The sequence below is a fragment of the Micromonospora sp. WMMD998 genome, assembly GCF_029581235.1.
Classification (GTDB): Bacteria; Actinomycetota; Actinomycetes; order Mycobacteriales; family Micromonosporaceae; genus Micromonospora.
Window position 1 is genome coordinate 6,061,638 of the sequence record NZ_CP120740.1, and the last position, 112,918, is coordinate 6,174,555.

105 protein-coding genes and 2 pseudogenes (2 of these 107 only partly in view) are annotated in these 112,918 nt (G+C 72.6%); 44 read left to right on the top strand and 63 right to left on the bottom strand.

Features of this window, described 5'->3' with window-relative positions; genetic code table 11:
• The 3 genes from O7619_RS27530 to O7619_RS27540 form a co-directional block, all read right to left on the bottom strand.
• Positions 1–151 carry the 5' portion of an aspartate-semialdehyde dehydrogenase gene (locus O7619_RS27530; protein WP_282284326.1) on the bottom strand. The gene continues 872 nt to the left of window position 1, outside the view, so only the first 151 of its 1,023 coding nucleotides appear in the window; it begins with the start codon at positions 149–151; the stop codon falls past the left edge of the window.
• 100 nt (positions 152–251) lie between these two features.
• On the bottom strand, positions 252–1,595 hold the full coding sequence (locus O7619_RS27535) for a pitrilysin family protein (protein WP_282284327.1): 1,344 nt from the start codon (positions 1,593–1,595) through the stop codon (positions 252–254).
• Positions 1,592–2,884, bottom strand: coding sequence for a pitrilysin family protein (locus O7619_RS27540; RefSeq protein WP_282284328.1), 1,293 nt, complete (start codon positions 2,882–2,884; stop codon positions 1,592–1,594). Before O7619_RS27540 ends, O7619_RS27535 begins: the two co-directional genes overlap by 4 nt.
• 240 nt (positions 2,885–3,124) lie before the next feature.
• On the opposite strand from O7619_RS27540, the gene O7619_RS27545 reads away from it, so the two are divergent.
• Positions 3,125–5,263 carry a trypsin-like serine protease gene (locus tag O7619_RS27545; protein ID WP_282284329.1) on the top strand — a complete coding sequence of 713 codons (2,139 nt, stop codon included), beginning with the start codon at positions 3,125–3,127 and terminating at the stop codon, positions 5,261–5,263.
• Positions 5,264–5,354: 91 nt separating this feature from the next.
• Here O7619_RS27545 and O7619_RS27550 read toward each other — a convergent pair whose 3' ends face one another.
• Complete coding sequence (locus O7619_RS27550) at positions 5,355–5,570, bottom strand: hypothetical protein (RefSeq protein WP_282284330.1); 216 nt, start codon at positions 5,568–5,570, stop codon at positions 5,355–5,357.
• Between the two features lie 195 nt (positions 5,571–5,765).
• Between O7619_RS27550 and O7619_RS27555 the strand changes: the two genes are divergently transcribed.
• Genes O7619_RS27555 through O7619_RS27565 form a run of 3 tightly spaced genes read left to right on the top strand, consistent with a single transcriptional unit; the run spans position 5,766 to position 7,422 of the window.
• Entirely contained in the window at positions 5,766–6,920 is a 1,155-nt protein-coding gene (locus tag O7619_RS27555; RefSeq protein ID WP_282284331.1) for a 3-deoxy-7-phosphoheptulonate synthase, read from the top strand.
• Between the two features lie 50 nt (positions 6,921–6,970).
• A complete protein-coding gene (locus O7619_RS27560; protein ID WP_282284332.1) occupies positions 6,971–7,195 on the top strand; it encodes a hypothetical protein in 225 nt (74 codons plus the stop codon).
• Positions 7,196–7,218: 23 nt separating this feature from the next.
• The gene (locus tag O7619_RS27565) at positions 7,219–7,422 is read left to right on the top strand and encodes a hypothetical protein (RefSeq protein ID WP_281586993.1); all 204 of its coding nucleotides are present in this window, start codon (positions 7,219–7,221) and stop codon (positions 7,420–7,422) included.
• 58 nt (positions 7,423–7,480) lie between these two features.
• Here the strand turns inward: O7619_RS27565 and O7619_RS27570 are convergent, their stop codons facing one another.
• Genes O7619_RS27570 through O7619_RS27580 form a run of 3 tightly spaced genes read right to left on the bottom strand, consistent with a single transcriptional unit; the run spans position 7,481 to position 8,669 of the window.
• Positions 7,481–8,020: a DUF1360 domain-containing protein gene (locus O7619_RS27570; RefSeq protein ID WP_282284333.1), complete on the bottom strand. Its 540-nt coding sequence runs from the start codon at positions 8,018–8,020 to the stop codon at positions 7,481–7,483.
• Positions 8,021–8,052: 32 nt separating this feature from the next.
• Positions 8,053–8,370, bottom strand: coding sequence for a hypothetical protein (locus O7619_RS27575; RefSeq protein ID WP_282284334.1), 318 nt, complete (start codon positions 8,368–8,370; stop codon positions 8,053–8,055).
• Complete coding sequence (locus O7619_RS27580; RefSeq protein WP_282284336.1) at positions 8,370–8,669, bottom strand: DUF6158 family protein; 300 nt, start codon at positions 8,667–8,669, stop codon at positions 8,370–8,372. The genes O7619_RS27575 and O7619_RS27580 overlap by 1 nt, the downstream gene beginning before the upstream one ends.
• 122 nt (positions 8,670–8,791) lie before the next feature.
• Here O7619_RS27580 and O7619_RS27585 point away from each other — a divergent pair, with 122 nt between their 5' ends.
• On the top strand, positions 8,792–9,214 hold the full coding sequence (locus O7619_RS27585) for a hypothetical protein (protein WP_282284338.1): 423 nt from the start codon (positions 8,792–8,794) through the stop codon (positions 9,212–9,214).
• Positions 9,215–9,238: 24 nt separating this feature from the next.
• Positions 9,239–9,568, top strand: coding sequence for a DUF3817 domain-containing protein (locus tag O7619_RS27590; protein ID WP_269690258.1), 330 nt, complete (start codon positions 9,239–9,241; stop codon positions 9,566–9,568).
• Positions 9,569–9,575: 7 nt separating this feature from the next.
• Here the strand turns inward: O7619_RS27590 and O7619_RS27595 are convergent, their stop codons facing one another.
• Positions 9,576–10,076 carry a DUF6232 family protein gene (locus O7619_RS27595; protein WP_282284340.1) on the bottom strand — a complete coding sequence of 167 codons (501 nt, stop codon included), beginning with the start codon at positions 10,074–10,076 and terminating at the stop codon, positions 9,576–9,578.
• Between the two features lie 397 nt (positions 10,077–10,473).
• Here O7619_RS27595 and O7619_RS27600 point away from each other — a divergent pair, with 397 nt between their 5' ends.
• Positions 10,474–11,439, top strand: coding sequence for an NlpC/P60 family protein (locus O7619_RS27600; protein WP_282284342.1), 966 nt, complete (start codon positions 10,474–10,476; stop codon positions 11,437–11,439).
• Between the two features lie 71 nt (positions 11,440–11,510).
• On the opposite strand, the gene O7619_RS27605 is transcribed toward O7619_RS27600, so the two are convergent.
• The 3 genes from O7619_RS27605 to O7619_RS27615 form a co-directional block, all read right to left on the bottom strand.
• The gene (locus O7619_RS27605; protein WP_282288966.1) at positions 11,511–12,500 is read right to left on the bottom strand and encodes a sigma-70 family RNA polymerase sigma factor; all 990 of its coding nucleotides are present in this window, start codon (positions 12,498–12,500) and stop codon (positions 11,511–11,513) included.
• A 467-nt stretch (positions 12,501–12,967) separates the two neighbouring features.
• Positions 12,968–13,915 (bottom strand): N-acetylmuramic acid 6-phosphate etherase, encoded by a 948-nt coding sequence (gene murQ, locus O7619_RS27610; RefSeq protein WP_282284343.1) that lies wholly within the window; start codon positions 13,913–13,915, stop codon positions 12,968–12,970.
• On the bottom strand, positions 13,912–14,826 hold the full coding sequence (locus O7619_RS27615; RefSeq protein WP_282284344.1) for a MurR/RpiR family transcriptional regulator: 915 nt from the start codon (positions 14,824–14,826) through the stop codon (positions 13,912–13,914). Before O7619_RS27615 ends, murQ begins: the two co-directional genes overlap by 4 nt.
• 196 nt (positions 14,827–15,022) lie before the next feature.
• Here O7619_RS27615 and O7619_RS27620 point away from each other — a divergent pair, with 196 nt between their 5' ends.
• The gene (locus O7619_RS27620) at positions 15,023–15,706 is read left to right on the top strand and encodes an SDR family NAD(P)-dependent oxidoreductase (RefSeq protein ID WP_282284345.1); all 684 of its coding nucleotides are present in this window, start codon (positions 15,023–15,025) and stop codon (positions 15,704–15,706) included.
• Here the strand turns inward: O7619_RS27620 and O7619_RS27625 are convergent.
• Complete coding sequence (locus tag O7619_RS27625; protein ID WP_282284346.1) at positions 15,691–16,416, bottom strand: dTMP kinase; 726 nt, start codon at positions 16,414–16,416, stop codon at positions 15,691–15,693. The two genes, O7619_RS27620 and O7619_RS27625, sit on opposite strands and share 16 nt — an antisense overlap.
• Before the next feature lie 139 nt (positions 16,417–16,555).
• On the opposite strand from O7619_RS27625, the gene O7619_RS27630 reads away from it, so the two are divergent.
• The 5 genes from O7619_RS27630 (at position 16,556) to O7619_RS27650 (ending at position 18,969) form a co-directional block, all read left to right on the top strand.
• Positions 16,556–17,137, top strand: a complete 582-nt coding sequence (locus O7619_RS27630; RefSeq protein ID WP_282284347.1) for a nucleotidyltransferase — start codon at positions 16,556–16,558, stop codon at positions 17,135–17,137.
• A gap of 56 nt (positions 17,138–17,193) precedes the next feature.
• Positions 17,194–17,403, top strand: a complete 210-nt coding sequence (locus O7619_RS27635; RefSeq protein WP_282288967.1) for a hypothetical protein — start codon at positions 17,194–17,196, stop codon at positions 17,401–17,403.
• A 10-nt stretch (positions 17,404–17,413) separates the two neighbouring features.
• On the top strand, positions 17,414–18,139 hold the full coding sequence (locus O7619_RS27640) for a metallophosphoesterase (RefSeq protein ID WP_282288968.1): 726 nt from the start codon (positions 17,414–17,416) through the stop codon (positions 18,137–18,139).
• A gap of 42 nt (positions 18,140–18,181) precedes the next feature.
• Complete coding sequence (locus tag O7619_RS27645) at positions 18,182–18,328, top strand: GPGG-motif small membrane protein (RefSeq protein ID WP_282284348.1); 147 nt, start codon at positions 18,182–18,184, stop codon at positions 18,326–18,328.
• Between the two features lie 143 nt (positions 18,329–18,471).
• Positions 18,472–18,969: a TspO/MBR family protein gene (locus O7619_RS27650; protein ID WP_282284349.1), complete on the top strand. Its 498-nt coding sequence runs from the start codon at positions 18,472–18,474 to the stop codon at positions 18,967–18,969.
• 43 nt (positions 18,970–19,012) lie between these two features.
• Here O7619_RS27650 and O7619_RS27655 read toward each other — a convergent pair whose 3' ends face one another.
• Positions 19,013–19,789 (bottom strand): peptidoglycan DD-metalloendopeptidase family protein, encoded by a 777-nt coding sequence (locus O7619_RS27655; RefSeq protein ID WP_282284350.1) that lies wholly within the window; start codon positions 19,787–19,789, stop codon positions 19,013–19,015.
• 236 nt (positions 19,790–20,025) lie between these two features.
• Between O7619_RS27655 and O7619_RS27660 the strand changes: the two genes are divergently transcribed.
• The 5 genes from O7619_RS27660 to O7619_RS27680 all read left to right on the top strand — a co-directional run bounded on the left by O7619_RS27660 (position 20,026) and on the right by O7619_RS27680 (position 26,235).
• Positions 20,026–21,369 carry an ABC transporter substrate-binding protein gene (locus O7619_RS27660; protein WP_282284352.1) on the top strand — a complete coding sequence of 448 codons (1,344 nt, stop codon included), beginning with the start codon at positions 20,026–20,028 and terminating at the stop codon, positions 21,367–21,369.
• Positions 21,370–21,439: 70 nt separating this feature from the next.
• Entirely contained in the window at positions 21,440–22,492 is a 1,053-nt protein-coding gene (locus tag O7619_RS27665; protein ID WP_282284354.1) for a sugar ABC transporter permease, read from the top strand.
• 1 nt (position 22,493) lies between these two features.
• Positions 22,494–23,462, top strand: coding sequence for a carbohydrate ABC transporter permease (locus tag O7619_RS27670; protein ID WP_282284356.1), 969 nt, complete (start codon positions 22,494–22,496; stop codon positions 23,460–23,462).
• Between the two features lie 64 nt (positions 23,463–23,526).
• Positions 23,527–24,555, top strand: a complete 1,029-nt coding sequence (locus O7619_RS27675) for a LacI family DNA-binding transcriptional regulator (RefSeq protein WP_282284358.1) — start codon at positions 23,527–23,529, stop codon at positions 24,553–24,555.
• A 39-nt stretch (positions 24,556–24,594) separates the two neighbouring features.
• Positions 24,595–26,235: a glycoside hydrolase family 13 protein gene (locus tag O7619_RS27680; protein WP_282288969.1), complete on the top strand. Its 1,641-nt coding sequence runs from the start codon at positions 24,595–24,597 to the stop codon at positions 26,233–26,235.
• A gap of 90 nt (positions 26,236–26,325) precedes the next feature.
• Here the strand turns inward: O7619_RS27680 and O7619_RS27685 are convergent, their stop codons facing one another.
• On the bottom strand, positions 26,326–27,762 hold the full coding sequence (locus O7619_RS27685) for an MFS transporter (RefSeq protein WP_282284359.1): 1,437 nt from the start codon (positions 27,760–27,762) through the stop codon (positions 26,326–26,328).
• 163 nt (positions 27,763–27,925) lie between these two features.
• Between O7619_RS27685 and O7619_RS27690 the strand changes: the two genes are divergently transcribed.
• A complete protein-coding gene (locus O7619_RS27690; RefSeq protein ID WP_282284360.1) occupies positions 27,926–29,512 on the top strand; it encodes a SpoIIE family protein phosphatase in 1,587 nt (528 codons plus the stop codon).
• A gap of 29 nt (positions 29,513–29,541) precedes the next feature.
• Here the strand turns inward: O7619_RS27690 and O7619_RS27695 are convergent, their stop codons facing one another.
• Positions 29,542–30,126, bottom strand: coding sequence for a MarR family transcriptional regulator (locus O7619_RS27695; protein WP_282284361.1), 585 nt, complete (start codon positions 30,124–30,126; stop codon positions 29,542–29,544).
• Between the two features lie 89 nt (positions 30,127–30,215).
• Here O7619_RS27695 and O7619_RS27700 point away from each other — a divergent pair, with 89 nt between their 5' ends.
• The gene (locus O7619_RS27700; RefSeq protein ID WP_282284362.1) at positions 30,216–31,364 is read left to right on the top strand and encodes a PP2C family protein-serine/threonine phosphatase; all 1,149 of its coding nucleotides are present in this window, start codon (positions 30,216–30,218) and stop codon (positions 31,362–31,364) included.
• On the opposite strand, the gene O7619_RS27705 is transcribed toward O7619_RS27700, so the two are convergent.
• The 7 genes from O7619_RS27705 to O7619_RS27735 all read right to left on the bottom strand — a co-directional run bounded on the left by O7619_RS27705 (position 31,358) and on the right by O7619_RS27735 (position 39,819).
• Positions 31,358–32,839 (bottom strand): sugar transferase, encoded by a 1,482-nt coding sequence (locus O7619_RS27705; RefSeq protein ID WP_282284363.1) that lies wholly within the window; start codon positions 32,837–32,839, stop codon positions 31,358–31,360. The two genes, O7619_RS27700 and O7619_RS27705, sit on opposite strands and share 7 nt — an antisense overlap.
• Positions 32,840–33,051: 212 nt before the next feature.
• A complete protein-coding gene (locus O7619_RS27710; RefSeq protein WP_282288970.1) occupies positions 33,052–34,806 on the bottom strand; it encodes a substrate-binding domain-containing protein in 1,755 nt (584 codons plus the stop codon).
• Positions 34,807–34,983: 177 nt separating this feature from the next.
• The gene (locus O7619_RS27715) at positions 34,984–36,018 is read right to left on the bottom strand and encodes a lactonase family protein (protein ID WP_282284364.1); all 1,035 of its coding nucleotides are present in this window, start codon (positions 36,016–36,018) and stop codon (positions 34,984–34,986) included.
• Positions 36,019–36,077: 59 nt separating this feature from the next.
• A complete protein-coding gene (locus O7619_RS27720) occupies positions 36,078–36,671 on the bottom strand; it encodes an ATP/GTP-binding protein (RefSeq protein ID WP_282284365.1) in 594 nt (197 codons plus the stop codon).
• Entirely contained in the window at positions 36,652–37,041 is a 390-nt protein-coding gene (locus O7619_RS27725; protein WP_282284366.1) for a DUF742 domain-containing protein, read from the bottom strand. The genes O7619_RS27720 and O7619_RS27725 overlap by 20 nt, the downstream gene beginning before the upstream one ends.
• Entirely contained in the window at positions 37,031–37,450 is a 420-nt protein-coding gene (locus O7619_RS27730) for a roadblock/LC7 domain-containing protein (RefSeq protein WP_282284367.1), read from the bottom strand. Before O7619_RS27730 ends, O7619_RS27725 begins: the two co-directional genes overlap by 11 nt.
• Positions 37,450–39,819, bottom strand: a complete 2,370-nt coding sequence (locus tag O7619_RS27735) for a nitrate- and nitrite sensing domain-containing protein (protein ID WP_282284368.1) — start codon at positions 39,817–39,819, stop codon at positions 37,450–37,452. The genes O7619_RS27730 and O7619_RS27735 overlap by 1 nt, the downstream gene beginning before the upstream one ends.
• A gap of 303 nt (positions 39,820–40,122) precedes the next feature.
• On the opposite strand from O7619_RS27735, the gene O7619_RS27740 reads away from it, so the two are divergent.
• The 5 genes from O7619_RS27740 (at position 40,123) to O7619_RS27760 (ending at position 44,578) form a co-directional block, all read left to right on the top strand.
• The gene (locus tag O7619_RS27740; RefSeq protein WP_281586964.1) at positions 40,123–40,716 is read left to right on the top strand and encodes a hypothetical protein; all 594 of its coding nucleotides are present in this window, start codon (positions 40,123–40,125) and stop codon (positions 40,714–40,716) included.
• A gap of 12 nt (positions 40,717–40,728) precedes the next feature.
• Positions 40,729–41,946: a hypothetical protein gene (locus O7619_RS27745; RefSeq protein WP_282284369.1), complete on the top strand. Its 1,218-nt coding sequence runs from the start codon at positions 40,729–40,731 to the stop codon at positions 41,944–41,946.
• Positions 41,947–42,111: 165 nt separating this feature from the next.
• Positions 42,112–43,767: a sodium:solute symporter family protein gene (locus O7619_RS27750; protein WP_282284370.1), complete on the top strand. Its 1,656-nt coding sequence runs from the start codon at positions 42,112–42,114 to the stop codon at positions 43,765–43,767.
• A 16-nt stretch (positions 43,768–43,783) separates the two neighbouring features.
• A complete protein-coding gene (locus O7619_RS27755; RefSeq protein WP_282284371.1) occupies positions 43,784–44,104 on the top strand; it encodes a hypothetical protein in 321 nt (106 codons plus the stop codon).
• A 90-nt stretch (positions 44,105–44,194) separates the two neighbouring features.
• The gene (locus tag O7619_RS27760; RefSeq protein ID WP_282284372.1) at positions 44,195–44,578 is read left to right on the top strand and encodes a hypothetical protein; all 384 of its coding nucleotides are present in this window, start codon (positions 44,195–44,197) and stop codon (positions 44,576–44,578) included.
• A gap of 114 nt (positions 44,579–44,692) precedes the next feature.
• Here the strand turns inward: O7619_RS27760 and O7619_RS27765 are convergent, their stop codons facing one another.
• Complete coding sequence (locus O7619_RS27765) at positions 44,693–46,510, bottom strand: glycoside hydrolase family 6 protein (protein ID WP_282284373.1); 1,818 nt, start codon at positions 46,508–46,510, stop codon at positions 44,693–44,695.
• A 678-nt stretch (positions 46,511–47,188) separates the two neighbouring features.
• On the opposite strand from O7619_RS27765, the gene O7619_RS27770 reads away from it, so the two are divergent.
• The 3 genes and pseudogenes from O7619_RS27770 to O7619_RS27780 form a co-directional block, all read left to right on the top strand.
• Positions 47,189–48,196, top strand: a complete 1,008-nt coding sequence (locus O7619_RS27770) for a hypothetical protein (protein WP_282284374.1) — start codon at positions 47,189–47,191, stop codon at positions 48,194–48,196.
• Positions 48,183–48,356, top strand: a pseudogene (locus tag O7619_RS27775) (class F sortase); the annotation flags it as partial. The gene O7619_RS27770 and the pseudogene O7619_RS27775, both read left to right, overlap by 14 nt.
• 456 nt (positions 48,357–48,812) lie before the next feature.
• Positions 48,813–49,280, top strand: a pseudogene (locus tag O7619_RS27780) (class F sortase); the annotation flags it as partial.
• A 76-nt stretch (positions 49,281–49,356) separates the two neighbouring features.
• Here the strand turns inward: O7619_RS27780 and O7619_RS27785 are convergent.
• A complete protein-coding gene (locus O7619_RS27785; protein ID WP_282284375.1) occupies positions 49,357–54,420 on the bottom strand; it encodes an NAD-glutamate dehydrogenase in 5,064 nt (1,687 codons plus the stop codon).
• Between the two features lie 286 nt (positions 54,421–54,706).
• Between O7619_RS27785 and O7619_RS27790 the strand changes: the two genes are divergently transcribed.
• Positions 54,707–56,668 carry a penicillin-binding transpeptidase domain-containing protein gene (locus O7619_RS27790; RefSeq protein ID WP_282284376.1) on the top strand — a complete coding sequence of 654 codons (1,962 nt, stop codon included), beginning with the start codon at positions 54,707–54,709 and terminating at the stop codon, positions 56,666–56,668.
• Between the two features lie 54 nt (positions 56,669–56,722).
• Here O7619_RS27790 and O7619_RS27795 read toward each other — a convergent pair whose 3' ends face one another.
• The 4 genes from O7619_RS27795 to O7619_RS27810 form a co-directional block, all read right to left on the bottom strand.
• Complete coding sequence (locus O7619_RS27795; protein WP_348774340.1) at positions 56,723–58,021, bottom strand: arginase family protein; 1,299 nt, start codon at positions 58,019–58,021, stop codon at positions 56,723–56,725.
• Between the two features lie 65 nt (positions 58,022–58,086).
• Complete coding sequence (locus O7619_RS27800; protein WP_282284377.1) at positions 58,087–59,004, bottom strand: tetratricopeptide repeat protein; 918 nt, start codon at positions 59,002–59,004, stop codon at positions 58,087–58,089.
• A 138-nt stretch (positions 59,005–59,142) separates the two neighbouring features.
• On the bottom strand, positions 59,143–60,831 hold the full coding sequence (locus O7619_RS27805) for a methylmalonyl-CoA mutase family protein (RefSeq protein WP_282284378.1): 1,689 nt from the start codon (positions 60,829–60,831) through the stop codon (positions 59,143–59,145).
• Positions 60,832–60,895: 64 nt separating this feature from the next.
• On the bottom strand, positions 60,896–61,159 hold the full coding sequence (locus tag O7619_RS27810) for a hypothetical protein (RefSeq protein WP_282284379.1): 264 nt from the start codon (positions 61,157–61,159) through the stop codon (positions 60,896–60,898).
• 270 nt (positions 61,160–61,429) lie between these two features.
• Here O7619_RS27810 and O7619_RS27815 point away from each other — a divergent pair, with 270 nt between their 5' ends.
• Positions 61,430–61,837 (top strand): winged helix-turn-helix domain-containing protein, encoded by a 408-nt coding sequence (locus O7619_RS27815; RefSeq protein WP_282284380.1) that lies wholly within the window; start codon positions 61,430–61,432, stop codon positions 61,835–61,837.
• Positions 61,838–62,389: 552 nt separating this feature from the next.
• On the opposite strand, the gene O7619_RS27820 is transcribed toward O7619_RS27815, so the two are convergent.
• The 3 genes from O7619_RS27820 to O7619_RS27830 all read right to left on the bottom strand — a co-directional run bounded on the left by O7619_RS27820 (position 62,390) and on the right by O7619_RS27830 (position 65,075).
• Positions 62,390–62,803, bottom strand: coding sequence for an Asp23/Gls24 family envelope stress response protein (locus O7619_RS27820; RefSeq protein ID WP_282284381.1), 414 nt, complete (start codon positions 62,801–62,803; stop codon positions 62,390–62,392).
• An 83-nt stretch (positions 62,804–62,886) separates the two neighbouring features.
• Positions 62,887–63,879, bottom strand: coding sequence for a methylmalonyl Co-A mutase-associated GTPase MeaB (meaB, locus tag O7619_RS27825; protein ID WP_282284382.1), 993 nt, complete (start codon positions 63,877–63,879; stop codon positions 62,887–62,889).
• Positions 63,876–65,075 (bottom strand): acetyl-CoA C-acetyltransferase, encoded by a 1,200-nt coding sequence (locus O7619_RS27830; protein ID WP_282284383.1) that lies wholly within the window; start codon positions 65,073–65,075, stop codon positions 63,876–63,878. Before O7619_RS27830 ends, meaB begins: the two co-directional genes overlap by 4 nt.
• Before the next feature lie 62 nt (positions 65,076–65,137).
• On the opposite strand from O7619_RS27830, the gene mce reads away from it, so the two are divergent.
• From mce to O7619_RS27855, 5 genes are all read left to right on the top strand, one after another.
• Positions 65,138–65,602, top strand: a complete 465-nt coding sequence (gene mce / locus O7619_RS27835) for a methylmalonyl-CoA epimerase (protein WP_282284384.1) — start codon at positions 65,138–65,140, stop codon at positions 65,600–65,602.
• A gap of 250 nt (positions 65,603–65,852) precedes the next feature.
• Positions 65,853–67,208 carry a crotonyl-CoA carboxylase/reductase gene (gene ccrA / locus O7619_RS27840; protein WP_282284385.1) on the top strand — a complete coding sequence of 452 codons (1,356 nt, stop codon included), beginning with the start codon at positions 65,853–65,855 and terminating at the stop codon, positions 67,206–67,208.
• A 276-nt stretch (positions 67,209–67,484) separates the two neighbouring features.
• On the top strand, positions 67,485–68,738 hold the full coding sequence (locus O7619_RS27845; protein ID WP_282284387.1) for a DivIVA domain-containing protein: 1,254 nt from the start codon (positions 67,485–67,487) through the stop codon (positions 68,736–68,738).
• A gap of 171 nt (positions 68,739–68,909) precedes the next feature.
• Positions 68,910–70,904, top strand: coding sequence for a hypothetical protein (locus tag O7619_RS27850; protein WP_282284388.1), 1,995 nt, complete (start codon positions 68,910–68,912; stop codon positions 70,902–70,904).
• Between the two features lie 687 nt (positions 70,905–71,591).
• Entirely contained in the window at positions 71,592–72,665 is a 1,074-nt protein-coding gene (locus O7619_RS27855; protein WP_282288971.1) for an AI-2E family transporter, read from the top strand.
• Between the two features lie 3 nt (positions 72,666–72,668).
• On the opposite strand, the gene O7619_RS27860 is transcribed toward O7619_RS27855, so the two are convergent.
• The 5 genes from O7619_RS27860 to O7619_RS27880 all read right to left on the bottom strand — a co-directional run bounded on the left by O7619_RS27860 (position 72,669) and on the right by O7619_RS27880 (position 77,680).
• Positions 72,669–73,478: an alpha/beta hydrolase gene (locus tag O7619_RS27860; RefSeq protein WP_282284389.1), complete on the bottom strand. Its 810-nt coding sequence runs from the start codon at positions 73,476–73,478 to the stop codon at positions 72,669–72,671.
• A 66-nt stretch (positions 73,479–73,544) separates the two neighbouring features.
• Entirely contained in the window at positions 73,545–73,871 is a 327-nt protein-coding gene (locus O7619_RS27865) for a hypothetical protein (RefSeq protein ID WP_282284391.1), read from the bottom strand.
• Positions 73,872–73,965: 94 nt separating this feature from the next.
• Positions 73,966–75,864, bottom strand: a complete 1,899-nt coding sequence (locus O7619_RS27870) for a 3-hydroxybutyryl-CoA dehydrogenase (RefSeq protein WP_282284393.1) — start codon at positions 75,862–75,864, stop codon at positions 73,966–73,968.
• Between the two features lie 122 nt (positions 75,865–75,986).
• Positions 75,987–77,051, bottom strand: a complete 1,065-nt coding sequence (locus O7619_RS27875; RefSeq protein ID WP_282284395.1) for an alpha/beta hydrolase — start codon at positions 77,049–77,051, stop codon at positions 75,987–75,989.
• Between the two features lie 203 nt (positions 77,052–77,254).
• Entirely contained in the window at positions 77,255–77,680 is a 426-nt protein-coding gene (locus tag O7619_RS27880; protein WP_282284396.1) for an FHA domain-containing protein, read from the bottom strand.
• A 261-nt stretch (positions 77,681–77,941) separates the two neighbouring features.
• Between O7619_RS27880 and O7619_RS27885 the strand changes: the two genes are divergently transcribed.
• A complete protein-coding gene (locus tag O7619_RS27885; protein WP_282284398.1) occupies positions 77,942–79,444 on the top strand; it encodes an aldehyde dehydrogenase family protein in 1,503 nt (500 codons plus the stop codon).
• Here O7619_RS27885 and nucS read toward each other — a convergent pair.
• A complete protein-coding gene (gene nucS, locus O7619_RS27890) occupies positions 79,441–80,100 on the bottom strand; it encodes an endonuclease NucS (protein WP_281586937.1) in 660 nt (219 codons plus the stop codon). The two genes, O7619_RS27885 and nucS, sit on opposite strands and share 4 nt — an antisense overlap.
• Positions 80,101–80,171: 71 nt before the next feature.
• Here nucS and O7619_RS27895 point away from each other — a divergent pair, with 71 nt between their 5' ends.
• A complete protein-coding gene (locus O7619_RS27895; protein WP_282284401.1) occupies positions 80,172–80,789 on the top strand; it encodes a DUF4126 domain-containing protein in 618 nt (205 codons plus the stop codon).
• Positions 80,790–80,801: 12 nt separating this feature from the next.
• Here the strand turns inward: O7619_RS27895 and O7619_RS27900 are convergent, their stop codons facing one another.
• The 5 genes from O7619_RS27900 to O7619_RS27920 form a co-directional block, all read right to left on the bottom strand.
• Positions 80,802–81,098, bottom strand: a complete 297-nt coding sequence (locus O7619_RS27900; protein ID WP_282284402.1) for a DUF1540 domain-containing protein — start codon at positions 81,096–81,098, stop codon at positions 80,802–80,804.
• A gap of 119 nt (positions 81,099–81,217) precedes the next feature.
• The gene (locus O7619_RS27905; RefSeq protein WP_282284403.1) at positions 81,218–83,212 is read right to left on the bottom strand and encodes a protein meaA; all 1,995 of its coding nucleotides are present in this window, start codon (positions 83,210–83,212) and stop codon (positions 81,218–81,220) included.
• A 113-nt stretch (positions 83,213–83,325) separates the two neighbouring features.
• Complete coding sequence (locus O7619_RS27910; RefSeq protein ID WP_282284404.1) at positions 83,326–85,479, bottom strand: FtsX-like permease family protein; 2,154 nt, start codon at positions 85,477–85,479, stop codon at positions 83,326–83,328.
• Positions 85,476–86,156, bottom strand: a complete 681-nt coding sequence (locus tag O7619_RS27915) for an ABC transporter ATP-binding protein (RefSeq protein WP_282284405.1) — start codon at positions 86,154–86,156, stop codon at positions 85,476–85,478. Before O7619_RS27915 ends, O7619_RS27910 begins: the two co-directional genes overlap by 4 nt.
• A complete protein-coding gene (locus O7619_RS27920) occupies positions 86,153–86,677 on the bottom strand; it encodes a PadR family transcriptional regulator (protein WP_282284407.1) in 525 nt (174 codons plus the stop codon). Before O7619_RS27920 ends, O7619_RS27915 begins: the two co-directional genes overlap by 4 nt.
• 85 nt (positions 86,678–86,762) lie before the next feature.
• On the opposite strand from O7619_RS27920, the gene O7619_RS27925 reads away from it, so the two are divergent.
• The 3 genes from O7619_RS27925 (at position 86,763) to O7619_RS27935 (ending at position 89,344) form a co-directional block, all read left to right on the top strand.
• Positions 86,763–87,608, top strand: a complete 846-nt coding sequence (locus O7619_RS27925) for an ABC transporter ATP-binding protein (protein ID WP_282284409.1) — start codon at positions 86,763–86,765, stop codon at positions 87,606–87,608.
• On the top strand, positions 87,608–88,453 hold the full coding sequence (locus tag O7619_RS27930) for an ABC transporter permease (protein ID WP_282284410.1): 846 nt from the start codon (positions 87,608–87,610) through the stop codon (positions 88,451–88,453). The genes O7619_RS27925 and O7619_RS27930 overlap by 1 nt, the downstream gene beginning before the upstream one ends.
• 81 nt (positions 88,454–88,534) lie before the next feature.
• Positions 88,535–89,344 (top strand): alpha/beta hydrolase-fold protein, encoded by an 810-nt coding sequence (locus O7619_RS27935; protein WP_282284412.1) that lies wholly within the window; start codon positions 88,535–88,537, stop codon positions 89,342–89,344.
• A 23-nt stretch (positions 89,345–89,367) separates the two neighbouring features.
• Here O7619_RS27935 and O7619_RS27940 read toward each other — a convergent pair whose 3' ends face one another.
• The gene (locus O7619_RS27940; RefSeq protein ID WP_282284413.1) at positions 89,368–90,216 is read right to left on the bottom strand and encodes a 3-hydroxyacyl-CoA dehydrogenase family protein; all 849 of its coding nucleotides are present in this window, start codon (positions 90,214–90,216) and stop codon (positions 89,368–89,370) included.
• Between the two features lie 69 nt (positions 90,217–90,285).
• Complete coding sequence (gene murA / locus O7619_RS27945) at positions 90,286–91,716, bottom strand: UDP-N-acetylglucosamine 1-carboxyvinyltransferase (protein ID WP_282284415.1); 1,431 nt, start codon at positions 91,714–91,716, stop codon at positions 90,286–90,288.
• On the opposite strand from murA, the gene O7619_RS27950 reads away from it, so the two are divergent.
• Both O7619_RS27950 and O7619_RS27955 read left to right on the top strand, forming a co-directional pair.
• A complete protein-coding gene (locus O7619_RS27950; RefSeq protein WP_282284416.1) occupies positions 91,715–92,287 on the top strand; it encodes a cob(I)yrinic acid a,c-diamide adenosyltransferase in 573 nt (190 codons plus the stop codon). The two genes, murA and O7619_RS27950, sit on opposite strands and share 2 nt — an antisense overlap.
• Positions 92,263–92,661 (top strand): VOC family protein, encoded by a 399-nt coding sequence (locus tag O7619_RS27955; protein WP_282284417.1) that lies wholly within the window; start codon positions 92,263–92,265, stop codon positions 92,659–92,661. The genes O7619_RS27950 and O7619_RS27955 overlap by 25 nt, the downstream gene beginning before the upstream one ends.
• 56 nt (positions 92,662–92,717) lie before the next feature.
• Here the strand turns inward: O7619_RS27955 and O7619_RS27960 are convergent, their stop codons facing one another.
• The 13 genes from O7619_RS27960 to O7619_RS28020 all read right to left on the bottom strand — a co-directional run bounded on the left by O7619_RS27960 (position 92,718) and on the right by O7619_RS28020 (position 103,799).
• On the bottom strand, positions 92,718–93,269 hold the full coding sequence (locus O7619_RS27960) for a hypothetical protein (protein WP_282284419.1): 552 nt from the start codon (positions 93,267–93,269) through the stop codon (positions 92,718–92,720).
• 856 nt (positions 93,270–94,125) lie between these two features.
• Positions 94,126–94,581, bottom strand: coding sequence for a DUF2550 domain-containing protein (locus O7619_RS27965; RefSeq protein WP_282284420.1), 456 nt, complete (start codon positions 94,579–94,581; stop codon positions 94,126–94,128).
• A gap of 12 nt (positions 94,582–94,593) precedes the next feature.
• A complete protein-coding gene (locus tag O7619_RS27970; protein WP_047893558.1) occupies positions 94,594–94,872 on the bottom strand; it encodes a F0F1 ATP synthase subunit epsilon in 279 nt (92 codons plus the stop codon).
• Positions 94,873–94,980: 108 nt separating this feature from the next.
• Positions 94,981–96,123: an LCP family protein gene (locus O7619_RS27975; RefSeq protein ID WP_282284422.1), complete on the bottom strand. Its 1,143-nt coding sequence runs from the start codon at positions 96,121–96,123 to the stop codon at positions 94,981–94,983.
• Positions 96,124–96,338: 215 nt separating this feature from the next.
• Positions 96,339–97,784, bottom strand: coding sequence for a F0F1 ATP synthase subunit beta (gene atpD / locus O7619_RS27980; protein WP_282284423.1), 1,446 nt, complete (start codon positions 97,782–97,784; stop codon positions 96,339–96,341).
• Positions 97,784–98,713, bottom strand: coding sequence for a F0F1 ATP synthase subunit gamma (locus O7619_RS27985; protein WP_282284424.1), 930 nt, complete (start codon positions 98,711–98,713; stop codon positions 97,784–97,786). The genes atpD and O7619_RS27985 overlap by 1 nt, the downstream gene beginning before the upstream one ends.
• Before the next feature lie 4 nt (positions 98,714–98,717).
• The gene (atpA, locus tag O7619_RS27990; protein ID WP_282284425.1) at positions 98,718–100,370 is read right to left on the bottom strand and encodes a F0F1 ATP synthase subunit alpha; all 1,653 of its coding nucleotides are present in this window, start codon (positions 100,368–100,370) and stop codon (positions 98,718–98,720) included.
• An 85-nt stretch (positions 100,371–100,455) separates the two neighbouring features.
• Positions 100,456–101,277: a F0F1 ATP synthase subunit delta gene (locus O7619_RS27995; protein WP_282284426.1), complete on the bottom strand. Its 822-nt coding sequence runs from the start codon at positions 101,275–101,277 to the stop codon at positions 100,456–100,458.
• Positions 101,277–101,816: a F0F1 ATP synthase subunit B gene (locus O7619_RS28000; protein WP_282284427.1), complete on the bottom strand. Its 540-nt coding sequence runs from the start codon at positions 101,814–101,816 to the stop codon at positions 101,277–101,279. The genes O7619_RS27995 and O7619_RS28000 overlap by 1 nt, the downstream gene beginning before the upstream one ends.
• A gap of 29 nt (positions 101,817–101,845) precedes the next feature.
• Positions 101,846–102,079 carry an ATP synthase subunit C gene (locus tag O7619_RS28005; protein ID WP_046563803.1) on the bottom strand — a complete coding sequence of 78 codons (234 nt, stop codon included), beginning with the start codon at positions 102,077–102,079 and terminating at the stop codon, positions 101,846–101,848.
• A 68-nt stretch (positions 102,080–102,147) separates the two neighbouring features.
• Positions 102,148–102,945 carry a F0F1 ATP synthase subunit A gene (gene atpB, locus O7619_RS28010; protein WP_282284428.1) on the bottom strand — a complete coding sequence of 266 codons (798 nt, stop codon included), beginning with the start codon at positions 102,943–102,945 and terminating at the stop codon, positions 102,148–102,150.
• Positions 102,946–102,956: 11 nt separating this feature from the next.
• On the bottom strand, positions 102,957–103,193 hold the full coding sequence (locus tag O7619_RS28015) for an AtpZ/AtpI family protein (protein WP_181570036.1): 237 nt from the start codon (positions 103,191–103,193) through the stop codon (positions 102,957–102,959).
• A gap of 174 nt (positions 103,194–103,367) precedes the next feature.
• Positions 103,368–103,799 carry a hypothetical protein gene (locus O7619_RS28020; protein ID WP_282284430.1) on the bottom strand — a complete coding sequence of 144 codons (432 nt, stop codon included), beginning with the start codon at positions 103,797–103,799 and terminating at the stop codon, positions 103,368–103,370.
• 87 nt (positions 103,800–103,886) lie between these two features.
• Here O7619_RS28020 and O7619_RS28025 point away from each other — a divergent pair, with 87 nt between their 5' ends.
• A complete protein-coding gene (locus O7619_RS28025; protein ID WP_282284431.1) occupies positions 103,887–105,353 on the top strand; it encodes an SDR family oxidoreductase in 1,467 nt (488 codons plus the stop codon).
• 52 nt (positions 105,354–105,405) lie between these two features.
• Here O7619_RS28025 and O7619_RS28030 read toward each other — a convergent pair whose 3' ends face one another.
• From O7619_RS28030 to prmC, 4 genes are all read right to left on the bottom strand, one after another.
• Positions 105,406–107,517: a transglycosylase domain-containing protein gene (locus O7619_RS28030; RefSeq protein WP_282284433.1), complete on the bottom strand. Its 2,112-nt coding sequence runs from the start codon at positions 107,515–107,517 to the stop codon at positions 105,406–105,408.
• Between the two features lie 121 nt (positions 107,518–107,638).
• Positions 107,639–108,247 (bottom strand): phosphotyrosine protein phosphatase, encoded by a 609-nt coding sequence (locus O7619_RS28035; RefSeq protein WP_282284434.1) that lies wholly within the window; start codon positions 108,245–108,247, stop codon positions 107,639–107,641.
• Positions 108,248–108,892: an L-threonylcarbamoyladenylate synthase gene (locus O7619_RS28040; protein WP_282284435.1), complete on the bottom strand. Its 645-nt coding sequence runs from the start codon at positions 108,890–108,892 to the stop codon at positions 108,248–108,250.
• The gene (gene prmC / locus O7619_RS28045) at positions 108,892–109,839 is read right to left on the bottom strand and encodes a peptide chain release factor N(5)-glutamine methyltransferase (RefSeq protein WP_282284436.1); all 948 of its coding nucleotides are present in this window, start codon (positions 109,837–109,839) and stop codon (positions 108,892–108,894) included. Before prmC ends, O7619_RS28040 begins: the two co-directional genes overlap by 1 nt.
• Before the next feature lie 72 nt (positions 109,840–109,911).
• Between prmC and O7619_RS28050 the strand changes: the two genes are divergently transcribed.
• The gene (locus O7619_RS28050) at positions 109,912–111,465 is read left to right on the top strand and encodes a GGDEF domain-containing protein (RefSeq protein ID WP_282284437.1); all 1,554 of its coding nucleotides are present in this window, start codon (positions 109,912–109,914) and stop codon (positions 111,463–111,465) included.
• Positions 111,466–111,534: 69 nt separating this feature from the next.
• On the opposite strand, the gene prfA is transcribed toward O7619_RS28050, so the two are convergent.
• Positions 111,535–112,623, bottom strand: a complete 1,089-nt coding sequence (gene prfA, locus O7619_RS28055) for a peptide chain release factor 1 (RefSeq protein WP_282284439.1) — start codon at positions 112,621–112,623, stop codon at positions 111,535–111,537.
• Positions 112,624–112,719: 96 nt separating this feature from the next.
• Positions 112,720–112,918, bottom strand: partial view of a 50S ribosomal protein L31 gene (gene rpmE / locus O7619_RS28060; protein ID WP_073828674.1) — the 3' portion only. Its footprint extends 26 nt past the window's final position; the window shows 199 of its 225 coding nt (coding positions 27–225); its start codon lies off the right edge, out of view — the gene reads right to left on this strand; the stop codon is at positions 112,720–112,722.

Consider the following 112,918-nt stretch of genomic DNA (forward strand, 5'->3'; position numbering starts at 1 on the left):
TGACCTCGCCGCCCCGCCAGGGCAGGGTGCGCCCGGCCGACCGGGCCGAGGCGAACAACCGCACCTGCTCCGCCGGGAACTCGCGCTCCGCCAACACCTGCCGCATCACGCCACCGACCTGGCCGGTGGCACCCACAATGCCGATCCTCATGCCCGCGAGGCTACCCAGCCGGGCCGGCCGGGCGGGAAGCGTTTCCCAGCGCGCGGGCCGGGGCGACGGGAATCACACGCCGCCGCCCCGGCCCGCCGGGTCACCGGTGGTCGGCCACCTCGCCGAGGCCGGAGGCCACCAGCTCGTCCCGGATCACCGCCGCGTCGCCCTCGACGACCATCGTCAGCGCCTCCGGGTGCAGGTGCGCCGCAGCCGCCGCGGAGACCTCCTCGACGGTCGCCGCGAGCAGCGCCTCCCGCAGCCGGGCGTGGTAGTCGTCCGGCAGGTCGTGCACCACGAGCGTGGTGAGCGCCGACGCGATCGCCCGCGGGCTCTGCAACTCGACCGAGAGCTGGCCGGCCCGCCATGACCGGGCGACCTCCAGCTCCTCCTCGGTCACCCCGGTCAGCCGGGTCCGCGACACCTCGCCCACGCACTCGACGAGCGCCGGCACGGTCACCGCGGTCTGGACGCCGGAGCTGACCCCGAACCGGCCGAACCGCCGGGACGAGGCGAAGTCGCCCCGGATCCCGTACGTGTAGCCGCGTACCTCGCGGATCTGGTGGTTGAGGCGGGAGGTGAACGCGCCGCCGAGCACGGTGCCGGCGAGCGTCATCGGCACGTGGTCGGCGTGTGCGCGGTGCGGGGACGGGTGGCCGAGCCGCAGCGTCGACTGCACCGAGCCGGGCCGGTCGACCAGGATGATCCGCCGCCGGTCGGCGAGCGGCACCTCGATCGGCCCACCCCGGTCCACCGGGCCACCGCCGGTGCCGGCGAACGCCGCCGCGCCGAGCGCGTCCAGGTCGACCCGCTCCAGGTCACCGGCGACGATCAGGGTGCCGGGACGGATGAACCACTCCGAGTGGAAGACGGTGACGTCGTCGGCCTCCAGCGCGGCCACGCTGCCCGGGTCGCCGTAGAGCGGGCGGCCCCACCGATGCTCGGCGCCGAAGAGGTCGGCACGGAGCACCGCGTCGGCGCGCGGGCCCGGGTTGGCCCAGTCCATCCGCAGCGCGGTCGCCTCGTCGTCGCGGACCCGCAGCACGTCGGCCGGGTCGAGCCGGGGCGTGCGGACCGCCTCCGCCATCAGCTCCACCGCGGCGCTCAGCCGGTCCACCGGCACCTGCACGCTGACCTGGAACGAGTCCCAGTCGAGCCCGGTCACCAGCTCGGTGCCGAGCGCCTCGATGGCCAGCGCGTACCCGGTGGCGTCCCGCTGCGCGGTGCCCTCCTCCAGCGCCTTGGCCAGCACCGCGCCGAGGCCCTCCTTGCCGACCGGCTCCCGACCCGCGCCGCCGTCGAGCAGCAGCAGCGCGACGGCGAGGTTCTGCCCCGGCAGGTGTGCGGCCACCACCTGCCCGCCGGCCACCACGCGCCGGACCACCTGCGGGAACCGGTAGGCGCGGGCGGCTCCGGGACCGGGACGGGCGGCGATCAGCGTCATGAGGTCTCCTCGGGCAGGTAGGTCAGGATCACCCGGTCGGCGGCGCCGAGCAGCTCGGCGGCCTGCTCGGCGATCTGCTCCCCGGTGATGGCGAGCCAGGCGGGCAGCCGGTCGGCGGCCCGGGCCGGGTCGCCGAACTGGGTGGCGTACCGGCCCAGCGTGTCGGCGCGGCCGTCCACCGTGGCCATCTGCCGCCACCACATGGTGCTCAGCAGCGCCTTGGCCCGCTCCAGCTCGGCGGCGGTCACCGGCACGGTGGCCAGCTCGTCGACCACCTCGGCCAGCCCGTCGCGCAGCCGGTCGGCGGTCACGCCGGGGCGGGCGGTGGCGGTGGCGATCAGTGGGGCCGGCGCATGCGCCAGGTCGACCCCGTACGCCCCGACCAGGTCCGGTTGGGCGATCCGCTCGCCGTCGGCGAGCCGCTGGTAGAGCCGGCTGCCCCGGCCGCTGCCGAGCACGGTGGCGAGCACCGTGGTCACGTCGTACCCGGGTGCGCCGAACGGGTGGGTGCGGTGCGCGAGGTAGACGCGGGCGGCGGGGACGTCGGCGGTGACCGTCTCCACCGCCGGCCGGCCGGTCGCCGGCACCGTGCGCCCGTCCGGGGCGGCCGGGATGTCCGGGCGCGGCGCCAGGCCGCCGAAGTATTTGTCGGCGAGCGCGAACACCTCGGCCGCGGTGGTGTCGCCGACCACCGTGAGCACCGCGTTGTTCGGCGCGTAGTAGGTGGTGTGGAAGTCCTGGAAGGTGGCCAGGTCGGCGGCGTTCAGGTCGGCCATGGACCCGATGGTGGCGTGGTGGTAGGGGTGGCCGGGCGGATAGAGCAGCGGCAGCAGCCGCAGCCAGGCGTCGCCGTACGGGACGTTGTCGTAGCGCTGCCGCCGCTCGTTCTTCACCACGTCGCGCTGGTTGTCGAGCGTCTCCTGGGTCAGCGCCGGCACCAGGCCGCCCATCCGGTCGGCCTCCAACCAGAGCGCCAGCTCCAGGTGCTCGGCCGGGACGGTCTCGAAGTAGTTGGTCCGATCCGGGTTGGTGGTCGCGTTGAGCGAGCCGCCCGCGCCCTGGATCAGCTTCATGTGCTCGGTCTTCGCCACGTGCACCGACCCCTCGAACATCAGGTGCTCGAAGAGGTGGGCGAAACCGGTCTGTCCCGCCGGTTCGTGGCGGGAACCCACGTCGTACCAGAGGTTGACCGCCACCGCCGGGGCGGTGCGGTCCTCGCTCACCACCACGCGCAGGCCGTTGTCCAGTCGGGTCGTCTCGATCGGCCAGGGGAAACCGCTGTCGGGCATGGCACCCACGCTAGCCGAGGACGACCGCCCGGCACCGGACCGCCGTCCCCGCCACCGTGACCCGACCGTCCACCCCGATGTGATGTGGATCACGGTGTTGCCGTGGGTCGGACCCGGGCTGACAGATCGGCCATCCATCGCTCACTATGACTGCCGATCGGCCACTGCGGACGGTCCGTCCGCGCCGGCCGGCGAACCGCAGGGCGCGTACGCGCCGCAACAGCGACAACGGGGGAACACATGTCTCAGTCCCACCCGGTCCGCACCGGGGCCCGGATCCTGGCGGTGGTGAGCGTGGTCGCCGCGCTCTCCGCGGCCGGCCGCGCCCCGGCGGTGGCCATCTCCGGCGGCACACCCGTGCCCTCCGGCCAGGACGTCCACAGCGTCCGGCTCACCATCCTCAGCCCGGGCGCCCCGGGCGCCCGGGCCTGCTCGGGGGCGCTCGTCGCACCCCGCTGGGTGCTCACCGCCCGCGCCTGCTTCACCTCCGCCGACCTGCCCGGGCAGGTCACCGCCACCTTCGCTCCGGACCAGGACGGCCACCCGCACAGCATCCCGGTGCTGGCGGTCCGCTTCGACGACGCGCGCGGCCTGGCCCTGGCGAACCTGTCCCGGGCCGAGACCACGGTCAGCCCGGTGCCGGTGGCCGCCACCGGCCCGCACACCGGCGACCAGCTCCGGTTCGTCGGCTTCGGCCGGACGGCCACCGAGTGGGTGCCGGACGTCCCGCACAGCGCGACCTTCACGGTGACCGCCGCCGGCACCGACTCGACCGACCTCACCGGCACCGGCGGCCTGTGCCGGGGCGACGGCGGCGCGGCGGGACTGCGCACCGGCTCCGGCGGCCAGCCGGAGCTGGTGGCGGTGGCGACCGGTTCGGGGCAACTGGGGTGCCTCGGCGAGACCGACACCTCGAACCAGGCCACCGCCGCGGTGGCGAGCGGCCTGACCGGCCTCTTCGGCGGCCGGCCCTTCGGCCGCTTCGCCGTCACCCCGTCCGACGGCGGCCTCCCGGCCGCCGCGGGCGCGCGGTTCGGCGCCGCGACGGCGACCGGCGACTTCAACAAGGACGGCTACCCGGACCTCGCCGTCGGCGCCCCGGGTGACACGGTGAACGGTCAGAAGTCGGGCAGCGTCACCGTGTTCCCGGGCACCGCCGGCGGCGGCCTCGGCGCCGGCCACCGGTTGATCCAGGCGGACTTCGGCGCCGCGGACGAGGCCGGGGACGGCTTCGGCTCCGCGCTCGCCGCCGGCGACTTCAACAAGGACGGATACGCCGACCTGGCCGTCGGCACCCCCGGCGAGGCGATCGGCACGGTCAAGGCGGCCGGCGCCATCGCGGTGTTCCCCGGCGGCCCCTCCGGACTGGCCCGGGGCAAGGGCTACGACCAGGGGGACATCGGGCGCGGCGACGAGGCCGACGACCGCTGGGGCGCGGCGCTGGCCGCCGGGGACTTCAACAACGACGGGTACGCCGACCTGGCCGTGGGCGCCCCGAACGAGGCGGGCAGCGACAACGTGCACAGCGGCGACGTGAGCGTCATGCGCGGCAACAGCACGGGCACCCTCACGTACGCGTACAACCTCGACCAGACCAACGCCGGCGGCGCCAACGAGGCCGGCGACCGCTTCGGCGCGGCGCTGGCGGCCGGCAACGTGACCGGCTCGGTCCACGCCGATCTCGTGATCGGCGCACCGGGCGAGGCGCCGGGCACGCTGCCCGCCGCCGGCAGCATCTACGTCGTACCGGGCGCCGCCGGGGAGGTCACCACCGGCTTCGGCCGCAGCCAGGGCACGTCCGGCGGGGTCAACGAGGCCGGCGACAACTTCGGTGCCGCGCTCGCGGTGGGCAACTTCGACGGCGACGGTTACGCCGACATCGCGGTCGGCGTGACCGGCGAGGCACCGGGCAGCGAGGCCAAGTCGGGCGCCCTCGCGGTCTACCCGGGCGCGTCCAGCCAGGTCGCCGCCGGGTTCAGCGTCACCGAGCTGGCGTTCGGCCGGACCCCGGGGGCCGACGACCTCTTCGCCTCCGCCCTGGCGACCGGGGACGTCAACGGCGACGGCCGCGCCGACCTGATCGTCGGCGCCCCCGGCGCGACGGAGGGCGGGGCCAAGGGCGCCGGTTTCGTGGCCGTGCTCACCGGGCGGGCCCGCACCGCCTCCCAGCCGACGTCGCTGGTGGCCAGCCGGCTGATCCGACAGCCCGACGTGCACGGCACCAGCGAGGTCTCGGACGCCTTCGGTGGCGCGGTGGCCCTCGCCGACCTCGACCGGGACGGCCGGGCGGACGCGTTCCTGGGCAGCCCCGGCGAGGCGGTGCCGGGCGAGCCGGCCGCCGGTGTGACGGTCGCGGTCCTCGACGTCGCGACGCCCTGACCCGGCCCGCGCCGGCTCCGCACGTCGCGGGGCCGGCGCGGCACGGCATCGACGCCCCGGTCGCATGACCCACGCGACCGGGGCGGCGCGCTCAGTCGGGCGGCTCGACGGGGGCGACGGTCTCGGCGGAGCTGCGGTGCTCCAGCACGGTGTCCGGGGCGGCGTTGCGGTCCGCCTCCCGGAGGTCGGATTCGGCGAGGATCGCGTCGGCCTGGGCCTGCGCGTCGTCGCTGCCCGCCGCCGCCTCCTCGGGTAGCAGGTGCGCGCGGGAGGAGATCCGGTCCTGGTCGCTCTGGTCGTGGCTCATGGCTGTCCCCATACCCCGCGTTCCGCTCTTCGGAACGGCAGCCGACATTCCGGCCGGTGTCGGGTACGCTGGCCGGCGTGACGCGGTCGTATCGATGGTTTAGGCAGCCGGCTGGAGGAGCCGGTGACTCGACCGTGAGCTGACGTCACCACCTCTTCGAGCCGGCCGGGCAGGGATGCTTCCCTGCCCTTTCGCATGCGAGCTGCCGGCTCGGTCCCCGGGCGCCGGCCCCGGGGCACGGTCGGCGGAAGGAACCCCACCGTGACCACGTCCCCGGATGCCCGCCGGGTCATCGACCAGCGGATCGACCGCGTCGTGCCGTTGACCACCCCGGCCCTGCTCCACCACCACCTGCCGCTTGACGCCTCCCTCGCCGAGGCTGTCGTGGCCGGCCGGCGCGCGGTCGGCCGGGTGCTCGACCACGTCGACGACCGGCTGCTGGTGGTGGTCGGCCCGTGTTCGGTGCACGACCCGGCCGCCGCGCTCGAATACGCCGGCCGGCTGCGCGAGGCCGCCGACCGGGTCGCCGACGACCTGCTCGTGGTGATGCGGGTCTACTTCGAGAAGCCTCGCTCGACCGTGGGCTGGAAGGGCCTGATCAACGACCCGGCGCTGGACGGCTCGGGCGACGTGAACACCGGCCTGCGGACCGCGCGGGCGCTCCTGCTCGACGTGCTGCGGCTGGGTCTGCCGGTGGGCTGCGAGTTCCTCGACCCGATCACCCCGCAGTACATCGCGGACACGGTGGCCTGGGGCGCGATCGGCGCCCGGACCGTGGAGAGCCAGGTGCACCGGCAGCTCGCCTCCGGCCTGTCCATGCCGATCGGCATGAAGAACCGCCCCGACGGCAGCATCGCCACCGCCGTGGACGCGATCCGGGCGGCCGGCGTGCCGCACGTGTTCCCCGGCATCGACGTGTCGGGCACTCCGGCGATCATGCACACCCGGGGCAACGCCGACGGCCATCTGGTGCTGCGCGGCGGGGGCGGCCGACCCAACTACGACGCGGAGTCGGTGGCCGGGGCGCTGGACCTGCTGCGCGCGGCGAGCCTGCCCGAGCGGGTGGTGATCGACGCCAGTCACGCCAACAGCGGCAAGGACCACCGCAACCAGCCGCTTGTCGCCGCGGACGTGGCCGCGCAGCTCGCCGCCGGCCAGCGCGGCATCGTCGGGATCATGCTGGAGAGCTTCCTGCGCTCCGGCCGGCAGGACCTGGACCCGACCCGGGAGCTGGAGTACGGCCGGTCGATCACCGACGCCTGCATCGGCTGGGACACCACCGACGAGGTGCTCGACCACCTGGCGCAGGCGGTCCGCGCCCGCCGCGCCACCCTGCCCGCCCCGGCCTGAGCCGGGGTTGGGCGGCGTTTGACCGGTTCGGGGCCGGGTAGGTGGTCGGCGTGACCGATGACGCGCCCGTGACCGAGCAGCCGGACACCAGGCCGCTCGACGACCTGCTCGACCACCTCTACCAGGGCCAGGAGCGGATCAGTCAGGCGGACATCTACCGCCGGGCGGTGGCCGCCGAACTGCCGGCAGAGTTGCTCACCCGGGTCGCCGCGCTCCCACAGGGCGAGTACGCGGTGGACGAGGTGGCCGACATGCTGGGCGGCACGGTCGCCTGAGCCCCCGCCGACGAGAGGACGCCATGACCGACCGCGAGCCCGACCACGAGCACCTGGCGGCGCTGGGCCAGCCCCCGGAGGGCACCGACACGCTGCCGGAGCCGGACTTCGCCAACGAGCACGACCGCACCGCGGTGGACCGGGACATCATCACCGGGGAGGACGAGCGGGAGTCGGAGACGTCGCGCGGCTGGGCCGGCGAGGACCACGGCACCACCCCCACCTGATCCGGGGCGCGAGCGAAGCGGGGCCGGCGCGTGCGCGCCGGCCCCGTCGTTCGTCGGCTCACTCCTCCCGGTGGCCGCCCTCGGCCGCCCGCTGGGCCACCGCGTAGCCCATCTGGAGGAAGTCGGACGCGGCCACCGCGGTCAGCGCGGTGGCCACCAGCCGGGTCAGCCGGGGCGCCAGCACCAGACCGCCGGTGAGCCCGGTGGCCACCCACACCGCCAGGCAGAACGGGCAGCTCACCAGCTCGCCGAGCGCGTGCCGGGTGGGGCTGCCCTCGTCGCGGACCTGTTCCATCACCTCGCCGCTGCCGCCGGGGTGGTCGTAGCGGGTGAACGGGGCCCGCAACGGGCTGGTGATCGCGTCCTTGGAGATGAGCCGGCTCAGCTTGTGCGTGGCGATCGAGAGCAGCACCACGTCCCCGGGGGTGGGTCGCTCGGGCACCGGCCGGCCGGTCGCCCGGACCACCCCGACCAGGGCCGCGGTCACCCCGGCGTACGTGCCCATCGCCTTCAGGTAGCCCTCCAGCGGTCGGTGCTCGTGCGGCGCGTACGCCTGGCGTAGCCGCGCCACCTTCTGCTTCAGGCCACTCCCGGTCAACCCGGCCTCCCTCGTCGTCGTACCCGCCGGAATCAACCGGCGGTCAGGTTGTCGGCCACCTCGCGGTCGAGGTTGGCCAGGATCTCGTCGGCCAGGCGGTGGTCCGGGCCGGCCAGGTCCAGCCGGACCCGGGCGCCGCCGGCGTCGGCCGGCTCCACGTCGATCTCCGCCGACCAGTCGGCGCTGCTCCACCGGGCCCGCATGTCCTCGGCGTCGAGCACCTCCACCCGGCAGGCGCCGGAGCGGCGCAGTTCCTCGGGCAGCCAGGCGGAGGAGCGGTCCGGGTCGGTGGCGGTGTTGAACACCACCTCGGGCGGCGCGGACATGCCGCGCTCGGCGTGACCGGCCATCAGACGTCCCGCAGCCGGTGCGGGTCGACCTCACGGCCCGGGTGCCGGGCCAGGTACTCGGTCTCCAGTTCGGCGGTGCGGCGCAGGTGGTTGGCGAGCGCGGAGTCGGTGGCGTGCCGCAGCGTGTCCAACCGGGTCCGGTGCAGGCTGCGTACCTCGCGGATCAGGTCGTCGTCGGCCAGCTCGGCGGGGTCCACCCCGGTCAGCTCATCGTCGACGGTCCCGGCGCGGGCGTGGTCACCGTCCCACTCGGTGACCCGCTGCTCCGGGCTGGCGTCCCGGCTTGCCGATTCGGTCATCGTCGCCCCCTCGTCTCGTTCGGGCTGGCGACTAGACGGATGCCCAGCGGGGGTGCCACCAAACCACGCCCACCTACGACACGGTGTCGGAGACGGCCGGCGTCCCCGGTACCCTCGTTGGCATGCAGCGGCTCCGGACACCGGCGTGGATCGTCCGCCACGTGGCCATGGTCGTGCTGGTGGTGGGCTTCCTCGGGCTGGGCTGGTGGCAGGTCACCCGGGCCGCCGGCGGCAACTCGTTGAGCTTCGGCTACGCGATCGAGTGGCCGGTCTTCGCCGGCTTCGTGGTCTTCGTCTGGTGGCGCGAGGTGCGGCAGGCGCTGCGGGCCGAGCCCGGGCAGCCGGCCGAGCCCGCGCCGCCGGCGACCGCGGACGGCGCGCCGGTCGCCGCCGGCACCCCTGCGGTACGCCGGCCGGTGCGGGCCGTCCGGGTGCCGGTGGGCCCGGCCGACGGGGCGGACGACGGCGAGTTGGCCGCGTACAACCGCTACCTTTCCTGGTTGAACGCCAATCCGGGCGCGCGGCCCGGCGACTATCCCGGCTGAGGCCGGTCGGAAGGACGGACGACGGTGGGCGGAGCCCTTACCCGGTACCGCGTGATCGCCTGGATCGTGGGCGTGGCGCTCGTGGTGCTGGTCCTGATCGGCATGCCGCTGAAGTACGGCTTCGACAATCCGAGCGTGGTGGCCGTGGTGGGCGTCGCGCACGGCTGGCTGTACATGCTCTATCTGGCGCTCACGTTCGACCTGTCCCGCCGGGCGGACTGGCCGTTGAAGCGGATGCTGCTGGTGATGCTGGCCGGCACGGTGCCGTTCGTCTCGTTCTACGCCGAGCGGCGGGTGAGCCACTGGGTGGCCGCCGAGCGCCGGCCCCGTACCCCGGAGCCGGTCGCCGGCTGACCACGGCTCAGCGCGCCGGCCGCCACGGCCCGGCACCCGGCGGATCGGTCCACCCGCCGAGGCGCGCGCCCTCCCGGGCGCGCCGCAGGGCACGGGCGACCTGGCCGAACTGCCGCTCGTCGTCGCTGCTGAACAGCAGCACCTCGGTGCCCCGGATCCGTCCCCACAGCTCGTGCGCCGGGGGCCGCCAGCGGTCGCCGGCGAGCACGAGCAGCAGCGGCAGCAGGCCCGCCGCGCCGAGCGTGAGGTACGCCCCGGCGGTGAGCCGGTGCAGGCCGCCGGTGAAGCCGAGCAGCACGCCGACGGACGCGATCAGCGCGGCGGAGACGCCGACCGCCCGGGCGGCGAGCCGGTCGTGCGGACCGCGGGCGGTCCGGAGCTGGGTGATCTCGGCCACCGGCCAGGTGCTGCGGCCGACGGTGAAGCGCTCGCCGGTGACCACGATGCCGGGCCGGGCGTAGAGCAGGGTGGGCGCGGGCGGGTGGGTGGAGGAACGATCGGTCTGCACGGTGGCCTCCCGGGATCGGGTTCCCGAGGTGGGATTCCCGGATCCGCGTCCCATTGTGTGGCCGGTCCGCCACCCGACCTCGGGTTTTCGCCTTCGGCACCGACCGTCGACACGGCATTCGCCCAGAACGACGAATGGGGCGAGCCTCGCCTTCTCCGCAGGTAGGCCCGACGCGGCGCCATTCCGCTCGCGAATCGGTCACAGACCGTGAACGTCATCATTGTCACTTTCCGACACTTTGCCAACTTTCGCCCCTGCTTGAACTCCCGACAACTCCGATCACGGGTTAGGTTGTCCTGGTCGGTCCGGTCGACCGCCGTCCGCCCGGACGGCGCCGGGCCGGTGTCGACGGGTCGCACAGGCGGTCCCGCCGACCATGGAGAGGAGCTTTCCGCTCTTGTCGTCCTTACGGATGCTGCTCCGCTCGCTCGCGGTGGCCGGCCTCTCGGCCGCGCTGCTCGCCCCGGCGTCGGTGGCTCGGGCCGAGCCCACCCCCGCCGAGCTGACGAAGCAGATCGAGAAGTCCTCGACTGAGCTGGAGCGAATCGTCGAGTCCTACAACAAGCTCAACGAGGACATCAAGGCCAACAAGGCCGAGGCGGCTTCGTTGCAGGCCCGGATCGGCCCGTTGCAGGAACAGGCCGAGCGGAGCCGCGCCGACGTGGGCGTGCTCGCCGCGACGGCGTACAAGACCGGCGGCATGCGCACCGCCGCGGCCCTGCTGGAGCCGGGCGGCACGGCCGCGCTGCCGGAGCGGCTGGGCACGCTCGATCAGCTCACCCGCCAGCGGCAGCGCACCATCACCAGCTTCACCGCCGACCAGCGCCGGCTGATCGACCAGAAGACCAAGCTGGACGTCACGCTGGCCCGGGAGGCGGCACAGGCCAAGCAGCTCACCGCCGGAAAGAAGCGAATCGAGGCGGACCTGTCCCGGCTCTACGAGATGCGCCGCAAGGCGTACGGGCGGGCCACCGAGGCGCCGGCCAAGGCGAGTTCGGCGGGCAAGCCGCCGGCGGTCTCCGGCGATGCCGGGATCGCGGTGCGGTACGCGTACGGCGCGGTCGGCAAGCCGTACGGCTACGGCAACGACGGTCCCGGCAGCTACGACTGCTCGGGCCTGACGATGGCCGCCTGGCGGGCCGCCAAGAAGTCGCTGCCGCACAACGCGGCGGCCCAGTGGAAGGCCACCACCCGGATCAGCCGCAGCCAACTGCAACCGGGTGACCTGGTGTTCTACTCCGGGCTCGGGCACGTGGCGATCTACGTCGGCAGCGGCCAGATCATCGACGCGCCGAGCGCGGGCCGCAACGTCAGCAAGCGGGGCATGAACATCATGACCATCGCCGGCTACGGCCGGGTCTGACCCCGGGACAGACGAACGGCCGGCGTCCCCCTATCGGACGCCGGCCGTTCGTCGTTTCCATTACTACCAGGTCAGGCCGCCTGCAACCCCTCCGCGCGGGCCAGCTCACGGAGCCGGCCGAGGGCCTGGATCTCCAACTGGCGGATCCGCTCCCGGGAGAGCGAGAACCGGGAGGCGACCTCGGTCAGCGAGTGCTCGCGGCCGTCCTCCAGGCCGTACCGGGCCCGCATGATGCCGGCCGACCGGTCGTCGAGGTGGTTGAGCAGACCCTCGATCCGCTGCCGCTCCAGGCCGGTCAGCACGATCTCCTCCGGCGACGGCGCGTCGCTGTCGGCGACCAGGTCACCGAGGTTGGTGTCGCCGTCGTCGCCCACCGGGGTGTCCAGCGAGACGGTGTCCTGCGACCAGCGGACCAGCTCGTTGACCCGCTCGACGGTGACGCCGAGCGCGGTCGCGATCTGCTCCGGCTCCGGGTCGCCACCCAGCTCGCGGGTGAGCTGCCGGGCCACGTTGCGCATCCGGTTGACGTCCTCCACCAGGTGCACGGGCAGCCGTACGGTCCGCTCCTGCTGGGCGATCGCCCGGCTGATGGCCTGGCGGATCCACCAGGTCGCGTAGGTGGAGAACTTGAAGCCCCGCTCGTAGTCGAACTTCTCGACGGCCCGGACCAGGCCGGTGTTGCCCTCCTGGATGAGGTCCAGCATGGGCATGCCGGAGCGCACGTAGCGGCGGGCGATGGAGACGACCAGCCGCAGGTTCGCGCGGATGAACAGGTCCTTGGCCCGCTCACCGTCGGCGACCACGCGCTCCAGCTCCTCCCGGGTCGCCCCGTCCGGAATCCGCTCGGTGTCGATCAGGTGCTCGGCGTAGAGGCCGGCCTCGATCGACTTGGAGAGCTCCACCTCCCGGGCGGCGTCCAGCAGCGGCGTCCGGGAGATCTCGTGCAGGTAGACGCCGACCAGGTCCCGCTCCTCGGCGACCTCGTCGGTACGCATGCCGATGTTCTTGTCCACGATTGCCACGGTCCCCTCGCTCGCGCCGGTTGCCCGGTTCCTTGCCATCCCCACGTTCATCAGCCCTCCCCGTAACCTCCGCTGTGCCCGTAGGTGCTGACACCTACACAACAGATGTGACGTGTCGGGGATTCCATGTCGTGAGTCGAAACTGTCACGAATGCCTGAGTGGTAGCTGAGAGCCCGGTCCATGTTTGCTGTCAGGACCCCTACCGGGTGGCCCACGGAAGCCCTGGTGAACCGGCTCCGGAGCAGCGGAATCACGTCCGCCCATGGAATGGCACCATTGCCTGTTCCATGAACGCAGCGAGCCGCGTCACCACGCTTCTGCGATCCTGGTCACTGCGTGATACGAGCCCGCGGACCGGTCGGTTCAGCCGCCGTCAAGGATTACCCTCCGCCTCGTTGAACAATCCGCCCGGGGAGAGCCGTCCCCTCCCGCCACGTGATTCGCGTCGCACCCGCCGGGCGGATGCACCGGGCGGGCGGACGCGCGGGAGGGCGGGGCCGGGGCGTCAGGAGGCGAGCAGGGCCAGGGCGCCGCGTACCTGGTCGGAGGCGCGGGCCAGGGCGGCCCGGGCGGCCGGCACCTCGGCCCCGGAGACCAGCGTGACCAGGGCGGTCTTGAGGTCGCCGTCGGCCTGCTGGAGGGCGACCCGGCAGACCTCCTCGGCGCAGCCGGTGGCCTCCACCAGGATCGAGATCATCCGACCGCGCAGCTTCGCGTTCGTGGCGACCATGTCGATCATCAGGTTCGAGTAGACCCGGCCGAGACGCACCATCACGGCCGTGGAGAACGTGTTGAGCACCAACTTCTGCGCCGTGCCGGCCTTCATCCGGGTCGAACCGGTGACCACCTCGGGTCCGGTGTCCACCCCGATGAACACGTCCACCGAGCCGGCGGCCTCGGCCTCCGGATTGGCGCAGAGCAGCACGGTCCCGGCACCCTGCGCCCGGGACGCGGCGAGCGCCCCGAGGACGTACGGGGTGCGCCCGCTCGCCGCCAGGCCGACCACCAGGTCGCCGGGGCGTACGCAGTCGGCGGCCTCGGCGGCGCCACCGCTCTCGTCGTCCTCGGCGTCCTCGACGGCCCGCCACATCGCCTCCGGGCCGCCGGCCAGGTGCGCGCAGAACCAGTGCCGGGGCGAGTTGAACGTGGGGGCCAGCTCGGCCGCGTCCAGCACCCCGAGGCGGCCGGAGGTGCCGGCGCCGAAGTAGTGCACCCGGTGCCCGTCCCGCAGCGCGGCGACGGCGAGGTCGACGGTGTCGGCGATCTCGTCGAGCACGGCGGCCACCGCGGCCGGCACCCGCCGGTCCGCCTCGTTGATCACGGTGAGCACGTCCCGGGTGGACATCAGGTCGAGGTCGACGCTGTGCGGGTTGCGCCGCTCGGTCGGCGCGCCGACACGCACCACCGGGGGCACGGCGGCCACCTCGTCGCGCTCCACCCGGCCCGGCGTCATGCCCGCCTCCGCCCGGGGCCCACCCGGCGTGACCGGACGGCCTCGGCGGTGGCCTCCAGAGCCTTCTTCGACCTGGCCCGGCTGCGGGCGGCCACGCCGACGAAGAGGCAGTCGACCACGGTGAGCTGGGCCAGCCGGCTGGCCGTCGCGCCGGAGCGGTAGGTCGTCTCCCGGGCGGCGGTGGTGAGCACGTGGTCCGCGACCTCGGTGATCGGCGAGCGGGGGAAGTTGGTGAGCGCCACCGTGGTGGCCCCGCGCGTCTGGGCCTGCTCCAGCACCTCGATGACGTCGGACGTGGTACCGGTGTGGGAGATGCCGACCGCCACGTCGCCCCGGCCCAGCAGCGCGGCGGAGGTGAGCGCGGTGTGCACGTCCGGGAAGTAGAACGCGACGCGGCCGATGCGGTGCAGCTTCTGCTGGAAGTCGGAGGCGACGAAGCCGCTGGCGCCGGCGCCGTAGACGTCGATCCGGCCGGCCGCGCCGATCGCCTCGACCACCTCCGCGCAGACCGCCGGGTCGAGCTGCTCGGCGGTCTCCTCGACGGCCCGTGCGTCGTTGAACGCGATGGTGGCGATGATCTGCGCCAGGTCGGCGCCGGGCGGGATGTCGCCGCCGACCACCCGGGCGTCCGGCGGCTCGATCCGGCGGGCGGCCTCGGCGGCGAGCCGGATCCGCAGTTGCGGGTAGCCGTTCATGCCGACCGAGCGGCAGAACCGGATCACGGTCGCCTCGGACGTCTCGGCGGCGGTGGCGAGATCGGTGATGGTGCGCCGGGCCGCGTCCGCGGGATCGGCGACGACCAGCCGGGCGACCCGCTGCTCGGCCGGGGACAGCGAGGGCAGGAGGCCGCTGATGTGGACGATCAGTCCACCAGGCTCGTGACTCGCAGAAATCTTCGGACTCTTCGCCACGGATGAAACTTACTTTCAGTAAGGCGGGAGCGTCAACCATGACACCGCGTATCGGGAAATTTACCGCCTTCCGCGCCTGATCCCCGCGTTCAGGGTCCCATCACCGCAGCCCCACCGCCTCCCCCGGTCCGGTCGACTCGCTCCCGCCGGCCGGCCATCCGGCGAAGCCGCGGGGCCGGCGGCTAGCGTGAGCGCCATGGTGGATCGCACGGTGTTGGTGACCGGGGGCACGGGTGGGCTGGGCGACGCGGTCACCGCCGCCTTTCTCGGCGGCGGGTGGCGGGTGGTCGTACCCGGTCGGGAGGCCGGGGAGACGACGCCCGACGGTCCGGTCCGGGTGGACGCGGACCTGCTCACCCCCGAGGGCGCCGCGCGGGCGGTGGCGACGGCCACCGGCGAGCCCGCGGCGCCGCTGCGCGCGGTGGTCAACCTCGTCGGCGGGTACGCCAGCGGCGGGCTGGTGCACGAGACCCCGGTCGAGGAGTTCGAGCGGATGCTGCGGATCAACCTACGCCCGACCTACCTGGTGACCCGGGCGGCGCTGCCGCACCTGGTCGCGGCCGGCGGCGGCGCGGTGGTCTGCGTGTCGGCCCGGGCGGCGGTGGCCCCGTTCCCCGGCGCGGCCGGCTACGTCACCGCCAAGGCCGCGGTGCAGGCGTTCGCCAACGCGGTAGCGGTGGAGTACAAGCAGCATGGGGTGCGGTGCAACACCGTGCTGCCGAGCGTCGTCGACACCCCGGCCAACCGGGTCACCCAACCCGACGCGGACCACCGGCGGTGGGTGCCGCCGGCCGAGATCGCCGCGGTGATCCGCTTCCTGGCCACCGACGAGTCCGCGCCGACGAGCGGCGCGAGCATCCCGGTCTACGGGCGGGCCTGAGCCGGCACCGGACCGTCCCGCCCGCCACCGGCCGGACGCGGGCCGCCCCCGCCCGGGTCGGCCAGGGCCGCCGGGTCCTCCGGCAGCCACTCGCTCAGGTGCGCCCGGATCCGCCGGGACACCTCCTCCGCCGTGCCGCCGCCGTCCACCACCACGAACCCGGAATACTCCGGCAGCGACCGGTACGCGGCGTCGGCGGCGGTCAGCCACCGCATGCTCTCGTGGTCGGTGCCGCGCCGCTCGATCCGCCGGTACGCCTCGGCCGGGTCCACCGTCAGCAGGAAGGTGACCCGGGGCGGCGGGAAGACCCGGTAGCCGGCCCGGGTCAGCCGCTCCCACCGGTGCCCGCCGTGCGCCCGGATGCTCGCGTACTGGCAGGCCGACCAGCGGTCCATCACCGCCGTACGGCCGGTGGCCAGGCAACTGAGCAACGCGAGCGCGATGGCCAGCCAGCGGAGCACGGACTCGACCGCGAGCAGCCCGTCCCGCCCGACCAGGCGTTGGGCGTCCGGCCGGCCGACGCGCGTGGCGATCCGGCCGAGCCACCGGCGACCACCGGCGTTGCGGTGGTAGGTGGCCGGATGCCCGGCGGCGGTGAGCGCCTCGGCGAGCCGGTGGGCCTGGGTGGTCTTGCCCGAGCCGTCGATGCCGATCAGGGCGACGGCGCGCAGTCGGGCTCCGCCGCGCCGCGTCCGCAGTGAGCTGGCCACCTCACCCAGGCTATCCGGTGCATGCTCACACCGGCACTTTGTCGCATTCCTCCCCGAGCGGACCCAACAGGTGTGACCGAGGCGTCCGCCGGGTACGCACCCAGATCTCACCGCCCATGACGACGACGGGAGACCCCAGATGGCCGAGCGTGGGGACGAGACCCTCATGCACACGCTGAAGAAGGTCGCCGCCGTGCTCAAGGAGTCCGAGATCCCGTTCGCGCTGGGCGGCAGTTTCGCGGTGTACGCGCACGGTGGTCACTCCAGCGACCACGACGTCGACTTCCTGCTCCGGGAGTCCGACGTCGACCGGGCGCTGGAGGCCCTCGTCGACGCCGGCTTCACCGCCGAGCGTCCGCCGGAGGACTGGCTGGTCAAGGTCTATGACGAGGGGCGGATGGTGGACCTCATCCACCGGCCGATCGAGACGCCGGTGACCGCGGAGACGTTCGCCGACACCATCGAGCGGCCGGTCGACGCGATCCGGATGCCGGTGCTGTCGGCCAGCCAGCTCATGGTGCACAAGCTGCTCAGCTTCTCCCAGCACTACTGCGACTTCGCCCGCGCCCTGCCGCTCGCCCGCTCGCTGCGGGAACAGATCGACTGGGACCGGGTACGCAAGGAAACGCAGCACTCGCCGTACGCGGAGGCGTTCCTGGTGCTGCTCGACCGGCTGGACGTGCTGCCCGGCGGCGCGTCCGGCGGAAGGGAGACCCCGTGACCGGACAGCCCGGCGACGTGCCCCCCGACGAGTACGTCGAGGCCGAGATCCAGAGCATGCTGGCCGAGGACCCGTCCGTGGCCGAGCAGGGCATCACCGTGGTGCGCCGCGAGCGCGGCCTGGTGCTCTCCGGCGAGGTGGAGAGCCCGCACCGGCGCGAGGAGATCCTGCGGCGGGTGGCCGAACGTTTCCCGCACACGCCGGTGACGAGCGACATCGGAGTGATCCGGGCGCAGGCGCCCACCCAGGTCGAGGAGCTGCCATGAGGGAGGTTCGATCGTGATCCGGATCGCCGCCGTCGGCGACGTGCACGTGGACGAGGACGTGGTGGGCCGGTTCCGCCCGGCGCTCGAGGAGCTGCCGGACTGCGCCGACGTGCTGCTGCTCGCCGGCGACCTGACCCGGCACGGCACCGAGGCCGAGGCGCGCTGCGTGGCGCGGGAGTTCGGCGGCCTCGGCGTGCCGGTGGTCACCGTGCTCGGCAACCACGACCACCAGTGCGACGAGGTGCCGCAGGTGGTGAAGGTGCTGGAGGACGCCGGGATCACCGTGCTGGAGGGCACCGGCACGGTGGTGGAGTGCGCCGGTGGGCGGCTCGGCGTGGCCGGGGTGAAGGGGTTCGGCGGCGGGTTCGCCGGGCGGTGCGCCAGTGACTTCGGCGAGCCGGAGATGAAGTCCTTCGTGCGGACCACCCGGGAGAGCGCCGACTCGCTGGCCGCCGCGCTGCTCGCGCTGGACTGCGACGCGCTCGTCGCGCTCACCCACTACGCCCCGGTGCCGGACACGCTCGCCGGCGAGCCGCTGGAGATCTATCCGTTCCTCGGCTGCTACCAGCTCGGGCAGGCGATCGACTCGGCCCCCACCGCGCTGGCGCTGCACGGGCACGCCCACCACGGCACCGAGCGCGGCACCACCCCGGGCGGGGTGCGGGTCCGCAACGTCGCGCACCCGGTGATCAAGCAGGCGTACAGCGTCTTCCACCTGGGAGATCAGCTCGACTGAGCGGAAGGTTTCCCGGCGCCGGGGTCCGGGTATCCAGCCGCCATGGAGCTGATTCTCTGGATTATCGCAGTCGTACTCGTGGTCGCCGGAATTCTTGCCCTCTTCCGTCGGCAGATCCTCTGGGGCATCGTCCTGATCGTCGTCGGCCTGCTGGTCGGTCCGGGTGGCGTCAGCATCTTCAACACATAACCCCCACCCCACCACCGAGGACCCGCCGGGGTCGTCGGGTCCGGCGCTCTGTCCTCCCAGACCGGGGCGCCCGGACCCGACGATCCCGGCGCTTTCGTGTCCGGGCGGGTTTGCACCCCGGGCGGAGCGGCAATATCTCGACCATGGAGATTTCTCAGCGTGCCGGCCGGCGTACCGCCGGGGCCCGGAAGTGGTGGGCGCTCGTCGGCTTCGGCGCCGCCACGTTCGCCGCCGCCGCCGTCGGCGGGCTGGGCGTGCGGGGCACCTCGGCCGAGTACCAGAGCCTGGAGCAGCCGTCCTGGGCGCCGCCGCCGTGGCTGTTCGGCCCGGTCTGGACCGTGCTCTACGCGCTGATCGCGATCGCCGGCTGGCTGGTCTGGCGGCGGGTCGGCTTCGGCCCGGCGGTCTGGGCCTGGGTCGGGCAGCTCGTGCTCAACGCGATCTGGACGCCGCTCTTCTTCGGCGCCGGCCGCTACGGGCTGGCGTTCGCCGAGATCGTGCTGATGTGGCTGGCGATCGGGGTGACCGTGGCCCTGTTCCGGCGGGTGTCCCGGCCGGCGACGCTGCTGATGCTGCCGTACTGGGCGTGGGTCACGTTCGCCGCCGCGCTCAACTTCACCATCTGGCGGCTGAACACCTGACCGGCTCCGGGCGCGGGAGCCGCCGCCCCCGCGCCCGGCCCGGTCAGCAGCGGGGCACGCCCGGAATGTAGCCGTCGTAGCCGGTGTAGACGTAGGCGTCGGAGATGAACCGGCCGGAGCCGATCCGGTCCCAGATGGAGCTGGTGCCGTAGGTGCCGCTGACCGAGGTGCCGCTGGTCTGGCAGTGGATCGTCACGCCGGCCCCGTCGGCCACCGAGCCCACCGCGCTGTAGCCGGTGCCCGGGCCCGAGCGCACGGTCAGCGGCGAGCCCGCGGTGTTCACCGTGCCGGCGCCGGTGTTCGCTCCGGAGCAGCCGTTGTCGCTCTTGTAGGTCTTCGTGCCCCAGTACAGGGCCGTCGCGCCGTTGAATTTGATCTTCACGGAACTGCCGCCCGAGCGCTGCTCGTAGTGCAGGTGCGGTCCGGTGGAGCCGCCGGTGCTGCCGACGTAGCCGATCACCCGCCCGTATCCGACGGTCTGCCCGACCGAGACGTTGAAGGCGTTCAGGTGCGCGTAGTAGGTGGTCCAGCCACCCCCGTGGTTGATCCGCACGTACTTGCCGTAGCTGGTGTCGCCGAGGTTGGTCACCACGTCGACCGTGCCGGGCGCGCTGGCCACCACCGGGTCGCCCAGATCGTCGGTGCGGTTGAAGTCGATCGCGTTTGCCGGGCTGTGGTCCGACCGGGTCTGCCCGGACCAGGACTGGTTGCACGGGAACGGAACCTTGAACGTCGGCGCGGCCATCGCCGGCGCCGCCGGGACCAGGGTCGCGGCCAGGACCGCCACTCCCGCCGCAAGACTGAGCCACCGCTTACGCATCCACTACCTCCGATGTTGAAAGTCTTCGATGTGATACGGACAGCGTGGCAGAAAGTTCCGTTCGACGGAAGAACCGTGGGAGCGCACCCACGCAGGTGAGCGGGTTTCCGGATTGTTACCGGGCCGTGTCCGCTCGGGGGGTGGACCGCGCGGGATGCAAGCGCTTACATGTGGGGACGACCAACGGACCGGCGCGGATTCGATTTCCCCACGCGCCGGCAAGGAAGGAGATCGGCATGGCGTTTGCCAGATCACGCCAGGCTCTCGCGGTCACCGGCGTGCTGGGGCTGGCGCTCGGCGTCGCCGCCTGCGGCACCGGCAACGACAAGAAGAGCAGCGACAAGGCGGGCTCGGCCGAGTGCGCGGCATACGAGAAGTACCAGGGCAACGACGGCAAGAAGGTCTCGATCTACTCCTCGATCCGGGACATCGAGGCCGACCGCCTCGACCAGTCCTGGAAGGAGTTCGAGGACTGCACCGGCATCGACATCGACCACGAGGGCTCGGGTGAGTTCGAGGCCCAGCTCGGCGTCCGGGTGGACGGCGGCAACGCCCCCGACCTCGCCTTCATCCCGCAGCCGGGTCTGCTCAAGCGGTTCGTCGACTCGGGCAAGCTCAAGCCGGCCAGCGCCGACACCAAGGCCATGGCGGAGGAGAACTACTCCCCCGACTGGCTGAAGTACAGCACCGTCAACGGCCAGTTCTACGGCGCCCCGCTCGGCTCCAACGTGAAGTCCTTCGTGTGGTATTCGCCGAAGACCTTCAAGGAGAAGGGCTGGACGGTCCCGACCACCTGGGACGACCTGATCAAGCTCAGCGACCAGATCGCCGCCAGCGGCATGAAGCCGTGGTGCGCCGGCATCGAGTCCGGTGACGCCACCGGCTGGCCGGCCACCGACTGGATCGAGGACGTGCTGCTGCGCACGGCCGGACCCGACGTCTACGACCAGTGGACCACCCACGGCATCCCGTTCAACGACCCGAAGGTCGCCGAGGCCGTGAACAAGGCCGGCACCATCCTCAAGAACGAGAAGTACGTCAACGGCGGCTTCGGCGGCGTGAAGAGCATCGCCACCACCTCCTTCCAGGAGGCCGGCGTGCCCATCACCGCCGGTAAGTGCGCGCTGCACCGCCAGGCGTCCTTCTACGCCAACCAGTGGCCGGAGGGCACCAAGGTGGCCGAGGACGGCGACGTCTTCGCGTTCTACTTCCCGGGCCTCGACCCGGAGCAGAAGCCGGTGCTCGGCGGCGGCGAGTTCGTCGCGGCCTTCGCCGACCGCCCCGAGATCCAGGCGGTGCAGACCTACCTGGCCTCCGGCGAGTACGCCAACAGCCGCGCCAAGATCGGTGACTGGGTGTCCGCGAACAAGAAGCTGGACATCAACAACGTGCCGAACCCGGTGGACAAGCTCTCCGTGGGCATCCTCCAGGACCAGAAGACCGTCTTCCGCTTCGACGGCTCGGACCTGATGCCGGCCGCCGTCGGCGCGGGCACCTTCTGGAAGGGCATGGTGTCCTGGATCAACGGCAAGGACACCACCACGGTGCTCAACGACATCGAGGGTAGCTGGCCGAAGTGATGGTTTCCGGTGGCCCGGTCCGCGAAGGCGGACCGGGCCACCGGTTTACCCGACCCCGGAAGGAGGGTTGATGGATTTCGACTTCGCGGCCGAGCAGCCGAAGTTCCTCATGTTGATGTATGGGCTGATCGCCTTCGTCCTGGTGGTGGGCGGCCTGCTCCTGCTGCTCGACGTGGTGCCGGCCTTCTTCGCCCGCCGGCGCGAGGCACGCCTGGTCGCCGCGACGGCCAATGGCGCCGTGCTGTCCGGCCGCCCCCGAAAGCAGGGGGAAGGGATCTTCGCGCTCTTCTTCCTGCTGCCGACGGTGCTGCTGCTGCTCATCGGTCTCGTCATCCCGGCGATCCGCACCACGCTGCTCTCGTTCATGGACGGGCGGAGCGAGAACTTCGTCGGCCTGGACAACTACACCTGGATGCTGAGCGACGACTCCATCGTCCGAGTGCTGATCAACACGCTGGTCTGGGTGCTCCTGGTGCCGCTGGCGGCCACCACGATCGGCCTGCTCTACGCGGTGATGGTGGACCGGGCCCGGCTCGAGGCGCTGGCCAAGTCCCTGATCTTCATGCCGATGGCCATCTCGTTCGTCGGCGCGAGCATCATCTGGAAGTTCGTCTACGCCTTCCGGGGCGCCGAGCAGGACCAGATCGGCCTGCTCAACCAGATCGTGGTGTGGTTCGGAGGGGAGCCCAAGCAGTGGCTGCTCGACTCGCCGCTGAACACCCTGCTGCTCATCGTCATCATGGTCTGGATCCAGGCCGGCTTCGCGATGGTGGTGCTCTCCGCCGCGATCAAGGCGATTCCGGGCGACATCATCGAGGCCGCCCGCCTGGACGGCGTGACGGCCTGGCAGATGTTCTGGCGGGTGACCCTGCCGAGCATCCGACCGGCGCTGATCGTGGTCGTGGTGACCATCACCATCGCCACGCTGAAGGTGTTCGACATCGTCCGGACCGCCACCAACGGCAACTACGAGACGAGCGTCATCGCCAACGAGATGTACAACCAGGCGTTCCGGTACGGCCAGAACGGGCACGGCGCCGCGCTCGCCGTCGTGCTCTTCATCCTGGTCGTGCCGATCGTGATCTACCAGATCCGCAACCTGCGGCAGCAGCGGGAGGGCTGAGATGACCACTGCCACGCCCACCGTCCCCGCCGGCGCCCAGCGCACCGACGACCCACCGAAGACCCGGGCCGGTCGGGTCCGCCGACGCCTCAACACGCCGACCGCGACCCTGATCTCGATCGTCCTCGCGATCGTCTGGACCGTGCCGACCTTCGGCCTGTTCGTCTCCTCGTTCCGGCCGGAGAACCAGATCAAGACCACCGGCTGGTGGACCTTCTTCAGCGATCCGCAGTTCACCCTGGACAACTACGAGCAGGTGCTGTTCGGCAGCTCCTCCTCGGCCGGCCAGTTGGCCAGCTACTTCATCAACTCGCTGGCGATCACCATTCCGTCGGTGCTCTTCCCGCTGGCCTTCGCCTCACTCGCCGCGTACGCGCTGGCCTGGATCAACTTCAAGGGGCGGGACTGGGTCTACATCGCGATCTTCGCGTTGCAGATCGTGCCGCTGCAGATGGCCCTGGTGCCGCTGCTGAAGTTCTTCTCCACCGGGGTCACCGTCGCCGGCGTCCAGGTGCTGCCGGCCTGGGACCTGGTCGACGAGCAGCGGTTCGCCCAGGTGTGGTTCGCGCACACCTGCTTCGCCCTGCCGCTGGCCGTGTTCCTCCTGCACAACTTCATCTCCCAGCTACCCAAGGATCTGATGGAGGCGGCCCGGGTCGACGGGGCCACCCACCCCAAGATCTTCCGGACCATCGTGCTGCCGCTGATCACGCCCGCGCTGGCGGCGTTCGGCATCTTCCAGTTCCTCTGGGTCTGGAACGACCTGCTGGTCGCGCTGATCTTCGCCGGTGGCGGCGACGAGACCGCGCCGCTGACCGTCCGGCTCGCCGAGCTGGCCGGCACCAAGGGCAACGAGTGGCAGCGGTTGACCTCCGGCGCGTTCGTGTCGATCGTCGTACCGCTGATCGTGTTCCTGTCCCTCCAGCGCTACTTCGTGCGGGGCCTGCTCGCCGGCAGCGTCAAGGGTTGACCCGGCGCCCCGCCGCCGCCGGTGACCCGGCGGCGGCGGGACCGGGTCGCAGCGGGGAGCAACGATGACCAGGATTGACGACGTCGCCCGCCTGGCCGGGGTCTCGACGGCCACCGTGTCCCGCGCGCTGCGCGGCCTGCCCACGGTGTCCGCCGCCACCCGCCGCCGGGTGCTGGCCGCCGCCGAGCAGCTCCAGTACGCGGTCTCGCCCAGCGCCTCCCGGCTGGCCGGCGGGAAGACCGGCACGGTCGCCGTGGTGGTGCCCCGGATCACCAGGTGGTTCTTCGGCACGGTGGTCGAGACGGTCGAGGACTCGCTCCACCAGAACGGCTACGACCTGCTGCTCTACAACCTCGGCGGCCGGGAGCAGACCCGCCAGCGGGTGTTGCGCACGGCCAACCTGCACAAGCGGGTCGACGCGATCATCCTGGTCGCCACCCCGCTGCGCGCCGCCGACGTGCACGCGCTGACCAAGTTCGACCTGCCCGGCGTGACGATCAGCTCCGGAAGCGGAGTGCCCGGCTGGCCCTGCGTACGGATCGACGACGTGGCCGCCGCCCGGACCGCCACCCGCCACCTGCTCGACCTCGGGCACACCCGGATCGCGCACATCTCCGGCGACCCGGACGACGAGTTGGCCTTCACCACCCACCTGGACCGCCGGCGCGGCTACCAGGAGGCGCTGCGCGCCGCCGGCCTGCGGCCCGACCCGAGTCTCGACGTCGAGTCCCGGTTCACCATCGACGGCGGCACCCGCGCCACCGCCGAACTGCTCGCCCGCGGCGAGCCGCCGACCGCCATCTTCGCCGCCTGCGACGAGATGGCGATGGGCGCGATCAGCGCGCTACGCGACGCCGGGCTGCGGGTGCCGCAGGACGTCAGCGTGATCGGCATCGACGACCACGACCTGGCCGGCGTGCTCGGCCTGAGCACCATCGCCCAGCCCGCCGCCGACCAGGGCCGGCTCGCCGCCCGTATCCTGCTCGACCCGCTGGGAACCGGCGCCGCCGGCGACCCGCGGACACCGGCCTCGGTGATCCTCCCCACTCGGCTCGTGGTGCGGGACTCGACCGCGCCGCCCCGGGCACACTGAACGGACCCGATCGCCCGCAGACACGACAGGGAGAAGGCGCTGAACACCGACGCGACGCAGCAGGCCCCGGCCACCGGCTGGTGGACCGAGGCGGTCATCTACCAGGTCTACCCGCGCTCGTTCGCCGACTCGAACGGCGACGGCATCGGCGACCTGCCGGGCATCACGGCCCGCCTCGACCACCTTGCCGAGCTGGGGGTCGACGCGATCTGGCTGTCCCCGTTCTATCCGTCACCGCAGGCCGACGCCGGCTACGACGTGGCCGACTACCGGGACGTCGACCCGCTCTTCGGCACGCTCGCCGACGCCGACCGGATGATCAGCGAGGCCAAGGCCCGCGGCCTGCGGGTGATCGTCGACCTGGTGCCCAACCACACCTCGTCCGCGCACCGCTGGTTCACCGCCGCCGTGGCCGCCGCGCCGGGCAGCCCGGAACGCCAGCGCTACGTCATCCGCGACGGCAAGGGCCCGGCCGGCGCCGAGCCGCCGAACGACTGGGAGAGCGTGTTCGGCGGCCCGGCCTGGACCCGGCTGCCGGACGGGCAGTGGTACCTGCACCTGTTCGACACCGGCCAGCCGGACCTCAACTGGGACAACCCGGAGGTGCGCGAGGAGTTCCTCGACGTGCTGCGCTTCTGGCTGGACCGGGGCGTCGACGGGTTCCGGGTGGACGTCGCGCACGGCCTGATCAAGCAGGCCGACCTGGCCGACTGGCAGGAGCCGCAGGAGATCCTCTCCGGCCAGGAGGCGGACAAGCCGCGCCCGCCGATGTGGGACCAGGACGGCGTGCACGAGGTCTATCGCGAGTGGCGGCGGCTGCTCGACTCGTACCCCGGCCAGCGGGTCCTGGTGGCCGAGGCGTGGGTGGAGCCGGCCGAGCGGCTGGCCCGCTACGTCCGGCCGGACGAGATGCACCAGGCGTTCAACTTCGAATACCTGATGGCCGCCTGGACCGCCCCGGCCCAGTACGCGGTGATCACCCGCTCACTGGAGGCCACCGACGCGGTCGGCGCGCCCACAACCTGGGTCCTGTCGAACCACGACGTGGTCCGGCACGCCTCCCGCCTCGGGCTGAGCACCGAGGGCGGGCGGATGAACGGCATCGGCGTCGACGACCCGCAGCCGGACGTGGCGCTGGGCCTGCGCCGGGCGCGGGCGGCCAGCCTGCTGATGCTCGCGCTGCCCGGCTCCGCCTACCTCTACCAGGGTGAGGAGCTGGGGCTGCCGGAGCACACCACGCTGCCCGACGAGGCCCGGCAGGACCCGACCTGGGAGCGCAGCGGGCACACCCAGCGCGGCCGGGACGGCTGCCGGGTGCCGATCCCGTGGGAGGCCGACGCCCCGTCGTACGGCTTCGGGCCGACCGACGCGAGCTGGCTGCCGCAGCCGCCGGTGTGGGCGGAGTACGCGCTGGACCGGCAGCGCGGGGTGCCCGGCTCGACGTACGAGCTGTACCGGACCGCGCTGCGGCTACGCCGCGAGCACGCGCTGGCCCGGGGCCCGATGCGCTTCCTCTCCTCCGGCGACGAGGTGCTCACGTTCACCAACGGCGACCTGACCGTGCTGACCAACTTCGGCGCGACGCCGGTGCCGCTGCCCGCCGACGCGACGGTGCTGGCATCCAGCGCCCCCTTGGACGGCTCCGCCGTCCCCACCGACGTCACCGTGTGGTGGGTGTAAGGCGGGGGCCCCGCTTAACGCTTTTTGCATAGGCGGGGGCCCCGCTTAACGCTTTTTGCATAGGCGGGGGCCCCGCTTAACACTCACCTGTTAAGCGGGGCCCCCGCCTTCGGCTTCCAGGCGGTCGGCGCGGGTGTGCAGCAGCGCGTGCACCTGCGCGATGTCCCGGGGTGACGTGCGCGCCGCCAGCCAGTACATGACCCCGGTCGGCACGAAGAACAACTGGAACGCGGCCAGCCCGACCGCGTAGTTCAGCGGCGGCGGGAACGCCACCCGCAGCGCGGCGAACGCCACCCCGACCAGCCCGTTGCCGGCCGCCCGACCGACGCCGTTGACCAGGTTGCCCAGGCTGTAGACGGTGCCCCGGTGCTCCGGCGGGTTGACGTCGGCGATCAGCGCGAACCAGTTCGGTGAGTTGGCCGACGTCAGCGCCAGCGCGACCACGGCGGTGAGCAGGCTCAACCCGATCGTCGGCTCGGTGAGGACGCTTGACAGCACCGCCGCCACCACCGCGCCGGAGCCGCCGCCGTCGGGCACGTCGATCCGGATCGGCACGAAGAACAGGACCAGGTAGAACGGCACGGCCGCGAGGATCCCCACGGCCGCGACGAGCGCCCGGCCGCTCGGCGTACGCCGTTGCAGCGCGTCGCCGACCAGCCCGCCCACGATGGAGAGCACGCCGCCGAGCTGGAACAGGGTGGCGAAGACGCTGCCCACCACGACGGCGGTGGCCGCCGAGTAGCCCTGCGCCTCGGCCCGCTGGCTGAACAGCACCGGCAGCCACACCAGCGAGCCGAAGGCCGCCTGGGCGGTGAGCCCCTGGAGGATCAGCCAGCGGTTGGTCCGCCGGGCCAGGATCCGGGGCAGGTCCGAGCGGCTGATCCGGTAGTCGTACTCGCCGCCGGCGTCCAGCGCTTCGGCCAGCTCGGGCTCACTCTGCCCGCGCGCGATGTCGTAGGTGAACAGGTACGCCGCCGTCGCGGCCAGGCCCACGCCGGTCAGCAGCAGAAACGGCCGCCGCCAGTCGGTCGCGCCGAGCAGGCCACCGGCCAGCGTGCCGGCCAGCGTGCCGACGCCCTGGGACAGCCCCCAGAAGCTCATCACCAGGCCGCGGCGGCGCGGCGAGATCAGGTCGGTGACCACGGAGAACCCGACCGAGCCGACCGCGCCCAGCCCGATCGCGGCGACGAGCTGGGCGACCAGGAACGTCGGGTACCGCTCGGCCAGCGCGCTGCCGCCGGTGCCGGCCGCCCAGATCAGCGTGCCGACCATGAGCAGCGGCTTGCGGTTGGTGCGGTCGCCGACGTACGCCCAGCCCACCGCCGCCACCGCGCTGACCAGAAAGCTCACGGCGGTGACCAGGCCGAGCAACCGCTGGGGTACGCCGAGCGCGCCGGAGATCGGCCCGTACAGCGGCGGCACCAGGCCGATCGCCACGTTGTCGAGCGAGGCGAGCACCACGAAGACCACGACGCTGTAGAACCGGTGGGCCGCGTTGCCACGCCGGAAGACCATGGTGCTGCTCATGCCGGCAGCCAACCAGGCTTGTGTCCGGCGCGCACCACGACCCCCCGGCGCGCCGCCCCCGGTGTTAAGCGGGGGCCCCTCCTATACCGGAGGCGTTAACCGGGGCCCCCTCCTTTCCCCCGGGCGTGGGGTGGCGTCGCAGCCGCTCGGTACGCTTTCCGTCATGCATACGGGTCGACCGGCCGACGGGCGGCTCACCCGCGAGCTGCTGGACGGGCTGGCCGAGGCCGTCGTGGCGATCGACCCGGCCGGCGTGGTGACGCTTGTCAACGCCACGGCGGCGGAGCTCCTGCCCGAGCTGGTGCCCGGCGTCGGCCTGGCCGCCTGTGCGGTGCCGGCGCTGGCGCAGGCGGCGCGCGACGACGACGACACGTTCGACACCGAACACCACGGCCGGCGGCTGCACGGCCTGCGGCGCGGGCTGGCCGGCGAGCGCCGCGTCTGGTATGTGCGGGACGTCACGGAGGAGCGGGCACGCACCGACGCGCTGCTCGCCGAACGATCCCGCACCGCCTTCCTCGCCCAGGCCGGCAGCAGGCTCGGGCTCTCCCTGCACCGGGAGCAGACGCTGCGCGCCGCCGTCACCCTGCCGGTGCCCTACCTGGCCGACGCCGCCGTGGTGGTGCACCGGCCACCGCCGCCGGCCGAGGACGAGCCGCACTGGATCCGGTACGTCGCCGACGAGTCCGCCCCGGCCACCGGCGTGGCCGGATGGCCGAGCGTGACGTCCGTCCCCGGTCTGGTCGAGGCGCTCGACGGCGACCTCACCGAGCCCAGCCCCTGGCTCGACGCCGAGCCGGCCGACCTGGCCGAGGTGCTCCCGGCCGGCTTCGGACGGCCGGGAGCCGTGCTGGTCATCCCCCTGCCCGGCACCGGCGGTCCGGCCGGTGCGCTGGTCCTGGTCCGCCGTCCCGGCCGGACCGGCTTCGACAAGCGGGAGATCGCGCTGGCCCGGGAGTTCGCCGGCCGGGCCGGTGCCGCCCTTGCCGCCGCGGAACTGTACGGCGAGCAGACCCACCTGGCCCGGGTGCTCCAGAACAGCCTGCTCCCGCCGCGACTACCGCGCCTGCCCGGTGTGACCCTGGCCGGTGGTTACCGGGCCGCCGGGGACAGTCTGCGCATCGGCGGGGACTTCTACGATCTGTTCCCCACCCCCGGCGGCGGCCTCTTCGCGCTCGGCGACGTCTGCGGCAAGGGGGTCGGTGCGGCCGTGCTGACCGGGCGGGTACGCCAGTCGTTGCAGACCCTGCGCCTGGTCGAGCAGCGTCCCCGGGAGCTGATGGGACTGCTCAACCGGGCGCTGCTGGACGCGCCGGGCGCGGCCGAGCGGGCCCAGTTCACCACGCTCCTGCTCGGCACCCTGAGCCGGGAACCCGACGGCGGGCTGCTGGTCCGGGTGGCCGGCGGCGGGCATCCCGCGCCGCTTGTCGTCCGCGCGGGCGGCGGGATCGACGCGGTCCGGGTGGGCGGCATGCCGGTGGGCGCGCTGAGCGCGGCGAGGTTCGCCGAGACGGAGGTACGGCTGGCCCCGGGCGACCTGCTGCTGGCCTACACCGACGGGGTGACCGAGGCTCGGGGCGGCCCCGCCGAGCTGGCCATGTTCGGCGACGACCGGCTGCGGCAGGCGGTCGCCTCGGGCGCCGGGCTGCCACCTGCCGCGCTCGTCGACCGGGTGCTCCGACTCGTCGACGAGTGGCTCGGCGGGCAGCCACACGACGACATCGCCATGCTGGCCGTGGCCGCCGCCTGAGCGCGGATCCGCCGGAGACCGTCGCGAGGTCAGGCGGTGCGGATCACGGGGGGTTCGTCGGGCGGGACCGGCTCGCCGGGCGGGCGCTGCCGGACCACCCGGGCGGGTCGGGTCGGCGTGCCCGGCTCGGCCAGCGGGTCGCCGACCCGCTGGCCGGAGGGTTGCAACACCGGCCAGCCGTCGGCCACGGCTGCCGCCCCGTGGCGGCCGACCTCGTCGAACTCGCGCATCCCGCGCAGCAACGCCGCCTGGCCCGCCGGGCTCATCCCGGCCAGGATGCGCTCCAGCCGCCGCCGCCGGTCGGCCCGCAGCTCGACGAGGAGTTGAGTGGCCGCCGGGGTGAGGTGCAGCGAGATCTCCCGGCGGTCGTGACGGCCCGGTTCCCGCTCCAGCATGCCGGCGGCCACCAGCCGGTCACAGAGCCGGCTGGCGGAGGAGAGCAGCATGTCGGTGAGCGAGGCGAGCCGGCGGAGGTTGATCCCGTCGTGTTGTTCGACGACCATGACGGCACGTAACTGGGCTTCGGAGAGCCGGCTGGTGGCGGTTTCCCGGGCCGCCTCCCAGACGGCCAGCAGGGTGCCCGCCGCCTCGTCCAGGGCGGCGGAGATACTCACTTCAGGTCCCATAGGACCGGGCTGCTCGGTCATGGTGGGCCCGACACTACCCTCCGGGTCAGGCCGCCGACCTGTGCAAAGGAGCAAAGATGAGCGACGCGGAGGCACGCGCCCGCCGGATCGTGACGAACGCGCCGACGGATCTCATCGTGGACCGGCTCGCCGCCGAGTTGCTCCGGACGTACGGCATCACCCGTACCGAACTCTTCCAGGTCGACTACCGACTCGCCGAACTGCTGCCGCTGGGCGGCGGCGAGTCCGTCACCGGACCGGGCCACCCGGCCTGGTACGCCTTCGACCACCAGGAGCCGATAATCGCCGACGGCACCGGCTGGTTCCCGGTGGGGATGCGCGGCGAGCGGCGTGGGGTGCTCCGGGTCTCGCCGGCTCCGGCCGATCCGGCCGCCCGCGCGGAACTGGCCACCATCGCCGCCGTGCTCGGGCACGAGTTGGCCGCCGTGACCTCGACCACCGATGTCTACCTGGCGGCCCGGCGCAGCCGGCGCCTCACCCTGGCCGCCGAGATGCAGTGGGAGCTGCTGCCCGGGCGCAGCCGGATCCGTCCGTCGTTCGCCCTGGCCGGGCAGTTGGAGCCGGCGTACGCGGTGCGCGGGGGCAGCTTCGACTGGTCCGACGACGGCCACCGGCTCTGGCTCGCGGTGCTCAACGGCTTCGGCGAGGGAGTGGCGGCGGCGCTGCTCACCTCACTTGCCACCTTCGCGCTGCGCAACGCGCGCCGGGCCGGGCTGTCCCTGGCCGACCAGGCCGCCCTGGCCGACCAGGCGATCTATGCGCAGCACCGGGGCCGGCAGCACCTGGCCGTGCTGCTGATGGAGGTGGACCTGGCCACCGGGACGCTCACCGCGGTCGACGCCGGCTCGCCCCACCTGATCCGGCTGCGCGCCGGTGCGGTGACCCCGCAGGTGCTGGACAAGCAGTTCCCGCTCGGCATGTTCGAGGGCACCGACTACCGGGAGCAGCGGTTCCCGTTGGCGCGCGGGGACCGGCTGTTCGTGGTGAGCGACGGAGTGGTCGACGCCGCCGCCGGCCAGATCCGTTACGGCGAGTCGGCCCTGGACCGGTTCCTGCGCCACACCGGCCCGCTGGAGCCGCTGGACGCGGTCCGGTCGCTGATCGGCGACCTGCGGGCCTTCGTCGCCGGTGACCTGGTGGACGACGCGGTGGTGGTCTGCCTGGACTGGTTGGGGCCGCAGCCGGAGAACGGGCCGGCTCAGTAGGCGCCGCGGCTGCCGAGCACCGCGCCGAACGTCTTCCAGAGGATGGTCAGGTCGGCCGCCAGCGACCAGTTCTCCACGTAGTAGAGGTCGAGCCGGATGCCGTCCTCCCAGCTCAGGTCCGATCGGCCGCTGACCTGCCAGAGGCCGGTCATGCCGGGCTTGACGAGCAACCGGCGGGCCACGTCGCCGTCGTAGCGGGCCACCTCGGAGGGCAGCGGAGGGCGCGGACCGACCAGGCTCATCTGACCGAGAAGCACGTTGGCGAGCTGGGGCAGCTCGTCCAGCGACCACCTGCGCAGCAGCCGGCCGGTCCGGGTCACCCGCGGGTCGTCGCGCATCTTGAACATCAGGCCGTCGGTCTCGTTGCGGGCGGCCAGCTCGGCGAGCAGGGCGTCGGCGTTGACCACCATGGTGCGGAACTTGAAGACGCCGAACTCCTTGCCGCCCTGGCCGACCCGGGTCTGTCGGAACAACACCGGCCCACGGCTGTCGAGCTTGATGGCGAGCGCGAGCACCAGCAGCAGCGGCGACAGCAGGAGCAGGGCGATCAGCGACAGCGAGCGGTCGACGAATCCCTTGACCAGCTTGCGGGCACCACGGAACTCGGGCGCCTCGACGTGGATCAGGGGCAGGCCGGCGACCGGGCGGGTGTGGATGCGCGGACCGGCGACGTCGGTGAGCGCCGGGGCCACCACCAGGTCGACCCCGGTGCCCTCGAGTTGCCAGCCGAGGCGGCGCAGCCGGGCGGCGGTCAGCTCACCGGAGGCGGTGACCGCCACCGTGTCCGCCCCGATCGCGGTGGCCGCGTCCGGGATGCCGCGGAACGACCCGACCACCGGCACGTCGCCCAGCCGCTGCGGCACCGGGGCGAGCAGCGCGTCCGGGATGCAGGCGCCGACGACCTGGTAGCCGGCGTACGGCTCCCGGCGCAGGGTGTGCACCAGCTCCAGCACGTGCGCGGTGTCGCCGACCACGAGCACCTTGCGGGACCAGCCGGCGCCCCGGTCGCGGGCCCGGTGCAGCCGCTTGCGGGCCGCGAACCGCGCCACCTCCAGCCCGATCGTGCCGACCGCGAAGGTGATGGCCAGGAAGCCCCGCGACACCCCGACGTCGGCGATGTAGCCGGCGATGGCGATGGCGCCGGCCAGCCGCAGGCTCGCCGCGCTGACCCGGCGGTATTCGTCCGCGCCGTAGCCGAGCACCTGGTCGTCGTAGCAGCGCATCGCCTTGAGCGACACCAACCAGACCAGCAGGAGCACCGGAGCGACCACCACGTAGGAGATCTCGGAGCCGCTCGGTTGTTCGTCGCCGAATCGGGCCAGGTAGCCGGCCAGGATGGCCACGGCGAGCACGGCGGTGTCGAGCACCACCAGGAACCGGATGTATGCCCGCTCCGCGGCTCGTGTCGTCGCCCCGGGTCGCTCGCCCCCGGGTCGCGCCGTCCTGGCAGGGGTCAACAGCGTCGCCGTGGTCACCGGCCCTCCCCACTTACTTGCCGACCGCCCCGTCCCCACCCGGTCCCGAAGAGGACCCGCGGTCGAGGCACCCGGACATCATGCCAGGACAATTATGGTTACCAATTGATTCGGACACATTACCGTCAGTTCACTTCCCGTGTCTTGACCCGGGAGGCCTTACGCCGCACCGGAAACCCCGGCACGGCGGAAGGATGTCACTGATCCCCAGGTCAGCGCGGTGCGGGCGGACGCAGCGCGATGGCCTGGAGGAAGATTTCACCGATCTTGCTCGGGTCGGTGGTCACGAACGCGCCACCGCCGACGGTGTCCGTGATCGACTTGAGCTCGGCCCGGTTCACCTCGTTGCCGATGCCGATGATGATCACCTGCACCGGCTGCTCGTCGTCCTGCAGCTTCTTCAGCTGGTCGAGCAGCCCCTTCTGCGAGATGCCGTTGTCGTCCTCGTTCTTGCCGTCGGTGAAGAGCACGACCGAGTTGACCTTGCCGGGCTCCCAGTCCTGCTGCACCTTCTTGTACGCCGCAAGCATCGTGTCGTACAGGCCGGTGTCGCCGCTGGAGGGCCGGACGTTGGCCAGGCCGCGCTGGAGTGGCCCCCGGTTGCTCGACAGCGGGCGGATCGGGACCAGCTCCCGCCAGTCCTGCGAGCCCTGGAGGTTGGTGGAGAAGGTCCACAGACCGATCGACCAGGAGTCGTCGAAGAGCCCGAGGCCCTGACCCGCCGCTGCCACCGTGACCTGCTCCCGGCTCGCGCCGTTGGCGGTGGCCACCGGCTTCTTCATCGAGCCGGAGACGTCGATGACGCAGAGCATGCGGCCGGACTGGGTGGCCACCGACCAGGTGGTGGTCGCGGTCGAGATGGCGACCGGGTCGAGGTCGGCCGCGCCGCCCTGACCGGACGGCGGGACCTGCTTCTCGCCGCCGTTGGCCGGGCTCGGCGCGCCCGTCGGCGCCTGGAAGCCACGCCCCCAGTTGCCGTCCGGCGCGCGCAGCGACTGGGCGGCGAGCCGGTCCTTGAAGTCGGCGGACCGCAGCGCCTCGAAGAGCACCCGCGCGGCCGACGCCTTGCTCGGCTCGATGCCGGGAAGCACCGCGAACGGGAAGTCGAGCGGGATCGGCGCCGGATCCAGATAGAGCGCGGCCAGCTTGATCGGCGGCTTGGTGTTGTTGTAGGCGATCACGTCTTCCTCGGACAGCGCCGCCGCGCCGAGCCCGTTGGCGATGGCCGTCGGGTCGGACGAGCGCGGGAACCGCGCGAGCAGGTCCTGCCGCAGCGAGGAACGGTTGGTGGCAAGCGCGCGCAGGGCCCCGACCATCGCCTCCTGGGCCTTCGGGGATCCGGCCTCACCGGTGGAGCTGGCCGCCGCGGTCAGCGAGAGCAGGCCGGACAGGCCGGCCGCGTCCTGGGTCGGCTCCACGATCCCGGCCCGGAGCGGCTTGCTGGAGGTCACCTGCTGGAGCATGTCGGACCAGCGGAATTCCTTGTCCGGCCAGCCGATCCGCGTGGCCACCGGCTCGGGCAGCGCGACCACCACCGGGCTGCGCGCGATCGACGCGCCGTTGGCCGGTGCGAAGGCGCTGGCGCCGCCGGCCTTGAGCCGCACCAGCCAGGTCGAGGAGTCGGGCACCCAGACGTCGGGGGTGACCGCGGTGCCGCTGGCCTGCCCGACGCCGGCCAGGGTGGCGCCGTGCTTGCTCGCCACGGCGGCGGCCACGTCCACCGACTCGGCCGCCGTGACGTTCACCGCGATGCAGGTCTCGCCGACGCGGGCGCCGTTGGCGACCCACTCGTCGGCGGCGCCGCGTACCGCCGGGGCGATCTCCGAGGCAGCCGCCACCGACAGCTCGATCCGGCCCGAACAGTTCGGGCCGGCCAGCTGCTGGTAGCCGAACCAGGAACCGGCTACGACGGCGACGAGAGCGGTTGCCGCCGCGGCGGCACCTGCCCCACGGAGGTTGGAACGCATGCGATGGCGGCCAGACACGGTGACCATCTTGCGTATCTCGTGGGGTTACTGCCACAACCGTTCGGACGAAAGTTACGCAGGAGCAATACTTGATCACTTAAATGATACGCTGAGTTATTGGTCAGTAACTTAGGTGATCACATTCCACTACGGACAGCGCATACGGTCACCATTTCGTCACATCAGCACGCAGGTCGGGCTGCCGGCCGGCACCGGCTCCCCGACCGGCTCCGGCACCCCGGTGCCGGGATCCACCCGGAAGACCCGGATCAGGTCGGCCCGCTCGTCGGCCACGTACAGGTGCCCCCCGGCCAGCGCGAAGTGCCGGGGCCATTCACCGCCGGTGTCCACCTCCGCCACCAGTTCCGGCGCCGCGCCGCCGAGCGCGAAGACGGCCACCGTGCCCACCCCGCGGTTGCCCACGTAGAGGAAGCGCCCGTCCGGCCCGACCGCCACCTCGGAGGGCTGGACGTGCCCGGTCCGGCCGCTGGCGTCGACCCGGGCCCGCTGGTGCAGCCCGTCCGGCGTCAGGTCGTACGCGGTGACCGTGCCGTCCAGCTCACCGACCAGCCAGCAGCGCCGCCCGTCCGGGTGCCGGGCCAGGTGCCGGGGCCCGGTGCCGGCAGGCGTCCGCAGCCGGGGTGCCCGGGGCACGAGCCGCCCCGAGCCGGCGTCCAGGTCGTACCGGTAGACCGAGTCGGTGCCCAGGTCCACGGCGAGCAGCGGCCCACCGTCCGGGTCGGGCGACACCATGTGGCAGTGCGCCCGCTCCTGCCGCTGCGGATCGACGCCGTGCCCCTCGTGCCGGACCAGGTCGGTGCGCTCCCCCGGCACGCCGTCGGCGTCCAGCGGGAACACCGCCAGGCTGCCGCCGCCGTAGTTGGCCACGAACAGGTGCCGCCCGTCCGGCGCGACCGCGAGGTGGCACGGCTCGGCCCCACCGGTCGGGCGTACGCCCAGCGGCGCGAGGTCGCCGTCCGGGGCCACCCGGAACGCGCTCACCCGCCCGTCGGAGAGTTCGTTGACGGCGTACAGCACGGGCCGCCCCGGGTGCCGGGCGAGGAACGACGGCGACGGGGTGACCGCCACGGTCCCGAGCGGCGTCAACGCCCCGGTCGCCGGGTCACGCCGCGCCGCCACGATCCCGTCCGCCCGCCCGTCCGACTCCGCCGTGTAACCGCCGATGTGGACGATCTCGTGCTGCCCGGTCACCATTCCCACCTTCCGCCGTTGCTGCTGCCGATCCCACCCGGCTCCCCGCGCGGCCGGGGTCAGCCCACCGGCACCGGTTCGCCCCGCTGCCGGGCCACGTGCTCGACCAGCGAGATCAACACCAGTTTGCCCGACTGTCGGTCCCGGGCGTCGCACAACACCAGCGGGACGTCCGGATCGAGGTCGAGCGCGTCGCGGACCGCCTCCAACCCGAACCGCCGGGACCCCTCGAAGCAGTTCACCCCGACCACGAAGGGGATGCCCCGCTGCTCGAAGTAGTCGATCGAGGGGAAACAGTCGGCCAGCCGCCGGGTGTCGGCGAGCACCACCGCCCCGAGCGCGCCGAAGGCCAACTCGTCCCAGAGGAACCAGAACCGGTCCTGCCCGGGGGTGCCGAACAGATAGACCTGGAGATCGTCGTTGATGGTGATCCGGCCGAAGTCCATCGCCACCGTGGTGGTCGACTTCTGCTCCACGCCGGAGACGTCGTCGGTGCCGAGCCCCGCCCCGGTCAGCACCTCCTCGGTCTGCAACGGGCGGACCTCGCTCAACGCGCTGACAAGCGTGGTCTTGCCGGCGCCGAAGCCACCGGCGATGAGGATCTTCAAAGCCAGCGGCACGGCCGGCTCCCGATCAAAGCGCACGGAGTCCATTGACCACCGCCTTGAGGATGTTGTCGTCGGGCAGGTACGCGGCGGCCGGGGGCCGGTGCACCGCGACGAACCCATGGGCGAGAAGATCGCCGAGCAGCACCCGGACCACACCCACGGCGAGGTCCAGGTCGGCGGCGAGGTCGGCGACGGCCGTCGGCCGCCGGGCCAACTCGACCAGGCGGCGATGCTCCGGCTGGAGGCCGGGGACGCCGGCCGGCTGGGCCGCCGACGTGGTCAGCACGAACGCCAGCAGGTCGAAGCCGTCGACCGGCGGACGCACCCGCCCACCGGTGAGCGTGTACGGGCGCACCACCGGACCGGCGTCGGCGTCCAGCCACTCGTGCGCCGACACCGGCGGCTCAGCCCGCATCGGTCGGCTCCACGATCCGGGCCGGCGCGGCCAGGTTCTCGCCGACGCGGATCACGAGCATCGCCATCTCGTACGCCACCAGGCCGATGTCGGCGTCGGCGTCGCTGGCCACGGCCAGGCAGGCACCCTGCCCGGCGGCCGTGACGAACAGGTACGCCGACTCCATCTCCACCACCGTCTGCCGGACCGCGCCGCCGCTCAGGTGCCGGGTGGCACCCTTGGCCAGGCCGGAGAAACCGGAGGCCAGCGCGCAGAGGTGCTCCGCGTCGGTGCGGTCCTGCTCGGCGGAGGCGCCGAGGAGCAGCCCGTCCGCCGAGAGGACCACCGCCCGGCGGGCGCCCGGCACGCGCTCCACCAAGTCGTCGAGCAGCCAGTCGAGATCGGCGTTCTGCCGCGTCGTGTGCACCACTAGGCGTCCCTCTCTGTCGCGGTTCGTTGGTCCGGCGCCGGCGGGGAGGGCTCCGTGGCCGGCTCCGGCGCGGTGGACGGCGTACCCATGTCACCCGGCACGTCGGTGGGCTCGGCCGGACCGGCGTCCCCGATCCGTGCGACCGTCGGACCCCCGACGGCGCGCGTGCCGTCCCGACGCCCGCGGGCGGTGCCGGCCTGCAACGCGGACATGGCCCGGCGGGCCTCCTCCGGCGGGCGGAGGGCCGGGGTGTCGGCGGCGACCGCGCGGGGACGCGCCGCCGGGCCGCGCCGCCGCACCCGGCGGGGCAGGCCGTCGTCGTCGGCGGGCGGTTCCACGGTCGAGGCGCGGGCCATCGCCAACGGGATCACCGTGGACTCCGGGCGCTCCCGGCCCGGCCGGGTCGACCGGCCGCGGGGCACCGTGGTCAGCCGGCTCACCTTCGCCATCCGCCGCCGCTCCGGGCCGGCGGCGTCCGAGCCGACCGGCGGCTCGTCGGTGATCAGGTCCGACGGGAGGAACACCGCCGCGGTGGTCCCGGCCGGACGTCCCGGTCGCAGCTCCACCCCCACGCCGTGCCGCGCGGCCAGCCGGGCCACCACGAACAGGCCCAGCCGGGCGCTCTCGGTCGGATCGAAGTCCGGCGGGACGGCCAGCTTGCGGTTGGCCGCCGCCATCGCCGGCGGGGACATGCCGAGCCCACGATCGGTGATCTCGATGAGGTAGCCACCCGGCAGGGTACGACCGGTGACGTCCACCCGGGTCCCGGGCGAGGAGAAGGCGGTCGCGTTCTCGATCAGCTCGGCGAGCAGGTGGATCACGTCACCGACGGCCCGGCCGAGCACCCCGGCCGGCTGCGCGTCGCCCACGTCGACCCGGTCGTACGCCTCGACCTCGGAGATCGCCCCGCGCATCACGTCCACCGCCGCGACCGGCCGGCGCCACCCCCGCCCGGGCGCGGCCCCGGCCAGGACGACCAGGTCCTCGGCGTGCCGGCGGAGCCGGGTGGCGAGGTGGTCGACCTGGAACAGCCCGGCCAGCTCGTCCGGGTCCTCGGTGCGCCGTTCCAGCCGGTCCAGCAGCGCCAGTTGGCGGTGGACCAGCCCCTGGCTGCGCCGGGCCAGGTTGAGGATGACCTCGTTGAACCCCCGGCGCAGGGTGACCTCGTCGGCCGCGGCGCGGACGGCGGTCCGGCGCACCTCGTTGAACGCGCGCGCCACCTGGCCGATCTCGTCCCCGCCGTGGTCCAGCTCGGGGGCCTCACGGGCGACGTCGACCTCCTCGCCCCGGCGCAGCCGGGCGACGACGTCGGGCAGCCGCTGCTCGGCCACCTCGGTCGCGGCGGTCCGCACACTCGTCAGCCGGTGCGCCAGCGACCGGCCGACCCGCAACGCCACGAGCACGCAGACCACGATCGCGACCAGGCCGAGCACTCCGGCGACGGCGAGCTGGATCAGGATCCGCGCCGCCATCGGCACCGACCGTTCGGTGAGACCGTCCGCCCCGCGCAGCTCGAAGTCCCGCAGGCCCGCCCAGACTTCGGCGTGGCTGGTCTCCCAGGCTCGCACGTCGAAGCGGGCGGGCAGGTCGGTGGAGCGGATCAGGGCGTCCTGGAGGGCGCGCAGCCGGAGGAACGCGCCGCCCTCGGTCAGCCGCTGGTAGTCGGCCCGCTCGCCGGGCGGCAGGTCGGCGACCGCGGTCTCGGCCAGGAACCGATGGTTCTCCACCGTCCGCACGAGCTGCTCGTGCTCGCCCTCGGCGTACCGGCCGGCGGTGACCGCGCCGGCCAGCAGCGCGTCGGCCTGGCCGAGCAGCTCACGGGAACGGCCCAGCGCGGTGAGCGCGGACGCCTCCCGGTTGATCTGGACGTCCGGCGTCGCGGCCATGGCGGAGAATGCCTGGAACGCCGAACCGATCATCCCGCTGTAGAGCCCTACCGCACCGGCCCGGTCCACCTTCCGGCCGTCGATGAAGACCCGCCCCGCCGGCAGCGCGTCAAGCGCCGCGCCCAGTTGGTCGAGCCGGTAGTCGAGGTGGTCGTCGGCCGCGTCGCGCAGCTCCTCGCCGTCGATCCGGCGGCGCAGCTCGTCGACGGCCCGGTCGGTGCGCTCGCGTTGCCCGACCAGCTCCGGCAGGACGCCGTCACCGGCGAGCTGGACCACCGAGAGCCGTCGTTCCCGTTGCAGCTCGGCGACCACGCTCTCGCCCGGGCGACCCAGGTCGTAGAGGAAGGTACGGGCGGCGAGCAGGTCGAGCGCGGGCCCGAAGGTGAGCGTGGTGGCGAAGAGCCACAGTGCCAGCAGCCCGGTCACCGGGCCGATGACCAGCGCGGTCAACTTGGCGCGGATCGGCCAGTCGCGGGTGTTCAATCAGACCTCGCCCGGGAAGGTTCGCTGGATGGCTCCGGCAGCGGCCGTCAGGTCACCGGCCTCGACGCCGGAGCCCCACCCGGACGCCTTGGGCAGGATACGTAATCCCCGGCGGATGCACTACCGGCCGTCTCGACGCTCGCTACCGTCCGAGACGAGCCTGGTGGACGCCGTCGGAGCCCGACTCGTCGCCGGACGGGCGGTTCTTCCACCGCCCGCCTTTTCCGCCCCACCGGGAAAGTGCCCCGGAACGGGATTGGCGATCACCCGCACCAGGGAATACCAGCTGCCGAAGGAGGAGCCATGTCGTCCACCCAGGTAGTCGTCATAGTCATCGTCGTCATCGTCGTCGCCGCGCTCGCCGCGTTCGCCGTGGTCGCGAATCGCCGCCGGGCGCTGCGGCAGCGTTTCGGCCCGGAGTACGACCGGGTCGTCGCCGAGCAGGACAGCCGGGGCGCCGCCGAACGCGAGCTGCGGGAGCGCGAGCGTCGGCACGCCGAGCTGGAGCTGACCCCGCTCAGCCCGGAGTCCCGGGCCCGCTACGCCGCCGCCTGGGAGGAGGTCCAGGTGCGCTTCGTCGACTCGCCGGCGGAGACCGTCGGCGAGGCCGACGAACTGGTCAGCCGTCTGATCGCCGAGCGCGGATATCCCACCGGCGACTTCTCCGACCAGATCGCCCACCTCTCCGTCGAGCACGCCCGCACACTCACCCACTACCGCGACGCCCACGAGATCCGGCAGCGCAACGAACGCGGCGAGGCCGGTACCGAGGACCTCCGCCAGGCGCTTGTGCACTACCGGGCCCTCTTCGCCGACCTGCTCGGCGAGGACCCGGTCGCCCAGCAGCCGCCGGAGCAGCGCCACCCCGACCCCGAGCACGACGCCACGAGCCGCTGAGGAGCCGCCGCCATGCGCCAGGAAGAGCAGCAGGTCACGCAGGACCACCCCGAGGCCGTACGGTCCACGCCGGTACCGGTCCCGCCACCGGACGGCCACGCCGACGCCGAGCGCGCCGAGGTGCCCGAGGACGCGCTCGACGACCGGGGCACGTTCGACGACCCGGCCGTGGGCGACGAGCGGGACGCGGAGCCCGACGCCACGCAGGCGTACGACACCGGCGCGCCCGACGCCACGCAGGCGCACGACACCGGCGCGCCCGACGCGACGCGGGCGTATGACGCCGACGAGCCGGACGACGCGGCCGACCGGGTGGAGGACGACGGTCGGCCCGCTTTCCACGAGCCGGCGCCGCTGCCGACGGCGTTCGGCGCGGCCACGGTCGGCGACGCGGTGGCCGCCTCGGCGCTGGCCGGCGGCCGTCCGGAGGACGAACGGGACGCGCGCGGCGAGGACACCGCCGTCCCGGGCGACGGCGCACCGGGCCGCACCGAGCCGCTCGACGACGAGCGGGCCGACCCGACCGCCGGTGACCGGCTGCACGGCCGGGACCAGTGGGACGCCGAGCACGCCGACGCCGACCGGGACGACACGGTCGTCGACGCCACGGACCGGGACGACACGGTCGTCGACGCCACGGACCGGTACGACGCGGCCGTCGACGCCACGGACCGGTACGACGCGGCCGTCGACGGCACGGACCGGGACGACGCGGTGGCCGCCGGCGCGGTCGGCTACGGCAGCCCCGAGCCGGGCCTGGTCGACCCCGACGCCGAGCCGGTCGCCGACACCACCGGACGGCACCACGACACCGTCGACCCGGAAACCGCCACCGCGGCGGCGAGCACGGCGGGCGACGACGCGGCGGCGGGCACGGCGGGCGGCGGCACGGCGGCCGGCGGCGCGGCGGCCGGGACGCTTGCCGGCGCGGAGCGGCCGACGTCCGGCGCCGTGCCCGGCGACGCGGCGACGCTGTTCGCCCCGGAGGCCGCGCAGGGCTTCCGGGACCGCTGGCGCGACGTCCAGCTGCGCTTCGTGGACGACCCGCAGGCTGCGGTCGGCGAGGCGGAGTCCCTGGTCGAGGAGGCGATCGAGGCGCTGTCCACGGCGCTGCGGGAGCAACGCACCCGGCTCGGCGCCTGGCAGGAGTCCGGCTCGTCCGACACCGAACAGCTCCGGGTCGCCGTACGCGGCTACCGCGACTTCCTGGACCGCGTGCTGGGCCGCTGACCTTCCCCCACCCGCCACCTCACACGGCCGCCGTGTGAGAAGGGGCCCCTTCTCTACGCCAGGCGTTAAGAAGGGGCCCCTCCTTACACCGCACAGCAGGCATGAAACCTCGCGATCGGGGTAACTGCGGGCGCAGCACCCACCCGGATGAGGGGAGCCACAGGCATGGGCGGCGGCCTACGGTTGAACATGAACGCCCTGGACTATCTGATCCTGGCGCTCTATTTCGTCACAGTGCTGGGGGTCGGCTTCGCCGCCCGGCGCGCCATCAAGACCAGCGTCGACTTCTTCCTGTCCGGGCGCTCGCTGCCCGCCTGGGTCACCGGCCTGGCGTTCGTCTCGGCGAACCTGGGCGCGCTGGAGATCATCGGCATGGCCGCCAACGGCGCGCAGTACGGCATCATGACGGTCCACTACTACTGGATCGGCGCCGTGCCGGCGATGGTCTTCCTCGGCATCGTGATGATGCCCTTCTACTACGGGTCCAAGGTCCGCAGCGTCCCGGAATACCTGCGGCTGCGCTTCAACCGTCCCACCCACCTGCTCAACGCGATCAGTTTCGCGGTCGCCCAGGTGCTGATCGCGGGCGTGAACCTCTACGCGCTGGCCTTGATCATGCAGGCGCTGCTGGGCTGGCCGCTCTGGGTCGCGATCGTGATCGGCGCGATGATCGTGCTGGCGTACATCACGGTCGGCGGGCTCTCCGGCGCCATCTACAACGAGGTGCTCCAGTTCTTCGTGATCATCGCCGGGCTGGTGCCGATCACGGTGATCGGCCTGGTCAAGGTCGGCGGCGTGAACGGGCTGATGGACGCCGTGCGGGGCTCCAGGCTCGGCGAGGCCGGCCTGCACGCCTGGCAGGGCACCGGCAGCACCGACAACCCGCTCGGCGCGCACTGGCTGGGCATCGTCTTCGGCCTCGGCTTCGTGCTCTCCTTCGGCTACTGGACCACCAACTTCGCCGAGGTGCAGCGCGCGCTGTCGGCCCGGAACATGAGCGCCGCCCGGCGTACCCCGATCATCGGGGCGTACCCGAAGCTGCTCATCCCGGTGGTCACCGTGATCCCCGGCCTGATCGCCCTGATCACGGTCAAGGGCCTGGGCGCCGACCAGGGCGACCTGGTCTACAACAACGCCATCCCGCTGCTCATGCGCGACCTGCTGCCCAACGGCGTGCTCGGCATCGCGGTCACCGGCCTGGTCGCGTCGTTCATGGCCGGCATGGCGGCGAACGTCAGCGGCTTCAACACCGTCTTCACGTACGACATCTGGCAGGCGTACTTCCGGCAGGACCGCCCGGACGACTACTACGTGCGGGTGGGCCGGATCGCCACCGTGGCCGCGGTGGTGATCGGTATCGGCACCGCCTTCATCGCGGCCGGGTTCAGCAACATCATGAACTACATCCAGGCGCTCTTCTCGGTCTTCAACGCCCCGCTCTTCGGCACCTTCATCATCGGCATGTTCTGGCGTCGGATGAGCGCGTTGGCCGGCTTCTGGTCGCTGCTCGCCGGCACGGTGGTGGCGATCGCCACCTACCTGCTCTACCGGGCCGGCGTGATCAGCTTCAACTCCGACCTGGAGGAAAGCTTCTGGGGCGCGGGCCTGGCCTTCGTCACGGTCGCGGTGGTGGCCGTGATCATCACGCCGCTGACCCGGCCGAAGACCGACGACGAGCTGACCGGCCTGGTGTACGGCATGAGCGACACCACGCTCGCCGACGACTCGCTGGCCGGCGACGCGGCCTGGTACCGCTCCCCGGTGCTGCTCGGCGTCGTCGCCGTGGTCCTCGCCGCCCTCTTCTACATCCCGGTCTTCTGAGGAAGGGACCCACGTCATGGCAGACAACGCGGACCGCTACCAGGACGGCGAGGCCCACGACCCACTCGTCGACGAGACCGAGGACGCCCGGGAGGCGAACTCGGCGGCGGCCCGGCTGTTCGACATCCGCCGGGTGATCGGCGGGCTGTTCGTGGTGTACGGGCTGATCGTCGGGCTGATGGGGCTCTTCGACTCGTCGGCCGAGATCGACAAGGCGCAGGGCGTCCGGATCAACCTGTGGGCCGGCGCGGTGATGCTCGTGTTCGGGCTGCTCATGCTGCTCTGGCAGCGACTCAGCCCGACCGAGGCGCCGGAGAGCCGGTCCGACGAGTCCTGACCCGGCCGCGCGTATCCCGGGCCGACCGGCATGGCCGGCCCGGCACGGGGTACGCCGGGGGGATCAGCGATGGGGACAGGAGGCAGCAGCATGACCGATCGTGACCCCGGTGGCGAGCGCCCGCTGGAGGAGGCCCCCGAGGTGGCCGCGGCGGTGGACGACGACAGCACGGTGCCGCAGTTGCGGGCCGGCGGCGCCGACCCGGACAACCCCACGTTCACCGAGCCGGACGGCGCGGTGGCCGACACCGGGTCGCCGGATCTGCTCGGCGACCCGTACGCGGCCGGGACCGGCGCGACCGGCACCGGCACCGGAGCCGGCGGGGACAACGTCCGCACCGGCGCCGAGCAGCCATGGGAGCCGGAGGACCTGGTGCGGGCGCGCGGTCAGGACGTGACGCCGGAGAACGTGGAGCGGGCGCGCCGTGACCTGGCCGAGCTGGGTCGGGCGGCGATCGAGAAGACGGTGCCCTGATGCGCGCCTGAGGACAGCCGGGGGCCCCTGGTCGACGTGGGCGTCGACCAGGGGCCCGGGGAACCCGCGCGGCGGTGCCTCACTCCCGCCGCGGCGGGTGGTCCGGCCGCGGCTCTACAGCGCCGGGTAGGCGTTCTGCATGAGCTGCGCGAACTGAGCCGGGAACCAGGCGCCGGAGATCGGCGCGTCCGGCAGGGCGCCGGACATGCTGTTCCCGTTGCGGGCGTTGCCGGTGTACGTCGGGTCGCACATCCGGTCGAAGCCCTTGCCCTCGTTGTTCGGGATCTCCTTGCTGGAGCCGTCCGACTCACCCGGGGGCTTCACCCACACGTAGGCGTCGATGCCGGACTCCGGCGCCGCCTTCGGCCGCTCGCCGAGGCCCGCACCAGCCTGGTTGCACCAGTTGCCGGCGTGGAAGCGACGGTCGACCCGACCGCCGTCGACGTAGGCGTCCACACTGGTCGACGGGCCCGGGCCGGTGGGCCGGGCGGAGCCGCCCCAGCCGTTGCGGGAGGTGTCGATCAGCATGCCGATGTTGCTGTCGAAGCCGATCGAGACCAGCTTCTGCCGGAACGCCTGGGCGAACGAGAGCTCATCGACGTACATGTTCCAGTCGATCCACTTGGACTGCCGCACGGTCTGGCCGTTCACCGAGTCGGTGACCTTGATGTACGGCTCGCGGAGCGCGGAGTAGTTCGCCGTGTTGGTGATGAAGCCCTGCACGTTGTGCACGGTGCTGCCGGACGCGACGGCCGCGGCCTTGAGCTGGTCGGCGACCGGGCCGAAGTTGCTGTCCCAGCCGAGCCAGCCGTGGTGGCCGGCGTCGATGTAGTTGTAGACGTTGCCGATCGAGCCCAGCTTGGCCAGCGCGTAGCCGACGCCGTTGACGTAGGCGCCGTTGGCTTTGACGGTGTCACACATCACGGTGCCGCCGGCGTTGCCCGAGGTGTTGGTCACCAGGTTGGGCAGCGAGTCGATCTCGATGATGTTGACGATGCGCAGGTTCTTGTACTTCGCGTCGCCCTGGATCGCGGCGATCGGGTCGATGTACTCGGACTTGTAGCGCGGCAGCTCGTCCGGGCCCAGCTCACCGTTCGAGGCGAGCGCGGAGCAGTCCCGGCCGGGCAGGTTGTAGATGACGAACTGGATGTAGCCGGCACCCTGGGCGAGCGCGGCGTCCAGGTGCTCACGAACGCCCATCGCGCCGTTGGAGCTGCTGTCCGGGGTGCCCTCGATGGCGGCGATCCGGTCGAGCCAGACGGCGGTCGGGTTGTTGGACACCCGGCTACCACCGGAGACCGACTCGGCCTTGGCCTTCCACTCCGGGTTCACGTAGCCCTTGACCCCGACGTAGGGGTTGTCCACCTTCTGCCCGGGCGGGGTGCTGGTGGGCGGGGTGCTGGTCGGCGGGGTGCTGGTGGGCGGCGTGCTCGTCGGCGGCGTGCTGGTGGGCGGCGTGCTCGTCGGCGGGGTGCTCGTCGGCGGGGTGCTGGTGGGCGGCGTACCGCCGTTGCAGACCGTGCCGTTCAGCGTGAACCGGGTCGGCTTCGGGTTGCTGCCGCTCCACGCGCCGTTGAAGCCGATGTTGGCGCTGGCGCCGGTGCCCAGCGAGCCGTTGTAGGACTCGTTCTGCGCGGTGACGTTCTGGCCGCTCTGGGACCACTTCGCCGACCAGCCCTGCTGCACACGCTGGCTGCTGTTGCCGAAGGTGAAGCCGAGGGTCCACGAGCTGACCGGGTCACCGAGGTTCTTGATGACCACGTTGGCGGTGAAGCCGCCGGCCCAGTCGTTGGTGGTGTAGTCCACGCTGCACTGCGTTGCGGCCTGCGCCGCGGTGACCGGGAGGGTCACCAGCCCGCCGGCCACGAGGACGCCGGCGCCGGTGAGCGCCAACGTCCGGCTCCGGCCGGACAGCCTTCTCCACAGATTCATACCAGTGATCTCCTTGGGCGAGACCGGATCCGCGTACGGCCCGGCGGAATGGCGGCGGCGGTCGTCCTGCGGGAACGACCGTGCACGCCACGGGTCACTTCGGGGACGCCCGACCCGGACGGGCGTGAAGGTGGTGGTGCCGACCGGTCCGCAGGACCGGCCGTGGGGAGCCGGACGTCGTTCCGGTGAGACCCGGCTGCCCTCGACGTCTGAACTCGCGGTGTGGCTCCCCGAACCGCGTGCAGCGATTCTTGCATGGGAGCGCTTCCATGGCAATGGCTCGATGCGCCTCCTGACCTTACCCCCGCCCCCGCCGCACGCCGCCACACCCGCGGCGATCCTGGTGCGAACACCCCTGGGGGCGCATTCGCACCAAGATCGGCCAGCTCCGCATCTTTCGGAACAGCGATGTCGACAGGCGAGACAAGGCGACACCGGAGGTGTGGACGGTGCGGAGCGTCCTCAGATGCGCTAAAGCCGCATCATCGGCAAACTTCTAAAAACGAATCTTTCCCCGAATATTTCGCGAAAGCGTCTAACGTCGGCCTTAGCTCGACTGACGTCGGGCTCAGGACGAACAGGGATGGAGTGACGCTGCTCATGGCTAACAAGATGCTCGGGAAGGTCGTTGCGGGTGCCGCTCTCGGCGGTGCCGGCCTTCTCGCGTTTACCCCAGGCATGGCCAACGCGGGCGGGCACGACGACGAGGGCAAGGTCATCGCCAAGCCGCACGTGGTCAAGGCTGGTGACACCGTCGACCTGCTCCAGATCTGCTCCGAGCCACAGGAGCACGCCTACGTCTGGTCGAAGGTGACCGGCAAGGTCGGCCTCCACCCGGCCCGCGACGGTGAGCACGGCGACTGGGGCGACTCGGCCGACCACGGCGGCGACTGGGCCGGCGGCGGGGACTGGGCCGACCACGGCGGGGACTGGGCCGACCACGGCGGGGACTGGGCCGGCGGCGGTGACTGGGCCGGCCGGGGCGACGACTGGACCGAGGATGCCGACCAGGGCCCCGACGGCAAGGACGGGCACGGCGACCACGGCAAGGCCCCCGAGGGCAAGGACGACAAGGGCAAGGCCCCCGAAGGCAAGGACGACAAGGGCAAGGACGGGCACGGCCCGGGCGAGGCGGGTATGCCGGAGCCGCCGGCCGACCCGAAGCCGGGCGGGGTGGGGGCCGGCACGGCCGCCGACGCCGGCGACGAGGTCCCGGAGGAGTACGGCCAGGCCGCCGAGCCGGGCTGGGACGCCGCCCTCTGGGCCGATGACCAGCACGCCAAGGACGGCAAGAACGGCAAGGACGAACACGGCAAAGACGCCAAGGACAACCACGGCAAGGACGCCAAGGACGAACACGGCAAGGACGGAAAGGAGGAGCACGGAGGCGACGAGTACGGCCACGGCGGGGACGAGGCCGGCTGGGAGCACGGGAAGGACTTCGTCTACTACGGCGAGGCCCGTGTCTCCGAGGACGCCCACCCGGGCCGGTACGAGTTGTCGGGCTCCTGCGGCGAGGGCGAACTCGTGGTCCTGCCCCACGGCGGGGTCGACGGCGGTGACGGCGGCATGACCACCACCGGCATGAACATCGGTCTCGCCACCGGAGGTGCCGGCATGATCGGTGCCGCCGCGCTGGGTGGCCTGGTGCTGCTGCGCCGGCGTCGGGCCGGTGACCTGGCCTGATCGGACGACGACCCGGGCCGGCGGCCGTCACGGGAGACCGTGGCGTGCCGCCGGCACGGCGCTCGTCGTCCTGCTCGCCATGGTGGGCTCCGGCCTGATCGGCGCGTCCGTGCGCACCATCCCGCCGCCCGTCCCGCCGCAGCCGATCGCGCAGGCAGACACGGCGGACCCCGCCGAGCCGGCAACCGATGGGATCCTCCAGGCCGACAAACCGTGGTACGCCCCCTCGCCGGACCCGATCCCGCCGGAGCCAACGGGGCCAGCAGGGCCGACGGGGCCAGCAGGTCCAGCGGGGCTACCGGGAACGACCGGACCGGCAGGACTGGCAGGAACGACCGGAACACCGGGTCCAGCCGGACCGGCGGCACCGGCCGGATCCGCGGGACCCGGCGGAACAACAGGACCCGGCGGAACAGCGGGACCGGCAGGACCCGCCGGCACGACGGGACCCGCAGGACCGGGCGTACCCGCGGGATCAGGCGGAACAACAGGACCCGCAGGCCCGGCCGGCACGACGGGACCCGCAGGCCCGATCCGACCAGCGGGACCGAACAAACCCGCCGGACCGGGCGGGACAACGGCGGCGCCCACGGGCGCACCGGGCAGGACCGGCGTCCCGGCCGGGCTGGCCCGGTCGGTGCCCACCACCATCGTGATCCCCCGGATCGGGGTACGCGCCGAGATCATGGCACTCGGCACCAACCCGGACGGCACGGTGCAGGTGCCCCCGCTGGACCAGGCGATGAAGGCGGGCTGGTACTCCCCTGGCGCCAGCCCCGGTGAGGTCGGCAACGCCGTCGTCGTCGGGCACGTCGACTCCGCCAAGCTCGGCCCGGCGGTGTTCTTCAGCCTCGGGGCCCTGGTGCGGGGCGACACCATCGCGGTCTCCCGGCAGGACGGCTCGACCGCCACCTTCACCGTCGAGGACGTCCGGTCGTACCCGAAAACGGCCTTCCCGGCGGAACAGGTCTACGGCCCGTCCGCCGTGCCCGGCCTGCGGGTGGTGACGTGTGGCGGGGTGTTCGACCAGGCCGCCGGCAGCTACCTGAACAACATCGTGGTCTACGCGCGGATGACCGCGTGACCGGCGCGGTGCGTCGGGTGTTAAGCGGGGCCCCCGCCTCTACCGAATGCGTTAAGAGGGGGCCCCGCCTTACACCTCAGGCCGCCGCGGACGTCCGTACCAGGGTACGGATCTGGCGCAGCAGCACCGACAGCGCGGACAGGTCGGCGCGGGACTCGTCGAACTCCCCCATCGCCCGGTGCGCCCGGTGGATCGACGTCGCGTTCGCCTGTTCCCACTGCTGCACCCGCTCCACCGGCGGGAGGCTCTCCGAGGTGGAGCCCAGCACCTCCGCCGTGAGCGCGGCAAGCGCGGCGTACAGGTCGTAGCGCAACGCCATCCGGGCCAGCGTCTGCCAGCGGTCCTCCCGCGGCAGCAGGGAGATCTTCGACAGCAGCGCGTCCACCCGGAACCGGTCGGAGAGCACGAAGTAGACCGACGCCACCTCGCTCACCTCCCGGCCGGTCGTCTGCGCCGTCTCGACGATGTCGAGCAGGCCGAAGCTGTACATCATGCGGGTCGCCCGCACGGCCAGCTCACGCGGCAGCCCCCGCTCGGCGAGCGACTCGATGTGCGCCGCGATGGCCTCCCGCTCGGTGCCCCAGAACAGGTGCTCCAGGTCCGGCAGGAGCCGGACCACGCCGTCGCGCAGCCGGGCGATCTCCGCCGGCACGTCGATCGGGGAGCGCCGGTTGGTGACCAGCCAGCGCACCGCGCGGTCGAGCAACCGCCGGGTGTCCAGGTAGACGGCGGTCTGGAGTTGCGGCGACACCCTGTTGTCGAGCGCCTCGACCGCGTTCCACAGGTCGCCCAGCTCGAACACCTCGCGGACCACCACGTACGCCCGCAGCACGTCCGCCGCCGAGGCGGCCGTCTCCTCGACGACCCGGAACACGAACGAGATGCCGCCCCGGTTGATCGCCTCGTTGACCAGCACCGTGGTGACGATGTCCCGGCGCAGCCGGTGCCGGCCCATCCGGTCGGCGAAGCGCTGCCGCAGCGGGGTCGGGAAGTAGTTGACCAGGACGTCCGTCGTCCACTCCTCGTCCGCCAGCCCCTCGCTGACGATCTCCCGCTCCAGCACGATCTTCACGTACGCGAGCAGCACCGCGAACTCCGGCGCGGACAGCCCGTTCTCGGTGCGTACCGCCAGCTCCTCGTCCGGCGGCAGCGCCTCCAGCGCCCGGTCCAGCGCGCCGGACCGCTCCAGCTCGTTGATCATCCGCCGGTGCACCGGCAGCAGCGAGGCGGCCTGGGCCTGGGCGTTGTTGATCGCCCTGGCCTGGTCGTAGTTGTCCCGCAGCACCAGCTCGGCGACCTCGTCGGTCATCTGGGCCAGCAGCTCGTCGCGCTCGGGCCGGTCCAGCTCGCCGTCGGCGACCGCCGTGTTCAGCAGGATCTTGATGTTCACCTCGTGGTCGGAGCAGTCCACCCCGGCCGCGTTGTCGATGAAGTCGGTGTAGATGCGACCGCCGCCCGCGGCGTACTCGATCCGGCCCTGCTGGGTGAAGCCCAGGTTGCCGCCCTCGCCGACCACCCGGCAGCGCAGGCCCTTGCCGTCCACCCGGATGGCGTCGTTGGACTTGTCCCCGACCTCGGCGTTGGTCTGGGTCGACGCCTTGACGTAGGTGCCGATGCCGCCGTTCCAGAACAGGTCCACCGGCGCGGTGACGATCGCCTTCATCAGCTCCTGCGGGCTGAGCTGCGTGACGTCGTCGTCGAGGCCGAGCACCGCGCGCACCTGCGGCGTGAGCGGCACCGACTTCGCGGTACGCGGGAAGATGCCGCCGCCGTCCGAGATCAGCTCCGGGTCGTAGTCCTCCCACGACGACCGGGGCATGTCGAACAGCCGCTTGCGTTCCCGGTAGGAGGTGGCCGCGTCCGGGTCCGGGTCGAGGAAGATGTGCCGGTGGTCGAAGGCGGCCACCAGCCGGATGTGCTCCGACAGCAGCATGCCGTTGCCGAACACGTCGCCGGACATGTCGCCGACGCCGACCACGGTGAAGTCCTGGGTCTGGGTGTCGTGCCCCAGCTCCCGGAAGTGCCGCTTCACCGACTCCCACGCGCCCCGGGCGGTGATGCCCATCTTCTTGTGGTCGTAGCCGGCCGAGCCACCGGAGGCGAATGCGTCACCGAGCCAGAACCGGTGCGCGGTGGAGATCTCGTTGGCGATGTCGGAGAACGTCGCGGTGCCCTTGTCCGCCGCCACCACCAGGTAGGGGTCGTCGGCGTCGTGCCGGACCACGTCGTCCGGCGGCACGATCTCGCCGCTGACGATGTTGTCGGTGACGTCGAGCAGCGCGGAGATGAACTCCTTGTAGCAGATCACCGCCTCGTCCCGGTCGCCCGGCTTCTGCTTGAGCACGAAGCCGCCCTTGGCGCCGACCGGCACGATCACCGCGTTCTTCACCATCTGCGCCTTGACCAGGCCCAGCACCTCGGTACGGAAGTCCTCGCGCCGGTCGGACCAGCGCAGGCCGCCCCGGGCCACCGGCCCGAACCGCAGGTGCACGCCCTCGAACCGGGGCGAGTAGACGAAGATCTCGAACTTGGGCCGGGGCGCCGGCAGGTCCGGGATGGCCTGCGGGTCCAGCTTGAACGCGACGTACGGCTTGGGCCGCCCGGCCGGCGGCTTCTGGTAGAAGCTGGTGCGCAGGGTGGCCTGGATCAGCGTCAGGTAGGCGCGCAGGATCCGGTCCTGGTCGAGGCTGGCCACCTCGTCCAGCGCCTCGCCGATGGCGTCGACCAGCTCGCCGCTGCGCTGCCGGCGCTCGTCGAGCGTGGCCGCGCCGGGCGCGAACCGGGTCTCGAAGAGCTGCACCAGCAGCCCGGCGACGCGCGGGTACGCGATGAACGTCTGTTCCATGTACTCCTGGGAGAACACGGTGCCGGCCTGCCGCAGATACTTGGCGTACGCCCGCAGCACCACCACCTGCCGCCAGGTGAGCCCGGTGCGCAGCACCAGCTCGTTGAAGCCGTCCACCTCGGCCTCGCCCCGCCAGGCGGCGGCGAAGGCGTTCTCCACGTGCGGGCGCACCTCGGCCAGGTCCTGGTGCCGCTCGGGCAGCTCCAGCCCGAAGTCGTAGAGCCAGATCCGGCCGTCGATGCGCTCCACCTCGTACGGGTGCTCGTCGACCACCTTCACGCCGAGCGAGTGCAGCACCGGCAGCACGGCGGAGAGCATCATCGGCTCGCCGTACCGGTAGACCTTGAACCGCACGTCCATCGTCTCGTCGGCGTCGCTCGCCCGGCCCGCGTGGGCGCGGGGCGCCAACTGCTTGCGGAACAGGTGCATCTCGAGCTGGCCGGGCTCCTCCAGCAGCTCCAGCTTGGCCAGGTCCTTCATCGCCTCGTACGGCGTGTGCCCGTCCTTGTAGCCCTCCGGGAAGGCGTCGGCGTAGCGACCGAACAGGTGCTTGGCCTGCTCGTCGCCGAGCTTGCGCTCCAGCACCAGCCGGTAGTCGTCGTCCCAGAGCCGGGTGGCGTCGGCCAGTTCCTCGGCGAGCAGGTCGGCGTCGATGTCCCCGGGCGGGCTGTTCGGGTCGGTGCGGACGATGAAGTGCACCCGGGCCAGCATCGACTCGGTGACCCGGGTGGTGTAGTCGACGCCGACGCCGTTCAGCTCCCGCAGCAGGATGTCCTGCATGCGGAGCCGGTTCTGCGTGGTGAACCGGTCCCGCGGCAGGTAGATCAGGCAGGAGATGAACCGCCCGTACGCGTCGCGCCGCAGGAAGACGCGCAACTGCCGGCGACCGGCCATCCGCAGCACGCCGATCACCGCGTGGTAGAGGTCGTCGGTCTTGATCTGGAACAGCTCGTCGCGCGGATAGGTCTCCAGGATCTGGAGCAGGTCCTTGCCGGAGTGGCTGCGCAGGCTCAGGCCGGAGCGGTCCAGCACCTCGGCGACCTTGCGCCGGACCACCGGCAGCTCCTGCACGCTGGTCCGGTAGGCGGCAGTGGAGAACAGGCCCAGGAAGCGCCGCTCGCCGACCACCTCGCCGGCATCGTCGAAGATCTTGAAACCGATGTAGTCGAGGTAGGCCGACCGGTGCACGGTGGCCCGCGAGTTGGCCTTGGTGATGATGAGCAGGCGCTTCTCCAGCACCCGCTCGTGCGCCTCCGGGGTCATCGACGCCAGCGACCGGGCCTCCGGCGAGTCGGAGCGCAGAATGCCCAGCCCGGTGCCGAGGACCGCCTCAAGGGCCTGCCCGCCGTCCGCCCCGTCGGTGTCGACCAGGCGGTACTCCCGGTAGCCGAGGAACGTGAAGTGGTCGTGCGCGAGCCAGCGCAGCAGCTCCACCGAGTCGGTGATGTCCTTCTCCGGCACCGGTGGGCGGTTGTCCGAGGTCCGCGCGGCGGCCAGCTCGTCGGCGAGCGCCGTCGCCCGCTGCCGCATCTTGGGCCAGTCCTCGACGGCCTCGCGCACGTCGGTCAGCACCCGTTGCAGCTCGCGGCGCAGCGCCTCCCGCTCGGCCGGGTCGCGGACCGGGTCGATCTCGATCCGCATCCAGCTCTCGACCAGGTCGCCGGCGATCGCGTCGTCCGGCTCCACGTCCGCGGAGACCTCGGTGAGCCGGCCCAGCGGCTCGCGCCGGACCACCACGAGCGGGTGCACCAGCAGGTGTACGTCGAGGTGGCGGGAGTTCAGCAGCGCGGTGACGGAGTCGACCAGGAACGGCATGTCGTCGGTGACGATCTCGACCACGGTGTGGTGCTGCTCGGCGTCCGGCTCGTGGATGCGCAGCTTCAGCTCGCCCGGAACCCGCTGCTGGGCCAGGTCCCGGTGCGCCCGGGCCGCCTCCAGCATCTCCTCGGCGGTGAAGCCGATCAGCTCCTCGTCCGGCGCGAACCGCCAGAAACGGTCCACGAGCGTGGCGGCGTCGTGGTCGTCGCCGGCCAGCACGACCGCCTGGGCGACCAGCCGCTCCGCGTTGGGCACCGGCTCGTCCAGCTCGGCGTCCTCCGACTCGTCGACGAGCGCCTGCGTCGGCAGGCCCAGGTCGTAGAGGGTGTCGATGCTGGAACCGGTCATCCCGGTCACTCCTGTGTCGAGGTGGCCGAAACCATCCCCGTCGGTCTCCGAATCGAAGCCGTCATCGTCCCGGCTGGTGTCAGCCTGCCGGAGGTCGGGTCCCGGTTTGATCGCCGGACGCCGGTCCATCGGTGCCACTCCCCTCGACCCACCGCGTTGTGGGTCACTCTGCCGCCCAGCCTAGGCCCTGCCGTTGTGCTCCTCCGTCGGCGGACCACTGGCCGGACGTCCGGATCGGGACTGTGCCCTTTCACCTGTTGCGGGTGCGTGGTCGGCCGGACCCGGAATACCCGGCTGGCGATGTTCATCACACTGTCACACGGCCCTTCTCGCCGCGCGGAGGCGGTGGCGGGGCGGTGGGCAGCCGCACCCCGTACTAGCGTGCAGATCAGTTACGCACCGGAGGGACCGCTTCATGCCCCTGTCGTACCCCGTACGCCCCCGCCGCAACTCCCGCCGTCGGCTGCTCCCGGCGCTGCTCGCCGCCCTGCTAGCCGCCGGAGCGGTGACCGGGTGCTCCGGCGAGGACGGGCCGGAGCGCGCCGTCGACGCCTTCCTGAGCGGCTGGCGGTCGGGCGACCTGCAACCGGTCGGCTTCATCGAGCCGACCGGGGCGCGGCTGTCGGCCACCGAGGTGACCAAGCGGATCAAGGCGCTCTCCGGCGACCTGGCCGCCACCCCGCCCGACCTGGAACGCACCGGCGACATCACGGTCGCCGGCGACATCGCCACCGCCCGGGTGCGGCTCACCTGGGCGCTCCCGGGCGGCGCCCGCTGGGCCTACGAGAATCCGGTACGCCTCAAGGGCGACGGCGACCAGTGGCAGGTGATCTGGGAGCCGGGCGTGGTGCACGAGAAGCTGACCGACGGCGACCACCTCGCGTTGCGCCGGGAGCCGGCGGGGCGCGCCGCGGTGCTCGACGCCGCCGGCGAACCGATCGTCGCGCCCCGGCCGGTGGTCCGGGTGCAGGTCGCGGCCGGTGAGGTCACCGACGCGCCCGGGCTGGCGCGTAAGCTCGACGCCGCCCTCAAGGCGATCCGGCCCGCGCTCGATCCTCCGGTCGACCTCAGTGACCTGCCCAAACGCCTCAAGGATGCGGACCGGGACGCGCTCGTCGAGGTGGTCACCCTGCGCGACGAGGCATACCGGCAGATCAAACCCCGCATCTACGACCTGCCCGGCACCCGGTTCCCCACCGACACGCTCATGTTGGCCCCGACCCGGGAGTTCGCCCGCGCGCTGCTCGGCTCCGTCGACCCGGCGCAGGCCGACGACCTCCAGGCCCACCCCGACCGGTACGCCCGCGGTGACCTGGTCGGCCACGGCGGTCTACAGGGCCGCTACGACGAGCGGTTGCGCGGCACGCCCGGCGTCACCGTGATCACCGAACGGCCCGCGGCGGAGGGTGCCACCGAGCCCACCGGCACCGAGGTCTTCCGCAGCGAGCCGAAGCCCGGGCAGCCGGTGAAGACCACGCTGGACGTGGCCACCCAGAACGCCGCCGACACCGCGTTGCGGGGCCAGAAGCGGCGCTCGGCCCTGGTCGCGGTGCGGATCAGCGACGGCACGGTGCTGGCTGCCGCCAACGGCCCCGGCGCCGCCGGCGAGAACCTGGCCTTCACCGCGCAGGTGCCGCCCGGCTCGACGTTCAAGATGGTCAGCGCGCTCGGCCTGCTCGACCGGGGCGCGGTGACACCGCAGACCACCGTGGACTGCCCGAAGACCGCCGAGGTCGACGGCCGGATCTTCAAGAACTCGGACAACTTCGCGCTGGGCAAGGTGCCGTTCGCCACCGACTTCGCCAAGTCCTGCAACACCGCCTTCACCTCCCTCGCCCCGCAACTCGGCGCGGACGGGCTCGCCCAGGCCGGCCGTACGCTCGGCCTGGAGGCCGACTGGAACCTCGGCGCGGACGTGTTCACCGGCAAGATCTCCGCGAACGGCGGCCCCACCGAGCAGGCCGCCGCCGCCATCGGCCAGGGCACCACAGTGGTCAGCCCGCTGGCCATGGCCGGCGCCACCGCGGCCGTGGCGCGGGGCAGCTTCCAGCAGCCGCAACTGCTTGTCGATCCGGTGCCGGGCAAGCTCGCGCCGGCCGGCCCGGCGCTCAAGCCGGAGTCCGTGGCGGCGCTCAAGACGATGATGCGCGGCGTGGTCACCGGCGGCACCGCCGCCGCGCTGGCGGACGTGCCGGGCGAGCCGGTGCACGGCAAGACCGGCACCGCGGAATACGACAACAACCCGGCGCACACCCATGCCTGGTTCGTCGGCTGGCAGGGCGACGTGGCCTTCGCGGTCTTCGTCGAGCAGGGCGGTTCCAGCACGACGAGCGCGGTGCCGATCGCCGAGCGTTTCCTGCGCGGCCTCGCCCGCTGACCGGGGCGACCTCACGCGCCGACCGGCGCGGCCCCACGCGCCGACCGGGCGCGCTCAGGCGGTGTCGTCGGTGACCGGCGTCGTCTCCCCGGCCGGCGGGGCGTCCACCTCGGGCACCGCGACCCGGCGGAGCAGCCCGGGGCCGACCGCCGGCCCGGGTCCCGTCTCGCCGGGCTCCGGCAGCCACTCCCGCGGCTCCTCCCCCGGCGACGGCGTCCGGTCGCCGCTCCCGTTCGCGACGGCCGGCGTGCCGATCGGAGCCGTCGCCACGGCCGACGTACCAATCGGGTTCGCCGCGGCTTCCGGCGGACCGATCGGATCCGTCGCGACGGCGGGCGCGGGCACGGCCGCCGGTCCACGCTCCGCGCGGCGGCCGTTGCCCGTGCGGGGCGTCGGGGCGACCGGGTCGGCCGGCAGCAGCCGGGGCGGCGCGGCGCCCGGGGCGGCCACCGGGGCGAGCCCGGCCACCACCGTGTTCACGATCTCCGCCGCGTACGCGCCGTCCGGGTCGTAGTCGGGGTCGAAGACGGTCAGCTCGACGCCGAGGCAGTGCGGGGTGTCGACCAGCCCGGCGAGCAGGATCTCCAGCTCGGCGAAGGCGATGCCGCCCGGGTCGGGGGCGTCGACCGCGGGCATCACCGCCGGGTCGAGCACGTCGACGTCGATGTGCACCCAGTAGCCGGCGCAGTCGACGAGCTGCTCGTGCGCCCACTGGGCGGTCCGGGCCGCGCCCTCGGCACGCAGCGCCGGCACCGGCCGGGTGGTGATGCCGGCGGCCTGGAGGTCGAGGCGGTATTCGTCCTGCGCGCGGATGCCGAGCACCACCACGTCGATGTCCCGGAAGTAGGGCCGTCGCCCCTCGATGGCGGCCAGGTCGGACTGCCCCCGCCCGGTGACCAGGGCCAGGTCCTCCCCCGCCGCCGCGCCGACGTACGAGGCGTTGCCGGGGTGCCGGAAATCGGAGTGGCCGTCGACGAAGACCAACCCGATCCGCCCGCCGACCGCCTCGCCGAGCCGGTGCATGGCGAGCGCCGAGCCGAGCAGCACCGAACAGTCCCCGCCGAGCACCAACGGGAACTCACCCCGGTCGATGATCGCGCCGATCCGGTCGGCGAGCGCCGCCGAGTACGCGGAGATCTCCGGCGCGTGGCAGACGCCGTCGCCCGGGCGCCAGTCGCCCGGGTCGTACCGGGGTGGGGTGAGACAGCCGGCGTCGCGGGCGCGCAGCCGGGCGAGCAGCCCGTGGTCGCGCAGCGCACCGGGCGCCTTGCCGCAGCCGGGGACGGAGCTGGCCGTGGGCGGGCGCAGCCCGAGGTTCGTCGGCGCGTCGAGGACGGCGATCCGGCGCATCATGAGCTCCCGTCCTCGGTGGTCGGGCGGGCCGGCGGTGCGCCGGCCCGCGCGGGCGTACGTCGGGTTCAGAACAAGGCGCTGGCCAACGCGCGTCGGGCGGAGGCCACGGCGGGGTCGTCCGGGCCGGCGATGGTGAACAGGCCGATCAGGTGCTGGCGTACCCGGTCCCGCTCCTCGCCGGCGGTCCGGCGGACGGTGGCGACAAGTCGCTTGTATGCCTGCTCGGCCAGGCCGCTGAGCACCTCGATGTCGGCGGCCAGCAGTTGCGCGTCCACGTCGTCGGGGTCGGCCGCCGCGGCGTCGAGCGCACCCTGCGGGTCGGCGCCGGCCACCCGCCGGGCCAGCCCGACCTGGGCCAGGCCGGCCTCCGCCGCCGCGTCCGCCGGTGACTCGGCGAGGATCTTCCGGTACGCCGCCTCGGCGGCGTCGAGGTCGCCGCTCATCAGCGCGTCGTCGGCCGCGTCGAGCCGCGGGTCCTCCGGCTCGGCCACCGTGACGCCGGCGGCCTTGAGCACGGCCTGGATCCACTGCCGCAACTGCGGCTCGGGCACCACGCCCGGGAAGGCGTCGACCGGCCGCCCGCCGACGATGGCGTAGGTGGTCGGCAGCGTCTGGAGCTGGAACATCTGCGCGAGCCGGGGCTGCTGCTGCACGTCGACCCGGGCCAGGAGCCACGCCCCGTCACCCTCGGCGGCCAGCCGCTCCAGCACCGGGGCGAACTGGTCGCTCTCCGGGTAGCCGGCGGCGCCGAAGAAGACCACGACCGGTGTGCTGAGCGAGCGTTCGAGCACCTCGGACTGGATGTTCGCCTCGGTCACGTCGAGCACGGCGGCTGAGCCGGCGGGGCTGCCCGGCAGCCCGGCGGGCGGGCCGCCCGGTGTCGGTGTGGCGGGAGAGGTGTCGGCCGGTGCGGGGGTGCGCAGCGCGCTGAGGTCGACCGCGCCGCGGGTGAAGATCGACGAGGTGATCCGTGGGTCGCTCATGGTTGTCTAGTCTCGCACGTGTCGCACCGAAGACCGTTCACCCGCGAGGTCGACGTTGCGACTCTCACCCCTGCTCAGAGGTGTAAGGCGGGGGCCCTTCTTAACACACGTGTGTTAAGAAGGGCCCCCGCCTTACCGCTAGAAGCGAGCGGGCTCGCGGTAGACGCCCCACTCGGCGCGCAGCGCGTCGCAGATCTCGCCGAGCGTGGCCTCGGCGCGGACCGCGTCGAGCATCGCCGGGATCATGTTCTCCCCGGTCCGGCCGACCTCCACCATCCGGCGTACGGCGGCGGTGACCGCCACGTCGTCGCGGCCCGACTTCCGCTCGGCCAGCACCCGGCGCTGCTCCACCTCCACCTCGTGCGAGATGCGCAGGATCTCCAACTCCTTGGCGACCGTGCCGGTGTGGCAGTTGACGCCGACGATCTTCTTGTCGCCCTTCTCCAGCGCCTGCTGGTAGACGAACGCCGACTCGGCGATGTGCCCGGTGAACCAGCCGTCCTCGATGCCGCGCAGGATGCCCGAGGTCATCGGCCCGATCCGGTGCGGGCCGTCGCCGCCGAGCTGCCGGATCCGGGCGAAGATCTCCTCCGCCTCGGCCTCGATCCGGTCGGTGAGCGCCTCCACGTACCAGGCGCCGCCGAGCGGGTCGGCCACGTTCGTCACCCCGGTCTCCTCCATCAGCACCTGCTGGGTCCGCAGGGCGATCTCGGCGGACTCGTCGGTGGGCAGCGCGAGGGTCTCGTCGAGCGCGTTGGTGTGCAGCGAGTTGGTGCCGCCGAGCACCGCCGCGAGGGCCTCGACCGCGGTGCGTACCACGTTGTTGACCGGCTGCTGGGCGGTCAGCGACACCCCGGCGGTCTGGGTGTGGAACCGCAGCCACTGCGCCTTCTCGCTGGTGGCGCCGTAGACGTCGCGCAGCCAGCGGGCCCAGATCCGGCGGGCCGCCCGGAACTTGGCGATCTCCTCGAAGAAGTCCAGGTGGGAGTCGAAGAAGAAGCTGAGCCCGGGGGCGAAGACGTTGACGTCGAGCCCGCGCGACAGTCCCAGCTCGACATAGCCGAACCCGTCGGCGAGCGTGTACGCCAACTCCTGCGCGGCGGTCGAGCCGGCCTCCCGGATGTGGTAGCCGGAGACCGAGAGCGGCTTGTAGCGCGGGATCTCGGCGGCGCAGTATTCCATCAGGTCGCCGATCAGGCGCAGGTGCGGCTCGGGGTCGAAGAGCCACTCCTTCTGCGCGATGTACTCCTTGAAGATGTCCGTCTGGAGCGTCCCGTCGAGCGTGGACAGGTCGGCGCCCTGCCGCTCGGCGGCCACCAGGTACATGCAGAAGACCGGCACGGCCGGGCCGGAGATGGTCATCGAGGTGGTGACGCCGGCCAGGTCGATGCCGTCGAAGAGCACCTCCATGTCGGCGGCGGAGTCGACCGCCACGCCGCAGTGCCCGACCTCACCGAGCGACTGCGGGTCGTCCGAGTCGCGGCCCATCAGCGTCGGCATGTCGAAGGCGACGGAGAGCCCGCCGCCTCCGGCGCCGAGGATCATCTTGTAGCGCTCGTTCGTCTGCCGGGCGTTGCCGAAGCCGGCGAACTGCCGGATGGTCCAGGCCCGTCCGCGATAGCCGGTCGGGTGCAACCCCCGGGTGTACGGGAACTCGCCCGGCCACCCGATCCGCTCGAACCCCGGGTACGCCGTCCCCTCCGGCGGCCCGTACACCGGTTCGACCGGCAGGCCGGAGAGCGTGGTGAAGTCCGCGTCGCGCTTGCGGGCGGCGTCGTAGCGGGCCTGCCAGCGGGCCCGGCCGGCGGCGATCTCGTCAGCGTCCATGCGCGGAGCTCCTCCTCGAGTCCTCGACTGAGCACCGAGTGTAGAACGCCATCCTGAACGATCGCTAAGGAGCCGCGTACCGACCGGTAAGCCGGGAGCAGGGTCCGCCGTGGTCGGCCCGGAGCCGGCAGCGCCGGCCGCCGGCCATCCGCAGGTCGCAGAAGACCCGATGGCGTACGCCCTGCTCGTCCTCGGCCGACACGGTGGTCTCGCCGGGGTCCGCCGAGGCGAGCGATCCCGACCAGCGGGCCACCACCCGGGCCAGGCGTACCGCGCCGGCCAGGTCGCCGGCCTCGACGGGCAGATGAATGACGAACCGTTCCCGCACCACGCTCGCCTCTCGCGTCGAAGGACTGGAGGGGCGGGTCCGGCCGTCCACCCCGCACGGCGGACCCGCCCGCCCTGCCGCCGCAGCGTCACTTCGCAGTACGACACCAGGGCAACTCGGCAGCAAGCGTCCACGAACGGGTCGAACTCGTCGGTGACCGCCCGAGCACGCCTTGCTACCGCGACCATACCAAGAGGGCAACGTAGCAACAATCCATCAAAGCAACAAAGCCTTGTTGGGTCGCATCCACGAAGGCACAAGGCTTACCGCATGGCTATCGATCCCCGGTCGCACACTCCGGTCTACGTGCAGCTCGCCGACCTGCTCCGAGAGCAGATCGAGTCGGGCGCACTCGCGGCCGGAGCGAACGTCGGAAGCGAGACGCGGCTCAGCCAGGAACACCAGATCGGTCGCGACGCCGTCCGTATGGCGATCTCGTTGCTGCGGTCGGAAGGGCTCGTCACCACCAGCAGGCCCTTCGGCACCCGGGTTCGGGAAGCGCCGCAGCGTCGGCGGGTCGAACTGGGGGCCGGCAGCTCGGTCATCGCCCGGATGCCGACCGGCAACGAGCGCCGGACCATGCAGCTCGACGAGGGCGTACCGATTCTGGAGGTACGCAACCCGACGGGCGAGGTGGAGCTGCTCGCGGGCGACGAGGTCGAGCTGATCCGCCCCTAGGCCGCCCGTCCCGGCCAACCGGTCCGATGCCCCGGGCCGTCACCCCGGTCGGCGGAGCGCGGAGGGGTGCGACGCCTCGCACCGACGCCAGTTCACCCGAAGTCGCGGCATCCCACGACCTACCGCCCTGCACTACGCCGACATGGCGGCATCCCTGCCCACGCGACACCACCACTTCGGCGTACCGGTGTTGATCATCGCAAGGCTGTGCGCCCGTCGAGCTGCGGGCGGAGTCGAGTCAGCCCCCGCCGCCGCGTCGCCCCGGTGAGCACGGATGTCCGTTCGGCGGCCCGAGGCACCCACAGCGTTCCACCCATGGCCCGGATCGGCCGCAACTGGAACGTCATGGGTGTCTGCGAGGCCCTGAGACACCCATGGCGTTCCACCCGTGCCTCACTGCCACCGACCCGCCCCCGGGGGAATGACGGTGGGCAGCCGGTCCGGTCGATCCACCTACGTCATCAAGTTCCTAGGCAACGCGAACCCACCCACCGGTCGGAGCGTCGTTCGTCGGGCACAGCCAACCGAGGGCGCAGCCAACCGAGGGCGGAATCAACCGAGGGGCGTGCTCGGGTTGCCGATCGCCACGTCGTCCACCCGGATGTTGATCTCGTCGACGCGCAGCCCGTACGCCTCGACGGCCGAGGTGACCGCGCCCCGCACCGCGTCGGTGACCTGCGGGACCGGGTGCCCGCCGTCGATCACGATGACCAGGTTGACCACGGCCGCGCCGTTGGTGACGTGCGCCGAACAGCCGCGACGGGCGTCGCCGAGCTGGTCCAGCCCGACCCGGTCGAACACGGCGTTGAAGAAGCGGGCGACGTCACCGCCCAGCTCGGCCACGCCGGGCACCGACTTCGCGGCGGCCACCGCGATCTTCTCCACCACCTCGTCGGCGACGTGCGTCGTCCCGCCCGCCGTCGCGTCCGGCGTCAACGACAGCTCCTGCGTAGCCTCGTGCTCCACGCCTGCTCCCCATCACCCTCGCCCAACCCGACCCCGGGAGCGTACAAGCCCCACCCCCGACCGTCGATCATGGAGTCGGGTCGTCAGGTGCCGAGCTGGGCCAATAACTCGTCCGCCGCGGCGTACGGATCGAGGGCCCCCTGGGCCACCTTGGCGGCGAGCGTCGGGAGCTGCGTACCGTCGCGCAGGGAGCCGATCCGGTCCCGCAGGGCGCCCAGCGCGATGGCCTCGATCTCGGCGGCGGCCCGCGCCTCCCGGCGGCGACGCAGCTCGTCGTGGCGCTCCAGCCAGTCGCGGTGCTTGTCGATCGCGGCGGCGATGTCGTCGATGCCCTCGGCGCGGGCGGCGATCGCGCGCACCACCTGCGGGCGCCACTCGCCCGGCCCGCGCTCGCCGAGCGCGATCATGCCCTGGATGTCGCGGACGGTGGCGTCCACGCCGTCCCGGTCGGCCTTGTTGACCACGAAGACGTCGGCGATCTCCAGGATGCCGGCCTTCACCGCCTGGATCGCGTCACCCATCCCGGGGGCGAGCAGCACGAGCGTGGTGTCCGCGAGCGAGGCCACCTCCACCTCGGCCTGCCCGACCCCGACGGTCTCGACGAGGACCACGTCGCAGCCGGCGCCTTCCAGCACACGTACCGCCTGGGGGGTGGCGGCGGAGAGCCCGCCGAGGTGGCCCCGGCTGGACATAGAGCGGATGTAGACGCCGGGGTCGGTGGCGTGGTCCTGCATCCGGACCCGGTCGCCGAGGATCGCCCCGCCGGTGAACGGGCTGGACGGATCGATGGCCAGCACGCCGACCCGGTGGCCGCGGGCGCGTAGCGCGCGTACCAGCTCGTTCGTGGTGGTCGACTTGCCCACGCCCGGCGAACCGGTCAGGCCGACCACCTGGGCGTGCCCGGCGAAGGGTGCCAGCGCCGCCGCGACCTGGGGCAGCGTCTCGTCGCCGGACTCGACCAGGGTGATCAGCCGGGCCACCGCGCGGGGGTCGCCCGCGCGGGCCCGCTCGACCAGCAGGGGTACGTCCCGGCTGCGTCGCACCGGACCGGTGGACGCGATGTTCACGTCACTCACGCGTCGGACTCGCCGCCCGTCGGCACGTGGATGATCAGCGCGTCGCCCTGGCCGCCGCCGCCACAGAGCGCAGCCGCGCCGGTGCCGCCGCCCCGCCGCTTCAGCTCCAGCGCCAGCGTGAGCACCAGCCGGGCGCCGGACATGCCGATCGGGTGGCCGAGCGCGATCGCCCCGCCGTTGACGTTGACCTTGTCCGCGCTGATCCCGAGGTCGCGGGTGGACTGGATGCCGACCGCGGCGAACGCCTCGTTGATCTCGATGAGGTCGAGGTCGTCGAGGCTCAGACCGCCCTTCCTGAGGGCGTGGTTGATCGCGTTGGAGGGCTGCGAGTGCAGGGAGTTGTCCGGCCCGGCCACGTTGCCGTGCGCGCCGACCTCGGCCAACCAGGTGAGCCCCAGCTCCGTCGCCTTGGCCTTGCTCATCACGACCACCGCGGCGGCGCCGTCGGAGATCGGCGAGGCGCTGCCCGCGGTGATCGTGCCGTCCTTCGCGAACGCGGGACGTAGCCGGCCGAGCGACTCGGCCGTGGTGTCCGGCCGGATGCCCTCGTCCTCGTCGATCACCAGCGGATCGCCCTTGCGCTGCGGAATGACCACCGGGGTGATCTCGTCGGCGAAGTGGCCGTTCTTCTGGGCGGCGGCGGCGCGCTGGTGGCTTGCGGCGGCGAAGGCGTCCTGCTCCTCGCGGGTGATGCCGTGCCGCGCGCCGTGGCGCTCGGTGGACTCGCCCATCGAGCAGCAGTCCCAGACGTCGGTGAGCCCGTCGAGGGCCATGTGGTCCTTCACCGTCACGTTGCCGTACTTGTAGCCGGCGCGCTGCCCGAGCAGCAGGTGCGGGGCGTTGGTCATGGACTCCATGCCGCCGGCCACCACGATGTCGAACTCGCCGGCCCGGATGAGCTGGTCGGCAAGCGCGATGGCGTCGAGGCCGGAGAGGCAGACCTTGTTGATGGTGAGCGCCGGGGTGGACATCGGGATGCCCGCGTCGACGGCGGCCTGCCGGGCCGGGATCTGCCCGGCGCCCGCCTGGAGCACCTGACCCATGATCACGTACTGCACCTGGTCCGGTGCCACGCCGGCGCGTTCCAGCGCCGCCTTGATCGCGATGCCGCCGAGCCTGGTCGCCGGAAGGTCCTTGAGGTTGCCCAGCAGGCGGCCCATCGGGGTCCGCGCGCCGCTGACGATCACCGAAGCCATGCCTGCCTCCGAGGGGGGTGCCGACCTGTACGCCTTAACGATTGTTCGGTCAGACTAGCGTCATGGCTGAGAACTCCTCCGTCGAGCCCGCTGCCGAGTTTGTCACAGACATCGGTCTGCGCCGCATCGACCACGTCGGGATCGCTGTCGCGGACCTGGACGCCGCGATCGACTTCTACCAGCGCACCTTCGGCATGCGCTGCGTGCACACCGAGACGAACGAGGAACAGGGCGTACGCGAGGCGATGCTGGCGGTCGGCCCGGACGCCTCCGGCGGCATGGTGCAGTTGCTCGCCCCGCTCTCGCCCGACTCGACGATCGGCAAGTTCCTCGACAAGCGCGGGCCGGGCATCCAGCAGGTCGCGTACACGGTGGCGGACATCGACGCGACGTGCGCGGCGTTGCGGGAGCGCGGGGTCCGGCTGCTCTACGAGACCCCGCGGCGCGGGACGTCGGACTCCCGGGTCAACTTCGTGCACCCGAAGGACGCCGGCGGCGTGCTGATCGAGTTGGTCCAGCCCGCCTGAGGTGCAAGGAGGGGGCCCTTCTTAACAGACGTCTGTTAAGAAGGGCCCCCTCCTCACACCTGTCGCGCATCGGCCGATGCAGTTTTTCACACTGGGCTTCCGACCTTAGCTACCGTTTAGTAACGTCCCGCCGCACAGGAGCGCGTCCGGTGCCGGATGTGTCGACCGTCGACATGGCGGTCCCGTCGCACCGCGCCGACGATGGCAGCACCCCTGCCCCGGTGCGGGTGCTGACGAACGGGAGGTCACCGTGCAGGACATCCTTGATGCGATCATGACGGCGGAGGGCTCGGCGCAGCCGGAGCGGGACCTCGCCGGCCTCGCCGGCCTGCCGGTGCCGGAGAGCTACCGCGGCGTGGTGGTCCGCGCCGAGGACACCCACATGTTCGACGGCCTGGCCACCCGGGACAAGGACCCGCGGAAGGCGCTGCACGTCCAGGAGGTGCCCACCCCCGAGCTGGGCCCGGGCGAGGCGCTTGTCGCGGTGATGGCCAGCGCGATCAACTACAACACGGTGTGGACGAGCATCTTCGAGCCGCTGCCCACGTTCACGTTCCTCAGGCGCTACGGCCGGCTCTCCGAGCTGACCCGCCGACACGACCTGCCGTACCACGTGGTCGGGTCGGACGCGGCCGGCGTGGTGCTGCGGACCGGGCCCGGAGTGACGAAGTGGAAGGTCGGCGACGAGGTGGTGGCGCACTGCCTGTCGGTCGAGCTGGAGGACGCCGCCGGCCACGACGACACGATGCTCGACCCGCAGCAGCGGATCTGGGGCTTCGAGACCAACTTCGGCGGCCTCGCCGAACTGGCCGTGGTCAAGGCCAACCAACTGATGCCGAAGCCGCGCCACCTGAGCTGGGAGGAGGCGGCCAGCCCCGGGCTGGTCAACTCCACCGCCTACCGGCAGCTCGTCTCGCACCACGGGGCCAACATGAAGCAGGGCGACGTGGTGCTGATCTGGGGCGCGTCCGGCGGGCTGGGCGGCTACGCCACCCAGATGGCGCTGGGCGGCGGGGCGATCCCGGTCTGCGTGGTCTCCTCGCCGGAGAAGGCCGAGCTGTGCCGGAAGATGGGCGCCGAGCTGGTCATCGACCGCACCGCCGAGGGCTTCCGGTTCTGGTCCGACGAGCAGACGCAGGACCAGGACGAGTGGCGTCGCTTCGGCGAACGGATCCGCGAGCTGACCGGCGGCGAGGACCCGGACATCGTGTTCGAGCACCCGGGCCGGGAGACCTTCGGCGCCAGCGTGTACGTCGCCAAGAAGGGCGGCACGATCGTCACCTGCGCCTCCACCAGCGGCTACCTGCACCAGTACGACAACCGCTACCTGTGGATGCACCTCAAGCGCATCGTCGGCAGCCACTTCGCCAACTACCACGAGGCGTGGCAGGCCAACCGGCTGGTGGCGCTCGGCAAGGTGCACCCGACCGTGTCGAGGACCTATCCGCTGGAGCAGACCGGCCAGGCCGCGTACGAGGTGCACCGCAACGCGCACCAGGGCAAGGTGGGCGTACGCTGCCTGGCCCCGACCGACGGGCTCGGCGTCCGCGACACCGCGCTGCGGTCGCGGCACGAAAGCGCGATCAACCGGTTCCGCGGGCACTGACCGTACGGTTGTGCCGGATTGCCTTTCCGGCCGACCGTGACGCCATTCGACTGTCGTCGGGACAGTCGTGAAGACAGACGTGATGACAAAGGGCCACGGGCGTCGACCCGTGGCCCTTTCCCGTCACCGCCCCACCGCCGCCCGCCCCGCCCGGGAGCTGCCAAGATCGCCGTTCGGCCCGGTCAGCCCGGTCGAAGGAGTTGACCATGTAAAGAGGACGCGAAAGGTGCCGACCACTCTTGCGAACCACCCTGGGGCGTCTGCGAGTATGTCCCAATGCCCCAGCAGCAGTCCTCCCCTCTTGCGTTCTTCGATAACGCGAACTCACAGCCCGATTTCACTGTTGGCCTGCGCGGATACAACACCAACCAGGTCGACGACTTCATCGGCCGGCTGACCGCCGCACTGAGCCAGTCCGAGCAGGCCCGTGCCGAGGCCGAGCAGCGGATGAACGACGCCCAGCGCCGCCTCCGGCAGGCCGAGCAGCGCCAGGGCGCGCTCGAGCAGAAGCTCACCGAGACCAACAAGCAGCTCGAGGAGAACAGCCGGCCGACCCTCTCCGGTCTGGGCACCCGCGTCGAGCAGATCCTCCGGCTGGCCGAGGAGCAGGCGAACGACCACCGCAACGAGGCCAAGCGCGAGTCGGAGGGCATCCTCTCCGCCGCCCGCCTCGAGGCCCGGGAGATCACGGACAAGGCGCGCGCCGAGGCCGCCGCCATGAAGGCCACCGCCGAGCGCGAGGCCGGCAGCGTCCGCACCGCCGCCGAGCGTGAGGCCGCCGAGGTCCGCGTCCAGGCCCGCCGGGAGGCGGACACCCTGCGCGCCGACGCGGACCGGGAGACCAAGCAGCTCCGTACGGTCACCGCGCACGAGGTGGCCGAGCTGAAGTCGACGGTCGAGCGGGAGGTCGCCACCCTGCGCGCCACCGCCGAGCGGGAGATCACCCAGCAGCGCGCCAAGGCCGCCCGGGAGGCCGAGGAGAAGCGGGCCGAGGCGACCAAGCTGCTCACCGACGCGCGCGACAAGCGCGACAAGGACCTCCAGGCCCTGGAGCTCCAGCTCGCCGAGCGGCGCGAGAAGGCCGAGCGCGAGGAGTCGGCACGACACGCCGCGCAGGTCTCCCAGACCCAGAAGATGGTCAACGAGGCCGAGCAGCGGGCCCGTGCCGCCCAGGAGCGGGCGAAGGAGATCGAGCAGCGGGCCGAGGCCCGTCGGGTCGAGTCCGAGCGCACCGCCAACGACACGGTCGACAAGGCCAAGGCGCTTGCCGACAAGACGCTGAACGAGGCGCGGGCCGAGTCGCAGCGGGTGCTCAACGAGGCCCGCACCGAGGCCGAGCTGACCACACAGGCGGCCCGCCGCGAGGTCGAGGACCTGACCCGCCAGAAGGACGCGGTCACCTCGCAGCTCGGGCAGATGCTCTCCGGCCTGGCCGGCATCGTGCCGGGCGTGCCGGCGGGCGGCAACAAGGGCGAGACGCCGAAGGCCGACGCCGCCGGCCAGAAGGTGACGGCCGAGTCGGCCGGCTGAGCCACCAACCGCTGACGGGGCATGGGCCACGGCGCGGGGTGACACCGGGTTACCGGTGCCACCCCGCGCCGTCATGCTTTCCCCGGCCCGTTTCGCCACGAGGGTGAAGTAGGTCCCAGAAGGGGCGTCCGTATCGCCCCCGCAGAGCCGGATGCGTGTGAGGATGGAGGCATGTCGCACGGCGAGGAACTGTTCGCGCTCGGCGGGGACGTGACCACGGAACCCAGCTTCGAGTCCGCGCTGCGGGGATATGAGAAACGGCAGGTCGACCGCTATGTCGCCCGCGCGGAACACGAGATCGCGGCGCTGACCACCGAGCGGGAGCAGGCGTACACCCAGATCCACAAGCTGGCGGGTCAGGTCGAGGTGCTTCAGCGCGACCTCGCCCAGGTGCGCAAGCAGGTGGGCGTGGTCGACCGCGCCTCGTTCCGGCACCTCGGTCCCCGGGTCGAGCAGATCCTTACCATGGCCGAGGAGCAGGCCGAGGACATCCTCGCCGCCGCCAACGAGGAGATCGAGGCCCGCCGGGCCGCCGCCGAGCACATCGTCGAGGAGGCGCGGGAGCAGGCCGCGCACGCCTTCAAGGACTTCGAGATCGCGCTCGCCGCCCGCCGGGCCGAGGAGGAGCGGCACACCGCCGCCCGCAAGGCCGAGGCGGAGGCCACTCTGAAGGCCGCCAAGGACGAGTCCACGAAGCTGCGTACGGCCGCCCAGGACGAGGCCGAGAAGCTGCGCCGGACGGCCCAGGACGCGCTGGCCAAGGCGCAGCAGGAAGCCACCCAGCTACGGGACACCGCCAAGGAGATCCACTCCCGGGCCCAGCAGGAGGCCGCCCGGCTGCGCGAGGCGGCCAAGGAGGCGGTGGCCAAGGCGCAGCAGGAAGCGAATCAACTGCGCGAGGCGGCCAAGGAGGTGCACGCCAAGGGCCAGCAGGAGGCGAAGCGGCTCACCGACGCCGCCGCCGAGGCCGGCCGGGCCACCCACGCCAAGGCGCTGGCCGAGGCCAAGAAGATCGTGGACGACGCGGAGGAGGCGGCCAAGGGCACCCGCGGCCGGGCCCGCACCGAGGCCAACCGGCTCACCGCCGACGCCGCCGAGGCCGGCAAACGCAACCGCGCCGAGGTCGACGCGTACGTGCAGCGGATGCGCACCGAGACCGAGGCGTACGTGCAGCAGTCCCGCGCCCAGACCCAGCAGGAACTGGGCGCCTGGCGGGCCGGGGTGGAGAAGGAGGTCGCCGGGCAGCGGGAGAAGGCGGAGAAGGAGCTGGCCCAGCACCGGGCCGCCGCCGAGCAGGAGTTCGCCAAGCGCCGCGACGAGCTGGACAAGCAGCACACCGCCCGGCACGAGGAGCTGGAGCAGGCGTACACGACCCGGCGGGACGAGATCGAGCGGAACGCCGCGAGCATCCGGCAGGCCGCCGAGGAAGACGCGCTCACCATGCGGCAGCAGGCCGAGCTGGAGGCCGCCGAGCTGCTGCGCCGCGCCGAGGCGGACGCCGCCGAGCAGCGCCGCCGGGCCGACGAGCACGTCGCGGCCTCGCGCCGCCAGTTCGAGGAGTACGCGGCCACGACCCAGCAGCACCTGGCCACCACCCAGCAGCACCTCGCCGCCACCCAGCAGGAGGTCGCCGCGGGCCGGCAACAGCTCGCCGGGGTGATGCTGGAGATCGCCAAGGCGCAGCAGGAGCTGGCCGACCTGCGCACCGAGACGTGGAAGTCCCGGCAGGAGTCCGACGACCTGCAGAACCGGCTCACGACGCTGCGTCGGGACGCCGAGTCGGCGGGCATCTCGGCCACCCCGGTCGACCCGGGCGACCTCGCCACCGCGACCAACGGGGCCCTGGTGGGCAGCGGCACGGCGAAGGGCACGGCCGCGGTGACCACCAACGGCGCCGGCCCGGACAACGGCGGGCACCGACCGAGCGGCGAGCCGGCGGAGGCCGGGCAGGCGAAGCCGATCGCCGAGCCGGTGACCACGATGGACTCGGCCGCCGGCGCGAGCGTCGACGGGGAGCCCACCGTGGCCGCCGTACCGGGCGAGGGCGGCCGGGGCGCCACCCCCACGAAGATCACCAGCACCGGCGAGAACGGCAAGCGCCCGACCAAGCCCACCACCGACGAGCGTAGCGCCAAGCCGAGCGCGGTCACCGTCGACAAGGACTGACCGCCACAAAGCCACCCGTCACCGGTCACGTTTCGCCGAGCCAAGATCAATGCCAGCTCGGCGAAACGGCGGTATCCGGCACGCGCCGACCGCACCACATCGCCGAGCTGGCGCCGCCGGCAGGCCACGGCAATGTCGAGGCGATGCGGACGGCGCACACCCGTCCACCCGGCGGTGGGAACGCGGAGCAGCGGAGGGATGGCCGGCGCGATCGGTGGCGGCTACCCTGCGGGCAGGAGGGCTTCGGCGTCAGCGAGGCGCGGCCCGTCACGAGTCGCTCCGACGCGCCGAGCGGGGCAACGGGTAGCCGGGAGGGCACGGGTGTCGCAGGCGGGATCCGCAGCCCCGGACGACGACCCGTTCGAGGCGCTACGCCCGGAGCCGGAGTTCACCGGCCAGCACGACACGCCGGCACCGCCCGGCGCCGCCGCCCCGGGGGACGGCGCTCCCGCCCGACCTCCGGGTTCCGGCACGACCCGCGACGCCCACACCGGACCCGGGGCCGCCCAGCCCCGACCCGGCCCGGCCGCCCACACCGGAACCGACCCGGCCGCCCCAACCGGACCCGACCCGGCCGCCCCGACCGGGAGCAGCGACACCGGACGTACCGACACCGGGCGCGGCACCGGCAGGCCCGCGAGCGCGCCCATCGGTGACGCCGCGACCGCGGGCGGCGACGCCACCGACATCGAGCCGGGCGAGTTCGAGCCGTCGGGGCGGTTCGGGGTGCCCGGGCGACCACTGCGACGCAACAGCTTCCTGGTCGGCTTCACCGGGGCGCTCGGCGTGCTGCTGGCGTACGCGGTGTTCCTGGGCGTGCGGAACGCGGCCGGCATCCTGGTGCTGGTGGTGATCGCGCTCTTCCTCGCGGTGGGCCTGTACCCGGCGGTGGTCCGATTGCGTGGTTGGGGCCTGCCGCACGGGCTGGCCGTGGCGGTGGTGTCGCTGACCGTGGTGCTGCTCATCGTCGGCGGGCTGCTGGCGCTGGTGCCCCCGGTGGTGACGCAGTCCGGGCAGTTCATCCAGCAACTGCCCGGCTACGTCGAGGACCTGCGGCGCAACCCCACGGTGAACGATCTCGTGGTCCGGTACGACGTGATGGAGCGGGTCCGGTCGGCGGCGAACGCCGACACGATCGCCCGGGCGCTCGGCGGCGTGCTGGGCGGCGCGCAGTTGATCTTCGGCACGCTCTTCCGGGTGCTGACCGTGCTGGTGCTGACGATCTACTTCCTGGCCTACTTCGACAAGCTGCGCAACCTCGGGTACGCGCTGGTGCCGCGCTCCCGCCGGGAACGGGTGCGGCTGATCGGCGACGAGATCCTGACCCGGGTCGGCGCGTACATGGTCGGCGCGCTTGCCATCGCCGTGCTTGCCGGGGCGAGCACGTTCGTGTTCGCGATGGTGGTCGACCTGCCGTACCCGTTCGCCCTGGCGGTGGTGGTCGCGGTGACCGACCTGATCCCGCAGATCGGGGCGACCCTGGGCGCGGTGGTGGTGACGCTGGTCGGCCTCGCCACCGACCTGCCGGTGGGCATCGCCTGCCTGGTGTTCTTCGTGGTCTACCAGCAGGTGGAAAACTACCTGATCTACCCGAAGATCATGCGCCGGGCGGTGTCGGTGAACGAGGTGGCCGCGCTGCTCGCCGCGCTGCTCGGGGTGTCGCTGCTGGGCGTGGTGGGCGCGCTGATCGCGATCCCCACGGTGGCCGCGTTGCAGTTGATCCTCCGCGAGGTGGTGCTGCCCCGGCAGGACGCGCGCTGACGGTTACCCGGCGTTCCGCTGCTCCGGCCCGGGGACCGGGGTGTCGGCGAACGCGGCCACCGTGCGGTCGGCGTACGCGCTGACGTCGCCGGTCTCCATCGGGCCGTCCCAGGTGGTCGGCAGCGGCAGCGGCACGGCCGGGGCGACCCGCCGGACGATCTCGTCGAGCACCTTCTCCGCGTCGCCGACCCAGAGGTGCTTGGCGCCGTCCACGCCGACCACCTCGGCCTGCGGGATCGCGGCGAACCGCCGCCGGGCCTCCTCGGGGCGCAGGTAGTCGTCGAACTCCGGGACCAGGGCGGTGAGCGGCCGGCCCGAGTCGGCCCAGACCTGGAGGTCTTCCGGGGCGGAGTAGCGCAACGGCGGGGAGAGCAGGATCGCGCCGGCCACCGCCGGGTCGCAGCCGTGCTTCAACGCCAGGTCGGTGCCGAAGGACCAGCCCACCAGCCAGATGTTCGGCAGCTCGTGGAATTCGGCGTACTCGATCGCGGCGGCCACGTCGAACCGCTCGTCGACGGCGTTGTCGAACGCCCCTTCGCTGGTGCCACGGACGCTGCTGGTGCCGCGGGTGTTGAACCGGAGCACGGCCAGGTCGGCCAGCGCGGGCAGCCGCCAGGCCGCCTTGCGGAACACGTGGCTGTCCATCATCCCGCCGTGGGTGGGCAGCGGGTGCAGGCAGACCAGGGTGCCGACCGGCGCGCGGTCCAGCGGCCGGGCCAGCTCGCCGACGAGCGTCAGCCCGTCGGCGGTGTGCAGCTCGATGTCTTCCCGGCGGCCGGGCAGGATCGACGAGGCGCGGATCGGAGTGCTCACCGTCCCAGTCTCCCGCGTCGCCGGTCGCGCCGCCCGCCGGGGCCGGAACCCGGTGATCCAGATCGCTCAGCCGTGGCGGGGGGCGCCGCGCCCCCGCTGGAGGTTCGGCAGGCGCCGGTCCCGGGCCCGCCAGCAGCCGCTGTGCCAGTGCCGACGGTCGGTCAGGTCACCCCGGTCGTCGGCCGGCCAGGCCACCAGGTGCGCCACGCCGGGCCGGATCTCCTGGTCGCAGCCGGGACAGCGGTACGTCTTGGCGGACGCCCCGCCGCTGATCGCGCGTACCTGCCAGTCGCCGTCGCGCCACTGCTGCACGGTCGACACGCCGTGCCGGGCTCGGTCGGCGTCCAGGCCGGTACGGTCATCCGGGCGGGGCCGATTGCGACGGGGGCTCACGGTTACCAGCGTACGGCCGACCTCCGGGCGATCTTGGCACGGGCACGCCCCCGCCTGGGCGGGACGCCGTCACCGGCGCGGGCCGTTGACCCGCTCAGCGGTTGGTGTGGTCGCGGAAGCCGCGGCCGGTCTTGCGCCCCAGGTAGCCGGCGGTGACCAGGTGCTCCAGCAGCGGCGCCGGGGCGAAGCCGGGCTCGCGCAGCTCCAGGTACAGCTCCCGCTGGATGGCCAGCGCGACGTCCAGGCCGACCACGTCGAGCAGCTCGAACGGGCCCATCGGGTAGCCGCAGCCGAGCTTCATCGCGTGGTCGATGTCGTCGGCGGTGGAGTAGCTGGCCTCCAGCATCCGCACCGCGTCGTTCAGATACGGGAAGAGCAGCGCGTTGACGATGAACCCGGACCGGTCGCCGCAGACCACGGCGGTCTTGCCGAGCGCCGCGCAGACCGCGCGGGCGGTGGCCGAGGTCTCGCCGGAGGTGCGGATGGTCCGCACGACCTCGACAAGCGGCATCACCGGCGCCGGGTTGAAGAAGTGCAGGCCGACCACGTCGGCGGGGCGCTGGGTGGCCATCGCCACGTCGATCACCGGCAGCGACGAGGTGGTGGTGGCGAGCACGACGCCCGGCTTGCAGATCTCGTCCAGGCTGGCGAACAGCGCCTTCTTGACGCTCAACTCCTCGACCACGGCCTCGACGACCAGGTCGACGTCGGCGAGGTGCTCAAGCGTGGCGGACCAGTTCACCCGGCCCAGCGCGGCGTCCCGGTCGGTCTCGGCGAGCCGGCCCCGGACCACGCCCTTGTTCAGCGACGTCTTGACCGCCTCGCAGACCGCGGCGGACTTCTCCGCGCCCCGGGTCACCGAGATGACCTCGTAGCCGGCCTTGGCGAAGACCTCGATGATGCCGGTGGCCATGGTCCCCGACCCCACGACACCGACCTTGGCCACAACTGCGGGGCTCGCAAGCTCACTCCTCGCGTGGCCGATACCGACCTTGGCCACGACTGCGGGGCTCGCAAGCTCACTCCTCGCGTGGCCGATACCGACCTTGGCCACGACCCGGGCGCCGTCTGCGGGCGCGACGTCCGCGGCCACCGGCGTGTGCTCGTCGGGTACGACCTTCGGTGAGCCCGGCCGCTCGTAGGTGTAGAAGCCGCGCCCGGACTTCCGGCCGAGCAGCCCGGCGGTGACCATCTGCTTCAGCAGCGGGGCCGGGGCGTGCCGGCGGTCCCGGCCGCCGCGCCGGTACATCGTGTCGAGGATCTCGTACGCGGTGTCCAGGCCGATCAGGTCCATCAGCGCCAGCGGGCCCATCGGCAGGCCGCAGCCGAGCTTCATGGCGGCGTCGATGTCCTCGCGGGTGGCGTAGCGGGCCTCGAACATGCCGACCGCGTGGTTCAGGTAGCCGAACAGCAGCGCGTTGGCGATGAAGCCGGCCCGGTCGCTGATCGTCACGTCGACCTTGCCGAGCCGCGCGCACAGCCCCTCCACGTCGGCCACCACGTCGGCCGAGGTGACCACCGTGCGGACCACCTCGACCAGCTTCATCACCGGCGCCGGGTTGAAGAAGTGGATGCCGATGACCTGGTTCGGCCGGCTGGTGGCGACGGAGATCTCGGTTACGCTCAGCGACGACGTGTTGGTGGCGAGGATGGTCTCGGGCTTGCAGACGCGGTCCAGCTCGGCGAAGATCCGCTGCTTGAGGTCGAGGTGCTCGGGCACCGCCTCGATCACCAGGTCCACCTCGTGCAGGGCGTCCAGCCCGACCCGGAAGTCGACCCGTGCCATCAGGGCGTCCCGGTCGGCCTCGGCGAGCTTGCCCTTGGCCACGGCGCGGTCGGTGGAGCCGGTCAGGGTGGCCCGGCCCCGTTCCAGCGCGGGTTCGGAGATCTCCACGGCGGTCACGTCGAGTCCGTTGCGGGCGAACACCTCGACGATGCCGGCACCCATGGTGCCCAGACCCACCACGCCCACCCTGGTGAACTCGCGCGCCACGACCGGCCTCCCTCGGTTGTCTCCGCCGTTGCCGACTTGAACGGCCGCTAAGGTTATGCGCCGGAGTCTGCCATGTGACGCTGCGTTGTCGAGACGCCGTGGGATATTTCACGCACCACGCCTCAGCCGGGCGTGGGCACCCCGGCGAGCGCCAGCAGTTCGGCGACGAACTCGGCCGGCCGTTCCAGGTGCGGGCTGTGCCCGCAGCCCGGCAGCGCCACCTCCCGGTACGCCCCGCCGGCCGCCGCGTAGCGGTCCAGCACGGCACGGGTCTGCCCCACCATCGGCTGCGGCGGGCACTCGTCCGCGCCCGGCCAGCCGGGCACGACCCCGAGCTGACCGAGGTACGCCAGGTCGAACAGCGAGGTGTCCGAGACGATCACGTCGGCGTCGCCGCGTACCCAGGTCACCGGCGGCTTGACCGGCACGGCGACCAGCTCGTCGGCGAGCCGGAAGTGGGCCGGGGCCAGGGTGTTGAGCACGCCGCGCGGCCCGGCGGCGGTCCCCGGCCAGTGGGCCGAGGCGACCGCCGTGCCCGGGTAGTTGTCGTCCCCGGTGGCGGTGGTCAGCATGCTCTCCAGCAGCAGGTCCTCGTGCTCGCCGAGGGACGCCGGATCGGCCACGTAGGCGGTGCGCAGCACGGTGCGCGGGCTGGTCGGGCCGTCCGCGCCCCGGTCGCCGGCGGCGAGCCGGGCCACGAAGTCGGGGTTCGCGCCGCCCGCTCCGGTGCCGGCGTAGTCGGGCGTGGTGGGGGTGCCGTCGAGGTCCCGGGTGCCGCCGAAGCCGTACGGGGAGACCGGCGCTTCCAACAGCAGCCCGGCCACCCGCTCCGGCCGGTCGACGAGCAGCCGCATCGCCACCCCACCGCCGAGGGAGTGCCCGACCAGCACCGGCCGGGCCCCGGGCGCGAACAGCCCGGGGGTGTCGAGCAGAGCGGCCACGTCGTCGGCGAAGTCACTCAGCCCTCGGGTGGCGTCCACCGGGGCGGTGTCGGTCTCGCCGTATCCGCGCAGGTCGGGGGCGACCACCCGGAGCGTCTCCGGCAGCCGGGGCAGCAGCGGCTCCCAGAACGCCGACGACGACACGTTGCCGTGCACCAGCAGCACCGGCACGCCGTCCGGCGGCCCGGCCACCCGGACCGCCTGGGTGATGCCGTTCGCCTGGACCGTGTGCCGCGCGCTCCGCATCCGCGCACACTGACACACCACGCCCGCCGAGTTCCATGTCCCCACCCCACACACCCCAGCCCGCCCTCACACCCCCACCCCACACCCGCCGCCCCGGTTTCACGCCCCCGGTTTCACGGAAAGCGTGGCTATCCGGGCCTGGATAGCCACGCTTTCCGTGAATGCGGGCGCACGGCACGGCGCGCGCTGATGTCGGGGTGCGGTCAGCTCGCCTCGGCGGGCTGCGGGGTGCGCGCCTCGATCGGATGCCTGGGTGCCGGGACCGGCAGCGGCAGCGTGGGCCGCTGGTCGCGGCGCGGCGTGCCGAAGGTCATCCCGACCGGGTCGGTCCGGGCCACGCCCGGATCGTAGAGACGCAGGTCGGTCCGGCCGAGCCGGATCACGTCCCCGTCGGAGACCGGCACGCTGCCCACGACCCGGGTGTCGTTGAGCCAGGTGCCGTTCGTCGAGCCGAGGTCGGTGAGCAGCACCCCCTCGCCGGTGGCCTGGACGCTTGCGTGCCGCCGGCTCAGGTGCGCGTCGGCGAGCACGACGTCGGCCTCCGGCGCGCGGCCGATCACCTGCACGCCCCGGCCGATCCGGAAGCTCAGCCCACGCATCGCCCCACCGGACACCGTCAGCAACGGCATCAGCTCAGGATGCTCCTCTATCGACAAGTCGACCTCCACCCCACATCGCCCCGCGGTCAGCCTGCCACGTCACCGTAGTGGCTCCCCACCACCGCGTGGTCACCCCCGTGACCCCGGCCGGTCATCTCCCGTTCGCCGTTCGGGTGGACGGGAAGGGCGCGATCAGCTATCACATGCGTCGATATGACGACCGTCGGTACGCCCTGCGTACGGGGCCCGCGACACCTACCGGTGAGTAATATTCGGGTTTACACTGCGGCCATGACCACTGTGCATGTCCCCGGAACCCCGCTCATCGAGGCCGGTCGACTGGTGTCGAGCAGCCCGGCGACCGGCGCGGAGGCCGGGCGGCTCCCGGTGGCGACCGAGGCGGACGTGCGCGCCGCCGTCGACCGGGCCCGCGCCGCCGCCGACTGGTGGGCCGGGCTCAGCTTCACCGGCCGCCGGGACCGGCTCCAGCGTTGGCGCGGGGTGCTCGCCCGGCGCATCGAGGAACTGGCCGACCTGATGCACACCGAGAGCGGCAAGCCGATCGGCGACGCCGTGGTGGAGGTCCTCACCGCGCTGGAGCACATCGACTGGGCCGCCCGCAACGCGCGGCGGGTGCTCGGGCCCCGGCGGGTCCGCTCCCGGCTGATCCTCGCCGAGTTCACCGGCCACCTCGAATACCAGCCGTACGGGGTGGTCGGCGTGATCGGTCCGTGGAACTATCCGGTGTTCACCCCGATCGGCTCCGCCGCGTACGCGCTGGCCGCCGGCAACGCGGTGGTGTTCAAGCCGAGCGAGTACACCCCGGCCGTGGGCCAGTGGCTCGTCGACCGGTTCGCCGAGGTGGTGCCGGAGCAGCAGGTGTTCCAGGCGGTGCACGGGCTGGGCGACGTCGGCGCGGCGCTGTGCCGCTCCGGGGTGGCGAAGGTGGCCTTCACCGGCTCGACCGCAACCGCGAAGAAGGTGATGGCGGCCTGCGCCGAGACGCTCACCCCGGTGCTGCTGGAAGCCGGCGGCAAGGACGCCATGATCGTGGACGGGGACGCCGACCTGGACGCCGCGGCCGAGGCGGCCGTGTGGGGCGGGCTGACCAACGCCGGGCAGACCTGCATCGGCATCGAGCGGGTCTACGCGGTCGACCAAGTCTTCGACGCCTTCGTCGACAAGGTGACGGCGAAGGCCGGCCGGTTGACCGTCGGCGCCGACGGGGCCGACCTGGGCCCGATCACCATGCCGGCCCAGATCGACGTCATCCGGCGGCACATCGACGACGCGGTCGCCCGGGGCGGCCGGGCGGTGCTCGGCGGCCCCGAGGCGGTCCAGCCGCCGTACGTGCACCCGACCGTGCTGGTCGACGTGCCGGAGGACTCGACCGCCGTACGCGAGGAGACGTTCGGCCCGACGCTCACCGTCAACCGGGTCCGCGACGTCGACGAGGCCGTCGAGCGCGCCAACGCGCTGCCGTACGGCCTCGGGGGTTCGGTCTTCGGCCGGGCGCGGGCGGTGGCCGTGGCGCGGCGGTTGCGCTCCGGGATGGCCTCGGTCAACTCGGCGCTCACCTTCGCCGGCATGTCGACGCTGCCGTTCGGCGGGACCGGCGAGTCCGGCTTCGGCCGGATCCACGGCGAGGACGGGCTGCGCGAGTTCGGCCGGGCCAAGGCGGTCACCCGGCGTCGGGCGCGCTCGCTGCTGCCGGCCATGACGTTCGAGCGCACCCCGGCCGACGTCGCGCGCCTGGTCAGGGTGGCCAAGCTGATGTACGGCCGGGGGCGCTAGAACAGCGTCAGCTCGTCGCGTTCGATGCCGCGCAGCTTGTCGTAGTCGACCACCACGCAGCGGATGCCGCGGTCGGTGGCGAGCACCCGGGCCTGCGGCTTGATCTCCTGCGCGGCGAACACGCCGGTGACCGGCGCGAGCAGCGGGTCGCGGTTCATCAGCTCCAGATAGCGGGTGAGCTGCTCCACCCCGTCGATCTCGCCGCGCCGCTTCACCTCGACCGCGACCGCGCCGGCGTTCGCGTCCCGGCAGAGCAGGTCGACCGGGCCGATCGCGGTCATGTACTCCCGCCGGACCAGGGTGAAGCCCTCCCCCAGCGTCGTCGGGTTGGCGGCGAGCAACTCCTGGAGGTGCGCCTCCACGCCGTCCTTGCGCAGGCCGGGATCGAGGCCCAGCTCGTACGAGGTGTCCTGGAAGATCTCCTCCAGGGTGATGCGCAGCTCCTCGCCGGCCTTGTTGACCACCCGCCACACGCCGGGCGCCTCCTCCAGCCGGCACGGCGGGCTCATCCAGTTCAACGGCTTGTAGGCCCGGTCGTCCGCGTGGATCGACACCGAGCCGTCCGCCTTCACCATGAGCAGCCGGGTGGCCGGCGGCAGGTGGGCCGAGAGTCGTCCGACATAGTCCACCGAGCACTTCGCAATGACCAACCGCACCCGACGAGGGTAGCCGAGCCCCCGGCCGGCGCCGACGAGCGCCACTGGCGCACCGGTGCCATATTGAGATCGTGCTCGAAGTCCTCACCGGTTCCGGCCTGGCCGCCTCGGCGGGCCTCAACGCCTACATCCCGCTGATGCTGATGGGCCTGCTGGCCCGTTACACCGACCTGATCGAGCTGCCGAGCGGCTGGCAGTGGCTCGGCAACGGCTGGGTGCTGCTGATCCTCACCGTGCTGCTCGCGGTCGAGGTGGTCGCCGACAAGGTGCCGGTGGTCGACCACGTGAACGACGTGGTGCAGACGGTGGTCCGGCCGACCGCGGGCGGCCTGGCCTTCGGCGCCGGCTCCGGCGCGGAGACGGTCACGGTCAGCGACCCGGACACGTTCTTCTCCACCCACCAGTGGGTGCCGGTGGTGGTCGGCGTGCTCATCGCGCTCGGCGTGCACCTGCTCAAGGCCGCCGCCCGGCCGGTCGTCAACGCGGCCACGGCCGGCTTCGGCGCACCGGTGGCCAGCACCGCCGAGGACGCCACGAGCGTGGTCATGTCGGTGGTGGCGATCCTGCTGCCGGTGCTGGTGCTGGTGTTCGCGGTCGGCTTGGTGGCCCTCGTGGCGTGGTTGTTCCGCCGCCGCTCCGACCGGCGTCGGGAACGCGCCGCGGCCCGCGCCGCCGGGTTCCGCGTCTGAGCCTGCCCCGCTTCAGCGACTGCGGTAGGTCATGCAGTCGGCCATGTCCATGTCGGGGCCGACGGTGATGGCGGGGGCGTGGCACTCCAGGTTGGAGTTGTGCTGGCAGTCGGCGCGTGAGCAGGCGCCCACCTGGGCGGTCAACTGGTCGATGCCGCCGCGCACCGGCATGTCCACGTAGGTGTGGCAGTGGGCGTGGTCGCTGCTGCCGATCGTGATGGCGAAGGCGTGGCAGTCGTTCGTGTGGTTGTAGGCGCAGGACCGGACGGCGCACTCCTGAACCCGGGGCATCTCCATCGACGCGGTCATCTTTCCGCCCTTCCGTGATGTCTTGCCCCGACTCTAGGCTTTTGCGCGCGCTGCCGGGCCGGATCCGGTGTTAAGCGGGGCCCCCGCCTCTACCGAATGCGTTAAGCGGGGCCCCCTCCTTACATCCGCTCGCGGATGACGGTGACCAGCTCGTCGATGATGCCGGTGAGCGCGAAGTCCTTCGGCGTGAACACCCGCGCCACGCCTGCGGCAAGCAGCGCCTCGGCGTCGCGTGGCGGGATGATGCCGCCCACCACCACCGGCAGGTCGCCCCGCCCGGCGGCGCGCAGCCCGTCCAGCACCGCCGGCACGGCGGCCAGGTGCGAGCCGGAGAGCACGGAGAGGCCGACCAGGTCGACGTCCTCCTCCACCGCGGCGGCCACGATCTGCCCGGCGGTCAGCCGGATGCCCTGATAGACCACCTCGAAGCCGGCGTCGCGGGCGCGTACCGCGATCTGCTCGGCACCGTTGGAGTGCCCGTCCAGCCCCGGCTTGCCGACCAGCAGACGCAGCCGGCCGGCGCCCAGTTCGCGGGCGGTGGCGGCGACCCGCTCGCGGACCGCGGCGAGGCCCGCGTCGCCGCCGGCCCCGGCCGCGCCGGCGAGCCCGGTCGGCGCCCGGTACTCGCCGAAGACCTGCCGCAGCGCGCCCGCCCACTCGCCCGTGGTCACGCCCGCGGCCACGCAGGCGAGCGTCGCCGGCATCAGGTTCGTGGTGGTCGCGGCGTCCGCGCGCAGCCGGTCCAGCGCGGCGTCCACGGCCGCCGCGTCCCGCCCGGCCCGCCATGCGCGTACGCCGTCCACGGCGGTCGCCTCGACGGCCGGGTCCACCTGCTCGATCGCCTCCGCGCCGGCGGCGGTCAGCGGGGACGGCTCGGTCTCGGTGAACCGGTTGACGCCGATCACCACGTCCGCGCCGGACTCCATCCGGCGGCGGCGTTCGGCGAGCGAGGCGACGAGCGCGCTCTTGAGGTAGCCGGACTCCACGGCGGTCACCACGCCGCCCATCTCCAGGACCTTGTCCAGCTCGACCCGGGCGCCGGTCACGATGTCGTCGACGAGCGCGGTCATCACGTGCGAGCCGTCGAACAGGTCGGGATAGTCGAGCAGGTCCGACTCGTACGCCAGCACCTGCTGCATGCGCAGCGACCACTGCTGGTCCCACGGTCGGGGCAGGCCGAGCGCCTCGTTCCAGGCGGGCAGTTGCACGGCCCGGGCCCGGGCGTCCCGGGAGAGCGTGACGCCGAGCATCTCCAGCACGATCCGCTGGATGTTGTTCTCCGGCTGGGCCTCGGTCAGGCCCAGCGAGTTGACCTGCACGCCGTAGCGGAACCGGCGCTGCTTCGCCTCGGTCACGCCGTACCGGTCACGGGTGATCTCGTCCCAGAGCGCGCCGAACGCGCGCATCTTGGCGATCTCCTCGACGAAGCGCACGCCGGCGTTGACGAAGAAGGAGATCCGCTGGACCACGTCGCCCATCCGCTCGGCCGGCACCTGCCCGGAGTCGCGCACGGCGTCCAGCACGGCGACGGCGGTGGCGAGCGCGAACCCGACCTCCTGCACCGGCGTGGCACCGGCCTCCTGGAGGTGGTACGAGCAGATGTTCACCGGGTTCCACCGCGGCATCTCCCGCAGCGTGTACGCGACCACGTCGGCGGTCAGCCGCAGCGACGCGGCCGGCGGGAAGATGTAGGTGCCCCGGGACAGGTACTCCTTGATGATGTCGTTCTGCGTGGTGCCGGCGCAGCGGCGCAGCTCGGCGCCCTGCTCGACGGCGGCGGTGCCGTAGAGCGCGAGCATCCACATGGCCGGCGCGTTGATCGTCATCGAGGTGTTCATCTCGGCGAGCGGGATGCCGTCGACCAGCGCGCGCATGTCGCCGAGGTGCGCCACCGGCACGCCGACCCGGCCCACCTCGCCGGCGGCCAGCTCGTGGTCGGGGTCGTACCCGGTCTGGGTGGGCAGGTCGAACGCGACCGACAGGCCGGTCTGCCCCTTCGCCAGGTTGCGGCGGTAGAGCGCGTTGGAGGCCGCGGCGGAGGAGTGCCCGGCGTACGTGCGCATCACCCACGGGCGGTCCCGCTCCGGCAGGCGTCCCGGCATCGCGTCGTCCATGGCCGGAGTCTAAGTTACCGTTCAGTAAAAGAGGCTGTGCAAAACCACACAGTTGGATGTCCGCGCCGGTGGGCCGGCCGGGGCGCCGAGTGTGGCCGGCCCACCTGGCGCGCTCACTCGCTGCGCGCGGTCTGCGGACCGGTGACGCGCTCCAGCAGCGGCAGCGTGGCCGCGATGACGGCGAGGCAGCCGAGCAGCCCGACGGCCACCACGGCGGCGAACCCGGGCCCGGGCAGGCGCAGGTCGTAGTCCATCTGCGCGCGCAGGAACAGGTGCGCGGCGACCAGCCCCATCCCGACCGCCACCGCGGCAACGGTCAGCATCGGCACCGCGCTCTCCAACGCCACCACCCGGCGCAGCAGCCGCACCGGCGCACCGCTGAGCCGCAGCAGGCTGAACGGCCGCTTCCGCTCGCTGAGACCGGCCACCACGGCCACCGCCAGGCTGCACCCGGCGAGCGCGAGGCTGGACACCACCACCACGTCGGCCAACCGCTGCCAGCCCCGCATGGTGTTCGCGAAGTCGGACTCGAAGTCACCCGGCACGTTCGGGGCCACCGCGTGGGCGGGGAACGCGGCCTCCATGACCGTCCGGGCCCGCTCGATCGCGACCGGACCGTCCGCGTCGACCGCCAGCGAACCCGCCGGCAGTTGGGGCAGCGCCGCCGGGTCGACCGCCGAGGCGGGCCAGACCCGGTCCGCCGAGGCGGACTCTTGCCACGGAACCAGGCCCTCCGACACCTCGGCGACGGTCGCCCCGTCGGCGCACCGCCCGTAGGCGGGCGGAATGTCGGCGCAGGCGATCACCCCGTAGTCGTGGCCCTCGCCGCGCACCGGGTTCTCCCGGATGACCACGAGGTTGCGCACGCCGGGGACCGCGGCCAGGTCGGCCGGCAGCGCGGCGGGCACCTGCGCGTCGTCCCCCAACCAGAAGGACAGTCGGCCGGCCTCCAGCGAACCCCGGGGGGCCGGGCCGCGCTCGGCGGCGATCGTGCCCATGATGCCGACCGCCACGGTGGTCACGAACAGCGCGAGCATCACGCCGCTGACCGCCCGGAAACCGGCGGCCGGGTTGTCGGCGAGCCGGCGGGCGGCGATCAACGCGGCCGGCCGGCGCGCCCGGGCGGCCATCGCCCGCGCGCCGACCCTGGTCAGCCAGGGCCCGCCGGTGACCAGCCCGGTCATCACCAGCAGCAGGGAGGGCAGGAAGAGGGCGGTCTGACCGTCGCCGGTGACCGGCCGGTAGAGCAGGCCGAGGCCCAGCCCGGCGAAACCGAGCACGAGCGGGATCAACCGGTACGCCCGCGGCGGCCGGGGCGTCACCCGCCGGGTGACGCCGAGCGGGGAGATCCGCACCCGGCGCAACGCGATCCAGGCCGCGACCGCCGCGCCCGCCGGCACGCCGAGCGCCACCAGCAGCACGTCCGGCACGCCGAGGGAGAGGTCGTCGGGGAAGTACGGCAGGCCGGTGAACGGGATCCCGGCGAGCTGCCGGCGGAACGCGAGGAACAGGGCGAAGCCGACCAGCGCGCCGGCCGCCGCGGCGAGCGCGGCCTCCACGGCCGCGACCACCGAGATCTGTCGTGGGGTCGCCCCGACCAGGCGCATCGCGGCGAAACGCTGCTCCCGGCGGGCGGCGCCGAGCCGGGTCGCGGTGCCGATGAAGATGAGTACGGGGAAGAGCAGCCCACCGACCACCACGCCGAGGATGAGGTCGATCGCGGTCTCCGGTAGCGGGGCCTCGTTGCCGTCCACCCGGGTGACCCTCCGGACCCGGTCCAGCGCGCCGACCTGCTCCGGCGTGCCGCCGACGAGGATGAACAGGGTCTCCGGCGAGGTGAGCGCCGCCGGACCGACGGCCCCCAGGTCGCGCCCGGGATAGCGGTCGCCGAGCTGGTCGGCCGGGGTGGTGGCCAGCAGCTTGCGCAGCGCCGGGGAGGCGTACCACTCGCCGGGGCCGGGCACCCGGGGCACGCCGACCGGGGTGGGCGCGGTCGGCCCGGTGGCGGCGACGTCGACGCGGGTGATCTGCGCGCCGTGGAAGTAGTCGGTCCGGGTCGACCAGAGCAGCGGGTCGGCGGCACCATCCGCCGTCTCCTGCGGATACGTCGAGGCGTACCGGCCGAGCTGGGCGTTCGTGGCGTGCACGCCGGCGACGGTGGTGAGCAGCAGCCCGGTGCCGATCGCGACGGCGGCGGCGACGGCGGCCAGCCGGAGCAACGCCTCCCGGCCGCCCGCGACGGCCAGGCGCAGCGCGAGCGCGATCACGAGGCGACCCCGGCCGGCGCGTTGATCCGGCCGTCCCGCACCACGACCTCCCGGTCGGCGTACGCGGCGACGCGCGGTTCGTGGGTGACCAGCACGACGGTGGTGCCCTGGTCCCGGGCGGTGGCGACGAGCAGGTCCATCACCTCCTCGCCGGTGAGCGAGTCGAGCGCGCCGGTGGGCTCGTCGGCGAAGAGCACCTGCGGCCGGGTCACCAGGCCACGGGCCAGCGCCACCCGCTGGGCCTGCCCGCCGGAGAGCTCGCCAGAGCGGCGGTGCTCCAGGCCGGCCAGCCCGAGCCGCTCGAACCAGGCGCGGGCGGACCGTAGCGCCGGGGCACGCCGGACGCCGCCGAGCAGCAGCGGCAGCGCGACGTTCTCCGCCGCGGTGAGTTCGGGGACGAGTTGGCCGAACTGGAAGACGAACCCGAAGCGGTCGCGGCGCAGCGCGCTCCGTTCCGCCTCGCCGAGCGCGTCGAGTCGGACGTCACCGAAGCGCACCTCGCCGGAGTCGGGCACCAGGATGCCGGCCAGGCAGTGCAGCAGCGTCGACTTGCCGGAGCCGCTGGGGCCCATCACGGCGACGATCTCACCGGCCTCGACGGCGAGGCTCGCGCCGCGCAGGGCCGGGGTCTCGCCGAACGAGAACGTGACGTCCCGGGCCTCGATGGTCATGGTCATCGCCGTACCGCCTTCCGTAGCGCGTCCAGTCGGGCGCCGGCCGTCTCGATCCAGCGCAGGTCCGCCTCCAGGTGATAGAGGCCGTGGTCGGCGAGCATCGCGTCGACGAGCCCGCCGGCCCGCTTGACCTCGGTCAGCTCGCGCATCCGGCGCAGGTGCGCGGCGCGCTGGGTGTCCAGGTAGTCCTCGGCCGGCCGGCCCAGCATCAGGGCGAGCACGACCTTGGCGAACAGCACGGTCTGCAGGTGCGGTTCCGGCTCGACCGGCTCGGTCAGCCAGTGCTCCACCTCGGTGGCGCCCCGGTCGGTGATGACGTAGCGCTTGCGGTCGGGGCCGGCGCCGGGCTCGACGTCGCTGACCACCACCTTGCCGTCGCGGGCCAGCCGGCTGAGCGTCGAGTAGACCTGCCCGTAGGGCAGCGGCTTGCCGCGCCCGAAGAAGGTGTCGTAGTCGCGCTTCAGGTCGTAGCCGTGGCTCGGCTCGCGTTCGAGCAGGCCGAGCAGGGTCAGGGGAACCGTCATGAAGCGAGACTACACCGGGTGTATACCCCGCGTATATAGTGAACCCGGGACCACCGCGGGTCGCGGCAGGACGCACACTTGAGCCATGGACCAGCAGCTCGCGATCTCCGTACGGGGACTGCGCAAGACGTACGGCGACAACGTCGCGGTGGCCGGGGTGGACCTGGACGTCCACCGGGGCGAGGTGTTCGCCCTGCTCGGCCCGAACGGCGCGGGCAAGACCACCACCGTGGAGATCCTGGAGGGCTACCGCCACCGCGACGCCGGCGAGGTCCGGGTGCTGGGCGTCGACCCGGCCAGGCCGGACGCCGACTGGCGCTCGAAGGTCGGCATCGTGCTCCAGGGCACCGGCGAGTTCGACGAGCTGACCGTCGGCGAGGTGGTCCGGCACTTCTCCGGCTTCTACCCGGACGCCGACGACCCGGCCAAGGTCGTCGAGCGGGTCGGGCTGGGCGCCAAGGCCAGGGCGCGCACGCACACGCTCTCCGGCGGGCAGAAGCGCCGTCTGGACGTGGCGCTGGGCATCGTCGGTCGCCCCGAGCTGCTCTTCCTCGACGAGCCCACCACCGGCTTCGACCCGGAGGCCCGGCGCGAGTTCTGGGAGCTGATCCGGGACCTCTCCGCCGCCGGCACCACGATCGTGCTCACCACCCACTACCTCGACGAGGCCGAGGCGCTCGCCGACCGGGTCGGTGTGATCGCCGCCGGCCGGGTGATCGAGGTAGCCCCGCCGAACGCGCTGGGCAATCGGCAGGAGTCGCTGGCGACCGTCTCCTGGCGTACCCCCGAAGGGGCGGTCGAGTCGGCGGAGACCGCGACGCCGACGGCGCTCGTGGCCGAGCTGGCCGCGCGCTTCGGCGGCGAGGTGCCCGGCCTGGCCGTGAGCCGGCCCACCCTGGAAGACGTCTACCTGCGGATGATCGGAAGCTGATGACCACCACGACGAAGCCGGCGGCCCCGGTCGCCGCCGCACCGGCCCGGCGGCCCGGCGCGGGCACGCTGGCGTTGCGCCAGGGCCGGCTGGAGATCACCCAGTTCCTGCGCAGCCGGGAGTCCGTCGTGTTCACGATGGGCTTCCCGATCATCATGATCCTGATCTTCGCGGCGATCTTCAGCGACGAGATCGCCCCGGGCGTCAGCTACACGCAATACTTCATCACCGGCATGATCGCGACCGGCCTGATGACGGTGAGCTTCCAGAACCTCGGCATCTGGATCCCGATCGAGCGGGACCGGGGCGTGCTCAAGCGCTACCGGGGCACGCCGATGCCGAAGTGGGTCTGGTTCGCCGGCAAGGTGCTCATGGTGGTGGCGATCGGCGTCGCCGAGACCGCGCTGCTGCTCGCCGTGTCGGTGGCGCTGTTCGACCTCGACCTGCCGCAGACCGCCGCCAAGTGGCTGACGTTCGGCTGGGTCGCCGTCCTCGGCGTCACCGCCTGCACGCTGTGCGGCATCGCCATCTCGTCGCTGGCCCGCACCGCCCGCAGCGGCTCGGCGGTGGTCACCCCGGTCGCGCTGGTCCTCCAGTTCATCTCCGGCGTGTTCTTCGTCTTCACCAGCCTGCCCACCTGGATGCAGCAGGTCGCCGCGCTCTTCCCGCTCAAGTGGATGTGCCAGGGGCTGCGCTCGGTGTTCCTGCCGGACAGCTTCGGCGCTCAGGAACCCGGCGGCTCGTTCGAGCTGGGCCGGGTGGCGCTGGTGCTCGGCGCGTGGTGCGTGATCGGCCTGGTGCTCTGCCTGACCACCTTCCGCTGGACCACCCGCCGCGACGGCTGAGGTGTAAGGCGGGGCCCCTTCTTAACGCCTGGCGTATAGGAAGGGGCCCCGCTTAACACCCGAGGTGGCACACTCCCCGGCATGGGACGCACGCTGAGCCGGCGGACGTTGCTCACCGCCGCCGCAGGGGTAGCCGGTGCCGGACTGGTCGGCGGGCTGGCCGCCCGGCAACTGTCCGAGCCCCGCCCCGGGCCGGGACCCGCCCTGCCGGACGCGCCGGCCGGCGACGAGCGGCTGATCCGCATCGCGTCCGCCGCCCGCGGCCGGGAGGTCGACTTCTGGACCGCCGTGCCCGAGGGGTACGGCGACGGCCGCGGCCTACCGGTCTGCCTGGTCCTGCACGGCGCCTCGGCCACCCCGCGCGACTACGGCCGGTTCGGGCTGGCCCGCTTCCTCACCGACGCGGTACGCCGTGGCGCCCCGCCGTTCGCGCTCGCCGGCGCGACAGGTGGCCGGCTCTCCTGGCGCCGGAGCGGCGACGACGACCCGCAGCGGATGGTGCGCGAGGAGGTGCCCGCCTGGTGCGCCCGGCGCGGCTTCGACAGCAGCCGGGTGGCGGTGTGGGGCTGGTCGATGGGGGGCTTCGGGGCGTTGCTGCTCGCCGAGGCGTACCCGAAATGGCTGCGGATGGCCGCGGCCTTCTCCCCCGCGGTGCGCCCCGGCGACGCGGTCTTCGCCGGGGTCGACAGGCTGCGCGGCACCCCGGTCGGGCTGTGGTGCGGCCGGCAGGACAACTTCCTGAAAGACGTCCGCGCGCTGGCCCGGGAGCTGCCCGAGAAGCCGGTACGCGCCGCCTGGGCCGACGGGCGGCACAACTTCGGCTACTGGGGCAGCGTCATTCCCGACGCGTTCGCGCTGCTCGGCGCCGCGCTCACCCCGCCCCGGACGTGAGTCGTCCGGGGCGGAGGACGCGCTCAGTACGGGTAGAAGCCCTGCCCGGTCTTGCGGCCCAGGTCACCGGCGGTGGCCATGCGCTGGAGCAGCTCCGGCGGGAAGAACTTCTCGTCGGCGGTGTCGGTGTAGATGTTGCGGGTGGCGTTGAGCAGCACGTCCACGCCGGTCAGGTCGACCGTGGCCAGCGGGCCCATGGCGTGCCCGAAGCCGAGCTTGCAGGCGGTGTCCAGGTCCTCGGCGGAGATCACGCCGGACTCGACGAGCTTGACCGCCTCCATCGCCAGCGCGCAGATCAGCCGGGTGGTGACGAAGCCGGCGATGTCCCGGTTGACCACCACCACCGTCTTGCCGATCTCCTCGGCGAACCCCTTGGCGGTGTCCATCGTCGCGTCGCTCGTCTTGTAGCCCCGGACCAGCTCGCAGAGCTTCATCATCGGCACCGGGGAGAAGAAGTGGGTGCCGACCACCGACTCCGGACGCTGCGTGGCGGTGGCGATCTGGGTGACCGGGATGGCCGAGGTGTTGGTGGCCAGCACCGCGTCCGCCTTGCAGATCTTGTCCAGCGCGCGGAACACCTCGTGCTTGACCTCGATCTTCTCGAAGACGGCCTCGACCACGATGTCCGCGTCCGCCGCCGCCTCCAGCTCGGTGGTCGGGGTGATCCGGCTCAGCGTCGCCTCGACGTCGGACGCCTCGATCTTGCCCTTCTCGGCGAACTTCGCCAGCGACTTCCGGATGCCGTCGACGCCCCGCCCCGTGGCCGCGTCGTCCACGTCGCGCAGCGTCACCTGCCAGCCCGCCTGCGCCGCCACCTGGGCGATGCCCGAGCCCATCAGCCCGGCACCGACGACCGCCAGTCGACCCGCCATCTGCTTCTCCCTCGCCCGTGGTTCTTCACTGTCTCCGCCAGAACCCTACTTAACGAAGGATAAGGAGCGTCAGATGGCCAGGTCCGGTTCCTCCGGCGCGGTGCCCCGCTCCACCTCGACGCCGAGCGCCCGCAGGTCCGCCACGAAATCCGGGTAGCCCCGGTCCACGTGGTGCACGTGCGACACCTCGGTCGTCCCGTCCGCGCAGAGCCCGGCGATGATCAGGCCGGCGCCGGCCCGGATGTCGGTGGCGCGCACCGGAGCGCCGGAGAGCCGCTCCCGGCCGCACACCAGGGCGTGATGACCGTCGGTACGGATCTCCGCGCCGAGCCGCATCATCTCGTTGGCGAACATGAACCGGCCGTCGAAGATGTTCTCCGTGATCAGGGAGCCGCCCTCGCTGACCGCGGCCAGCCCGATCGCCATCGGCAACAGGTCGGTGGCGAACCCCGGGAAGGGCAACGTGACCACGTCCACCGCCGCCGGCCGGTCGTCCATCCGTACCCGGAAGGTGTCGCCGCGCGTCTCCACCAGGCCGCCGGCCGCGACCAGCTTGTCCAGCGCGACCGCCAGGTAGGCCGGGTCGAGGCCGGTCACGGTGACGTCGCCCCGGGTCATCGCCGCGGCGAACGCCCAGGTGCCGGCGACGATCCGGTCCCCCACCGTGGCGTGCCGCACCGGGCGCAGGCCGGGCACGCCGACGATGTGCAGCGTCGACGTGCCGGCGCCGGTGATCCGGGCGCCCATCCGGTTCAGCATGGTGCAGATGTCGACGATCTCCGGCTCCCGGGCCGCGTTGTCGATCGTCGTGGCGCCCCGGGCCAGCACGGCCGCCATCACCAGATTCTCGGTGGCGCCGACGCTCGGGAAGTCCAGCACGATGTCCGCGCCGTGCAGCCCGTCCGGCGCCTCGGCGATGACGAACCCGTGCTCGCCGGAGATCTCCGCGCCCATCCGGGCCAGCCCGGCGATGTGCATGTCCAGGCCGCGCGAGCCGATGGCGTCGCCGCCGGGGTGGGCCACCCGCACGTGCCCCCGGCGGGCCAGCAGCGGGCCGAGCACGCAGATCGAGGCACGCAGCCGGCGGACCAACTCGTAGTCGGCCTCCGCGCCGAGCCGCTCCGGCACGTCGATGACGACCGAGCGGGACCGCTCCTTGCCGCCGCGGGCCACCATCGGGTCGACCGGGTCGTCCGGGCCGAAGCGTACGCCGCAGCCGAGCCGCCGCAGCACCTCGCCCATGATCGCGATATCGGTGATCCGGGGCACGTTGGTGATCACGCTGCGGCCGGGCGCGAGCAGCGCGGCGGCCATCAGCTTCAACGCCGAGTTCTTCGCGCCCACCACGTGCACGGTGCCGGCCAGCCGGGCCTCCCCGCGTACCCGGATGACGTCGACGTCGCTGACCGCCGGGTCGCCGGCGTCACCCGGCCCCACCGCGGTCGGCCGGTCCGGCCGCACCGGGATGGTCAGGTCCGGTATCCGTAGGCTGTGCGTCATGGCCGTCCACCTCACGCGCATCTACACCAAGGCCGGCGACGCCGGCATGACCAGGCTGAGCAACAACGAGCAGGTGCCGAAGACCGATCCGCGGATCGTCGCGTACGCGGACGTCGACGAGTGCAACGCCTCGATCGGCGTCGCCCTCGCCCTCGGGCAGCTCCCCGACGACCTGCGTACCGTGCTGCAATCCGTGCAGAACGACATGTTCGACGTCGGAGCTGACCTGGCGACCCCGGTGGAGCCGGACCCGGCGTACCCGCCGTTGCGGGTCACCGAGGAGTACGTCGAGCGCCTCGAAGGCTGGTGCGACGAGTACAACGCGCGCCTGAGCAAGCTCGACTCCTTCATCCTCCCCGGCGGCACCGCGGGCGCGGCACTGCTGCACGTGGCACGGACGACCGCCCGGCGCGCCGAGCGTGCGGCATGGGCGCTCGTCACGGCCGACCCCGACCGGACCAGCACCCTCCCGGCAAAGTATCTCAACCGGCTCTCCGATCTGCTTTTTATCCTGTCAAGAACGGCAAATCCGGGCGGAGACGTGCTATGGGTGCCGGGCGGGAAGCGCTGACCACCGGCGGCCTGCACCACGTGGAGGTCTGGGTACCCGACCTGGGGCAGGCCAGACGTACCTGGGGCTGGCTTCTCGGCGAGTTGGGCTGGACGCCGTACCAGGACTGGCCGGCCGGCCGCTCCTGGCGACACGGGCCCACCTACCTGGTGCTGGAGGAGTCCCCGGCGCTCACCGGCCGCGTCCACGACCGGCTCGCGCCGGGCCTCAACCACCTGGCCTTCCACGCCGGCCCGCCGGCCGCCGTCGACCGTCTGGTCGCCGCCGCCCCCGAGCACGGCTGGACGTTGCTCTTCCCGGACCGGCATCCGCACGCCGCCTACCTCACCGACAACCAGGGGTACGAGGTCGAGCTGGTCGTTTCGGTAGGGTGAAGCTGAGACGCCGAAGGCCGGCACCCCGTGTTCGAGGTGCCGGCCTTCGTCTGCGCTTACTTGTTCCAGTGCTGGTTGACCAGGTCGGTGGCCTGGTTCTCCCACTGGGCGTAGGCGTCGGGGTACGCGGACACCTGCACGGTCTGGGCGGCTTCGGTCAGCGGCATGTCCTGCCAGCCGTCGACCTGCTTGAGGCCCTTGAGGAATGCCAGGGTGGAGTATTCGGGGTTGGTGATCTGCTCCGGGGTGCCCCAGCCGGAGGAGGGACGCTGCTGGAACAGTCCCAGCGAGTCGTGGTCGTTGGTGTCGCCGAGGTGGCCCAGGTTCTCCAGCTTCGACTCCTGCAAGCTCGTGGCGATGGAGATGACCGCGGCCCGCTCGGGCAGGCCGGCCTTCTTCGTCGCGGCGATGATCGCCTTGACGTTCGCGGTCTGCTCACCGTTGAGGGTGATGCTCGACTGCTTACCTTCGGCCTGCACGGCGACCGGCTTACCCGCCGTGGCGGCGTGGGCGGTGTCGGCGTGGGCGGCGATCGGACCGGCGAACACACCACCGGTGAACGCCAGACCAGCGATACCCAGAACGCTCTTACGCAGGATCGTGTTCATCAGGGGGCTCCATTCCGGGGGTCGACACACACACCACCGGGGGGGGTCGGGCGCGTGTGCAAGCACCGTCAGGCGCTCAAAGCCTTTTCGGGGGGTCCGGCGGCTTCGCGGGGCGGTGCCTCAACGCGGATGGGCCGGAGTGACTGTGTAACGACCGGCTGCCCACCGCCATTCCCAGGGGGCGCATCGGACCGCGCGGCATGGGGGGCGCTGGCCTTCCTCGGTCGTTCACCGGGTTACAACGCCCCCACCCCGGCGACGATTCCACCCGTCGGAGTGCCACCCACCACCCCCGAACCGGACACCCCACCCACCCGCCACACCACGACCGGATCCGCACACCGTCAAACACCCCAAGCCCACAACGGGAACGACGCAGGCGCCTCAACACGCCGGAGACACCCCTGACGTTCCACCCGTGCCCCGCCCAGGCCACCACTGGAACGCCAGGGGTGTCTCAGCACGCCGGAGACACCCGTAGCGTTCCACCCGTGCTCCGTTCAGGCGACGACTGGAACGTCAGGGGTGTCTCCGGACACCGCAGACACCCACACCGTTCCACCCGCACTCCGCCCAGCCCACGACCGGCACGCCAGGGGTGTCTCACGCGCCGCAGGCGTCCGTGACGCTCCACCCCGCCCGTGCCTGGAACGCCACGGGGGCATCGGCGCTGCGCAGACACCCACCACGTTCCGCCCAGTCGCCATGCGCGGCCAGCCCTTCTCGCCCCGCCGCGAGGGGAACAGCCGGAGCACCATGGAGGCACCCGGGGTGGCGACATCGCTCCCGCCGCGTCGCCGAACTGGAGTCAGTCAAGAAAGCCGGCCGGGCACGACCGGTCGGGGAAGGACCCGCGTCAGGCGGCGGGCCAGTCCTGGGAGGCCATACGCGGCGAGACCGCCCCCGGAGGGGCGGCCTCGAGCCAGGAGAGGAAGCCAGTGACCGTGGAGCGCGCCATGGCGATCTCGACCGGAGCGTGGTGACTGGTACAGCGCAGGATCACCCAGTCGGGCGGCATGGAGAGGCGCTCCTGCCCCTCCGGCAGCCGGCGTCGCTCCACCGCCAGCCCCTTGCGGGAGAGCACCCGCTTCGGGCGCAACGCGAAGCTGAACATGCGGTACCACCGAAGCTGGTCGCCGACGAAGCGGCCGAAGCCGGGCGACCAGCCGCGACCGTCGAGCATGGTGGTGACCCGGACGCTCAGTCGGATGATGCCCCCGCTACGGGTGAACAGGGCCCGCCGGATGAAGAGGATCAGAAGCGCGACGACGACGATCGCAACGCCGACTCCGATCCCTTCCACGATCTCCATCGGCGGGTCGGCTCAGCGGGCCGGGGTGGCCGGGGTGGCGCTCTCGGCGAGGACTGTCACGCCCTCACCGGTCACCGACAGGAAGCCGCCGGCGACGTCGTACGCGACCTGCTGACCGCCGGCCTGCTTGATGCGGACCTGGCTGGGCTCCGCGAGCTGGCCGAGCAGCGGCGCGTGTCCCGGCAGCACACCGAGCTCGCCCTCGGTCGTGCGGGCGACCACCATCTCGGCCTCACCGGTCCAGACCTTCTCCTCGACGGCTACGAGCTCGACGTGAAGCTGCTGTGCCACGCTGTCTCCTTGCTGCGGCGGCGGATTGCCGAAAGTCTAGTCGCGTCCTCGTCGCCCGCCCACGGCGGGTGGTGAGAGCCGGACCACGTCGTCCCGCACGCGCTCAGGCTACTTGCTCTTCTGCTTGAAGTCGGGGTGCTCCAGCAGGAACCCGTCGAGCTGGTCGGTGCGCAGGGCGGCGAAGAAGTCGTCGGCCGGGTCCAACAGCTGCTCACCCCGGTAGGCGCTGCCGCTTCCGATCGGGGCGCCGGGCAGCTTGATCGTCTCGATCGAGTCGGAGCGGATGCCCTTCAGGGCGAGGCCGAAGTCGACGACGCTGTTGCCCCGGCCGTTGAAGATGAGCGACTGCCCGGCCGCGCGGAGCACCCGGTCCAGCTTGATCGGGTTGGCCACCACGTCGGCGCTGAACGCCTGGCTCACCATCGCCTTGACGAACTGCTGCTGGTGCCGCTGCCGGCCGTAGTCGGCGTCCGGCACGCCGTTCTTCGGATAGCGCTGGCGGACGTAGTCCAGCGCCTGCCAGCCGTTGAGGTGGGCGTCGCCCTTCTCGTACCGTGCCTGCGGGCCGAGGTAGCCGCCGCCACCGGGCTTGAGCTGGCGCGGCGAGCCGTCCGGCTGGAGGTGCTCGGACTTGACGTCGCGCTCGATGTACATGTCGACGCCGCCCATGGCGTCGACGATCTTCTTGAACCCGCTGAAGTTGATGATCGCGCCGGCGTCGAACCGCTTGATGCCGGTGACCTCCTGGACGGTCTTGGCGAGCAGCTCGAAGCCCTGTGCGGCGCTCGGGTCCTCGCCCGGCACGTTGCTGCCGTGCGACATCGCGGCGTTGATCCGGTCGTTGCCGCCGCGGTAGTCGGCCTTCGGGAAGGCCGGGATGTCCACCCGCAGGTCACGTGGGAGGGAGAAGAGATAGGCCCGGTCCATGCTGGCCGGCACGTGCAGAACCATGATCGAGTCGGAGAGCGGCCGGGTCCTCGGGTTGCGGGGGTCGATGCCGACCAGCAGGATGTTGAGCGGGCCCTTGATGTCGCTCTTCTTCTCGGTGGCGCCGGCGGCCTGCTCACCGAAGAGGTCGCCCTTGCCGACCGCGCCCTCGTAGCGGGCCACGAGTGTGTTGTAGCCCACAAGCACCGAGCCGCTGAGCACCATCATGACGACCCCGAGGATGGTGCAGACCCGCGCCCATCGGGGCACGCCACGCCACAGGGACCGCTTGCCGCGATCCGTGCCGCCCTTACCCACGAGCATCTCCAATCGTTGCGCCCACGAAGTGGAGACGGGCGCGGGGGTCCGTTTCGTTGCAGAGATCAACGGCCGTGACGTGAATTCGTGTCACGAACGGTACCGCGCCCTCCGGCGAACCGCCCGCCCGCGAACCGGGCATCGGCTGGGTGACCTGCCGGGAACAGGCGGAGGCCGCCCCGACGGGATGTCGGGACGGCCTCCGTGGTGTGAGCGGGCTCTCAGCCCTCCTCGCCCATCAGCTCCTCGGCCTTGGCCTTGAGGTCCTCCAGGCCGCCGCACATGAAGAACGCCTGCTCCGGGAAGTGGTCGAACTCCCCCTCGCTGATCCGGCGGAAGGCGTCGATGGTCTCCGAGATCGGCACCGTCGAGCCGGGAACGCCGGTGAACTGCTCGGCCGCGTACGTGTTCTGCGACAGGAACCGCTCGATCCGGCGGGCGCGGCCGACGGTGAGCTTGTCCTCCTCGGAGAGCTCCTCGATGCCGAGGATGGCGATGATGTCCTGCAGGTCCTTGTAGCGCTGCAGGATCCGCTTCACCTCGGTGGCGACGGCGAAGTGGTCCTCGCCGACGAACTCCGGGGCGAGGATCCGGGACGAGGACGCCAGCGGGTCCACGGCCGGGTAGATGCCCTTGTCGGAGATCGACCGCTCCAGGTTGGTGGTCGCGTCGAGGTGGGCGAACGTGGTGGCCGGCGCCGGGTCGGTGTAGTCGTCGGCGGGCACGTAGATCGCCTGCATCGAGGTGATGGCCTGGCCCCGGACGGAGGTGATCCGCTCCTGGAGCTCGCCCATCTCGTCGGCCAGGGTCGGCTGGTAACCCACGGCGCTCGGCATCCGGCCGAGCAGCGTGGAGACCTCGGAACCGGCCTGGGTGAAGCGGAAGATGTTGTCGATGAAGAGCAGCACCTCCTGCTTCTTCACGTCACGGAAGTACTCCGCCATGGTCAGGGCCGACAGCGCGACCCGCAGCCGGGTGCCCGGCGGCTCGTCCATCTGGCCGTAGACCAGCGCGGTCTTGTCGATGACGCCGGACTCGGTCATCTCGGCGATGAGGTCGTTGCCCTCACGGGTGCGCTCACCCACGCCGGCGAAGACCGAGGTGCCACCGAAGTTCCGCGCCACCCGGGTGATCATCTCCTGGATGAGCACCGTCTTGCCCACGCCCGCGCCGCCGAACAGGCCGATCTTGCCGCCCTTGACGTACGGGGCGAGCAGGTCGATGACCTTGATGCCGGTCTCCAGCATCTCGGTCTTCGGCTCCAGGTCCGCGAAGGCCGGGGCCTTGCGGTGGATGCCCCAGTGGTCGTCGGCGTTGATCGTCTCGCCCTCGGTGAGGTTGAGGCACTCGCCGATCGCGTTGAACACGTGGCCCTTGACCGCGTCGCCGACCGGCACGCTGATCGGCGCGCCGGTGTCGCGGACGTCGGCGCCGCGGACCAGGCCGTCGGTCGGCTGCATCGAGATGGCGCGGACCAGGTTGTCACCCAGGTGCTGGGCGACCTCCAGGGTCAGCGTCTTCTCACCGCCGGAGAGCGTCACGTCGACGTGCAGGGCGTTGAACAGCTCCGGCATGGCGTCGCGCGGGAACTCGGCGTCGACGACCGGGCCGATGACCCGGACCACGCGACCCGTGGCCGTCTTGGTCTCCACTGCGGATACAGTCATCACACTTCACTTCCCGACGCGGCCAGCGCGTTCGCGCCGCCGACGATCTCACTGATCTCCTGGGTGATCCCGGCCTGACGGGCCGAGTTCATCTCGCGCGTGTACTTCTCGATCATCTCTTCGGCGTTGTCGGTGGCGCTCTTCATCGCCCGCCGACGCGCGGCCGACTCACTCGCCGCCGACTCCAGCAACGCCGCGTAGATCCGCGTGTTGATGTACTTCGGCAGCAGCGCGTCGAGCAACGACTCCGGTTCCGGCTCGAACTCGTACGCCGGCAGCAGACCCTCGGACCGCGGCCGGTCCTCGACCTCCATCGGGCCGATGATCCGGGTGACCGGGTTCTGCGTCATCAGGGACTTGAACTCGGTGTAGACGATGTGCAGCTCGTCCACCCCGAGGATCCCGTCCGCGCCGGCGTGACCGTCCGTGTCGTCCGCGCCGGCGGTGAACGCCTTGATCAGCGTGTCACCGACCTCGCGGGCGTCGTCGAACGACGGCTGCTCGGAGAAGCCCGTCCAGCTTCCGGCGATCTCCCGGTTGCGGAACCGGTAGTACGCCACGCCCTTGCGGCCGATGACGTAGAGCACCGGCTCCTTGCCGTCGGCCCGCAGCCGGGCGATGAGCGACTCGGCGGTCCGGATCGCGTTCGAGCTGTAGCCGCCGGCCAGGCCGCGGTCGGCGGTGACCAGCAGGACGCCCGCCCGCCGCACCCGCTCACGCGCGGTGAGCAGCGGGTGGTCGATCCGCGCGTTCGAGGCCAGCGCCGTCAGCACGCCGGTGATCGCTTCGGCGTACGGCAGCGACGCCGCCACCTTGGCCTGGGCCTTGGCGATGCGGCTCGTCGCGACGAGCTCCATCGCCTTGGTGATCTTCTTCATCCCCTTGGCGGACCGGATCCGCTGCCGGAGAACGCGTACCTGGGCGGCCATCGGATCAGCTCTCGGCCGGGCGGTCGGTGTTGCCGTCGCGGAAGCGGGTCACCGTCTCGCGGGTCTGGTCACCCTCCAGCGGCTCGGCCGGGGCCTCGTTGACGCGGACCTCGTCCTCCTTGCCCAGGAAGACCTGCTTGAACTCGGTGATCGCCGAGTCCAGCGAGGAGATGATGTCGTCGCCCCACTTGTTGTCCGCGATCGAGGCCAGCACGCCCTCGTGCTTGTGGCGCAGGTACTGGAGGAACTCCGACTCGAAGCGGCGGACCTCGCCGACCGGGACGTCGTCGAGCTTGCCCTCGGTGCCGGCCCAGACGGAGACGACCTGCTCGTTCACCGGGTACGGCGAGTAGTTCGGCTGCTTGAGCAGCTCCACCAGCCGGGCGCCCCGGTTGAGCTGGTTCTGCGACGCCCGGTCCAGGTCGGAGGCGAAGGCGGCGAACGCCTCCAGCTCACGGAACTGGGCCAGGTTCAGCCGCAGCGAGCCGGCGACCTTCTTCATCGGCTTCACCTGCGCGGCGCCACCGACCCGGGAGACCGAGGTGCCGACGTTGATCGCCGGCCGGACGCCCTGGTTGAACAGGTCGGTCTCGAGGAAGATCTGACCGTCGGTGATCGAGATGACGTTGGTCGGAATGAACGCCGAGATGTCGTTCGCCTTGGTCTCGATGATCGGCAGGCCGGTCATCGAGCCGCCGCCCAGCTCGTCGGAGAGCTTCGCGCAGCGCTCCAGCAGGCGGGAGTGCAGGTAGAAGACGTCACCCGGGTACGCCTCACGGCCCGGCGGGCGACGCAGCAGCAGCGACACGGCCCGGTACGCCTCGGCCTGCTTGCTCAGGTCGTCGAAGACGATCAGGACGTGCTTGCCGCCGTACATCCAGTGCTGCCCGATGGACGAGCCGGTGTAGGGCGCGAGGTACTTGAAGCCGGCCGGGTCCGACGCCGGGGAGGCGACGATGGTGGTGTATTCCATCGCGCCGGCCTCCTCAAGCGTCCCCTTGATGGAGGCGATGGTGGAGGCCTTCTGGCCGATCGCGACGTAGATGCAGCGGACCTGCTTCGTCGGGTCGCCGGAGCGCCAGTTGTCCCGCTGGTTGAGGATGGCGTCGAGCGCGACCGTGGTCTTGCCGGTCTTCCGGTCGCCGATGATGAGCTGGCGCTGGCCGCGGCCGATCGGGGTCATCGCGTCGACGGCCTTGATGCCGGTCTGCAGCGGCTCGGAGACCGACTGCCGGGCCATCACGTTCGGGGCCTGGAGCTCCAGCTCGCGGTAGCCCTCGTTGGCGATGTCGCCGATGGCGTCGATCGGCTCGCCGAGCGCGTTGACCACGCGGCCGAGGAACGCGTCCCCGACCGGCACGGAGAGCACCCGGCCGGTGCGCTTGACGCGCTGGCCCTCTTCGATCCCGCCGAAGTCACCGAGGACGACGACACCGATCTCCCGGACGTCGAGGTTCAACGCCACGCCGAGCGTGCCGTCCTCGAACTCCAGGAGCTCGTTGGTCATGGTCGAGGGCAGACCCTCGACGTGGGCGATGCCGTCGCCGGCGTCGGCGACGGTGCCGACCTCCTCACGGGAGACGTCGGCCGTGTAGGAGGAGACGTAGCGCTCCAGGGCGCCGCGGATCTCCTCCGTCGAGATGGTCAGCTCGGCCATCCTCTGCTTCCTTAAAGTTCAGGGGCCCGGGATACCTAGTACCGACCGGTCCGATGGCGTCGAATCAGGGCTGCTAAGACGCTGGTCAGCGCTTTGCGAGCGCGTTGCGGGTCTCGTTGAGGCGGCGCAGGACGGTGCCGTCGTACAGGTCGGAACCGACCCGTACGCGCACCCCGCCGAGCACGTCGGGGTCGACCGTCTGCTTGACGGACACCTCCCGACCGTACATCTCGGTGAGGCGGGCACCGAGGCGTCGCTCCTCCTCGTCGGTGAGCGGAGCCGCCACGGTCACGTACGCGACCTGGCGGTCCCGCCGGTCGGCGGCCAGCTCGACCAGCCGGGTGAGCGCACCGGTGAAGGAGCGTCCCCCGAAGCCGGCGAGCGCGGCCTCGACGAGGCGGACGGTGACCGGGCGGGCCTTGCCGTCGAGCAGCGCGCCGGTGAGGCCGGCCCGCCGTTCGGCCGGGGCCATCGGGTCGGAGAGCGCGTTCGACAGCTCGACGGAGCCGGAGACGACCTGCCCGAAGCGGAACAGCTCGTCCTCGACCTCGCCCAGCTCACCGGCCGAGTCGGCGCTCGCCAGGAGCGCCTCCACGCCGAGCCGCTCGACGCCGTCGAGCAGCTCCGACGGGGCCGACCAGCGGCCGGAAACCAGCGCGGTGAGCAGGTCGAGCGCGTCCGCGCCGACCTTGCCGCTCAGGATCCCGGTGAGCAGCGCGCCACGGTCCTCGCCCGAGCGGGCCGGGTCGGAGAGCGCCCGCCGCAGCCGCGGCTCGCGCCGCAGCAGGGCGGCGACGGAGAGGACGTCGTCGGCGGTGGAGGCCACCGCCGACGGCTCCGCGCCGCGGACGTACGTGTCGAGGCGGTCGACCCCGGCCCGGTACGACTCCCGGCTGGCGGCCTGCATCAGCGGGCCCCCGTGCTCTCGAGACCGTTCAGGAACCGGTCGACGGTGCCCTTGCGCCGCGCCTCGTCGGCCAGCGACTCGCCGACGATCTTGCTGGCCAGGTCCACCGCGATGGTGCCCATCTCGGTGCGCAGCTCGCGCACGATGGTGGCCCGCTCGGCCTGGAGCTGCTCCTTGCCGGCGGCGATGACCCGGTCGGACTCCTCGCGCGCCTTGGCGAGGATGTCCTGGCGGATGCCCTCGGCGTCGGCCCGGGCGTCGTCCCGGATCCGGGCGGCGTCGGTACGCGCCTCGGCGAGCTGCGCCCGGTATTGCTCGAGGAGTTGGTTCGCCTCGGCCTGGGCGGCCTCGGCGCGCTTGATGCCGCCCTCGATCGCGTCGACCCGGGCCTGGAACGTCTGCTCCATGCGCGGGAAGACGAACTTCATCAGCACGAAGCAGAGGACACCGAAGGCGACCAGCCCGACCACGATCTCCTGCCAGACAGGGATGATCGGGTTGTGGGTCGTCTCACCACCCTCAGCGGCGAGGAAGTACATGGGAAAACCTCCCGGTCAAAGGGGCTGGATCAGGCGGTGCCGGCCCAGATGAAGCCGAAGGCGATGCCGAGCAGCGCCAGCGCCTCGATGACGGCGAAGCCGATCCAGACGTAGGGGAGGGTCATCCGGGACGACTCCGGCTGGCGGGCGGTCGACTGGATGTAGGCCGAGAAGACCAGGCCCACGCCGATGCCCGGGCCGATGGCGGCCAGGCCGTAACCGATGGCAGCGGTGCTGCCCGTTACCTCGGCAAGGATGCTCATTACGGTTCCTCCTGGTTATCACACGTGACGGTCACGCGGGACGACAACGGTTGGTGCGAAAGATCGGATCAGTGCTCGTCGGCGAGGGCGCCCTGCACGTAGCTGGCGGTCAGCACCGTGAAGACGTACGCCTGCAGACAGATCACCAGGAACTCGAGGAAGGTCAGCGCGATCGTCATCACCCAGGACAGCACCGACACCGGCGCGAGCCAGACGTTGGCGCTGATCATGGCGAATCCGCCGAGCGTGAAGACCAGCAGGAGCATGTGGCCGGCGAACATGTTGGCGAAGAGACGAACGGCAAGCGAGAACGGCCGGACCAGGAAGGTCGAGAAGAACTCGATCGGGATCAGCAGCGGCAGGATGTACCACGGCGCCGGCGGGACCAGAGAGTTCTTGAAGTACTTCACGAAGCCGTGGTGCTTGATGCCGACGTAGTTGAACATCACGTAGCTGATCACGGCGAGGAAGGCCGGGAACGCGATGTGCGAGTTCGGCGAGATCTGGAACAACGGCACGATCGCGAAGAAGTTCGTCAGCAGGATGAAGCAGAAGAGCGTGGTGAAGTAGGGCGCGAACCGCACCCCCGCGTGCCCGATCATGTCCACCGCGATGTTGTTGCGCACGAAGCCGTAGATCGACTCGGCGAACCACTGCTTCTTGGTGGGGACCAGTTGCGGGTTGCGGTAGCTGACCAGGAAGAAAATGATCAAGATGCCGACGGCGACCCACACCATCGCCGTGATCTTGGTGAACCAGTACGAGTTCTCCGCACCCCAGGGCAGGATGCTGGGCAGGTAGAAGTCCCCCACGCTCGGTGGGAATTCCGCCTGGCCCTGAGCCAGGACGTTCGCCTGTCCGAACACCGCGTCCCTTCCTAAGTAGGCGTGCCCAGCCGCCGGACGACCAGGATGATGCCCCCGGCCATGCCGAGCACGACCCCGATGCCGGTGGCGACGCCGCCGGTATCGAGCCAACGGTCGACCAGCCAGCCGATGAAACCCCAGACGAGCATGCCCCCGATGAGGTATGAGAGCGCGGTCCAACCCTGACCGGCACCGGACGGAACGTCGCCCGGGCCGCCAGTGTTGGGGGGTTTCTGGTCACCGGCCATGACGGGGCGAACGATATCAGTCGAGCAGAAGAGGTTGTGCCTCACCCCCCGCACAACCTGGTTGTGTGGGACACGGGCGGGCGAAGTCGTCTGGAGGCACGGTACTCCTCCCCCGCCACTGAGAGAATGACCGATCGCGGACACGTTGGCGCGTCGTGCGAAAAACGAGGCGCGTCAGCGCGCCGTCCGTCGCGCGTGGACGGTGGCCAGCCACCAGATGTGCACCCCGGTCCACACCACCACGCCCGCCGCGATGCCCAGGCAGAACGGGATCAGTCCGGGCCAGCCGGTCGAGGCGACGAGCACCATCACCCCACCGAGCGCGGTCATCTTCGCGATGTAGAGGCCCAGCCCGAACGGCAGCACGAGCTGCGGATCCCGCGCGTCGGCCCAGGCCAGCACCACGGTGGTCAGCGTGTAGCTGGCCGCCGTGACGGCCACCCCGGCCGCCGCGCCGAGCGCGCCGTCCGCGCCGCGCCACGCCCCGCCGGCCACCGCCGCCACCACCGCCATGACCGCCACCGCGGCCAGCAGCACGGGCAGATGGCGCAGTCGCCAGCCGCGGTCCGCGGTCGCCTCCGCCGCGCGCGCCGCCGGCTCAGCCACGGGGGTACGCCGGGAACACCGTGATCATTTGCAGCTCCCTCGCGTTCTCCACAGCGAAGGAGTCTACGGAGCCGCACACTGGAGGCCGTGAGATGCCTCGTCACCGGCGCCACCGGCTACATCGGCGGACGCCTCGCGCCCCGGCTGCTGGCCGAGGGGCGCACCGTGCGCTGCCTCGCCCGCACGGCCGGGCGGCTACGGGACGTGCCCTGGGCCGCCGACGCCGAGATCGTCGAGGGCGACCTGCGCCGGCCGGAGACGCTGCCGGCCGCGTTCGAGGGCGTGGACGTCGCCTACTACCTGGTCCACTCGCTGGGGCAGCGTGACTTCGAGGCGGCCGACCGGGAGGCGGCGACCAACTTCGCCGAGGCGGCGCGCGCCGCGGGCGTACGCCGGATCGTCTACCTCGGTGGGCCGGAGCCGGCGGACCGGGAGGGTTTGCCCTCGGCGCACCTGCGCTCCCGGGCGGAGGTGGCCCGGATCCTGCTCGACAGCGCCGTGCCGACCGCCGTGCTGCGCGCCGCGGTGATCATCGGGTCCGGCTCGGCCTCGTTCGAGATGCTGCGCTACCTGACCGAGCGGCTGCCGGCCATGGTCACCCCGCGCTGGGTACGCAACCGGATCCAGCCGATCGCGGTCCGCGACGTGCTGCGCTACCTGGCCGGCTGCGCGCACCTGCCGGCCGAGGTGAACCGCGGGTTCGACATCGCCGGCCCGGACGTGCTGACGTTCGCGCAGATGATGCAGCGCTACGCCCGGGTGGCCGGGCTGCGGCCACGGCTCATCCTGCCGGTGCGTCCGCTCACCCCGGGGCTCTCCTCGCACTGGGTCGGCCTGATCACCCCGGTGCCGAACGCGATCGCCCGGCCGCTCGTGGAGAGTCTGGTGCACGAGGCGGTGGCGCACGAGCACGACATCGCCCGCTTCGTGCCCGACCCGCCGGACGGGCTGACCGGCTTCGACCAGGCGGTCGGCCTGGCGCTGGCCAAGGTGCGCGACGCCCAGGTGGAGACGCGCTGGTCGAACGCGAGCGGCCCGGACGCGCCGGCCGATCCGTTGCCGTCGGACCCGGACTGGTCCGGCGGCACCGCCTACACCGACCTGCGGGAACGGGCCGTGGGCGCGCCGTCGACGGCGTTGTGGCGGGTCATCGAGGGCGTCGGTGGCGAGCACGGCTGGTATTCGTTCCCGCTGGCCTGGTCCGTGCGGGGCTGGCTGGACCGGCTGGTCGGCGGCGTCGGGCTGCGCCGCGGCCGGCGCGACCCGCACCGGCTCCAGGTCGGCGAGGCGTTGGACTTCTGGCGGGTCGAGGAGATCGTCCCGGGTGAGCTGCTGCGGCTGCGCGCCGAGATGCGGCTGCCCGGCCGGGCCTGGCTGGAGATGCGGGCCGAGCCGACCGGCGACGGGCACAGCCGCTACGTCCAGCGCGCCGTCTTCCTCCCGCACGGCCTGCCCGGCCACCTCTACTGGGCCTCGGTCGCCCCGTTCCACGCCGTCGTCTTCGGCGGGATGGCCCGCAACATCGCCCGCGGCGCCGAGCACCCCACCGGTTAGGCGGGGGCCCCTGTTATCGCCCAGGCGATAGGAGGGGGCCCCGCCAATCACCTCAGTTGCCGGTGCGGGGGCTGGTGCGCTGGAAGGCGACGGACTCGCCCGGCGGGACGAAGTCCCGGACCGGCTGGTCGCGCAACGCCCAGGCGAGGATGCGCCCCACGGCGGCGATCTGCCGCTTCTGCACGCCGCCGCCGACCGCGTCCCGCGGGTCGTCCGGGTTCGCCGCGATGGTCGCCACGGCGAGCTGCGGGGTGAAGGCGACCACCGTCTCCGTGGCGTTCCGCTCCGAGCTGCCGGTCTTGCCGGCCAGCGGCCGGCGCAGACCCGGTGCCAGTTCCTCGGCCGTGCCGCCGGCGCACCGCCGGTACATCGACTGGTCGCCCACCGGGCAGCGGCTCGCGTCCGCCGCGGCGCGGGCCACCTCGGTGTCGAGCACCTGCCGGCAGTCGGTGTCACCGGTGGCCACCCGCCGGCCGGTCGCGTCGGTGATCGAGGTGACCGGGGTGGGCCGGCACCAGGTGCCCTCGGCGGCCACCGTGGCGTACGCGTTGGCCAGGTCCAACGGCGTGGTGGCGGAGACCCCGAGGGTGAACGGACCCCAGCTCGCCGCCCCGTCGCGGGCCATCCGGGCGTCCTGCGGCGCGCGGAACTCGATGCCGAGCCGCTCGGCCATCTCGACCACCCGGTCCGCGCCGACCCGCTCGGTGAGCCAGGCGAAGTAGGTGTTCACCGAACGGCCGAACGCGTCCCACATGTCCCGGTCGCCGTCCATCCAGGACGTGTTCGCGTTCGCCGGGCACCACCGGCCCCCGCAACTGGCCGGGCCGCCGTCGACCGGGTACTTGGTGACGTAGACCCGGGGCGCGTCGAACTCGGTGTCCAGCGGCAGCCCGGCCTCCAGCGCGGCCAGCAGGGCGAACAGCTTGAACGTGGAGCCGGCCTGGTAGCCGACGATGCCACCGCCCCCAGCCACGAGTTGGTTGACCGTGTTCGGGTAGTTCTGCTGCCCGGCCGGGTTCGCGGCCGTGCCGAAGCCACGGTTCACCGCCATGGCCAGCACCCGGCCGGTGCCCGGCTGCACCACCGCCGTCGGCGCGGCCCGCTGGGTCGTCTCCGGGTAGATCTCCCGCACCTGCTCGCTCGCCTTGGCCTGTACGTCCGGGTCGAGCGAGGAGACGATCGACCAGCCGCCCCGGCGCAGCGTGCGCTGCCGCTCGTCCGCGGTCTGCCCGAACGCCGGCTGGGCGTTCCACCACTTGGTGAACCAGTCGCAGAAGAAGCCCCAGTCGTTGTGACCGGCGGGCACCGCGGCGCAGTCGTTCGGGGTGGCGCTGGCGTTCAGGGCCAGCGGTGAACCCTTGGCCGCCGCCGCGTCCGCGACGCTCACCCGGCCGGTCTCCGCCATCCGGTCCAGCACGTACGCCCGGCGGTCCAGCGCCGCGCCGGCGTCGCCGTTGATCGGGTCGTCGTGGTCCGGCGCCCGCACCAGGCCGGCGAGCAGGGCGGCCTGGGCCAACGTGAGCCGGTCCGGGGTGGTGGAGAAGTAACGCTTGCTGGCGGCGGCGATGCCGTACGCGCCGGCGCCGAAGTACGCGATGTTCAGGTAGCGCCCGAGGATCTCGTCCTTGCCGACCTGCCGTTCCAGGGTCAGCGCGTACCGCATCTCGCGGATCTTGCGCCCGGCGGTGATCTCGGTGGCCGCGGCCCGCTCCTGCTCGGTCAGCCGGGGGTCACCGGCGAGCGCGTTGCGCACGTACTGCATGGTCAGCGTGGAGGCGCCCTGCCGGGTGCCCTCCTTGCGGTTGGCCGTCAACGCCCGCACCACGCCCCGCACGTCGACGCCGTGATGCTCGTAGAAGCGCACGTCCTCGGCGGCCACGATGGCGTCCCGCATCACCGGCGCCACCTCGCCGACCGGCACGTCCACCCGGTCCTCGACGTAGAACGAGGTGATGAGCGTGTGGCCGTCGTTGGCGTAGAGGTTGGAGCGCTGGGCCGGCTGCGGCGCCCGGAGCGCCTCCGGCAGGTCGGTGTACGGCATCAGGTTCCGCACGCCCAGCCCGAAGACCAGCGCGGCCGGCAGCGCGGCGGCGGCCAGGGCCAGCCCGGCGAGCACGCCGGCGAGCAGGACGGTGAACAGCTTGTCGAGATGGGCCCGGTTCATCAGCTCTCCCCGCAGGAGCCGGCCGTACGGACCCGTTCAGAATGGCCGGATTCGCCGCTTTCGCCGCCAGGTTCGGCGAAAGGCGCAGGAAGTTCGCGAGAAAGGATGAATTCTCAGGCCGTCAGGGCAGCAGCGCGGCGGCCAGCGGCTGGACCGTCTCCTCGATCTCGTCGGCCACCCGGCTGAAACACTGGTCGCCCCGGCCCCACGGATCGTCGAGATCATCGGTGGGCAGGGCGGCGCCCTCCCGGGCCGCGTCGGCCGCCGCCACGAGCGCGACGCCCCGGGCGTGCACCGCGTCCGGCGTGGGCGCCGCCGACGGCAGCGCCGACCGGTCCACCGCGCCCAGCAGCCGGCCGAACTCACCGAGCACGAACGTGCGTCCGGCCGCGTCCGGCCGCAACGCCACCACGTACTCCTGCTGGTCGGCCGTCGCGGTGAGGACCAGGTCGGCGCCGTCGATCAGGTCGGAGCGCAACCGGCGCGCGGCGAAACCGGCGACGTCGCCGCCGCGCGCGATCACCTGCCGCGCGGCCGGCGGGTTCATCTCCTCACCGGCGTGCCACCCGCCGGTGCCGGCGCTGTGGCTGTGCACGAGCGCGTCCGAGTCGGCCGGGTCGACGTCGAGCCGGGCCAGCCGCTCCCGGACGGCGAACAGCAGCAGCCGCTCGGCCATCGGCGACCGGCAGATGTTGCCCATGCAGACGTGCAGAACGGTGAACGGCGGCACTCAGGCCCCCCGCTCGTCGAGGATGTCCGGCACCACGTCGCGCAGCTTCGCCAACGTGACCGCGCCCTGGCGCAGCACCCGCGGCACCTCGCCGGTCAGGTCGACGATCGTGCTCGGCACCGGGTCCACCGCCGGCCCGGCCTCCAGATAGGCCCGCACGCCGTAGCCGAGCTGGTCCCGGGCCTCCTCGGCGGTGAGCGCGGCGGGCTCACCGACCTTGTTGGCCGAGGCCACCGCCATCGGCCCGGTCTCCCGCAGCACCTCGAGCGCGACCGGATGCAGCGGCATCCGCACCGCCACCGTGCCGCTGGTGTCGCCCAGGTCCCACGCCAGGCTCGGCGAATGCTCCACCACGATGGTCAACGCGCCCGGCCAGAACGCCTCGACCAGGTCACGTGCCGCGCCCGGCAGCGAGAAGACCAGGCCGTCGAGCGTGTGCCGGGAGCCGATCAGCACCGGCGGCGCCTGCCGGGCGCCACCCTTGGTGTCCCCCAGGGCCTTCACCGCGTACGGGGTGAAGGCGTCCGCCCCGACGCCGTAGACCGTGTCGGTCGGCAGGACGACGAGTTCGCCGTTCCGGACCGCCTCGATGGCAGCGGCGATGCCGCGGTCCCGGTCGGCGGGCGACCGACAGTCGTAGAGCATCACGAGGAGTCAGTCTGCCACGCCGCGCCGCCGTGGGCGTGGGTGCCGTCCGCCCGCCGGGACGCGGTCGCCCACCGGGGCCGCCCGGCGAGGTCCCGGTGCTCCGCCACGCGCTCGTACCGGCCGTCGCGGTTCAGCAGGGCGGGCACCGCCGCCGCGTGCGTGTCGTCGTGCTCCACGCCGATCAGCCCGCCCGGGCGCAGCAGCGCCGCCGCCCGGGCCACCACCGGCCGGATCACGTCCAGACCGTCCGCGCCGCCGAACACCGCCTCGTCCGGGTCGTGTCCGGCCACCTCCGGCGGCACCACCACCGACCGCGGCACGTACGGCGGGTTGCAGAGCAGCACGTCGACCCGGCCAGCCAGGTCGGCCAGCAACTCCGGGCCGGTCACGTCGGCGGCCACCACCTCGACCGGCCGGTCCCCCGCGGCGACCCGCCCGGCGGCGTTGCGCCGCAGCCAGGCCAGCGCGGCCGGGGACCGTTCCACCGCCACCACCCGGGCCGACGGCACCTCCTGTGCGACCGCGAGCGCGATCGCGCCGGAACCGCTGCACAGGTCGACCACGAGCGGCGCGGCGATCCGCCGGGCCGCGTCGATCCCCCAGCCGGCCAGCAGCTCGGTCTCCGGCCGCGGCACGAACACCCCGGGACCGACCGCCAGCTCCAGGTGCCGGAAGCCGGCCGCGCCGGTGAGGTGCTGCAACGGCTCCCGGGCCACCCGCCGGCCGACGAGCGCGTCCAGGCGGTCACGCTGGGCCGCGGTGAACCCGTCGGCCAGCGTCAGCCGCCCGCGCGGCACGTCCAACACGTACGCGGCCAACTGCTCGGCCTCCGCCCGGGGCGCCTCGACACCGGCCTCGGCAAGCGCCCGGGCCACCCGGGCGACCACCACCGAGACCCGTTCGCGTTCTGTCCCTTCGGACGGGTGTTGCGGGAGTGTGCTCACGCAATAATCATGATGCGTCGCGGGTCGCCACACGAACGGGTGCGTCCGGGCGCCACGGCAGGGAGGTCGCGAGTGGGCTGGCTCGACCAGGTCGAGGACCAGGTTGACGCCCTCCGAAGCGCGCGGGCGTTGCAGGAGGCCAGCCGCTCCGCCGAGGCATGCGTCCTGCTCGATCGCGTGATCCGTACCACCGACGACCCGTACGCCCGCGCCGACGCGCTTGTGCAGCGCCTGTCCGCGCTGATCAACCTGGGCCGGACCGCCGAGTTCACCCGGGCCGTCGAGGACGCCTCCGCCGCCATCCGTGACCTGGCCGAGCCCTACCTGCACGGGCACCTCAACGCGCTGGCCGCGCTCGCCGCCCACCACCAGGGCGCGCTCGACAGGTGCGTCATGCACCTGGTCCGGGCCGCCCGCGCGCTGGGCGCCGACGACACGCCGGACCGGGACACCGCCTGGGGCTGGCACGACCTGGCGATGGCCTATTCCTATCTCAGCTTCCACGGCCACGCGCTCGGCGCGATCGAACGGGCCCGCGAGGTCGGGCTGAGCGTGGGCATCCCGGAGGAGACGTTCGCCGCGCCGGGGATCCGGCTGCGCAACGCGGTGGCCCTGGACCACAACGGCGACAGCGACGGCTGCCTGCGGGTGCTGCGCGACGTGGCCGGCGACCTGGCCCGGTTCCTGCGTGGCGGACGGGCCGGCAACCTGCGCCCCAGCAGCCTGGCCGCCTACGGGTACGCCGCCGCCCGGCGGGCCGCGCTCGGCGACCGGGTGGAGTCCGCCGGCGACGCCGACCCGAACCGGCTGCTCGGCCACGGCGGGGACAGCGCCCGCGCCCGCGACCTGCGCCAGCTCGGCCACGTCTGCCTGGCGGTCGCCGCCGGCCGGCCGATCGAGGCGGTCACCCGGCTGGACGCGATCCGGGTCTCCGACGAGACGCTCGGCGCCGCCGAGTCACCCCGGCTGCGCAGCATCGCGCTGGCCCGGGCCGGCGACCACGCCGGCGCGCACCACGCGGACCGGCACGCGTTCCGGCTGGCCGCGCGGCGCAGCGACCGCCTGCGGGACGTCTACATCGACGGCATCGCCGCCCGGATCGACCACGAGGAGATGCGCCGCGAGGCCGCCCGTTACGAGGGCGAGGCGCTCACCGACCCGCTCACCGGGCTGCCCAACCGGCGTCGGCTGGAGCGCTATCTCGGCGCGGTGGTGTCCCGGGGCGAGCGGGTGGTGATCGGCGTCTGCGACCTCGACGGGTTCAAGGCGGTCAACACCCGCCACGGCCACCACTCGGGCGACCTGGTGCTGCAACGGGTGGCCGGCGTGATCAACCGGGTGATGCGGCGGGGTGACTTCGTGGCCCGCTACGGCGGCGACGAGTTCGTCGTGGTGCTGCCCGACACCGACATGTCGGAGGCGGTCGAGGTGGCCCGGCGGATCGAGGCGGCCGTGCGCACGGAGGACTGGGAGTCCCTGGTGCCCGGCACCCCGGTCGGGGTGACCATCGGCTTCGCCGAGGTCGACGGCAGCACCACGGTGAGCGTCCGGGAAGCGCTCGGCAGCGCGTTCGAGCTGGCCGACCGGGAGATGCTCCGCGCCAAGGACCGCCTCCGCGCCAGCTGAGGGTGTAAGGAGGGGCCCCCGCTTAACGCCTGCGGTATAGGCGGGGCCCCCGCTTAACACCCGCAGCGCTCAGCGGCGGGCCAGCTCGGTCTCGCCGGCCAGCCGGGCCGCCCGGTCCGCCTCGGCCAGGGCGTCGAGCACCCCGTCCAGCTCGCCGGCGAGCGCCAGGTCGAGGTTGTACGCGGTGTAGCCGATCCGATGGTCGGTGATCCGGTTCTGCGGGAAGTTGTAGGTGCGGATCCGCTCCGACCGGTCCACCGTGCGGACCTGGGCCTTGCGCGCGTCCGAGGCCGCGGCGTCGGCCTGCTCCTGGGCCGCGGCGAGCAACCGGGCGCGCAGGATCCGCATCGCCTGCTCGCGATTCTGGAGCTGGGACTTCTCGTTCTGACAGGACACCACGATGCCGGTCGGCACATGCGTGATACGGACCGCCGAGTCGGTGGTGTTCACCGACTGGCCCCCGGGACCGGACGATCGGAACACGTCGATCCGCAGCTCGTTCGGGTCGATCGTGACGTCCACGTCCTCCGCCTCGGGCAGCACCAGCACGCCGGCCGCGCTGGTGTGGATCCGGCCCTGCGACTCGGTGACCGGGACGCGCTGCACCCGGTGCACGCCGCCCTCCCACTTGAGCCGCGACCAGACGCCGTTGCCGCCGTCGGGCACGCCCTTCGTCTTGATCGCCAGCGAGACGTCCTTCACGCCGCCGAGGTCGGAGTCCTGGGCGTCGATCACCTCGGTGACCCAGCCCCGCCGCTCGGCGTACCTGGTGTACATCCGCAGCAGGTCGCCGGCGAACAACGCCGACTCCTCGCCGCCCTCGCCGGCCTTGATCTCGACGATCACATCCTTGGCGTCGTGCGGGTCGCGCGGGATCAGCAGCTCGGCGAGGCGCTCCTCCAACGCAGGCAGCGAGGCCGCGATGGTGTCCGCCTCGGCGGCGAACGCCGCGTCCTCGGCGGCGAGTTCGCGGGCGGCGACCAGGTCGGCCCGGGCCTGCTCCAGCTCGCCGGCCGCCTTGTGCAGCGGGACCAGTTCGGCGTACCGCCGGCCGACCCGCCGGGCGGTGCCCTGGTCGGAGTGGAGGGCCGGGTCGGCGAGCCGCTTCTCCAGCTCGGCGTACTCGTCGAGGAGGGCGGCCAGGCGCTCACTGCTCATGCTGCGGATGCTCCTTCGGACGACACGACGACACCGGCGGAAAACGGACGAACGCCCGTGCCCGGCAGGAGCCGGACACGGGCGTCGTCGGTGGAGCTACTTGGCCTTCTTGGCCTGAACCTTGGCGTACTTCTGCTGGAACTTCGCGACCCGACCGGCGGTGTCCAGCACGCGCTGCTTACCGGTGTAGAACGGGTGGCAGGCGCTGCAGGTCTCGACGCTGATGGCGCCGCCCTTGGCGGTGCTGCGGGTCGTGAACGTGTTGCCGCAGGAGCAACGGACCTCGGTGGTCGCG

Coding starts and splice junctions, on each gene's coding strand:
- O7619_RS27535 (WP_282284327.1), bottom strand. CDS start 1,595: ATGACGCTGATCGCCGCCCGTCCCGGTCCCGGAGCCGCCCGCGCCTAC.
- O7619_RS27540 (WP_282284328.1), bottom strand. CDS start 2,884: ATGCCCGACAGCGGTTTCCCCTGGCCGATCGAGACGACCCGACTGGAC.
- O7619_RS27545 (WP_282284329.1), top strand. CDS start 3,125: ATGTCTCAGTCCCACCCGGTCCGCACCGGGGCCCGGATCCTGGCGGTG.
- O7619_RS27550 (WP_282284330.1), bottom strand. CDS start 5,570: ATGAGCCACGACCAGAGCGACCAGGACCGGATCTCCTCCCGCGCGCAC.
- O7619_RS27555 (WP_282284331.1), top strand. CDS start 5,766: ATGCGAGCTGCCGGCTCGGTCCCCGGGCGCCGGCCCCGGGGCACGGTC.
- O7619_RS27565 (WP_281586993.1), top strand. CDS start 7,219: ATGACCGACCGCGAGCCCGACCACGAGCACCTGGCGGCGCTGGGCCAG.
- O7619_RS27575 (WP_282284334.1), bottom strand. CDS start 8,370: ATGGCCGGTCACGCCGAGCGCGGCATGTCCGCGCCGCCCGAGGTGGTG.
- O7619_RS27580 (WP_282284336.1), bottom strand. CDS start 8,669: ATGACCGAATCGGCAAGCCGGGACGCCAGCCCGGAGCAGCGGGTCACC.
- O7619_RS27585 (WP_282284338.1), top strand. CDS start 8,792: ATGCAGCGGCTCCGGACACCGGCGTGGATCGTCCGCCACGTGGCCATG.
- O7619_RS27605 (WP_282288966.1), bottom strand. CDS start 12,500: ATGGCAAGGAACCGGGCAACCGGCGCGAGCGAGGGGACCGTGGCAATC.
- murQ (WP_282284343.1), bottom strand. CDS start 13,915: ATGACGCCGGGCCGGGTGGAGCGCGACGAGGTGGCCGCCGTGCCCCCG.
- O7619_RS27620 (WP_282284345.1), top strand. CDS start 15,023: ATGGTGGATCGCACGGTGTTGGTGACCGGGGGCACGGGTGGGCTGGGC.
- O7619_RS27630 (WP_282284347.1), top strand. CDS start 16,556: ATGGCCGAGCGTGGGGACGAGACCCTCATGCACACGCTGAAGAAGGTC.
- O7619_RS27635 (WP_282288967.1), top strand. CDS start 17,194: ATGCTGGCCGAGGACCCGTCCGTGGCCGAGCAGGGCATCACCGTGGTG.
- O7619_RS27645 (WP_282284348.1), top strand. CDS start 18,182: ATGGAGCTGATTCTCTGGATTATCGCAGTCGTACTCGTGGTCGCCGGA.
- O7619_RS27650 (WP_282284349.1), top strand. CDS start 18,472: ATGGAGATTTCTCAGCGTGCCGGCCGGCGTACCGCCGGGGCCCGGAAG.
- O7619_RS27655 (WP_282284350.1), bottom strand. CDS start 19,789: ATGCGTAAGCGGTGGCTCAGTCTTGCGGCGGGAGTGGCGGTCCTGGCC.
- O7619_RS27660 (WP_282284352.1), top strand. CDS start 20,026: ATGGCGTTTGCCAGATCACGCCAGGCTCTCGCGGTCACCGGCGTGCTG.
- O7619_RS27665 (WP_282284354.1), top strand. CDS start 21,440: ATGGATTTCGACTTCGCGGCCGAGCAGCCGAAGTTCCTCATGTTGATG.
- O7619_RS27670 (WP_282284356.1), top strand. CDS start 22,494: ATGACCACTGCCACGCCCACCGTCCCCGCCGGCGCCCAGCGCACCGAC.
- O7619_RS27675 (WP_282284358.1), top strand. CDS start 23,527: ATGACCAGGATTGACGACGTCGCCCGCCTGGCCGGGGTCTCGACGGCC.
- O7619_RS27685 (WP_282284359.1), bottom strand. CDS start 27,762: ATGAGCAGCACCATGGTCTTCCGGCGTGGCAACGCGGCCCACCGGTTC.
- O7619_RS27690 (WP_282284360.1), top strand. CDS start 27,926: ATGCATACGGGTCGACCGGCCGACGGGCGGCTCACCCGCGAGCTGCTG.
- O7619_RS27700 (WP_282284362.1), top strand. CDS start 30,216: ATGAGCGACGCGGAGGCACGCGCCCGCCGGATCGTGACGAACGCGCCG.
- O7619_RS27710 (WP_282288970.1), bottom strand. CDS start 34,806: ATGCGTTCCAACCTCCGTGGGGCAGGTGCCGCCGCGGCGGCAACCGCT.
- O7619_RS27720 (WP_282284365.1), bottom strand. CDS start 36,671: ATGGACTCCGTGCGCTTTGATCGGGAGCCGGCCGTGCCGCTGGCTTTG.
- O7619_RS27725 (WP_282284366.1), bottom strand. CDS start 37,041: ATGCGGGCTGAGCCGCCGGTGTCGGCGCACGAGTGGCTGGACGCCGAC.
- O7619_RS27740 (WP_281586964.1), top strand. CDS start 40,123: ATGTCGTCCACCCAGGTAGTCGTCATAGTCATCGTCGTCATCGTCGTC.
- O7619_RS27745 (WP_282284369.1), top strand. CDS start 40,729: ATGCGCCAGGAAGAGCAGCAGGTCACGCAGGACCACCCCGAGGCCGTA.
- O7619_RS27750 (WP_282284370.1), top strand. CDS start 42,112: ATGGGCGGCGGCCTACGGTTGAACATGAACGCCCTGGACTATCTGATC.
- O7619_RS27755 (WP_282284371.1), top strand. CDS start 43,784: ATGGCAGACAACGCGGACCGCTACCAGGACGGCGAGGCCCACGACCCA.
- O7619_RS27760 (WP_282284372.1), top strand. CDS start 44,195: ATGACCGATCGTGACCCCGGTGGCGAGCGCCCGCTGGAGGAGGCCCCC.
- O7619_RS27765 (WP_282284373.1), bottom strand. CDS start 46,510: ATGAATCTGTGGAGAAGGCTGTCCGGCCGGAGCCGGACGTTGGCGCTC.
- O7619_RS27770 (WP_282284374.1), top strand. CDS start 47,189: ATGGCCAACGCGGGCGGGCACGACGACGAGGGCAAGGTCATCGCCAAG.
- O7619_RS27785 (WP_282284375.1), bottom strand. CDS start 54,420: ATGGACCGGCGTCCGGCGATCAAACCGGGACCCGACCTCCGGCAGGCT.
- O7619_RS27790 (WP_282284376.1), top strand. CDS start 54,707: ATGCCCCTGTCGTACCCCGTACGCCCCCGCCGCAACTCCCGCCGTCGG.
- O7619_RS27795 (WP_348774340.1), bottom strand. CDS start 58,021: ATGATGCGCCGGATCGCCGTCCTCGACGCGCCGACGAACCTCGGGCTG.
- O7619_RS27800 (WP_282284377.1), bottom strand. CDS start 59,004: ATGAGCGACCCACGGATCACCTCGTCGATCTTCACCCGCGGCGCGGTC.
- O7619_RS27805 (WP_282284378.1), bottom strand. CDS start 60,831: ATGGACGCTGACGAGATCGCCGCCGGCCGGGCCCGCTGGCAGGCCCGC.
- O7619_RS27815 (WP_282284380.1), top strand. CDS start 61,430: ATGGCTATCGATCCCCGGTCGCACACTCCGGTCTACGTGCAGCTCGCC.
- O7619_RS27830 (WP_282284383.1), bottom strand. CDS start 65,075: ATGGCTTCGGTGATCGTCAGCGGCGCGCGGACCCCGATGGGCCGCCTG.
- mce (WP_282284384.1), top strand. CDS start 65,138: ATGGCTGAGAACTCCTCCGTCGAGCCCGCTGCCGAGTTTGTCACAGAC.
- O7619_RS27845 (WP_282284387.1), top strand. CDS start 67,485: ATGCCCCAGCAGCAGTCCTCCCCTCTTGCGTTCTTCGATAACGCGAAC.
- O7619_RS27850 (WP_282284388.1), top strand. CDS start 68,910: ATGTCGCACGGCGAGGAACTGTTCGCGCTCGGCGGGGACGTGACCACG.
- O7619_RS27875 (WP_282284395.1), bottom strand. CDS start 77,051: ATGCGGAGCGCGCGGCACACGGTCCAGGCGAACGGCATCACCCAGGCG.
- O7619_RS27880 (WP_282284396.1), bottom strand. CDS start 77,680: ATGCCGTTGCTGACGGTGTCCGGTGGGGCGATGCGTGGGCTGAGCTTC.
- O7619_RS27885 (WP_282284398.1), top strand. CDS start 77,942: ATGACCACTGTGCATGTCCCCGGAACCCCGCTCATCGAGGCCGGTCGA.
- O7619_RS27900 (WP_282284402.1), bottom strand. CDS start 81,098: ATGACCGCGTCGATGGAGATGCCCCGGGTTCAGGAGTGCGCCGTCCGG.
- O7619_RS27905 (WP_282284403.1), bottom strand. CDS start 83,212: ATGGACGACGCGATGCCGGGACGCCTGCCGGAGCGGGACCGCCCGTGG.
- O7619_RS27915 (WP_282284405.1), bottom strand. CDS start 86,156: ATGACCATGACCATCGAGGCCCGGGACGTCACGTTCTCGTTCGGCGAG.
- O7619_RS27920 (WP_282284407.1), bottom strand. CDS start 86,677: ATGACGGTTCCCCTGACCCTGCTCGGCCTGCTCGAACGCGAGCCGAGC.
- O7619_RS27925 (WP_282284409.1), top strand. CDS start 86,763: ATGGACCAGCAGCTCGCGATCTCCGTACGGGGACTGCGCAAGACGTAC.
- O7619_RS27930 (WP_282284410.1), top strand. CDS start 87,608: ATGACCACCACGACGAAGCCGGCGGCCCCGGTCGCCGCCGCACCGGCC.
- O7619_RS27935 (WP_282284412.1), top strand. CDS start 88,535: ATGGGACGCACGCTGAGCCGGCGGACGTTGCTCACCGCCGCCGCAGGG.
- O7619_RS27940 (WP_282284413.1), bottom strand. CDS start 90,216: ATGGCGGGTCGACTGGCGGTCGTCGGTGCCGGGCTGATGGGCTCGGGC.
- O7619_RS27950 (WP_282284416.1), top strand. CDS start 91,715: ATGGCCGTCCACCTCACGCGCATCTACACCAAGGCCGGCGACGCCGGC.
- murA (WP_282284415.1), bottom strand. CDS start 91,716: ATGACGCACAGCCTACGGATACCGGACCTGACCATCCCGGTGCGGCCG.
- O7619_RS27955 (WP_282284417.1), top strand. CDS start 92,263: ATGGGTGCCGGGCGGGAAGCGCTGACCACCGGCGGCCTGCACCACGTG.
- O7619_RS27960 (WP_282284419.1), bottom strand. CDS start 93,269: ATGAACACGATCCTGCGTAAGAGCGTTCTGGGTATCGCTGGTCTGGCG.
- O7619_RS27965 (WP_282284420.1), bottom strand. CDS start 94,581: ATGGAGATCGTGGAAGGGATCGGAGTCGGCGTTGCGATCGTCGTCGTC.
- O7619_RS27975 (WP_282284422.1), bottom strand. CDS start 96,123: ATGCTCGTGGGTAAGGGCGGCACGGATCGCGGCAAGCGGTCCCTGTGG.
- atpD (WP_282284423.1), bottom strand. CDS start 97,784: ATGACTGTATCCGCAGTGGAGACCAAGACGGCCACGGGTCGCGTGGTC.
- O7619_RS27985 (WP_282284424.1), bottom strand. CDS start 98,713: ATGGCCGCCCAGGTACGCGTTCTCCGGCAGCGGATCCGGTCCGCCAAG.
- atpA (WP_282284425.1), bottom strand. CDS start 100,370: ATGGCCGAGCTGACCATCTCGACGGAGGAGATCCGCGGCGCCCTGGAG.
- O7619_RS27995 (WP_282284426.1), bottom strand. CDS start 101,277: ATGCAGGCCGCCAGCCGGGAGTCGTACCGGGCCGGGGTCGACCGCCTC.
- O7619_RS28000 (WP_282284427.1), bottom strand. CDS start 101,816: ATGTACTTCCTCGCCGCTGAGGGTGGTGAGACGACCCACAACCCGATC.
- O7619_RS28005 (WP_046563803.1), bottom strand. CDS start 102,079: ATGAGCATCCTTGCCGAGGTAACGGGCAGCACCGCTGCCATCGGTTAC.
- O7619_RS28015 (WP_181570036.1), bottom strand. CDS start 103,193: ATGGCCGGTGACCAGAAACCCCCCAACACTGGCGGCCCGGGCGACGTT.
- O7619_RS28030 (WP_282284433.1), bottom strand. CDS start 107,517: ATGAACCGGGCCCATCTCGACAAGCTGTTCACCGTCCTGCTCGCCGGC.
- O7619_RS28040 (WP_282284435.1), bottom strand. CDS start 108,892: ATGCTCTACGACTGTCGGTCGCCCGCCGACCGGGACCGCGGCATCGCC.
- prfA (WP_282284439.1), bottom strand. CDS start 112,623: ATGAGCAGTGAGCGCCTGGCCGCCCTCCTCGACGAGTACGCCGAGCTG.